The following is a 113,151-nucleotide window of genomic DNA, read 5'->3' as shown; positions in this document are numbered from 1 at the left end:
GCCAGACGGGCCAGCGCGCGCTGCTGGTTCTCGAAGGCGCCGCCCCACTCGACCCAGTAGCCCGCCGGCATCTGCACCGCTTCCTTGAGCTTCGCGTCAGCCTCCTTCACGAAGCTGTCGACATCGCGGCCCTTGACGTCCATCTGCAGCACGGCATAACGCTGCAGGGCCTCGCGACGCACGAACGAATACCCTTCGTCGAGCTCCAGCGTGGCCACCTGCGAGAAGGGTACGAGCGCTCCCTCGGCGGTGCGGATCGGGATGGAGCCGATGGCCTCCGGATCGGCCCGGAAGCCGTCGGCCAGGCGTACGGCGATGTCGAAGCGCTTGGTGCCATCGATGAGCGTGGACACGGCGCTGCCGCCAATGCCGGCCTGCACGACCTCCAGGATCTCGTCGGCATTGATGCCGTAGCGCGAGGCCGCTTCGCGGTTGACCTTGATGACGAGCTGAGGCTTGCCCTTGTTGGCCTCGGCTGACAGGTCGGTGACGCCTGGCACCTTCTCCAGCACGCTCTTGGCTTGCGCCGTCAGGCGGTCCAGGGTCTCCAGATCCTCGCCGTACAACTTCAGCGCCAGCGTGGCGCGCACCCCCGAGATGAGCTCTTCCACCCGCATCTGGATCGGCTGCGTGGCACCGAAGACGGAAGTCGGGACGACCTTCTCCAGGTCCTCCTGCATCTGCGATGCCAGCGCCGAGTAGGTCGTCTTCTCCGGCCACTCGGCCTGCGGCTTCATGTCGACCAGCACTTCCATGTAGTTCACGTCCGCGGTCTCGCCCTTCTCGGCGCGGCCGATCGTGGCGAGCACGGAGCGAACCTGCGGGTACTTCGTGCGCAGGGTGGTGTCGACCGCCTGGGACACCTGCAGCGATTCGTCCAGCGAGGTCGACGGGATGCCAGTGACGCGGAACATGATGGCCCCCTCCTGAAGCTGCGGCATGAACTCCTTGCCGAGCAAGGGGAACAGGGCCAGCGTGCCGACGAGCAGCACGAGTGCCGTGCCGATCACGCGCTTTTTGCGCTCCAGCGCCCAGTCCAGCAGCGGTACATAGGCCTTCTTGGCCCAGCGAACGAGAAAAGTGTCCTTCTCTTCCTTGGGCTTGAGGATCAATGCGGCCAGCACCGGCACGAGCGTCAGCGACAGGACCAGCGAGCCGGCCATCGCGAACGTGATGGTCAGGGCCATCGGCTTGAACAGCTTGCCCTCGAGGCCGGTCAGGGAGAAGAGCGGCAGGAACACGACGATGATGATCAGGATCGCAAATGCGATCGGGTTGACCACCTCGCGCGCGGCTTCCAGCATCACGTGCGTCTTGTTGATCGGCTTGCCGGACTCGCGCGCATGCGAGAGCAGCCGGAACGCGTTCTCGACCATGACCACGGCGCCGTCCACCATCATCCCGGTGCCGATCGCCAGCCCGGCGAGCGACATGAGGTTGGCCGACAGCCCGAAGCGCTGCATCAGGATGAAGGCGATCAGCATCGACAGGGGCAGCGTGACGATCACGACGATGGCGGACCGGAACTCCCCCAGGAAGAGGAACAGGATCACCGCCACCAGGATCGCGCCCTCGACCAGGGAGCTCTCTGCGGTCTTCAGTGCCTTCTCGACAATCTCGGTCCGGTCGTAGATCGGCTTGAGCGTCACGCCCTTGGGCAGCGCGGCCTGCGCGATGGCGAGCTTGGCCTTAACGGCGTCGACCACGGTCTTGGCGTTCTCGTTGACGCGCGACAGCGCCATGCCCAGCACGGCTTCCTTGCCGTCGCGGGTGACGGCACCGAAGCGCGGTGCCGGCGCCTCGACGACCTTGGCCACGTCGCGCACGCGGATCGGCGCACCGCCGCGTTCGGCGACCACGATGCCGCCGATGTCCGTCACATTGCTCACCAGGCCCAGGCCGCGCACCAGGTACTGCTCGCGGCCCAGATTGATGGACTGCCCGCCGACCTGCTTGTTGTTGGCCGTCAGCGCTTCCATCACCTGCTTGAACGACAGCTTGTACTTGACGAGTGCGTTCGGATCGATCTGCACCTGGAACTGCTTCTCGTCGCCACCCCAGGTAATGATGTCGTCCACACCGGGCGCCGTGCGCAGGATCAGCCTGACAGTCCAGTCGTGCAGTGTCCGCAGGTCCATGCTGGACAGGTTCTTGTCCGCCGACTCGACCGTGTACCAGAAGACCTGGCCCAGCCCGGAGCTGTTCGGGCCGAGAACGGGTTCGCCGTAGCCCTGGGGCAATCGGCCCTTCACGTCCTGCAGTTTCTCGCCGACGAGGCGGCGCGCGAAGTAGATGTCGACGTCGTCATCGAAGTAGACGCCGACATAGGACAGGCCGAAGAGCGAAACGGACCGCACCTCCTGAACGCCGGGCAGGCCGGCGAGGGCGCCTTCGATCGGGGCCGTGAGCAGTTTCTCGACGTCTTCGGCTGCAAGGCCGGGTGACTCGGTGTAGACGTTGACCTGGATGGGCGTGACGTCCGGGAAGGCATCGACCGGGACCTGACGAAACGCCTGCACCCCGAGACCGATGACGATCAGGAAGGCGACGATGACCAGGACCTTGTATCGAAGCGAGGCATCGACAATGGCGTTGAGCATGATGGGTGATCTTTCTCAGTGGCCTTCGCCGATTTGCGACTTCAGCAGCCGCGCCTTCAGGGCGTACGCCCCTTCGGCAACCACCTGCTCACCGGCCTTGACTCCGGCCTTGACCACCGTGCGTCCGCCGACCTTGTCCCCGGGTTCGATGGCCCTCGGCTCGAAGCCGCCGCCTTCGGCCACGAACACCGTGGGCTGCCCTTGCAGCAGCAGAATCGCCGCGCTGGGCACCGACAGCGCCGGCGCACGCGCCGCACCGGTCTCGATCGTGGCGCTGGCGAACATCTCCGGCTTCAGCCGGCCGTCCTTGTTGGGGACCTCGATGCGTGCGGGCGTCGTGCGGCTGTCCTTGTCGAGCATGCTGGCGACGTAGGTCACGCGACCGGAGAAGCGCTCGTTCGGGTAGGCATTGACGGTGACCGTTGCCGCGGCGCCGACCTTCACGCGCGCGAGCTTGTCCTCGGTCAGATCGGCCTCGATCCAGACCGTCGAGAGGTCGGCCACGGAGAACAGCGGTTCCGCAGGAGAACCCAGTTCGCCGATCGTGGCCTTCTTCTGGACCACTGTTCCGGCCAGGGGCGCGGTGAGCGCGAACGTCGATGCGGCACGCTCCGTGTGCGACGCGGTGCCTCCCAACAGGCGCAACTTGTCCTCCGCTGCGTGGAGGTCGGCGTTTGCCGTCTCCAGCGATGACTTGGCGCGCAGGAGTTCGCGTTGCGGGATGATCTCGTCCTTGGCCAGCGACTCCGCACGGGCGTAGTCGGCCTGCGCGACGCGCTGTGCCGATCGCGCCCGCTCCAGGGCAGACTGTGCTTCGCCAAGGGCCAGGCTGTCGAGGACGGCCAGCACCTGACCGGCCTTGACGGTGTCACCCAGCTTCGCGGTGACCTGCACGATGCGCCCTTCGACGCGCGGCGCCACGCGGGCTACGCGATCCTGGTTCGGACGGATCGTCGCGGTGACGGTCACCGAGTCGGCGAAACCCTGCTCAGCGAGCTTCTCGAGCTTGATGCCGGCACGCTGCGCTTCTTCGGCCGACAGCTTCAGCCCGCCTTCCTCCTTGTGCCCTCCCTCGGGAGCGGAAGCGGCCTTCTCGGCGGACTTGGCCTCGGCGGATTTCTCGCCGCCGCCACAGGCGGTCAGGGCGCCTGCCAGAGCGAGGGCCAGCGTCGTCAGCACCAGCGACGCGGATGAGCCGTGCGGTTTCGAGTTCTTCATGGTTGGGTTCCTTCTTGCGGCCAGCCGGCCGCGAGTTCGAGGGCAATGCGGGTGCTCTGGTAGTCGGCGAGCGCGTCGATCAGGTCGCGCCTGGCATCCAGGGATTGCCGGCTGACGACGATCAGTTCGAGCAGGCCGATCTGTCCCGCTTGTTGCGACTTGATGGAGAGTTGCTGGTTGTCCGCCAGGGCAGGAAGCACGGACTCTTGCAGCCGGCGAATCCGATCCTCGAGGCTTGCCAGCCGCGCCCACAGCGAACTGACGCTTGCGCGGGCATCGCGCTGCGCCGCCTGCCGCTCGATCTGGACCTGCGTGAGCTCGGTCTGGGCTGCGCCGATGCCTGCGGAATTGCGCTTGAACAGCGGCAAGGGAACGGACAGGGTCAAGGTCGTCAAGCGTTCGCGCGCCGCCCCGGGCCCCTCGCGACCGACGTTCAGCCCTACGGTCACGTCCGGGTAGGTGCTGGCCCGTTCGAGCTTCAGCCGCGCGGCGGCACTGGTCTCGCGCGCGGCCAGAGCGCCGGCGCGTGGCTGGTTGTCGGCGCTTGCAAGCAGGGCGTCGAGGGAGTAACCGGCGCGCTGCGCCGAGAGTTCACCTGTCGCCATCGGCAGGCTCCCGGGCGGCAGTTGCAATTGCTTGGCCAACTCGGCGCGTGCTTCGAGCAGTTGCTCTTGAATCTGGGCCAGCTGATTGCGCGCGCGCTCGGCTTCGACGCGAGCGACGTTGGCGTCGAGCCGCGTGTCCTCGCCCGCCTGCCGTCTTCGCTGCACCGCCACGGCCGTGTCATCGAACAGCTTCAGTGCCTGCGTCTCCGTGTCGGCCCGCTGCTGCAGCGCGAGCACGCGCGTGTGTCGCTCGGCCACCTCCGCGCGGACGTGGCGGCGGACGTCGGCGATCTCCAGCCGCAGGGCGGTCAGCGCAGCACTGGTGGCTTCGCGACGGTAGGACGGCTGTCCGCCCACCTCGAAGGTCTGGGACAGACCCGCGCCCCACTCGCTGCGGCGTTCCGACCCGGTGGTCGAAGGCACGGATCGTCGCGTCTGGTCGACGGACAACTGCGGGTTGTTGTAGAGCCACGCGCCTGCGTCGGCACGCTGCCCTTCGGCCGCCGACAGCTCAGCCATCTTCAATCGCAGCGTCGGGCTTGCCGCCTCGGCCAGCGCAAGGGCCTCCGCCAGGCTCAGACGCTGCTGCGCCTGAGTCGGTGCGGTTTCCGGGGGGAGGACGCCAGGCTTTTGCGCCGGGACTTGCGCCTGCCCGATGTTGGACAGGCAGAGCAGGGAACCGGCAAGGGCCAGCGACTTCGTTCGCATCGAATTCTCCAGGTTGCTATGAACAACAAAGCGGAAGAATTCGGCGAGGCGTCAGTCGCTAGGGGGCAAACTCAATGGATGTGACAGTCCCTCGCCGAATCAGGCGGCGAGGAGCCATTTGGGGCGTTCGATCCGGCCAGGGCGACCGGAATCCGGAAGAAGAAGCGTGGGCAGCGCCAGGACAGAGGACCGGATCGCAGCAACCGAAGCGGTCTGACTGGCACAGGGTTGCACGCAACCCAGGTGACAAAACGCACAGTCAAGGTCGTCTGCAAGCACCGAGGCCTTCTTGGCAGCGGACCCTGAATCGGACTCGGCCTTCGCCTGGTGCTGATGGCTGTGGTGCCCGAAGTGCCCTGAACTCGGAGCCTGCTCGTGGCCGCAGTACGTCGCTGCCGCACCCCAGGCAAACTGGAGAGGCAGGACGGACAACAAAAACAGAAGGATCAAGCGACGCACGGGCGGAGTTTAGCGGACGTGGACGGAACCCTGCTAGCCGAGCCTCGTGGCGGACATTCCGGTGGAAGTCAAACGCCCGCTTGGCGCGACATGTTGCCGGTTCCAGTGGAGCGACGTCCCGCCGCATCGGCCGCCGCTGCCAACGTCATCTGCTTCATCGTCATCCCCCGCATCCTGCGTCGCTAGCTTCAACGCACACAGTTACAAAGCCGAGGACTTGATCAGCGATTCCCTAATGCACAGATGAACGTGACGCCAAGAACTGGCTGTTCGCTGGCAGCGCGCTGGCCGGGCAGCGCGCGGCTGTGGTAATGAGCCTGGTGCAGTCGGCCAAGCTCAACGGCCTGGATCCCGGGTCTACCTGCGCGACGTTCTGGCGCGCATCCACACGCACCCCAGCCACCGGCTGGAAGAACTGCTGCCGCTTCGCTGGCGGCCGGCCTGACGATTGGGACGCTCACGCAGTGGGTGGTGATCGAGGCCGACGTCGCCGTGCGCCGCATGAGCCACGACCAGAAGGTGCGCCTGGCCGACGAGATCTACGCCCAGCAGCCCAACACGCTCGCCGCGTTCCTGGCGCTGCCGGGGATGGGGGTGGACATGGCGCAGTTGGAGGTCGCGCTGCACATCCCGTTCGTGACCTTCCAGGCGATGAAGCTCAGCGGCCACCAGTGGCCGCTGGTCACCGAGGACATCCAGGACGGCTGCCTGCAGCGCCTGACGGCGCGTGCGCGCTTCAACGAAGGGCTGCCGCAGGAACTGGCGACCAAGCTCGTCGAGCAGTTCCACACCGAGCACGCCGAGCGCTACCTGCTGGCCTTCGTCTACAGCTGGCTCGACGAGCACGACCTGATGGCTGTGCGCACCGAGGCAGAGAAGTATCTGATGATGGCCGCGCTCAACCTGGTGGAATGCGTCGCCTTCGTCGGGGCGGTCAAGCCGACTCGATAGGCAGCGGGTCAGGCCGCCCGTCAATATGTGATGGCCGGACGCTCACCGAGACGGCGCATGTCGAGAGTTTATCGGCAACTGGATGCGAAACTGAAACGAGGCCACTTCGGGCGGCAAGATGTGGATTTGAAACCCTGTAGCAAGTGCAGAGTCAATCGCGCTCCCTGCGCGATGGGGCTGCTCGGCCACGAGCCCTGCTTCGCCCGATGCTAGCCAGGGGCACTCGGGTCACCCGGCGCCACTGAGTGCCGGGAGCGCGCCGACATGCCAATCCAGTGATGTTTGCTCAAGCGTCTCTTCTTCCATCGCAGTGAGCTGTTGCCGGGCAAATTGCGCGACGCAGCTTGGGCCTCTCCACTGCAGCACGCGTTGTATGCAAATCGGTTCTGGCGGCGTCAGTGGCAACTACCGCAGCACAAGCCCGTCGGCTTGCCGGGAGTGGCCGAACCGGCCTGCACGGGCACCGGCGTGTAGCCCGCGTCCTTGATGGCTTCGGCCAGTTCCTCGGCGTCGGCCGAGGCCGGCTCCACCTGCACACGGTGCGAGGCCAGGTCGATAGCGACTTTGGCGTCCTTGTCCGTGGCCTTCAACGCCTTGGTGATGTTGCTGACGCAGTGGCCGCAGGTCATGTCGTTGACTTCGAAGGTGATCATCGCTATCTCCAGTGGGGTCGTGTTGCTGACGGGCATACTGTTGACCTTTCCATCGTTGTAAGGTCAAGCGATGATCTGGAGAGACCCCTCTAGCTGCAGGCAGAAGCCAACGATACTCTTGACCTTTCCATTGTTGGAACCTTGACGATGCGTAGACACTGAACGGCATATCGAGGCACTCATGAGCACCGCTGCACTGTCCAACCCACTCGGAATCAAGCTCCAGGTCACCGGGATGACCTGCGCCTCGTGTGTCACGCGCGTCGAGAAGACGCTCAAGGCGGTTCCGGGAGTCAAGGAGGCGAGCGTCAACCTGGCGACGGAGGAGGCGTCTGTCAACGCCGATCCCTCCGTGACGGCGGACTCGCTGGCAGCGGCCGTTCGCAAGGCCGGCTACGACGTTGCCATCACAGAAACAACGCTGCTGGTGGAGGGCATGACCTGTGCGTCCTGCGTCGCGCGGGTGGAGAAGGCGCTCCGCAAGGTACCCGGCGTCTCCGGCGCCACCGTCAACCTGGCGACCGAGAAGGCGACCATCCAGGCGCTTTCGACCGTGCCGGTTTCGGCGCTGAAGGCGGCCATCGAGAAGGCGGGCTACGCGGCGAAGGACGTTCAGCACGACAGGCCGCCGCCAGCCACTCGGCTGCCGGTCTGGTGGCCAGTGGCGGCAAGCGCTGTGCTGACCTTGCCACTGGTCGCTCCGATGCTGCTGTCGCTCTTCGGCATCGAGTGGATGCTCAGCGGCTGGGCACAACTGGCACTGGCGACGCCAGTTCAGTTCTGGCTGGGTTGGCGCTTCTACCGGGCCGGCTGGAAGGCCGTGCTCGCCAAGACCGGCAACATGGACCTGCTGGTGGCGCTGGGCACCTCCGCGGCCTACGGACTGTCCGTCTACCTGCTCTTCAAGCACGCCGGGCACGGCATGCCGCACCTGTACTTCGAGGCCTCTGCGGCCGTCATCACGCTGGTCTTGTTGGGCAAGTGGCTCGAGCACCGGGCCAAGCGGCAGACCGCCGACGCCATCCGCGCGTTGAACGCGTTGCGACCGACCACCGCCCGGGTCCGCCGAGACGGCGCGGAAGTCGACATTCCGGTGGAGCAGGTCGTCGTGGGTGACCTCGTCGTCGTCCGGCCGGGTGACCGCGTCGCCGTCGACGGTGAAATCGTCGAGGGGCGCAGCCACGTCGACGAGTCGCTCATCACCGGCGAGAGCCTCCCAGTGCCCAAGGCCCCCGGAGACAAGGTCACCGGCGGCGCCATCAACGCCGAAGGCGCGCTGACCGTTCGCACGACCGCCATCGGCGCGGAGACGACGCTGGCTCGCATCATCCGGATGGTCGAGTCGGCTCAGGCGGCAAAAGCACCCATCCAGCGCATCGTGGACCGCGTGAGCGCGGTGTTCGTCCCGGTCGTCCTCGGCATCGCGCTGGCCACCTTCCTCGGTTGGACGGTCTTCACGGGGGACTGGGAACACGCGCTCATCAACGCGGTGGCCGTGCTGGTCATCGCGTGCCCCTGTGCGCTGGGTCTGGCGACGCCGACGGCCATCATGGCCGGCACCGGGGTCGCCGCGCGACACGGCATCCTCATCAAGGACGCCGAAGCCCTGGAGATCGCGCATGCAGTCACCGCGGTCGCCTTCGACAAGACCGGTACGCTCACCGAAGGCAAGCCTTCGCTCGTGGCCGTGGCGGCGGCCGACGGATCGAGTCGTGACGAGGTACTGCGACTTGCGGCCGCGCTCCAGAAGTCGAGCAGCCATCCGCTGGCGATGGCGGTCATGGACAAGGTGCGCGAGGAGCGACTGCCGGTCCCAGAGGCTCACGATGCGAAGGCACTTCCCGGTCGCGGTGTCGAAGGCACTGTTCGAGGCCAGAAACTGGCCCTCGGCAGCACGCGCATGTTGCGCGAGCTCCAATTGAACGAGGGCGATCTGCTGGCCGACGCTCAACGGCTCGAGCGGCAGGGCAAGACGGTCTCGTGGCTGGTCGGGTCGGATGGCAACCAGTGGCGCCTGCTGGGCTTGCTGGCGTTCGGCGACACCATCAAGCACACCGCCGCTGCAGCGGTGGCGCGGCTGCATCAACTGGGCATCAAGACCGTCATGCTGACCGGGGACAACCGCGGGGCGGCAGAAGCCGTCGCGAAGGAACTCGGCATCGACGAGGTTCGTGCCGAAGTCCTGCCCAGTGACAAGGCGGCCGTGGTGAAGGAACTCCGCGATGCGGGCGCCGTGGTCGCGTTCGTCGGCGATGGCCTGAACGACGGCCCCGCACTCGCCGCAGCGTCCGTGTCGTACGCGATGGCAGGTGGCGCGGACGTGGCGACCGAGACCGCCGGCATCACGCTCATGCGCGGCGACCCGAGGCTCGTGGCGGACTCGCTGGACGTCTCGCGCCGCACCTACTCCAAGATCAAGCAGGGCTTGTTCTGGGCCTTCGGCTACAACGTACTGGGCATCCCGCTGGCCGCGCTGGGCATGCTGAATCCCGTCATCGCGGGAGCGGCGATGGCCTTCAGCAGCGTGAGCGTCGTGGTCAATGCATTGACGTTGCGGCGCTGGCACGGTGCCGCTGACGCGCCGGCCGCGCGGCGCCCGAAGCATTCCCAATCCGTGGCCGTGTCAGGGAGCCCCAGATGAGCATGAACATCGGCGAAGCAGCGAAGGCCTCGGGCGTTTCGGCGAAGATGATTCGCCACTACGAGAGCGTCGGGTTGTTTCCGGAAGCGGCGCGAACCGAGTCCGGCTACCGCCAGTACACGGACAAGGAAGTCAGCACGCTGCGCTTCGTCCGACAGTCGCGCGATCTGGGTTTCTCCATCGAGCAGATCCGCGAGTTGCTTGGACTGTGGCAGGACCGCATGCGCCCCAGCCGACAAGTGCGCGCGCTGGCGCAGGCTCACATCGAAGAGCTGGACGAGAAGCTCAAGGAACTCCAGTCCATGAAGGCGACGCTCGAGCACCTCGTGCATTGCTGCCATGGTGACGACCGGCCCGATTGCCCGATCATTGACTCGCTGGCGCAGGAACGACGGGGGCAGGAGAAGAGCCCTACGGCGGCGACCGGACTCGGACACCGCAGGACGACGGGGCTGCAAGTGGGACGGCGAGCGCGCCAGAGCGCTTGACCGTGGGTACCTTGGCTTGGCCAGAGGGACTCGGCTGTCGCTGAATCCTCATGCGATGGCTACAGAACTCGCGTAGACGGTCAACGCACTGGGATCCGCTTCGAATCGCTTGGCCCCGGCCTCGACATCGAGGCCGGGAGTCGACTCCGAGGTGCAGACGATCGGACGCTTTCGGGCGTTTCGATAGCAGTAGGGGCCGCCGCGCCGGCCGACATCTGAGTTCGTACTGGCGCAACCCAGGAGCACCAGCGACCTCGCCGATGCCGCAAGCGCCAGGACGTGCCGGCGTGTGGTCACGGCGCAGCCCCAGCCGAGCTTACGGGCGCTTGTCTGCGTCGGGCTTGGCGGTCGCCACGGGTTCGTTCGAGCACCAGCCGCGATTGCTGGTCCGGCAGCGCCACGTGCCGTCGCGCATCGCCTTCTCGACCTCCGCGCGGACCTGCTCTCGCGTGAGCGCCGCGGGCCGGGTCGATTCGGTCGTGTTGGCAGTGCCGGGCGCGCCCTGGGCCATCTGGTGTTGGGCCGCTGCAAAGAGCGGGGAGCCGGCCATGACGGCGGCGGCCGCAAGCGCGCGGGTGGCTGTGAAGATGGTATTTCTACGCATGGTGAACCTCGTGAGTTGTTGATGAATGCGAGGCTTCACTCTATGGACCGCGTGCTGACCAGATGCGGACTGGAAGATGACCAAGTCGTAATCGAGGAGACGCGACGGCTAGTGGAGAATCTGCCCATGAAAATTCTCGTGATCGAAGACGAGGTCCGCTTGGCGGAGTACCTGCGAAAGGGCCTGTCAGAGAGCGGCTACGTGGTCGACCTGGCTCACGACGGCATCGACGGACTCCATCTCGCCGTCGAGGGCACGTACGACCTGATCGTCCTCGACGTGATGTTGCCGGGACGGGACGGCTTCGAGGTGCTCGCAGAGCTGCGTAGGCAGCGCAGGACGCCTGTCCTGATGCTGACGGCCCGCGACGCCGTCGAAGACAAGGTCAAGGGGCTGACCGGTGGCGCAGATGACTACCTCGTCAAGCCGTTCTCGTTTTCCGAGTTGTCGGCGCGGGTCCAGGCCCTGTTGCGCCGCGGCGGGGGAGATCGGGAGGGGCAGCTTCCCACCAGCCTCCGGCTGGCGGATCTGGAGGTCGACCTGGCACGCCGCAAGGCGACACGGGCCGGCAAGCGGCTCGAACTCACCCCGAAGGAGTTCAATCTCCTCGTGCTTCTTCTGCGTCGGCGCGGAGAGGTCCTGTCGCGCACCGTGATGGCGGAACAGGTGTGGGACATCAACTTCGACAGCGACACGAACGTTGTCGAGGTAGCGGTGCGCCGGCTGCGCGCGAAGCTGGACGAGCCGTTCGAGTTCAAGCTGATCCACACGGTCCGCGGCATGGGCTACGTGATGGAGGAGCGGCAGGAGTGAGGTGGCGCGTCGTCGCCGCTGGTGATCAATCCCTCGGGACTCGTCTGTCCCGGTGGCTGGCGCTGCAGGGGTTGGTCGCTGCGCTTGCGGTGTCCGGAACGGTGTACGCCGTCAACCTGTGGGTCCTGCAGAACCGCCAGCACGAGGAACTGGCGCTGAAGAGCGCGGTTGTCCGCCATGCGCTTGCCGAGGCGGCTGGGACATCCGCAGCGGAAGAACTGCAGCACAAGCTGAAGGACTTCCTGGCGGGCCATGAGGACATGACGCTGTCCATCACGTCGCCCGAAGGAGTTGTTCTCTTCCGTGCCCCACCGCCCGCCGGGGATGACGACGGGGGTTCGAACCGCCGTTTCAAGCAGAGCTCCTGGGATGACACATGGCTCGCGGGCACCGGCGGCGGTGTCCGGGTCGTCTTGGGATTGGATGTCACCCGCGACCAGGATCTGCTCCAGCGCCTCGGCTGGATCCTGCTGGCAGCCTCCCTGGTCGGAGCGGGTCTGGTCAGCGTGACGGGGTACCTGCTGGTCCGCAGGGGCCTCCTGCCAGTGCACGCCCTGGCCGCCCAAGTGGATGCCGTCGCTCTGGGACGAGCGGGGCTGCGGCTGGACGGAGCGGGGCAGCCACTCGAGCTCCGGCCGCTGGTCGATCGCTTCAACGCGTTGCTGGTGCGGGTCGAGCGCGCATACGCGCAGTTGGAGGGCTTCAATGCCGACGTTGCGCACGAACTTCGGACACCGCTGACCACATTGATCGGGTCGAGCGAACTGGCGTTGCAGCGCAACCGTCCCGCTGCCGAACTGCAGGACGTGATCGCCGCAAACCTGGAAGACCTGAGGCGGCTCGCGATCATCGTCAACGACATGCTGTTTCTTTCGCATGCGGATCGCGGCGCGTCCGCGCGCCGCGCACCGGTCACGAGCCTCGCCGCCGAGCTCGGCGAGATCATCGAGTACCACGAGGCCGCGCTTCAGGAGCGAAGCTTGTCGGCGGTTTGCGAAGGGGATGCGACGGGTGCGTTCGACGTGTCACTCCTGCGTCGCGCGCTGTCCAACCTGTTGAGCAACGCGACTCGCTACGCGAAGACCGGCTCGACGATAAAGGTTCGGATCGCGTCGAACGCAGGCAGGGTGCGGATCGCGGTGGAGAACGAGGGCAGTTCGATCGAGCAGGAGCACCTGCCGCGATTGTTTGACCGCTTCTACAGGGCTGAGCGATCCCGGCGCCAGGCGGGGACGTCGAACCATGGGTTGGGCCTGGCCATCGTCGCTGCCATCGCCAGAATGCACCAAGGCGAACCGTTCGCCAGGTCGGCGGATGGCGTCACAGCGATCGGGCTGGACGTGCCGTCGAGTTCGGCGGCGGCATAGCGGGCGCAGTCCCGACGACGGCAACGCCCTCGACCGGGTCCACGCTCGAGGGGGTGTCTCCGGCCGGAAGCGTCAATCCGACACGATTGGCCTGGCCGAAGCGTTCGACGAAGACAGTCCCGCCGTGCATCCGTGCGACGGCCGCGACGATGGCCAATCCCAGGCCGTGGCCCGCTTGCCCTCGTGAGCGCGAGGAGTCTGCACGATAGAAGCGGTCGAACATCTGGGCTCGGACCGGCGCCGGTATCTCGATTCCGGGGTTGAGGACACTCAGCGCGACGAGCCCGTGGTCCGGCTCGATGAGGACCTGAATCGTGTCCCCGGCTCGGCTGTGGCGGATGGCGTTGGTGAGTAGATTCACGAGGGCGCGCAGCACGAGCGGAGGGTTGCACACCGCCGTGGCGTCGCCGGAGCGTTCCGCGGCCACGCCCGCTTCCTGCAGCAATGCGTCGCAGTAGCGGATGGCCTTGTCCGCCTCGGACCCGAGCGCGACATCTTCCAGTCCCTCCGCCCGGTCGCCGCGATCTGCGCGGGAGAGAAACAGCATGTCGTTGACCAGCGCGTTCAGGAGCTGCAGTTCCTCGAGATTCGACATCAGAACCTCGCGCAGGTCCTCGCGAGATCTTGGCGACGACAGCGTGACCTGCGTGCCCGTGACCAAGGAAGCCAGGGGCGTCCGCAGCTCGTGAGCCACGTTGGCATTGAAGGCCTGCAACTGCGCATAGGCGTCCTCGAGCCGGTCAAGCGCCTGGTTGAATGCGCGCACCAGCCCTGTCAGCTCGGCGCCTTCGGGAGGAACGGTCAAGCGCCGTCCCATGGAACTGGGCGTGATGTCGCTGGCTTCCGCCGAGAGCTGCGACACCGGCCTGAGGCAGCGACCGATGGCGACCCAACTCAGCAGCACGGTCGAGCCGACGCCCAAGGCACAGATCAGGACCAGCGTCGCGAGATGCGAACGGAGGAGCTCATCGCGGGGGCCGGACTCGATGGCCACGCGCAGCCGGCCGGCCGGCCACAACGATGCCGACGGCAGGGCCGTCTCCGTCACATCCGCGCGGGCGCCGTGCGCCGGCCGCGGCGGGACCGTCGTTCCGTTGGCGCTCGACGCGCCGTAGATCGCCGCACCCGCTTCGTCGAACAGCCACACGTGGAGGCCGTCGTGGCCGATGCGCAGGTCGTCGAGGTGATGAAACAAGGCTGCGCGATCGCCTGAACGATTGGCTTCGTCGATGAAGTGAAGGACGACGCTGACCTTGCCTGCCAACTTCATTCGGTCCGCATCGACCAATTCGGACTCGAGGGCCCGTTGCAGCAGCCAACCTGCAGTCGAGAAGACGACGAGTGCGACTACGCCAAGGCCGGCAGTCAGCCGGGCCGTGATCGAGGGATGGCGCCAGGTCATCACGCATCCGCGTCGTTGCCGCGTTCCAGTTCGAGGACGTAGCCCATCCCTCGAACCGTGTGGAGCAGCTTGACCGGGAACGGCTCGTCGAGCTTGGAGCGCAGGCGCCGTATCGCGACTTCCACCACGTTCGAGTCCCCGTCGAAGTTCATGTCCCAGACGAGTTCGGTGAGCACCGTGCGTGACATGACTTCACCGCGATGGCGAAGCAACACGGACAACAGCGTGTACTCCTGGGCCGTGAGATCCAGGCGCGTGCCGGCGCGAAACGCGCGTCGACGTATGGTGTCCAGTTCCAGGTCCCCGAGCACCATGCGGTCGGGTTCGTGGTGCGCACCTGCGGCACCGCGGCGCAGCACGGCCTGGATGCGCGCCAGCAGCTCTGTGAAGACAAACGGTTTGACCAAGTAGTCGTCGGCGCCGGCGCGCAGGCCTCGCACCCGGTCTTCCACGCTGTCAGCGGCGGTCAACATGATCACCGGCGTGTCCTTGTGCTGCCTGAGAGTCTCGAGCAGTGTGAAGCCATCGGCCCCAGGCAGCATGACGTCGAGCAGAAGCAGGTCGTAGCTTCCCTCCATCGCCATGTGGCGCCCGTCGATCCCATCGGTTGCGACATCGACGACGTAGCCGCTCTCGGCCAGCCCCCGACGCAGATGGCCTGCCAGCTTGGCGTTGTCTTCGACGACGAGGATTCGCATGGGAGGCTGCAGCGAGGCGCGTGAAGGGATGCGATGCCGACCGCCGTTCCTAGGCGGCCAGTGCCATGCGCAGAGGCTGCTGCGCATGGAAGGCCCACTTGGGTCCCTGTCGCAGGGTGTTGAGCGCCGTCGACCTGACTTTCGCGAAGAACAGGGATTCGTCGATGCCGGATCGCTCGAGGCAGTAGCGCAGACGGTGGGTGCGTTTGCGCCGGTCGCCCTCGATCGGGGACCCGTCCTGGCGCGACTGTTCGAAGAACCCAACGGACCGACGCAGGTTCTCGAGCGCCTGGGGCCGAAGTGCCGGGATGGCTCGAGGCGCCGCCAGCTTGGCCTGCGCAATCGACGGGTTGGGACCGACGACCAGCCCCCAGGGCCTGAGCCCTGCGACGATGTCGACGCTCATCGCTTCCAGCTTGGTCAGGCCGAAGTCCCGCGCCGTCCGCAGGCGGCAGGCCAGCCAAGGATCCTCGCGGCGTACGGCATCGATGGCCGCGTCTGCTTCGGCGTCGGATCCCGCAACCGGGAGCACCAGTGAGCCGAGCAACTGCGCTGCCAGCGCATCCTGCCGGCGCGCCGCCTGGTGAAGCCAATGGATGCCCTGCTCGGATTCGTGCACGGTGGTCGCTGACCGCAGGATCAGCGCGCCGAGGCGCCGCTGGGCGCAGAGTTCGCCCGCGAGCGCGGCCTTCTCGAGGAAGAACCGCGCCATCTGCGGATTGGAGACCGAGGAATGGTTGTCTGCATGAATGCGGTAGAGGACCATCCACGCCGCGCTTAATCCTGCATCGGCCGCACGGAGCAGAAGCGCGGCGCCTCTGCGCAGGTTCTGCCCCGTGGTCAGCAAGGACGCCGGCAGTGCGGGTGTATCGACCGCGCTCAGCGCGCGCCCGAGCAGCAACTCCGCGGTCGCATTGCCGCGACGGATGCAGTCTTCGAGAAGAGCCTCGACAGCGCCGTTCGCGCACGGGAGCCGCGGCTGCGCTTCGTCTTCCAAGCGGGCGATGGCGGAGCAAGCGGCATCCGCGAGTTCCGGCGTGATGGGCAGGCGCGCCGTCAGCGTGCCGCTCAGCACGCGCGCGATCTCCTCTGGATCGTCCGACTGGACCGCATTGCTCAGGGCCAGCGGTACCAGGCGAGCGAGGTCGATCCCCGGGGCCGCTTTCAAGGCATCCAGTACGTCGGCGGCCGCATTGGAGGGGCAGTTTTGCAGCGCATGCGCGGCTGCGCGTGCGCCGGCGTCGCCAGCGGCAGCGGCTGCGTCGAGCCACCGTGTCGTCTCGGCGGGATCGGCGTTCGTGAGAGCGCGCCACAGAGCGAGTTTCACCTGCGCCGATATCGACCCTCCGCGCGCCGCCTTTGCCAGCGGGAGCAGCAGCTTGCGGCGCACCAGTTCGTGCAGGGGCAGCGCCTCGGCGATCGTGCGAGCGGTTCGCTCGGAGGGCTCGAGCGACGGGTGCGCCAGGTACTCGAGCCCGGTGTCGGTGTGCTGCGGAAAGCCGTCGACGCCAAGCAGGTAGCGTCTGCCGACTTCGTACCGCGCTTCGAGGTCACCCTGCCGGGCACTGGCGAGCAGCTGGATGTCTTGTCTCCGCATGTCGTTGTCCTTTTCTTTCGGGCCCGCATGCGACGGCCCGAAAGACAACTCGTGAGGGTTGCTAGCAGGGCACACCACTTTGCGGTCCGAAAACGATAGGAACAAGCGACTGACAAAACACTTGCCGGAACATGACAGGCCGGTCATGTTGATGCTTGGGGCCTCTCCCCCAAGCCGCAGGGTGGTAGGCCTTGGCCCGTTCGGGCTCGACCGTGCCGGGCCGTTTGCGTGGCTGCTGTGCAAGCGGCTGTGGAAGGGCGGCGACGGATGTCCGCCGAACTGACGAGGGTCTGCTAGCCACCTCCGGGCCGCTTCTCGCGAGCAGGTCGCCTCGGCCGCGCCTCGTCCCTAGGCTGCTCGCCAGCGCCTTCACGTCTCGTGCCGCAGCGCGCCTCGCGCTTCATCCGAGTCCGATGGCGCGTTCGTCGCGTGGAAGGTGTTGCCTTGTCCCACAACGGAGATTGCTCTCATGAAAAAGTCCTTGTTCACCCTGGCCGCGTTGTCCGCCTTTGCGGCGGGCGCCTACGCGCAGTCGTCGGTCACGCTGTTCGGCATCGCCGATGCCGCCGTGCGTCAAGTCAAGAATGGAAGCGCCGGATCCCAGAAGCAACTGGCATCGGGCTCGAACGCCACCAGCCGGTGGGGTTTGCGCGGCGTAGAGGATCTGGGTGGTGGCATGAAGGCCGGCTTTCACCTGGAGTCCCAGATCAACTTCGACAACGGCACCGCCGATGCGAACAAGTTCTGGGGTCGCCGTGCAACGGTCAGCCTGATGGGCAACTTCGGTGAAGTGCGCATGGGTCGGGACTACACGCCGACCGCGTACAACACTTTCGCCGATGAGTTCGGCATTGTCGGTGTCGGCTCGCGCGGCATCTTCAGCTACGGGGCGGGTTCGAACCTGGGCAGCCCCGCCACGACGGTGCTGCGGGCCGACAACACCGTGGGCTACTTCCTGCCCAACATGGGCGGGCTGTATGGCCACCTGCAGATGGCCGCGGGCGAGGGCGTCAACGGCAACAAGTACGTGGGTGGGCGGTTGGGTTACGAGGCTGGCCCGATCAATATCGGCTTTGCCTACGGCAAGACGGAGACCGGGGCGACCACGCCGGACTTCAAGAACTACAACATTCAGTTCAACTACAAGTTCGGCTTTGCCACGCTGCACACGCTGTACGACGTCAAGGAGTGGAGCCCGCGCAAGACCAAGGATCTGTCGATCGGCGCCACGGTGCCTGTCGGCCCGGGTGCACTGAAGGTCGGCTACACCAGGGCAGATCGCTCAGGTGGCACCGCCGGTTCCGGCTTCTCCGACGCCGACGACAGCACCCGCCTCGGCATCGGGTATGTCTACGATCTCTCGAAGCGCACCGCTATGTACACCACCTACGGTCAGGTCTCGAACAAGGGCGCGGCGCGCAGCTCCGTTCTCTACACACCGCCGGCGGGCATGCTGGGCGGCGAGAAATCGTCCGGTCTCGAGTTCGGCGTTCGCCACACCTTCTGATCGGCAATGTGTTGTGCGGTGACCCGCGCTGACCTCGACGGGCCAGCGCGGGTGTGCCGCGGCGAGCACGGGCGAACGGCGCCGAAACGCGCCGTCCGCATTGGCCGAACAGAAGGTGCGATCGAGGACACAGGCACGGCTGCGGGCGTCGTTGGGGCGCCGCATGACGAAGATGTAATGGATCGGCAAGCAGTCTGTCGGCGCGCGATTCCTACAGTGGCTCCACGGTGCACGAAGGCACCGCAACCGGTGAACCTCCTGGAGAGGTGCACCTGCAACAGGAGTCCATCATGAAGTTCCGTTTCAGTCTGATCGCGCTGGTGAGTGCCGTGTCTCTGCCCGCGCTGGCAACCTCAGGCATCACCCCGGTCGGGGGTGAAGCCGGCTTCACAACCCATGCGATGCCGTCGACGAAGTCGCGTGCCGACGTCATCAAGGAGCTCGAGGCCTGGAAGCGCAATCCGGTCACGGCTGACGGCTGGCGCGAAGTCGGAGGCGATGCAGGTTGGGTCTTCGTCGGAACCAACCTACCCGGCAAGACACGCGCGGCGGTCATCGCCGAAACGATGCAGGCCAAGCGCAACCCGGTTTCCGCCGACGGCTGGCTCGATGTCGGTGGCGAAGCGGGAGCGGTCTACGTCGGTGTCCCGGGCGACACGCGCAGCGCTGCGAACGTCGAGAAGCCCTCCCGGGACGGCGCGGTCAGCGTCCCCGGTGGGATGAGCCGCAGCGGCCACCAGAGCGGCGCGACCGCCACCTCGCACGTGCATCGCTGATGCGTCCCGGAAGGCTGCGGGTGTTGGGGCGATCTGGCCGACGGGAGCGTCGCCCCTCCGTCCGCTTCGGCCTTTCACGGGCCTTGCCTTGAAGCGCTGGCGCCTTCGAGTTCCCGATCTCGATTGCGCGGTCAGTGCCTGGAGAATCACTTGCAGAGCACTCCGTCCACGCTAGGGCGCCGAGTTGCGCTGATCGCACTCGGCTCAGGCACGCTGTTCCTCGCCGCATGTATGTCCAAGCCCGTTCGGCAGGCAAATGCCGACGGCACCTGGTGCCATCGGGTCGGCAAGGCGCCGCGCTACAAGCTGACCTGCACCAGTGCACCGGTGCCGCCGCCGGCCGTGGAAGCTGATGCGAAACGGTTTGCCGCATCTGCGGAAAGAGTCACGGTCTACGTGGTGCGCAAGCGGTGGGCCGACGCCGCCAACGTCGTCGAGCTGACTGTGGACGGCGGTGCGCGGGCCGAAACGGTGCCCGAGTCCTTCGTGCGCATGAGGCTGCCGCCCGGCGACCATGTCCTGCGGGCGAGCTGGCCAGAGGGAGAGACTCAGATGGCGTTTCGGGGCGCTGCGGGCGAGATCCGCGTCATTGAACTCGCGGGCTCGGCCTGGGCCTGGGGGAGCACGTACGCGTTCGAACCAGGCGATGCGGGAAGCCGGGAGCGTGTGCTGCGGGTTCGCATGGTGGCCGACATCGATTGACATCCTCCGCCGCTGGCAGGGTGGCCGGAGCAGCCGAGGACATTACGAATCGGTAAGGTTCCTGAGCGCATTGTGTCGGCATGCGGTCCATAGACTGCCGAGCAGGCTGATCTTTCTCAATGCGCTGAGGTAAAGTTCCGGGTATGTCGGGTGTGGTTCGCCTCCTTCTGATCTGGTTCATCGCTGCTGCCGTTCCTCTGAAGGGGCTGGCTGCGGTGACCATGGGTGGATGCGGGCCGGGGCATCACTCTCCTCGTGAGGCTGTGGCGACCGTCGCGCACGCGACGCATGGCGACTTCCACGAAATCCGGCATGAGCTTGGATCCGGCAACGTCGGGCCCGGGAACCAAGATGTCGAGACCGGGCTCGATTCATCGACCGGGCATTCGGCGCAGCTGAAGATGAAGTGCAGCAGCTGCGCGCCGTGTTGCAGCGTTGCAGCGCCCGCGTTCGCGCGGACGACCATGGTGCAGGCGGAATCGGCGTCTACTGCCGTCGCCTTTCTGGAGATTCGCTTTCCAGCCGTCTTTGCGGACGTACCGCATCGACCACCCCGCCTGATCCTCGCCTGACCGTCACGCTGGTCGATCGCCCTGGCGGCGCTCTGACCGGCATCGTAGACCGCCGCACCCTGCGCAGCAGGCGTGTCGAGCCGGTCCGACTCACGCGAGGATGTCATGAAGATTGTCGTGTTCCGCTGGCTTGTGCCGGCATTCCTGATCGCGGTCAGCTCGGCGACTCTGGCTCAAGCCGTGCCCGGCAAGAGAGCCGATCCACTCGATCCTTCGGCCCCCGTGGCGCCCCTGGTGTACCAGTCCACGCTTACGGGCTACCAGCGTCACGCTGAACAGCCCGTGGGTTCCTGGCGCGAAGCCAACGAGACCGTGAACCGCGTCGGCGGCTGGCGGGCCTACGCGCGCGAGGCGCGCCAGCCCGATGCGCCCGCCACGAACAACGCGCCCCCGAAGCCGGCAACGCCGGCGCCGGCAAGCGCACCCGCCGGTCATGGCGGGCACAAGATGAACTGAGGTCAAGCGGATGAATTCACCTGCCAATCCCGGGCGCGGCGCGCCCGACCGCCCGAGCGTGCGACGTTCGGGAGTGCTCGTCGTTGTCCTGGTTTCTGCCGTGCTGGCCGGATGCGCCAGCTTCTCCCCCGATGCCGGGTTCTCGTCGATCGAGTCCGCGGCCAAGGACAAGCTCGGCAAGGACGTGCGCTGGGCGCGCAGCGATGCCGACGTCGACACCATCGATCGCCGCGTACGCGAGCTGCTCGCGAAGCCGCTGAGCGTCGACGACGCAGTTCAGGTGGCCTTGCTCAACAACCGCGGCCTGCAGGCTCGGTTCCAGGATCTCGGCATCACCGAGGCCGAAGTCGTGCAGGCCGGGCGCCTGCCGAACCCGGGCTTCACGTTCGGGCGCCTTCGGCAGGGCGACGAGGTCGAGCTGGAGCGCGGGCTGCACCTCAACCTCGCGCGCCTGCTGACCTTGCCCTTGGTCTCGCAGCTGGAAGCGCGCCGCTTCGAGCAGGTCAAGCGCGAGGTCACGATGGACGTCCTGTCGCTGGCCGCGGACGCGCGCAAGGCCTACTTCCAGGCGGTCGCGGCGGAGGAGACGGTGCGCTACATGCGGCAGGTGAAGCAGACGGCCGAAGCAAGTGCCGAACTGGCTCGCCGCATGGAGCAGGTGGGCAACTTCAGCAAGCTGGCGCGCGCCCGCGAGCAGGCGTTCTATGCGGACGCTGCCCTGGGCCTCGCACGTGCCGACCAGGCGCAGCGTGCGTCGCGCGAGCGGCTCGCGCGTCTTCTGGGCGTTTGGGGCGACCAGCTCCAGTTCCAGTTGCCGGAGCGCCTGCCGGACCTGCCGGCCGAGGCGCGCAACCAGCCGGACATCGAAGCCGTTGCGATGGCTCAGCGATTGGACGTACAAGCCGCCAAGCTCGGCGCGGAGCAGACCGCGAAGAACCTGGGCTTGACCCGCACGACGCGCTTCATCAACGTGCTGGAACTCGGACTCGTACGCAACACCTCCAACGAGGCTCCGCGGCAAACGGGCTGGGAGATCGGCCTGGAGCTGCCCCTGTTCGACTGGGGCGGCGCGCGGGTGGCTCGCGCCGAGGCGATCTACATGCAGGCGCTGCACCGCGCAGCACAGACGGCAATCAACGCGCGCTCGGAGGTGCGCGAAGCCTATGGCAACTACAGGACCGCTTATGACATTGCGCGCCACCACCGCGATGAGATCGTGCCGCTCAAGAGGCGGATCTCTGAAGAGCAGTTGCTGCGCTACAACGGCATGCTGATTGGGGTGTTCGAACTACTCGCAGACGCACGGTCCCAAGTAGGCAGCGTCTACACATACATAGAGTCACTGCGCGACTTCTGGCTCGCCCAGTCGGATCTCGATATGGCACTCATCGGCAAGGCGGCTATGGCCGCGCCCGCTGGCCCATCCGCGGCAGCTGCCGAAGCTGCCGGCGCACCTCACTGATTCGAACGAGCAAGGAACTCAGCATGGTTTCCCGACGCAATTTTCTTGGCGGCGCCGGCGCGGTCACCGCTGCGGTGAGTGCCGCAGCGGTCAGCAAGGTCGCCATGGCGGCGCTGCCCGAGCCGGTGATTCAATCCAAGCCCGACACGATGCCGCCGCTGGTGCCCAACACGGGCCGGCCCTACAACCCCGTGGTCACGCTCAACGGCTGGACGCTGCCCTGGCGCATGAACAACGGCGTCAAGGAGTTCCACCTGGTGGCCGAACCCGTGGTGCGCGAGATGGCACCCGGCTTCAAGGCGCACTTGTGGGGCTACAACGGTCAGAGCCCGGGGCCGACGATCGAGGTCGTCGAAGGCGACCGCGTGCGCATCTTCGTCACCAACAAACTCGGTGAGCTGACCAGCATCCACTGGCACGGGCAACGCCTGCCGAACGGCATGGACGGCGTGACGGGCTTGAACCAGCCGGGCATCCCGCCGGGCAAGACTTACGTGTACGAGTTCGTTGCACGGCGTCCCGGAACCTTCATGTACCACCCGCATGCGGACGAGATGGTGCAGATGGCGATGGGGATGATGGGCTTCTGGATCACGCATCCTAGGGCCAAGCACCCGCTCATCGACGAGGTGGATCGCGACTTCTGCTTCCTGCTCAATGCCTACGACATCGATCCGGGCAGCTACACGCCCAAGATCATGACGATGCTGGACTTCAACCTGTGGAGTTGGAACAGCCGCATCTTCCCGGGCATCGATCCGCTCGTGGTCAGCCACATGGACAAGGTGCGCATCCGCATCGGCAACCTGACGATGACCAACCACCCCATCCACCTCCACGGGCACGAGTTCCTGGTCACCGGGACGGACGGCGGGCCGACGCCCAAGAGCACGCGCCGGTACGAGGTGACGGAGGACATCGCAGTCGGGCAGATGCGGCAGGTCGAGTTTCTCGCCGACGAAGAGGGCGACTGGGCCTTCCACTGCCACAAGAGCCACCACACGATGAACGCGATGGGCCATGACGTGCCGACGATGATCGGTGTGGACCATCGCGGCGTGGCGAAGCAGATCACCAAGCTCGTGCCCGACTACATGGTGATGGGTGAGCGCGGCATGAAGGACATGACCGAGATGGAGATGCCTCTGCCCGACAACACCGCGGCCATGATGACCGGGCAGGGTCCCTTCGGGTCGGTCGGCATGGGCGGCATGTTCAGCGTTGTGAAGGTTCGCAAAGGCCAGAAGCGCGGCGACTACGGCGACCCGGGTTGGTTCAAGCACCCACCCGGCACGGTGGCCTACGAGTTCACCGGCGAACTGCCGGATCCGGCACGCTTCAAGGCGGAAGGGACAGGCTCGATGTCCCCGGTCGCGAAGCCGGCCCAAGAAGTCGAGGTCAAGGTACGCAAACCCGGTGGCGGGCACGGCGGCCACAACTGAGCGGCCATGAGCCGACATCCATCTGTCCCATCGGCAACAAGAAGGAATCCTGATGAAGCAGTTCAAGTCATTTGTCGCGGCCGCGCTCGTGGCCATTTCCGCCACTGCCATGGCGCACGGCGACGAGGACCATGCCAAGAAGGCCGGTCCGGTCAAGAAGGAACAGAAGGACTGGGGCATCGCTGGCGATGCCAAGTCCGCCAAGCGAACCATCGAGATCGGCATGGCCGACAACATGCGCTTCACGCCGGACAGCATCCAGGTCCGGCAGGGAGAAACCGTCAAGTTCGTCGTGCGCAATACCGGAAAGGTCATGCACGAGTTCGTCATCGGCACGAAGGCCGAGAACGACAAGCATGCCGAGCTGATGGTGAAGTTCCCGAACATGGAACACGACGAGCCGTACATGGCGCATGTGGCGCCCGGCAAGACGGGCGAGATCGTCTGGACCTTCAACCGGCCCGGCGACTTCGACTTCGCATGCTTGATCGCCGGTCACTACCAGGCCGGAATGGTCGGCAAGATCAAGGTCGCCGCGTCGAGCGCCAAGGGTGACGGGCATGCGCACAAGCATTGATGTGACGCGGAGAGGACAGACTCGGCGGGCACTGCTGGCGGCTTCTGGAGCCGTCGCATTGCTGGGGCCGAGCCTGCTGCGTGCGCAGACGCAGCCGCTCCACATGGAGGTGTGGAAGAGCCCGTCCTGCGGCTGCTGCAAGGAGTGGATAGCGCACGTCGAGTCGCACGGCTTCCGCGTGACGGTGCACGACGTCGGCAACACGGCGATTCGCGCCCGCATGAAGCTGCCGACGAATCTCGGCTCCTGCCATACCGCGGTGGTCGGCCGCTACGCCGTCGAAGGTCATGTGCCCGCGGCCGATGTGCTGCGCCTGATCAAGGAGGCGCCCGACGCCGTGGGCCTAGCGGTCCCTGGCATGCCCGTCGGCTCTCCCGGCATGGACGGCCCGGACTACGGCGACCAGCGGGATCCCTTCGACGTACTGCTAGTCGCCAAGGACGGCAGCACGCGCGTCTTCAGTTCTTATCGTTGACCCATGAAAGGATCGTCATGAAGTTTGCACTCCCCGCCCTGATGGCTTCCATCGCTCTGAGTACACCCGTCTGGGCCCAGCAGAAGGCCGACGAGCACGCGGGTCACCATGCCGCGAGCAGCCCGACGGCCACGGCCGACGAGATGACCGACGCGGAAGTCCGAAAGGTCGACATCGATGCGGCCAAGATCACGTTGAAGCATGGCGACATCAAGAGCCTCGAGATGCCGGCCATGACCATGGTGTTCAACGTGCGTGACAAGGCCATGCTCGGCCAGGTCAAGGCCGGCGACAAGGTGAAGTTCAAGGCCGTCAACGAGGCGGGCAAGTTCACTGTCACGGACCTCAAGGTGGTTCGCTGAGACTGCGAGGCGGCGCGATGCGCTCTTCGGCGGCCAAGGCACTCAGCGTCGGAGTCGTTGCCACGCTGAGCGCCGCGGGTATGGCGTGGCATGAGTGCGTGTTGCTCGCGGCCGCCGCGGCCGTGGGGCATCGGCTCTTCCTGTGGCGCATGGACGACGGCGCGCCATGGGATGCATGGCGTGCCGGCGTGCGATGTCTCTTCGCGGGTTTGCTCGGGCTGCTGGCTGCTGTGGCGCTGTTTGCCGTCATCGCGGCCGGCTTGGCGGGCTACTGGGAGATGGGGCATCAGCACGCGCGCGCCACGCTCGCGTTGGTGGCCGCCGCTGCCGCCCTACTGGTGCTTGTCCAGGTGGACTGGCAGGCCCGTTGGGCCGAAACGCGCTTCTGGGCCTTCGTCGCCGGAGGCCTCGCGCTGACGTTCGAGACATGGCGGCCCGACCTCGAATGGCTCCCGTGCCTGGCATCCGCAGGCATCGGGATGTGGCTGGCCTTGGCAAGCTGGCGGATGGTCCGAACGCAGGCGGGCGATCTCTTGCGTTCGGATGCTCGGATGTGAATCAGGTCAGGAAGAGCCCATGAAACGAAGCCCGTTGCTGCTGGCTGTCGCGGCGATCGGCGCGGTGGTCCTGGTCGTTGCCATCTCGAGCCTGGCGCCAAAGCCGGCAGACACCGGGCTGCTCAAACCTGACGATGTGCAGGTGACGGCGTTGGGCCGGCAGGTCTACGCGACGCACTGTGCCGCCTGTCATGGGGCGAAGCTCGAGGGCCAGCCAGACTGGCGCCAGAGAGACGCTCAAGGCCGCCTGCCGGCACCGCCGCACGATGCGTCCGGGCACACGTGGCACCATCCCGACGAGACGCTCGTGCGCATCACGAAGTTCGGCGTTGCCAAGGCTGCCAACCTGGCGTCGTACGAGTCTTCAATGCCTGCGTACGAAGGCGTACTGACCGATTCCGAGATCGTGGCCGCGCTCTCCTGGATCAAGGCCCAGTGGCCCGCCAGCATCCGGGCCAAGCACGACGAGATGAACCGCAGTTCGTCGCAGCAGCGCTGAGCCGATGCCCCACGAGTTCAGGAACCTCTCGAGTCTTTCGCACGCCGAACTGGGGCTCATGCTGATCGGTGGCTTGGCGAGCGCTGCGGTCATCATTGGATTGGCTCTGGTGCTTGCCTGGAAGAACCGACACAGGAGTGCCGAAGGAAACCAGCCGCAGCGGCCGAAGCCTCGGAAGGTGAAGCGCCGAAAGCGACGATGAGGCCGCTTTCGAAACATGTTGCGCGTCAAGGCCTCGGCGCCGTGCAACGTCGAAGATCATGCTGAACCAGGAAGGATCACGATTCATGCAGAAAACCCAGATTGCACTGACCGGCATGGCGCTGGTGATGGCCCAGCAAGCCTTCGCGGCCAGCCACATCGTCGAGATTGCCTGGAGTCGCGACGGGGCGTTTGCGCACAGCGCGAGCGTCGAACCAGGGAAGTTCGTCGAGCTGTGCGGCAAGCTTGCGCCGGGAGACGCCATTCACTGGGAGTTCGCTGCGTCCGTGCCCGTCGACTTCAACATTCACTATCACGTCGGCAAGGAGGCCGAGTTCCCGGCCAAACAAGCGCAGGTGAGTTCCGGGCAGGACACCTTGCGTGTGGCGGTGCGCGAGGACTACTGCTGGATGTGGAGCAACAAGTCGTCGAACCGGGCGCGGATCGACGTTCGACTGCAGCGCCAGAACTGACACCGTCGCGGGCGATGCGCATGGGGACCGAGACACTTCCGCTGAAGCGTTTCGATGCGGGGGAAGGTCGGCATTGCGCAGTCCTGCTGCACGGACTGGGCGGGACCCATCGCTACTGGACCTGCGGGCCAGTCTCGTTCGCACTGTCGGGGCACCGCACTGTTCTACTCGACCTGCTCGGCTTCGGTGAGTCGCCGAAGCCCTGGTTCCGCTACAGCGTCGAGCGCCACGTGGCGGCGCTGCATGCGAGCCTGGCCGGGGAGCGCTCCGTGACGCTGGTCGGGCACTCGCTCGGGGCAGCGCTGGCGCTCGCCTATGCGGCGCGCTATCCGTCGGTCGTCAGGCGACTCGTGCTGATCAGCCTTCCCAACTTCGGCGGCGCCGAAGGGGCCACCGCCTGGTTCGCCCGTCAACGCGGCGGCTGGATCTACACGAACATGTGGGCGACCGCAATCGCGTGCATCCTGACGCGGCGCGTCGTCGGACGCCTGTTGCCGCGTCTTCTTCGCGACATCCCGCGCGAAGTCGCCGAGGACCTCGTGGCGCACACCATGGTGTCGTCGACTTCGTCGTTGTGGGAAGCGCTGTACCGACATGACCTGCGCGCCGAGGCGGAGGCGACGGCGCAGATCCTGCCGGTGCTGATGTTGCACGGCAGTGCGGATCTGACTGCGCCTTTGGCCGGCGCACAGGAACTCGCGGTGGCGCGTTCGACGTGGGAGATGCGTGTCCTCGACGGCGTGGACCACCATCCCTGGTTGCGGGCGCCGCAGGAATGCCTGCAGCATATCGAGCAGTGGCTGTCGCGACTCAGCGTGCAGGCGCCTGCGAGCCCTGCCGGGCCCAGTGATCGCGCCGCGGGGCTCGGCGTGAGGGTGCAATCATGAGCGGCGTGTCCCTGTCGGATCTGTTGGGTGTCGGGATCGCGCTGGCGGCGGGCCTGCTCATCGGATTGGAACGAGGCTGGCATCAGCGCGATCTGCCCGACGGACACCGCGTGGCCGGCTTGCGCACGTTTGCGCTGATCGGCTTGCTCGGCGGCTTGAGCGGTCTGCTCGCGCAACGTTGGGGAGCGATCGTCCTGGTCGTCGTGCTGGCCGTGGTGGCGCTGCTGATCCTGGCCGGCTACATCGTGACGGCCCGCATGCACAGCGTCATGGGCCTGACCACGGCGATGGCAGCCATCACAACGTTCCTTGTCGGCGTGTTAGCGGCAGGTGGCAGCACACTGCTCGCCTCCGCCGTCGCAGTGGTGACGGTGGCACTGCTGCAACTCAAACGGCCGATGCACAGCGGCATCGGCAAGCTCACCGAAAGCGAGTTGACCAGCGGCATCCAGTTGCTGCTGATCAGCGTCGTCATCCTTCCGGTCCTACCCGATCGCGGGTTCGGCCCATTCGAGGCATTGAATCCCTACAAGCTCTGGTGGGCGGTCGTGCTGCTTGCGTTGCTCTCGTTCCTCGGGTTCGTCCTGATGCGCTGGTTCGGGGCCCGGCGCGGACTCACCCTCACCGCACTGCTCGGCGGACTGGTGTCCAGCACCGCCACCACGGCGACGCTGGCACGCTGGGCCAAGGAAGCCCCGCAGTGGCGGCCCCTGGCGGCCGGCGGAGCCACGCTCGCGTGCGCGGCCATGTTCGGCCGCATGGCGGTGCTCGTCGCCGTCGCCGCGCCAGCGCTCGGCACGGCGACAGTCGGGACCCTGGGCGCCATGGCCGTCACCGGAGCCGCGTTCGGTGCGTACCTGACCACGCGCGAGCATGCGCGAGATCTTCCGGATCTGTCGACCCAGAATCCGCTGAAGCTGACGGCAGCCGTTCAGTTCGCGCTGTTCCTTGCAGCGGTGCTGCTCGCAGGCCGGTTCCTCGCGGACCGGTTCGGCGACGCCGGGCTGCTGGTCACGGCGGCGATCTCGGGTCTGGTCGATGTCGACGCCATCACGCTGTCGGTGGGCCGCATGGTCGGCGATGGGGTCGTCGGTGCGTCGGTCGCGGGCGTGGCGGTCTTTCTAGCGGCCGCCGTCAACCAGGTCACCAAGGTCGGGCTGTTGTGGGTGCTCGACAGTCGATCGCTGGCGCTGAAGGTGCTGCCGGCTTATGCGCTGATGGCGCTCGTCGGTGTCGGAGCGGCGCTGGCACTGGGCTGAGTCGCGCCGATGTTCGCGCGACGGCTCGGCGGGGAGGGCAAGTGCCCTCCGGCGAGATTGCCGATGTCAGTTGCCGCGCTTCTCCGCCTTGATCATCTCGAGGCGGGCGAGTTCGTTGCCGACCATGATGATCTTCTGGCCGTCCTTGGTTTCCATGACGTGTCCGGGCTTCATGCCCACGGTCCGGCCGAGCCGATCCTCCATGGCCATCTTGCCGTCCTTGAACACGTACACGGTCGAGCCGTCTTTGAGGTCGAACTTCTGGGCGACATTGCCCATGTCGACTGCGAAGGCGGCGCCTGCGACTGCGAGCATCGAGGCCATGATTGCGAGCTTCTTGAGCATTGATTTCTCCGGGTTGATGGGTTTGACAAATTGAAGCGTGAAGTGTCTTCAGCGCATCGAATCGAGTTTGCCCATCCGCGGATTACAAGAAGCCGTCAGCAACATGACGAGACGGTAAGCTTTCGTCGGTGCGTGCGCGCCGAAGTGTGCGACGCGCTGAAACGACCACCTCTGTGCCTCACGCTTGGAGTCATCGGGCAGGACCGGAGTCCGTAGTCGACTACGGAGGCATTGTTGATGCCGATCAAACGGCATTGGCGAGTTCGCGCCTATTCTTAATTCAACGAAGTTGCCTCTTTTCGCCCGCCCGTCATCATGTTCAGTGATCGCCGACGTCTCCGCCGATGGGCAGCCCAGGTGCTGCTCGTATGGCTGTTCGGCCTCGCGATGGGTGTGGCCAATGCCTGCGCTCTGGGCGAGCAGGCGCATCACCGCTCCGAAGTGGTGACGACGGCCGCTCCCGAGTCTCCTCAGAAGCATCAACACGGCAGCGAGCAAGGTGACCTCGCCAAGGTCAACTGCCTGGACTTCTGCGAGAAGCCCTCTCTCGGTGCTCCGCAGTTGAAGGTGGTCGGTGATGGCTTGGCTGCGCTGGGTTTCGCGCTGCCGATCTCACGCACGCTTTCGGTGGCCGGCCGGGCCGAGCCCGCGGTGGGTCGGCTGATGGTCGACTCGCCGACCCTGCCCGGCGGACCCCCGCCGCGCATCGCGTTCCAGCGCCTCGCGCTCTGACACCCCCGGACGCCGCGCGGATCTGATCCGCGCCGCGTCCTGCCTTCCGTTCGCCATCGCGCCCGCAGCGGCGCTGTCAGGCAGCGGCATTCCCCGTTCGTGTCTGCGTTCCGTGTCCGTCCTCTCAGCAGGAGTCTTGTCATGCGTACCCCCTTCGTTTTGTCGTCCCTTGTCGTCCTCGCGTTCGGCGCTTCTGCCGCGGTGGCACAGGAACGTCCTGCGGTCGCCCAGGCTGCCGCTGCCGCGGCTTCCATGCCGATGTCCATGGACTGCAGTGCCGGCGCGATGAAGCGCCATGACCACGGCGCCGAGCGCAATGCGCCTTCGGCCAGGTCCATGCCCTGTGCGCCAGCCGAAGCGGCGTCCGGCGCCAAGGCCAAGGCCAGGACCAAGCCCGTGCACGACCACGCGAAGTTCCACAAGAACCAGTGACCGACGCCTCAATGCAGCCAGGAGATCCTCCATGAACCACTCCCATGAACACGGCAACGGTCGCCCGTCCGGCCCGAACTGGTCCCGCATCAACCAATGGGTGCTGTGGATCGGTCTGGCTGCCGCAGTCGCCTGGATGTTCTTCCGCCACAACGCGCACCTCGGGCAACTGCTGCCATTCCTGATCCTGCTGGCCTGCCCGCTGATGCACCTGTTCGGGCACGGCGGGCATGGTGGCCACGGTGGACATGGCGGCGGGTCGGAGACGAAGGCCAAGGACGACGCGCGCCAGCTTCCCCCCGGTGGCCAGGGTGGCCACCAGCACTGAAACCCAAGGAGTCCCAACATGCAAACCACTGAACTCAAAGTCAACGGCATGACCTGCGGGTCCTGCGTCGCGTCGGTCACCAAGGCGCTCAAGCGCGTCCCCGGCGTGCAGGACGTCGAGGTCGACCTCGGCAGCGGCATCGCGCGTGTCCGCGGCGAGCACGCCGCGCATCAGGTGCCGGAACTCGTCGCTGCGCTGGGCGAGGCTGGCTATCAAGCGGACGCTGCGGCTGGCGCCCAAACCGCGCATCAGCATCCGACCGGTGGCTGTGGCAGTGGTGCCGGTGCGGCCACCAAGGGTCGCGGCGGTTGCTGCTGCGGTTGAGACTCATGTCGACATCGAACACCGCCGTTGCGACCGATTCCGCGGGCCTCACGCCTGGTCGCCTGGTCGTCCGCTATTGGCTGGACGCGCTGTGGCGCGCCACAGCGGCGGCCGACACGCTGCGCGAGCGTGCGGCCAACATGAGCGCGCACGAGGCCGCAGGTATGCCGCCGCTGCTGCACTTCGAGTCCGAGCTGGTGGCAGACGGGCGGGACCTCGATCCGCCGTCGAACTACCGGCTGCTGCGCGTCACGCGCTGCGGCACTGACGCGCTCGAGAAGCACGTGCGCAAGGGCGCCGCACCGGTGATCGTGGTCGACCCGCGCGCCGGGCATGGTCCCGGCATCGGCGGCTTCAAGCGCGATTCGGAAGTTGGCATGGCGCTGCTCGAAGGCCACCCGGTCTACTTCGTCGTCTTCGACCCGGAGCCGGTCGAGGGCCAGACGATGGGGGCCGTCGTGCAGACGCTGGCGGCCTTCATCGACATCGTTGCCGGGCGCCATCGCGGCAAGGCACCGATCGTCTACGGCAACTGCCAGGGCGGCTGGGCGATCACGCTGGCGCTATCGCATTGCCAGCATCGCGCGGCGCTGGCGGTGCTGAACGGCTCGCCGCTGTCGTACTGGGCCGGTGAGCGCGGCGTCAACCCGATGCGGCTGCTGGGCGGCTTCACCGGTGGCGTCTGGCCGGCGCACTGGATGTCGGACCTGGGCAACGGCCGCTTCGATGGCGCGTGGCTGGTGCAGAACTTCGAGGCGTTGCGGCCCGAGGGCGTGTTCAGGAAGTACGACACGCTCTTTGCGCAGCCGGAGGCCGAGCGCGATCGCTTCCTGGAGTTCGAGCGCTGGTGGAATGGCTTCTACCAACTCGCACGAGAGGAGATGCTGGCCATCGCCGGGGAGCTGTTCGTCGGCAACCGCCTCGAGAACGGGGAGGTCGTGGTCGACGGCCACTGCCGCGCCGACCTCAAGCGCATCGGGGCGCCGCTGGTGATCTTCAGCTCCTACGGCGACAACATCACGCCGCCGCACCAGGCGCTGGGCTGGCTCAAGGAGGTGTTTGCCACGACCGAGGACCTGGTGGCTGCCGGCCAGCGTGTCGTCTACCTGCTGCACAAGCAGGTGGGCCACCTCGGCATCTTCGTGTCGGCGGGCGTGGCGCGGCGCGAGCACCGCGCCATCCTCCACCACGCCGGAACGATCCAGGACCTTGCGCCCGGCCTCTACGAGATGGTTCTCGACGATGCCGCCCCGGGCGACGCCGCCACCGCGGCCCGCTTCGAACCACGCCGACTGGAGGATCTGCCGTTCGACGCCAACCCGGCTGGATTCGACAAGGTGCAGGCGCTGTCCGAGGCCGCCGAGCGTGCCTATGCGCAATGGGTCTCGCCGTGGGTGCGCATGGCGGTCACGCCCGAATCCGCACGCCTGCTGCGCGAACTGCATCCGATGCGCGTCAGCCGGCAGGTCTGGTCCGAAAGGGCGACGCCGGCGCTGGCCTGGTTGCCGTGGATGCAGCAGTGGCTCGACCAGTGGGGTGCGCACGACCCGGACCGCAAGGCCAACCCCTGGTACCAGCTGGAGCGCGTCGGCGCGGACGCCTACGCGCAGGCCTGGGAGTCGTGGCGCACGAGCCGCGACCTCTGGGCCGAGCTGGTGTTCCAGCAGATCTATGCCCGATGACCAGCAGGCCGATCGCCGAGAGGAGTCACGCCATGAGAACCATCCCGCTGCCGGCACAAGGCTGGCGATTCCTCACCGCGACGTGGCTGTTGCTATTGCTGGCCACGATGCTGAGCCCGGCGCTGGCCCAGAGCCGGATGGAGCGGTCCGGCGTCACCCTCTACTGGGGGCTGGTGCCGGCCGCGGTCGTGGCCGACAAGCACGCGCTGGCCGAACTGCACGGCGGTCCGCCCAAGGGCGGCGGCCAGGTGCACCACCTCGTCGTGGCGCTCTACGACAGCGCGAGTGGCCGTCGCATCGAGGACGCGGTGGTGCGCGCGCAACTCAGCGAAGCCGGCATCGTCGACGAGCCGGCGAAGTACCTCCCGCCCATGAAGGTGAACGAGCAGGCCAGCTACGGGCAGGTCTTCGGCGTTGCCAAGGACGGGCCGTACCGGTTCCGGCTCTGGGTGCGGCTGCCGTCGCGGACCGACGAGATCGAGTTCAGGTTCGACGCCTGGTCGCCGCACCGAGCCGAGCGCTGAAGGAGAAGGCAATGACCACACCGACGAAGCCTTCCGATACCGACCCGGGTCGGGCCCGGGCCCGGTGGATCTTCTGGGCGTTCGCGGCGGTGGCGCTGCTGCTGCTGGTACTGGAACACCGGGCGCATGTGCTCGGCTGGTGGCTGCACGCGCTGCTCGGACTGTGCATCGTGCTGCTGTACCTCCTCGTGCGATTCCAGGGTGACGGCGCACGAAAGAGCGGTCCGCGCTGAACGCCGGTCGACCCGCGAAGCAACACAGCAAGGCTATTCAATGGAAACCATCGATCTCTCCGGCCGCCGGGGCCTCGTGGTCGGCGTCGCGAATGCCGACAGCCTGGCCTGGTCTGCCACGCGGCACTTCCGCAATGCCGGTGCGGAGCTGGCCATGACCTACTACAACGAGAAGGCTCGGTCCTTCGTCGCGCCGCTCGCGGAGGAGGTGCAGGCGCAGCTGCTGCCGTGCAACGTGCTGGAGGAGGGGCAATTGGAGGCGGTCTTCGACGCCCTACGCGACCGCTGGGGCAGGCTCGACTTCGTCTTCCACTCGATCGCGTCGGCGCGCAAGGAAGACCTGCAGGGCCGCCTGGCCGACTGCTCGGGCGTCGGGTTCGCCGAGGCGATGCTGGTGTCCTGCCACTCCTTTATCCGCATGGCCAAGCTCGCAGAGCCGCTGATGCGGGAGGGCGGCAGCCTGACGACGGTCAGCTACTACGGCGCCGAGAAGGTCGTCGAGCACTACAACGTGATGGGGCCGGTGAAGGCGGCGCTCGAGGCCTCGGTGCGCTATCTCGCGCACGAACTCGGGCCCGCCCGCATCCGCGTCAACGCAATCTCCGCGGGCCCGGTGCGAACGCGCGCGGCCTCCGGCATTACCCACTTCGACGAGCTGCTTGACGAGGCCGCGCGCCGGTCGCCGCAGCGGCGTACCGTGGACGGCTGCGAGGTCGGCCGTGTGGCGCTGCTTCTGGCCAGTCCCTACGCGTCGGCGATCACCGGCGAAGTGGTGCACGTCGACGCCGGATTCCATGTCGAAGGCATGGTGTTCCATTGAGGGCGGCGGACCGGGCCATGCACATCCTCTCGCTCAACGCCGGCAGCGCGACGCTCAAGTTCGGCGTGTTCGATCCGGCCTCGGCCACGCCGCTGATGGAGGCGACGATCGAGCATCCCGCGGTCGATGCCGCGGCGTTCGACGAGATCGAGCGCCGGCTGCGCCATGCCGGCATGCCGGCGATCGACGCCGTCGGCCATCGTGTCGCGCACGGCGGACCCCGCCTGAGTGAGGCCGCGCTTGTCGACGCGGACACCGAGCGCGAGATCGACCAGGCCGCCCCGCTGGCGCCCCAGCACAACCCGGTCGCGCTGGCCGGCATCCGCCTGGCGCGCGAGCGCTGGCCGGGCCTCCCGCAGGTGGCCGTGTTCGACACCGCGTTCCATGCCGGCATGCCCGAAGAGGCGTCGCTCTATGCGGTGCCGCAGGCCTGGCGCGACGCCGGGGTGCGCCGATACGGCTTTCATGGCCTGTCGCATCGGCACGTGCTCGAAGCGGTGAGCGGTGCGCTGGACCGGGCTCCTGAGGACCTGCGCATCATCAGCTGCCACCTCGGCAACGGTGCCAGCGTCTGCGCGATCGACCGCGGCCGGTCCATCGACACTTCGATGGGGATGACGGCGCTGGAGGGGCTGGTGATGGGCACGCGCAGCGGCGATCTGGACCCTGGCGTGCAGGCGTTCGTCGCGCGGAGGCTCGGACTCGACCCGGCGCAGATCGAAGCGGCTCTGTACCACGACAGTGGATTGAAGGCGCTGTCCGGCATCGGGGCGGACCTGCGCGAGATCGAGGCCCGGGCGCGCCAGGGGCATGCCGGCGCCCGCACGGCGCTGCAGGTTCACGCCTACCGGGTGCGCAAGTACATCGGGGCCTACGCCGCGGCAATGGGCGGCTGCGACGCCGTCGCCTTCACCGGCGGGGCAGGGGAGAACTCTGCCGCGCTGCGCCGGCGCATCCTGGAGGGCCTGCAGTTCCTCGGCGTGCGTCTCGACGAAGACCGCAACGAGTCCTTCGGCGCGTCCGGTGCCGCGGTCGCCGAACTGCAGGCACCGCGCTCGCAGGTGGCGGTGCTGGCGGTGCGCTCGCGCGAGCAGTGGGTCATCGCCCGCGAGACCGCGGCGGTGCTGCGCCGAGCCGAGCGCGCCGCGGCGCGGCAGGACTTCTCGATGCCGGTGGCGATCTCGGCCCACCACGTGCATCTCACGCAGGCCGCCGTCGAGGCCTTGTTCGGCACCGGCCACGCGCTGCGCGTGTTGCAGCCGCTCAGCCAGCCCGGCTTCTTCGCCGCCGAGGAAACGGTTTCCGTGATCGGCGAGCGCGGCCGGCTCGAACGCGTGCGCGTCGTCGGGCCCTGCCGTGCGGCCAACCAGATCGAGGTCAGCCGCACCGAGGCCATCCGGCTCGGCATCGAGGCGCCGCTGCGCCTGTCCGGCGATCTCGCGGGCAGCGCCGAGGTCACGTTGACCGGGCCGGCCGGGACCTTGCGCACCACGGGTTTGATCGTTGCGCGCCGCCACCTGCACCTGACGAGCGCCGATGCGCGGCGGCTCGGTGTCCAGGACCGCGGGGAGATCGAGGTCGCGCTCGACACGCCGCGCGGCACGGTGTTGCGCCATGTCGCCCTGCGTGTCGACGACGGCGCGGTGCTCGAACTGCATCTGGACACCGACGAGGCCAACGCCGCTGGATTGCGCGGTGCCGGCGAGGGCGTGCTGCAGCGAAGCGGCTGCAAGGCGCGCGTGTGCGGCGGGGCCGACCACGAGAACCACGCGTCTTGCGAGGCGCATTGATCGACAAGGAGCAAAGTCATGGCACTCAACGAAGTCGTCCTCTGCGGCGCCGTCCGCACCTCCATCGGCACCTACGGCGGTGCGCTCAAGGAGGTACCCGCCAGCGAACTCGGGGCGGCGGTGATCCGCGAGACGCTGCTGCGCAACGGCCTTGCCGGGTCCCAGGTGCAGTCGCTCGTGATGGGCAACGTCATCCAGGCCGGCAACCGGATGAACCCGGCCCGCCAGGCAGGCCTCGCCGCGGGGCTGCCCGTCGAAGTGCCCGCGCTGACGGTCAACCGCGTCTGCGGATCCGGGGCGCAAGCCGTTGTCAGCGCAGCGCTCGAGGTGGCCGCCGGCATGGTCGATTGCGTCGTGGCCGGTGGCATGGAGAACATGGACCGCGCGCCCTACCTGCTGCCGCAGGGGCGCTGGGGCGCGCGCATGGGCGACGTGACGCTGTTCGACAGCATGCTGTTGGACGGATTGCACGACGCCACCAGTGGGCAGCATGCCGGCTGGCACACCGAGGACCTGGTGATCCGTTGCGGCATTTCGCGGGAAGACCAGGACCGCTGGGCGCTGCGATCGCAGCTGGCGTTCTCGGCCGCGCAGGCCGCCGGCCGCTTCGACGGCGAGATCGTCACCCTGCAGGTGCCTGGTCGGAAGGGGCCGGTGCCGTTCGCGCGCGACGAGCACAACCGGCCCGAGACGACAATGGAGTCGCTGGCGCGGCTCAAGCCCGCCTTCCGCAAGGAGGGCACCATCACCGCGGGCAATGCGCCAGGCCTCAACAGCGGCGCGGCCGCGATGGTGGTGGCCGAGCGCGGCTGGGCCGAGCGCCAGGGGCTGCAGCCGCAGGCGCGCCTGGCGGCTTTCGGCATCGGCGCCGTGGACCCGAACTTCTTCGGGCTCGGGCCGCTGCCGGCCGTGCGCCAGGCGCTCGAGCGTGCCGGCTGGACGATCGGGGACGTCGACCGGGTCGAGATCAACGAGGCTTTCGCGGCCATCGCGCTGGCCTGCCAGCGCGAACTCGGTTTCGCCGAGGACGTGGTCAACGTCGAGGGCGGCGCCATCGCGCACGGGCACCCGATCGGAGCGACCGGAGCGATCCTCACCACCCGGCTGCTGCACGCGATGCAGCGCGACGGCCTGCGCCGCGGCATCGTGACGCTGTGTATTGGCGGCGGCCAGGCCGTTGCGCTGGCGCTCGAGCGGATCTGAGCAATGCAAGCCGGCCCGGTCACGCAGGGACTTGACCCATGTGCAGCACCCGGGTCGAGACTCGCTGCCCGGGAGTCGACGCGGCCCTGCGGCGACGGAGAAATTCGATGCGATTGATCGAGTGCGCGCGGCAGGCCGGCGTGTCCGCCGACACGCTGCGCCACTATCTGCGGGTCGGCCTGGTGGAGGCTGATGGCCGGACCGAGAACGGCTACCGCACGTTCTCGGAGCGCAGTGTCGCGCGCGTGCGCTTCATCCGCGGCGCGCTGGCGCTGGGTTTTACGCTCAGGGACGCTGGCGAACTCGTCGAGATGGGGCAGCGTGGCGAACTGCCGTGTCCGCGTGCGCGCACCTTGCTCGACCAGCGACTCGCGGAGCAGGGTCGTCAATTGGACGCCGCCCTGCGGCTGCATCGGCGCATGCAGCGGGCGGTGGCCGACTGGAAGCGGCGTCCCGATGGCGTGCCCGACGGCCACTCCGTGTGTGGCCTCATCGAGGGGTTCGCGCAGGAGCCGGCTTCGGCCGCGCGATGCGACCGCGGAGCCTCCGCTCGGCGAAGGAGCGAGGGATGAGCCAAGCCGCCGGCCAGACCCACGAGCTCTGGAATTCGGAGCCGTCCAGTGACCCGGCGGCCCGGCGGGCCATCGCCCTCGCGCGCGCCTGGACGGCCGAAGCGAGTCCGGCACTCGCCTGGGAGACGAACCGCGTCGTCGACCGGCACGGACTGGACCGGTTCCCCGGGCACCGGACGACGCCGATCGTTGCGGCGATCGTGGCTGCAGCGGGCGCGACGATGCCGCACTTCTCGCTGCGGTCCGGCGCGGGGACTTGGAGCAGCGCCGACTCGATGGCGACGCTGACCGGGGTGGAACTCGATCGTGCGACTGCAGCCATCATCACCTCGCGCGAGGGCATGTGCGTCGCCCGCGCGGACGCCGCGGGAGTGGCAACTGACGTGCCGTGGAGTCCCACGGCGGATGACGCGAGCCTCGTGGCGTCGGCACTGTCGCGTCGGGTGGGTGCCGGCGTGGGGAGCCTGCTCGTCAACGTGACGGTCGGACGGGGTACCGGCGTGCCCGACGACGAACGCTTCCATCGCCTGCAAGCGCTGCTAAGGGCCGTGGGCGCAGCGGTCGGCGTGCAGGTTCGCGTCGCTCGTTCGGCCGGTACTCAGCCGGTGGGTCTGGGCATCGGTCCGGCACCCGAGGCGATGGACGTGTTGGCCGTGCTGCGCGGCGCCGCGGCGGCGCCGGTCGACCTGCGCATGCACGCGCTGGCCGAAGCCGGCCTGCTGCTCGAGATGTGCGGCGCGAGCCGAACCGGACATGGCGAGCTCGACGCCTGGCGACTGCTCGACAGCGGCGCCGCATGGGGGCGCTTCCAGGCCCTGTGCGAGGCCCAGGGTGGGATGCGTGAGCCGACGCTGGCGCCGATCGCCGAAACCATCACGGCCGAACACGCTGGCCACGTGAGGTCGCTGGACGGCGCGCATGTGCAGCGCGTCGCGGTGCTGGCTGGCGCAGCGCAAGGAGCCGGCGCCGGCGTCGTGCTGCAAGCTCGTATCGGCGAGCGGGTGCACCGGGGCCAGCCGCTGTTCACCGTTCACGCAGCGAGCCGGCAGTGCCTCACGGCCGTGACGGACGATCTGCGGCGCGCACCGCTGATTTCCGTCGACGACGTGTCTACCGCGGCCCTGGCCGAACCACAAGACATGCACTGAAGGGACCAACCGATGGACCACTCGACCACGCTCGCTCGACCCCTGCCGCCGGACCTGCACGCTCCGGCGCTGCGCATCCTGCGCCGCTTGCTGGCAGGCATCGAACGGCCACCGGCGCTGAGGCTGGGCGATGCGATCCTGCACGAGCTCGAGACCCACCCCGAGTACACGCTCGTGATCCGCGACCCCGGGCTGCTGCGTCGCCTCGTGCTGCGGCCCGATCCGCTGTTGCTGGCCGACGCCTACTTCCGCGGTGTGATCGATGTCGAAGGCGATCTGTACAGCGCACTGGCATTGAAGGACCACTTCGAGGCGGTCTCGCTGACCTGGCGCGACAAGCTGGCGCTGTGGCGCGATGCGTTGATGCTGCGGGTGTCCGAGCAGGAGGGCCTGAAGCCGTCCGGCGGATTGGCCTCGCGCATGGCGCGGCGATTTGCGCACCGCCATTCCCGCCGGACCGACCGGGCGGCGATCTCGTTCCACTACGACGTGTCCAACGCGTTCTACGGTCTGTGGCTGGACGTCGAGCGCGTCTATTCCTGCGCCTACTTCGAGACCGCCGACGACTCGCTCGAGCAGGCACAGCACAACAAGCTGGAGCACATCTGCCGCAAGCTGCGACTGCAGCCCGGTGACCGCCTGCTCGACATCGGCTGCGGCTGGGGCGCGCTCGTGTGCTGGGCGGCGCGCCGCCACGGCGTCCGGGCGCATGGCATCACGCTCAGCGAACGGCAGTTCGAGTACGCACGCGAGCGCATCCGGGTCGAAGGCCTGCAGGATCTCGTCACGGTCGAGCTGCGCGACTACCGCGACCTCGACGGCGTGGCGGTCTACGACAAGGTGTCCAGCGTCGGCATGTTCGAGCATGTCGGCCTGGCGAACCTGCCGACCTACTACGCCGCCGTGCAGAGGGTGCTGCGACCGGGCGGGCTGTTCCTCAACCATGGGATCACCCACGACGAGGAGGGCTGGAACCGGACGGTCGCGACGGAATTCATCAATCGCTACGTCTTCCCGGACGGCGAGCTCGATTGCGTTAGCAACATCCAGCTCGGGATGGAGCGGGCCGGCTTCGAGATCCATGATGTCGAGGGGCTGCGTCCGCACTACGCGCTGACGCTGCGGCACTGGGTTGAGCGGCTGGAGGCGCGTCGCGAGGAGGCGCTGGAGGAGGTCGGCGAGGTCACTTACCGCATCTGGCGGCTCTACATGGCGGCGTGTGCGCTCGAGTTCGAGGCGGGCGGCACGGGCATTTACCAGATCGTCGCCTCGAAGCGCGATCGCGGCACGTGGCCGGTCCCGTTGACCCGCCGCGATCTCTACCGTGAGTGATTGGTCATGGACGGTGCCGTCTCCGCGGCCGGCGGGCGAGATGCGTTCGGATCTCTCGGCCGGCGCCTTCGCGGCGCTGCTCGCGGCCGCAATGGCGGTGTCGATGGCGTATGGCGTGACATTGCCTGTGCTGCCCGGGTTGGTGGAGCGCGCGGGGGTCGGTTCGGCAGCCGACGTGGAAGGGCACACGGGCTGGCTCACCGGCACGTACACGCTCGCCCTGTTCCTGTTTGCGCCCGCCTGGGGCGCGCTGGCCGATCGGATCGACCGCCGCTGGGTGCTCATCGCCGGGCTGGCCGGATCGAGCGCGGCGCTGTGGGCCGTGACCGGGTCGCTCGGACTTCGCGGGCTGTACGCGGCGCGTGCCATCGCCGGGCTGACCTCGGCGGCGGTGCTCCCGGCGGTGTTTGCCTATGTCGTCACCGCGTCGGCGCCGTCCCGCTTGCAGCGCCGCTTCGCCTGGATCGCATCGGCCACGGCTCTGGGCTTCCTGCTCGGTCCCGCGCTCGGCGACGGGCTGGCCGCACCGATACTCTCCGTGGGTGGCCATGGCGCGATCAGTGCGCTGGCGCTGCATGTCGTCGCTGTGGTCGGGTTGGTGGCGGCCGCAGGCGTGCTCACGCTGCCGGTCAACCGGGCGGTGCCGTCCGGCTCGGACGGTGCGCCGCCCGGCGACGAGCGGCGTATCGCCCGCTCGCTGCTGTTGACGGCCGTCGTCGTGCTGGCGATCACGGTGGCCGAGGTCGGTGCCACCCTGGCAGCGCGCAGGGCGCCGGCCGCGGACGGGTGGCCGGTTTCGTTGTACTTCGCACTGTGCAGCGGCGTGATGATCGCCGTCCAGTTCTGGGCCCTGCCGCACCTGGAACGCAGGCTGGGCGAGCCGCGGCTCGTCGTCGCCGCGCTCCTCGTGCTGTCGGCGGGCCTCGCCCTTCTGGCCGGCTCGAACGGAAGGGGCGTGACCGCCGCGGCGTTCGTCCTGGCAGCAGCCGGCATCGGCGTGCTGATCCCCTCGCTGGCCGTGCGCATCTCGAGCGCGGCCGGCACGCGCCAGGGCTGGGCCATGGGGCGGCAGGCCGCGGCGGCCAACCTCGGGCAGGCGGTCGGTGCCGCGGCCACGGGCAGCCTGTTCGCGCTGGCGCCGCCGCTGCCATTCCTCATCGCCGGCGGGTTGACGGCTCTGGCTGCCGGTGCGGCCGCTTGGGAGGGCGCCGCGCGCCGCATGCCGTGAGACCCGCCACCCACCTTTGCACGCATTGATCAGGAGAATGACATGACTCGAGCCGTGCTTCACGAAGCGCCCTCTGCGGCGGCCGCCGCGTCGGTCGACCCGGTGTGCGGCATGACCGTGGATCCCTCCCGCGCGGCAGGCCATGCCGAGCATGCTGGGCGAACCTACCTGTTCTGCTCGGGGCACTGCCTGGGCGAGTTCCAGCGCGACCCGGCGCGCTACGCCGGCGCGAGGACCGGCAGATCGGACGCCACGCCGCCCACCCCCGCATCTCCTCACGGTGGGGACATGCGCGTGGTGGGCCGGCCGCTGCAGACCGCGCTGCGGCGCGCCGAGTCGGGCCAGGCCAAGGACCCGGTGTGCGGCATGGTGGTCGACAAGGCGACCGCGCTGAAGACCGAGCGCGCCGGGCGCTCCTACTACTTCTGCAGCGCCGGCTGCCAGCGCACCTTCGAGTCGCCCGAGGCCGAACTGAAGTCGATGCGCACGCGCGTCACCATCGCGCTGACCGGCGTGCTGGCCCTGGCCATCATGCGCGCCGGCGCCTTCATCGCGCTGGCGACCGGCGCAACGCTGCTGACCTGGGTGCCGATCCCTGCGCTGCCCTGGTTCACCTGGGGCGTGTGGCTGTTCCTGCTCGTCACGCCGGTGCAGTTCATCGGTGGCTGGAGCTTCTACGTCGGTGCGTTCAACGCGCTGCGCAACCGCTCGATCAACATGGACCTGCTGATCGCGCTGGGCACCTCGGTGGCCTACTTCTACAGCGTCGCGGTGCTGTTCTTTCCGCAGGTGCTGCCGGTCAAGGTCGAGGAGCGTGACGTCTACTTCGAGGTCTCGGCGGTGATCATCGCCTTCGTGCTGCTCGGCAAGTACATGGAGGAGATCATCAAGAAGCACTCCTCGGCGGCGGTGCGCAAGCTGCTGGACCTGAAGCCCGCGACCGCGCACGCGATCAGAGACGGAGCCGAGGTCGAGATCGCGGCCGAGCAGGTGATGGTCGGCGAGACGGTCGTCGTGCGGCCCGGCGAGCGCATCGCCACCGACGGCGTGGTGCTCGAAGGCTCTTCGTCGGTCGACGAGTCCATGCTCACCGGCGAGTCGATGCCGGTCGACAAGCAGACTGGCGCGGCGGTGATCGGCGGCACGCTGAACCGCACCGGCAGCTTCCGCTTCCAGGCCACGCGCATCGGCGCCGAGACGGCGCTGGCGCAGATCGTCAAGATGGTCGAGGACGCGCAGGCCAGCAGCGCGCCGATCCAGCGCCTCGCCGACCAGGTGACGCGCTACTTCGTGCCGGCCGTGGTCGGCACCGCCGTCATCGCCTTCGGCGGCTGGTGGCTGGCGGGCAACTTCCCGCAGGGCCTGCTCGCCTTCATCGCCGTGCTGATCATCGCCTGCCCCTGCGCGCTCGGCATCGCCACCCCGGCGGCGCTGATGGTGGGTGTCGGGCGCGGCGCCCAGGCCGGCATCCTGATCCGCGGCGGGGAGATCCTCGAGAAGGCCGAGCGGCTCACCACCGTGGTGTTCGACAAGACCGGCACGCTGACCCGAGGCGAGCCGGCCCTGACCGATCTGCTGCCCTGCGGACACTGCGACCACGACCAGGCGCTGCGCCTGGCCGCCAGCCTGGAGGCCGGATCGGAGCATCCGCTGGCCGAGGCCATCCTGCGCGGCGCCAAGGAGACCGGCATCGCGCCGTGCGCGGTGCAGGGCTTCGAGGCGGTGCCGGGGCATGGCGTGCGCGGCCTGGTCGACGGGCGCGAGGTGCTGTTCGGCAACCGGCGGCTGATGGAGGGTGCCGGCATCGACGTCGCGTCGGTCGGCGCGGACATGGAGCGCTACCAGGCGGACGGCAAGACGGCGATGCTGCTCGCCTGCGACGGCGAACTCGCCGCGGTGATCGCGGTGGCCGACACGATCAAGCCGGAGGCGCTCGAAGCGGTGCGTGCGCTGCGCGCCGAAGGCGTGGAGGTCGTGATGCTGACCGGCGACAACGCCCGCACCGCCACGGCGATCGGCCGGGCGCTGCAGATCGACCGGGTGATCGCCGACGTGCTGCCCTCCGACAAGGCGCGCGTGATCAAGGAACTGCAGCAGGCCGGCAAGGTGGTGGCGATGGTCGGCGACGGCGTCAACGACGCCCCGGCGCTGGCGACCGCCGACATCGGCATCGCGATCGGGTCGGGCTCGGACGTGGCCAAGGAGACCGGCGGCATCATCCTCGTGCGCAGCGACGTGCGCGACGTGGTCACCGGCATCCGGCTCTCGCGCGCGACGATGCGCACGATCAAGCGCAACCTGTTCTGGGCCTTCGTCTACAACGCGGTCGGCGTGCCGATCGCCGCGGTCGGGTTGCTCAACCCGATCATCGCCGCCGCGGCGATGGCGCTGTCCTCGCTGTCGGTGATCGTCAACTCGGCGCTGCTCAAGCGGGCGCGCCTGCAATGAAGACGGAGGTCGCCATGAGATTCGTGAAGTGGCCCGAGTTCGCCAATCGCTGGATGTGGTTGTGCCCGATCCTTGCCGTGGTGATCGCCGCGGCGGTGCTGTGGTCCTTCGGCTTCGCCTGGTGGAGCGCGCTGCTCGCGGCCGCCCTTCTCGTCTGCCCGGCACTGATCGTATGGGGTGCCGTCCAGGTCGCCCTCGACGAGCGGCGATCGCGCCGTCGGCCCGGCGTCTGAGCCCGATCCCCCGCAGGAGTGCTGTCGATGGACAAGAAGCAGACGTTTTCGCTCTGGTACGTGCTGGCCGCGCTGGTGGGCCTGATCCTGATGCAGGAGTTCTTCACCCCGCGGCATACGCAGACGCTGACCTACAGCGAGTTCAAGCAGGCGCTCATGGCCGGCAAGCTCGACGACGTGGTGATCGCCGAGGGCATCGCGACAGGCAAGCTGCGCGCCGAAGGGTTGGAGCAGATCCTGCCGAAGGACAAGCTCGAGGCGCTCAAGCGCGCCGGCGGCGAGCACGGTTTCGCCACGGTGCTGGTCAACGACCCAGGACTGGTGGCCCAGCTCGATGCCGCGAAGGTGCGCTACGGCAGCGTGCGCCAGAGCAAGTGGCTCGGCGCGCTGATCTCCTGGGTTGCGCCGGCGCTGGTGTTCTTCGGCATCTGGTGGTTCCTCATGAAGCGCATGGGCGGCGGCATGGGGCACGGCATGCTCGAGATCGGCAAGAGCAAGGCCAAGGTCTACATGCAGACCGAGACGGGCGTCACGTTCAAGGACGTTGCGGGCATCGATGAGGCGCGCGAGGAACTGATGGAGGTTGTCGAGTTCCTGAAGAACCCGGACCGCTACAAGCGTCTGGGCGGCAAGATCCCCAAGGGCGTGCTGATCGTCGGTGCACCCGGCACCGGCAAGACGTTGCTCGCCAAGGCGGTGGCGGGCGAGGCCGGCGTGCCGTTCCTGTCGCTCAGCGGTTCGGAGTTCGTCGAGATGTTCGTCGGCGTCGGCGCGGCGCGGGTGCGCGACCTGTTCGAGCAGGCGGCGTCCAAGGCGCCGTGCATCGTCTTCATCGACGAGATCGATGCCCTGGGCAAGGCACGCGGCGTAGGCCTGACGGGCGGTCACGAGGAACACGAGCAGACGCTGAACCAGTTGCTCGCCGAGATGGACGGGTTCGACACCAACCGCGGAGTGATCATCCTCGCCGCGACGAACCGGCCCGAGGTGCTCGACCCCGCCCTGCTCCGGCCGGGCCGCTTCGATCGCCACATCGCGGTCGATCGGCCGGACTTGAACGGACGGCGGCAGATCCTCGAGGTGCATGTCAAGAACGTCAAGCTGGCGCCTAGCGTCGACCTGGCCATGCTGGCCGCACGCACGCCCGGCTTCGCGGGCGCAGACCTGGCCAACCTCGTCAACGAGGCGACGCTGCGCGCGGCCAAGGGCGGCAAGGACGCGGTCGACATGCAGGACTTCGAAGAGGCGCTGGACCGCATCGTCGCCGGTCTCGAGAAGAAGAACCGGGTGATGAACCCGACTGAGCGCAAGTTCGTCGCCTATCACGAGGCCGGCCACGCACTGGTGGCTGAGCTCCGCAAGAACGCCGACCGCGTGACCAAGGTGTCCATCATCCCGCGCGGCATCGCGGCGCTCGGCTACACCCAGCAGTCACCGACCGAGGACCGCTACCTGATGCGCCGCAGCGAGCTGCTCGACCGGCTCGACGTGCTGCTCGGCGGCCGGGTCGCCGAGCAGCTGGTGTTCGACGATGTATCGACCGGCGCCGAGAACGACCTGCAGCGCGCCACCGACCTGGCGCGCCACATGGTGACGCACTACGGTATGAGCGAGGCGCTCGGCCTGGCGACCTACGACGCACGGCCCAGGCCGCTGTTCCTCAACGGCCCGACGCTGCCGGAGCCGCGCACGTTCAGTGAGCGCACCGCAGAGGCGATCGACGGCGAGGTGCGCCGGTTGCTCGACGAGGCGCGCGAGCGGGTGTCGAAAACGCTGGGGACGCACCGTGCGGCGCTCGAGTCACTCGCCGCACTGCTGCTCGAGAAGGAGGTGGTGGATCGGGCCATGCTGGACGGCCTGATGGCGTCGAGTGTCGCGCCTGCGCAGTTGCGCGTGGCCGCCGTGGCGCAGCTGCCGGCGGACGGTGCGCCGTGAGCACGCGGCGCGCGCTGCTGCGGCTGGCCACCATCACGGTCTCGCTGGCCGCCCTGGCGGTGCCCGGGGTGCGGGCTCAGCCGTCCGAGGGACGAGAGATCCTCGACAAGGTGGAGAAGCTGCTGTGGGGCAGCACCGTGCAGGGCGAGTACGAGATGACGATCGCCACGCCGCGCTGGCAGCGCACACTCGGCCTGCGACTGTGGATGGATCGGCCGCGGCGATCGTTCGTGCGCATCGTCTCACCGGCCAAGGAGGCCGGCATCGGCTCGCTGCGCATCGGCACCGAGATGTGGAACTACCTGCCCAACGTGGAGCGCATCGTCAAGATCCCACCGTCGATGATGTTGCAGCCGTGGATGGGCTCGGACTTCACCAACGACGATCTGGTCAAGGAAAGCAGCATCCTGGAGGACTACACGCACAAGGTGATCGGCACCGTGCAACTCGACGGCGAGACCGTCGTGCAGATCGAAGCCGTGCCGAAGCCCGACGCGGCCGTGGTCTGGGGCCGCATCGTCTACTGGGTGCGGCGTGCCGACACGATGCCGCTCAAGCAGGAGTTCTTCAGCGAGCGCGGCGAGCGCGTGCGCGTGCTGACCTTCTCGGACGTGCGCAAGGTCGGTGGCCGGACCCTGCCGACGCGCTGGGACATGCGGCCCGACGCCAAGCCCGGGAACTCGACCACGGTGGTGCTGAAGGACGCCCTGTTCGACCGGCCGGTAGACGACGAGATCTTCAGCCAGCGCAACCTGCAGAGGCGATGAGCCCCAACCCCAGCGCGATAGTCCGCGCAACCTGGACCCGACGATGAACCACCACCTTCCCTGGGTCGCCGAGCGCGTGCGGCTGTTCCGCGACTCCGATGCCAACTTTGCTCGCTGGGCGCGAGGCTACGGCCCCATTGTGCACAACGACCAGACTCAACTGCGCGTGCACGAGCTCGCGCAGGTGCTCGTTGCCGGCGGCAAGGCGGCCGACACGGCGAGCGTCTACCGCATGCTGTGGGCCGCGGACCGTCTCGCCGCGGCCGGCATGTGGCTGACCGTGCACATGACGTACGCCGACAAGGTCCATCCCGACGGGCGCGAGATGGTGTCCGAGGACTTCAAGGAAGCGCCCGAGGGCCATACCGGCGGTTCGCTGAACATCGTACCCGCCTATGTCGGTTATCTCGCCGCCAATGCGCTGACGGGCCTGACGCGCGGCTGGCTGATGGGGCAGGGGCATTGCGTGGCCGGCATCGATTCGGTCAATCTGCTGGTGGGCAACATGACACCCCGCCACGCCGAGCGCTACGACCGCAGCGAAGAGGGGCTGACACGCTTCGCGCGCGACTTCTACGGCTACGCGATCGACGCGGGCGGGCGGCCGGCGTCGCCGCTGGGCAGCCACGTCGGCCCGAACACGGCGGGAGGACTTTCCGAGGGTGGCTATCTCGGTTTCGCCGAACTGCAGTACGTGCACATGCCGCTGCGCGGCGAACGGCTGGTGGTGTTCCTCAGCGATGGCGCCTTCGAGGAGCAGCGCGGCAGCGACTGGGCGCCGCGCTGGTGGCGCGCCGAGGACTGCGGCTTCGTGGCCCCGTTCATGATCCTCAATGGACGCCGCATCGAGCAGCGCAGCACGATGCAGCAGCAAGGCGGCCAGGAGTGGTTCCACCAGCACCTGCGCCTGAACGGATTCGATCCGATGGAGATCGACGGCACGGACCCGGCCGCGTTCGCATGGGCCGTGCACGCCATGGAAGAACGGCTCGCCGCCTGTGCGGCGGCCGTGGCGGCCGGGAGCATCCAGTACCCGGTGCCGCTGCACTACACCGTCGCCGAGGCGCCGAAGGGATTCGGCTTCCCCGGTGCAGGGACGAATGCCGCACACAACCTGCCGCTGGCCGGAAACCCTCGCGTCGATGCGCTCGCGCGCCAGCAGTTCAACGAGGGCGCGCGTGCCCTGTTCGTCCCCGCTGGCGAACTCGACGAGGCGCTGGCCGTGCTCTGCCGTCATCGCGACCAGCAGCGTTCGCTCGAGCGCGACCACCCGCTGGCCCGTCGGCGGGTCGATGCACCTGCGATGCCGGCAGCGCAGTGGCATGCCGTCGGCACCGGCACGGTATCACCGATGGCCGCGCTCGACGCCGCCTTCGCCGCCATCGTGCAGGCGAACCCGCAGCTGCGGCCGCGTGTAGGCAACCCCGACGAACTGCGCAGCAACCGGATGGGGCAGACGCTGGACCTGCTGAAGCACCGCGTCTTCGCACCCGAGCCGGGTCTCGCCGAGGCGGTGGACGGCGCGGTGATCACGGCCCTCAACGAGGAGGCGGTGGTCAGCGCGGCGCTGGGCAACAAGGGCGGCATCAATCTCGTGGTGTCCTACGAGGCCTTCGCAGTCAAGATGCTCGGCGCACTGCGCCAGGAGATTCTGTTCGCACGACACCAGGCCGAGGCCGGCAACCCGCCGGGCTGGCTGTCGGTGGTCACGGTGGCGACCTCGCACACCTGGGAGAACGGCAAGAACGAGCAATCGCACCAGGACCCGACGCTGGCCGAGGCACTGCTGGGCGAGATGTCCGACACCGCGCGCGTGCTGTTCCCGGTCGATGCGAACAGCGCGGTGGCCGCGCTGCGTGCCGCCTACCGCACCCACGGCGAGTTCTGGACCCTGGTGGTGCCGAAGCGGCCGATGACGGGCCGGCTGAGCGGCGAGCAGGCGCAGCAAATGGTCGAGCAGGGGGCCCGCGTGGTGAAGGCCTGCGAGGCACCCGAGGTGCTGCTGATCGCCATCGGTGCCTACCAACTGCAGCAGGCGCTGCTGGCGGCGGATCGGCTGGACGGAACCGGTCACCCAACGGCGGTGACCTGCGTCGTCGAGCCCGGCCGGTTCCGGCTGCCGCGCGACGAACGCGAGGGCACCTTCGTCGCGAACGATGCGGTCCTGGAGGCCCTGTTCCCGCCCGCGGCCACCGCGCGCGTCATCCTCTCGCACATGCGGCCCGAGGCGACCCTCGGCGTGCTGCGCCGCATCGACACCGGGCCGCGACGGACCCGCGCGCTGGGCTACATCGCGCGGGGCGGCACCTTGGATGTCGCCGGCATGCTGTTCGCGAACCGCTGCACCTGGGCGCACGCAGTGGCCGAGGCGGCCGAGGCGCTGGGCGTCGATCCGGCGGGCCTGCTCGGCGGCGACGAACTGGCCGCGGTGCGCGGGCGGGGTGATCCACGCACCGTGATGACGGCAGAGTGACGAACATGGCGCGGCCTTCCGCCATCGTGCGCGCCGAGCACGTGACCAAGGTCTACCAGCGCGACAGCATCCCGGTGCCGGCGCTGCACCTGACCAGCGTCGAGATCCAGGAGGGCGACTTTATCGCCCTGGTCGGTCCGTCGGGTTCCGGCAAGACGACGCTGCTGAACCTGATCGGCGGGCTCGACCGTCCGACCAGCGGCCGCATCTGGGTCGGCGAGCAGGAGATCACGTCCCTGGGCCGCAAGGCGCTCGCAGAGGTTCGCCTGCGCCACATCGGCTTCGTGTTCCAGGAATACAACCTGGTGCCGGTGCTCTCCGCGCTCGAGAACGTCGAGTACGTGATGCTGCTGCAGGGAGTCGACGAGGAACGGCGCCGCCGGGAGGCGCTGCGCCTGCTGCACGAACTCGGCCTGGAAGGTCTCGAGAGCCGCCGGCCCAATGAACTGTCGGGCGGCCAGCAGCAGCGCGTGGCGGTGGCACGCGCCATCGCGGCTCGGCCGATGATCGTGCTGCCCGACGAGCCGACCGCCAACCTAGACTCGCAGTCGGGCTCGGCGCTGATGGACATGATGCGCCGCCTGAACGAGGAGCAGGGCACCACCTTCGTCTTCTCGACGCACGACCCGATGGTGGTCGAGCGGGCGCGCCGCGTGATCCGCCTGCGCGACGGCCGCATCGAGGCCGACGAGCGAAAGCCAGCGTCATGATCTGGAAGCTGGCGCTGCGCAACGTCATGCGCAACCGCCGCCGCTCCGGCATCACGGTGCTGTCGATCGCGGTCGGGCTCGCAGCGTTGACCTTTCTGTGGGGATTCATCGACGGCCAGAACCGCCAGATGGTGAACAACACCACGCGCTACTTCGCCACCGATGCGCAGGTGCACCTGAAGGGCTACCACGACGACCCGAGCCTGGACCGCGCAATCGAGGCCGGCGACCGCGTGCTCGCGGCAGTGCGCGCCGACCCCGCCGTCGCCGCGGCGACGGTCAGGCTGGAAACGACCGTGCTCGCGAGCCGCGCGGACCGCTCGCGCGGCATCGTCGCCTTCGGCGTCGATCCGGCGGCCGAGTCCGCGGTCAGCGACCTGTCCAAGGCCATCGTTGATGGCCGCGCCTTCGATGGCCGGGGCGACGGCGGCATGCTGATCGGCACGGACCTGGCAGAGGCCCTGGCCCTGCGCGCCGGCGACGATCTGGTCTTGGTGGGGCAGGCCTACGACGGCTCCGTGGCGAGCGCTCGGGTACCCGTCCGGGGCGTGTTCCGCACGAAGATCGACGATCTGGACGGTTATGTCGCCGTGATGCCGATGGCGGTGATGCGCGACTTCCTCGCCGCGCCGAGCGCCGTGACGGCCGTCGCAGTGCGCCTGCGCGACCGGGGCGCGCTGGATGCGGCCGTCGAGAGCCTGTCCGTCCGCGTCGGTTCCGACCACGAGGTGGTGGGCTGGCCGGTGCTGCTGCCGATGGTGGCGGTCAGCACACGATTCCATGAAGTGATGGGTTTCGTGGTGCTGACGATCTTCTTCGTGATGGTAGCCGCCGGTGTGGCCAACCCGGTGTTGATGGCGGTGCTCGAGCGCACGCGCGAATTCGGCATCATGCTCGCGCTGGGCACCAGCCAGTCGCTGCTGTTCCGGCTCGTGCTGGCGGAGGCGGCGCTGCTCGGCGCGGCCGGGCTGCTGCTCGGCAACGCGGTCGGGCTGGGCGCCACGGCGGCGTTCGGGCGGATCGGCATCAACCTCGGCGCGTTCGCGGCCGGCCTTCGAACCATGCCCGGGCTGGAGGATGTGATCTATCCGGTGGTGCGCGCCGAACGCAGCCTGTTCATCTCGGTGATGGTGTTCGTGATCGCGCTCCTGATGGCGCTCTACCCGGCGTTGCGCGCCGCGACGCTGGAGCCGGTCGCCGCGATCCGAGGCATCGGCGAACGCGGCAAGGCACGCGTTCGGGGAAGGGGCGAGCCAACACCGGCCAGGCGCAGCCGCTGGCCCGTCTTCGTGCTGATCGCCGCGCGCAACCTGCTGCGCAATCGCAAGCGCAGCGCCATCACCGCCTTCGCCGCTGCCTTCGCCATCGTGGCCTACGTCTTCCTGTACGGCTTCTTCGACGGCTTCGCCGAGCAGATCGTCGGCAACTCGACCGGCTACCTCACCGGCCACCTGCAGATCGAGCGCCAGGGCTTGCGTCGCGACCTGGCGCCCGAACTGGCCTTCGAGGACGCCGGCGGCGTCCTGAAGGCGGCGCAGACCCTACCTGGCGTCGCTGCGGCGGCGCCACGCGTGCAGGCGCAGGCACTGGCCAGCAGCGCGACGAAGTCGGTGGGGGTGATGCTCTACGGCGTCGACCCTGATCTCGAGCCGGGCATCACCATCCTGCACCGCACCTTCGTCGAGGGCACGCCACTCGCGCGCGGTGCCGAGCGCGACATCGTCATCGGCAGGCGGCTGGCCGAGAAGATCGGCGCGAGACTCGGCGAGAAGATCGTCGTCATGGCACCCGGGCTGGCTGGTGAACTCGGAACGGCCGCGTTCCGCGTCCGCGGCATCTTCGCCACCGAGAGCAGTTCGTTCGACGGTGCAATGGTCTTCGTCACATTGCCGGCAGCGCAACGCATGCTCGGCCTCGGCGACCGGGTCTCATCGGTCAACCTGCGGCTCGTGGACCGATCCGAGGTGGACGAGGTGGCCCGCCAACTGTCACCGGTGGTGGCGAGCCGTGGCCTCGTCGCCTCGACCTGGCCGCAGTTGCTGACCCGCGTGGCGGACATGGTGGGCCTGGTTCGTGCCATCCGCACCGTCATCGTTGCGGTCTTCTTCCTCGTCGTGGCGCTGGCGGTGATGAACACCGTGTTCATGGCGGTGGCTGAGCGCACGCGCGAGTTCGGTGTGATGATGGCGCTGGGAACGCCGCCCGACGCGGTCGTGCGGATGGTGGTCTACGAGACCGTCGCGCTGATGCTCGTCGCGTCGGTCATCGGCTACGCGGTTGGTGCCGCCGTGGTCGCACTGTTCGGCAACATCGGGCTGGACCTGTCGGGCTTCTACCGCGACTACAGCGCCATCCCCGGACTGACCGGCATCGTCTATCCGCAACTCGTCGCCGGTAACCTCGTCGGGCCCGGCATCGGCCTGTTCCTCGCCAGCGTGGCGGTGTCGCTGCACCCCGCCGCCAAGGCGGCGCGGCTGGAGCCGACCGCGGCCATCCGGCACACGTGATGACGCTCCCACACCCAAGCGTCGGCGGGTGCGTAGCCGCACTGGTGATGGGGCTGGTGCTTGGTGCCGCCACTTCTCTGGCCTGGGCACAGCCGCTGGAACTGTCGGGGAGCCTGAAGAGCCTGTTCCTGCGTTCGCGGGCATCGACGGGCGAGGACTACGCGCTCAGCCTGAACCGGCTGCGCGTCGAGGCGAAGGGTGATCTTGCGCCGGGTCTTTCGCTCGACCTGCATTACGACAACGAACTGCTGCTCGGCACCTACCTGGACACCGGCGAGTTTCGTGCGCTGAAGGACCTCTCGCAGCGGCAGTACTGGCGAGCCGACGCGAACTACCTGGAACGTGGCGATGTCTACGGCCGTCATCGTCTGTATCGGGCGGCGCTGACGCTGACCCGCGGGGATGTCGATCTGAAGCTCGGCCGCCAGCGCATCGCCTGGGGGACCGGGCGCTTCTGGAGCCCGCTGGACATCCTGAATCCGGTCAGCCCGCTGGCGCTCGAGCGCGAGGAGCGCGTCGGCGTCGACGCCGCGTTGCTCGAGGCCAAGCTCGGGCCGCTGTCGCGCGCGTCGCTCGTGTACGCCCCCGCAACAGATCGAGGCTCGCCCAGTCGCGCCCTGCAGTGGCACGGCAATGCGGCCGGCGTCGACGCGTCGCTGGTCGCCGGACGGCTGCTGGGCCTGGACATCGTGGGCGTGGACGTTGCCAGCCAGATCGGCGATGTCGGACTGCGTGGAGAAGCGGCACGCCTTCGGCCGAGCGCAGGCCGCGGCTTCAGTCGGCTGATGGCTGGCGCGGACTACGCTTTCGCGGGCGGGCTGACCTTGAGCGCAGAGCTCTACTACAACGGTGCAGGCGATCGCGACCCGGTTGCCTACGACCTTGCCGCCTGGTCGGCGGGCCGTGTGTCGAACCTGGCTACCCGCTACGCTGGCCTCTTTGCGTCGTACGAGATCACGCCGCTGCTCAAGTGGGTGAACTACGCCGTCGTCAACGTCGACGACGGCAGCCACGGTTTCGACAGCCGGCTGGTCTGGTCGTGGCGGAACAACCTGGACCTGACGATCGGTGTTCAGCGCTTCACTGGCTCGGCGGGCAGCGAGTACGCGCGCATGCCGAATGCCGCGTTCGCGCAATTGCAGTGGTTCTTTTGACCTGAACGTGTGTACGGTCGCTCGGAGCTGTCCGACCGCCCTGGGCTCGTCCCCTCACCACGTCAGCGAGGCTGCCACCGGGGCGACCGCCGCAGCCAGATGGCGGCAACGACGAGCAGTGCATAGTTCAACACCATGAACCACGGCGTAGGCCAGGCGATGCCATCGAATCCACGGTCGGTGATCGGATAAAGCACCGGCGAAGGGTAGTACTCGCTCGAATGCGTGAAGACGTCGATCACGATGTGCGACCACCAGCCGGCCAGCGGCACCAGCAGCCATCGCCATCGAAGCCAGGCGACCATGGTGACGACGGAGGCGACGACGGCGCTGTGCATGACACAGTGCAAAGTGTGCGACCAGGCTTGCACCGCGGACGGCAGCCAAGGCTCGGCGCCCGGCGTCGCGAATGCGTAGCCCTGGAGTGCCGCCCATGTGCCGCCGCCCAGCAGTGCCCAGAGGGCGATGGGTATCAGGTGTCCGATGTCGGGCAGTGCCGCGAGCGCGACGGCGGTGCGCGCCTGGCTGGTGCTGACGGGCCAACGGCGCGCCACCGCCGCGACGCCCAGACCAGCCCACAAGGAGTGTGCAACGATGTCCATCTCATGCAACAGGTCAGATCATGAAGCGGCTCAGACTGACTTGCCTGCATCGCGGTCGAGCAAGGCTTTGCGCTGCTCATACTCCTGCGCGTCGATCTCGCCGCTGGCAAGGCGTCGCCGCAGCACTTCGTGCGGAGTTTCCCTGGAACCGCGCCGACCCCCTGAAGCGCGACCCCAGGTCGCATAGAAGACTGCGGCGACCAGCACGATCCAGAAGAGCCACCACAGCCCGTGCATGCCGCCCATGTAGAAGCCATTGCCAAAGTACATCAGTGCTCCTCGATCCGCATTGTGTCAGTCAGTCGGTCGCTGTGCTGTCGAGCGCCGAACGCACGCGCTGCAGTTTGCCTCTCACTTCCTGGGCTACTGCAGCGACCTCCGGATGCGCCGTCAACTGCAAGACGGCCTCCGGATCCATGAAGCCGACCACCAACCGACCGTCAGCCTCTTGGCGAACGACGACGTTGCAGGGCAGCAGCAAGCCGATGTCCGGCTCGGCCGTCAGCGCACGGTGCGCGAGGGGCGGGTTGCAGGCGCCCAGAATCCGGTAGGGCGGCACGTCGATCCCGAGCTTGGCCTTCATCGTGGCCTGAACGTCGATCTCGGTCAGGACACCGAAGCCCTCGGACTTGAGGGCGGCCGTGACCTGCTCGACAGCGCGACCGAAGTCGCGCTCCCGCAGCACGCCATGGAAGCCGTAGGGCGACGGCTCGGCGGCGCGGGTGGGGCTGTTGGAGTTCTTCACGTTGCAGCTCCCGTCACTTGGCCGCCGGCGCAGGCGCCGTCCGGTCCATCATCATCTGCATCATGGACTGCATCATCTCCATGCGCTTTTCCATCATCTGCTGGCGCGTGCTCATGTCCATCGGCGCACTCGCGGCCCCCATCGGTCCCATCCCTCGCATGCCTCCCATGCCCATGCCGCCCATCATGTCCATGCCGCCTTGCATCAGCTTCATTTGCTCGGCCATGAGTTTGCTGCGCTCTTCCGGCGTGCGTGCGGCGAGCAGCTTGTTGCGGATCTCCTGCATGGACTGCATCTGCTTGTCCATGTTCTGGCTCCAGGCTGACGGCGTTGCCGGTGTCTGAGCCGCGGTTGATTGCGCCCACGCCGGCACAGCGGCTGTCAACATGGCGAGGACCGTGAACGTACGGATGGATTTCATGAAGACTCCTGAGTGATGTGATGAGAAGCCCGCGCCGACGGCTGTCGGTGCGGGGATACATGCCGGACACAAGCCGGCGGAAAGAAACCATGAGCATGCCTGCGTTGGTGCAAAAAATGCTGCGCCGGTTTCAGCATCTTGAGCAGACAGCACCACGGCGTGTTGATACAGCTCAGCGCGATTGGCTCGGGTCATCGCCGAGCAAGCGAAGGCGCCGCTCGTAGTCCTCCCGCGAGATCTCGCCATCCTCCAGCCGCCGCAAGAGCTCCTCCTGAGCTGTGCCGCGCCGACTGTCGGTCTTCCCGGACGGGCCCAGCCCCAGGAAGATCATCCAGCCGGCAACGGCAACCCAGAACACCCACCAGGCACCGGCTGTGCTGCCGAGAAAACTAAGGTCAAGGGACACGGGGAACCTTCCAGACCCTGCTAGTCAGCGCAGGAAATCGCGCCGCAGTCCCAGCGAGGCATCGGTCTTCGCGATGGACCTCGCCGGGTCGGTCTCGATGCCGGTCAGAGCCCGGATCGCGTCGATGGTTTCCGGGATCACGATCGCCTGGTTGAAGACCTGGTAGGTGTAGTACGCCTGGTCGCCGTCGACGGCCAGCACGTCCTCCCACAGCGCTACCTCCCACATGTCGCCGCGCGGGCGGCCAAGGTCGGACATCAGCTCGACCGTGCTGTTCAGTGCCACGATCCCGTCCGACGAACGCACGAACGCGATCCGCGGTGCCGCCCGGAACGCCGCGAGCACCTCATCGCGCGTCGCCGGCCGGGTGAGTTCAACCCACCAGGTGTGCAGGTGGCTGGAGTTGTGTGCGGCCTTCACGGCGATCGTCACGACGTCGAGATCGGGGATGACGGTGCGCGCGTCCGGGCCCTGATGGCTGGGAATGACCTTCTCGGGGACCACCGTGTTGACGATGCCGTCGGCATGCGCCTCCCAGGGGTCGGAGGCGCGCCGGATCAGCGTGCCGCGTGCGCGTTTCAGCAGGCCTGCCGTCCGCAGCGCGCCGAGCGTGCGAACGATCGATGTGGTGTTGCACGACACGACGCGCGTCGACGAGCGCCCCAGCGCCGACGCATAGTTCGCCTGCGCGACGAACGAATGGCCGGTCAGGGCATGCGATTCGCCGCCGTGGAAGATGGCCTTGACACCAGCCGCCTCATACACGCCCTTGTTGATCGCGGCCACCTTCTTCGGTGTGCAGTCGACGACGACATCGGATTGCGCGAGCAGTTCGGAGAGACCACCCGCGACCGCGATGCCGGCCGCGCGCATCGGCGCCTCGGCCTGCGGCGTCGCCGCGTGCACGGGCAGCCCGGCGCGGGCCGCGACCTGCAGCCGGTAGTCGTCGACGATGTCGGCGACACCGGCGAGTGTCATGTCCTCCTGAAGGCGAACCGCGTCGGCGACGCGCTTGCCGATGACGCCGTAGCCGTTGACGGCGACCCTGATCCTGTTCATGTCCACTCCTTTGACGCTGGGTTCCCCGGTCAGCGCAGCGCGCGCCCGCGGGCGATGGAAAAGGTGAATCGGATGGCGAGCGCATAACCCGCCAGCGCGAGCAGCGGCATGCCGCCCCATTGCGGGCCCACGGCGTGCTGCATCAGCAGGCTGGAGGCGATGTACAGCCCGAGCGTCACCAGCGCGAGCGCGACCCGGCGGCTGGCGCGGTCGACGCCTTCCTGCAGCCGCGCGTCGGGCACGATCGCGATCTCGAACAGGTGCTGCCGGGCGAGAGCGCCGTGCAGTCGCTGGGCCACCAGCGCGGGAAGGTCGCGCGCCGCGCTGCCCATCTCGAAGGCCAGGCGCTTCGACGCTTCCGGCTGCGGCGCCTGCCGGAGCGAGCCGGCCGCGGCATGGCGCGACAGCGTCTCGAAGATCGAGAACGCCGGCGCCAATGCGCGGACCGTGCCCTCGAGCAGCAGCATCGTGCGGGTCAGCACGAGCAGGTCCGTGGGTAGGCGTACCGCCTGCGAGCGGCCGGCGGCGACGAGCCGTCCGAGCGCGGCGGGCAGCGACCAGTCGCGCAGCGGCCGCTCTGCACAATCGGCCAGCAGCGACTGCACCACCGGCAGAAAGGCGCGGCGTTCCACCTGCGCCCCTACCAAACCCAGGTCGAGCCAGGCATCGACCACCCAGTCGGCGTCCTGCTCGACGAAGGCGAGCGCGAAGGCCGTCAGTGCGCCGCGCAGGCGGCGGTCCAGGCGGCCGACGATGCCGAAGTCGTGGAAGCAGATCCGCCCGTCGGTCATCACGAACAGGTTGCCCGGGTGCGGATCGCCATGGAACAGGCCGTGCTCGAAGAACTGTGTCACGTAGCTGTCGACGAGGCGGCTCGCGCAGGCCTCGCGTTCGGGCGCGGCGACGGCGTCGATGCGCACACCGCTGCTGAAGCGCTGAACCATCACGGAAGACGCACACAGGCCGTCAATCACATCCGGGATGTCGACGTCCGGCGAGCCGCGCCACGCATCGGCAAAACGCCGCACGAAGCGAGCCTCGCGCGCGAGGTCCATCTCGAGCCGCAGGTTGCCGGCGATCTCGTCGACGATCGCCACGAGGCCCCAGCGCCGCAGCGGTGGGAGCATGGCCTGCGCCACAGTGGCAATCACGCGCAGGATGCGCATGTCGGATTCGACGGCCTCGGCGGCCCCCGGCCGGCGGATCTTGACGATGACCTCGGTGCCGTCGGGCAGCGCAGCGCGGTGGATCTGCGCCACGGAGGCTGCGGCCAGTGGCGCCAGGTCGAAGCGTGCGAAGAGCTGCGAGCAGGGGCGCCCAAACGCGGATTCGACGGCCAACTGCGCCTGCTCCGATGGAAACGCACCCACATGATCCTGCAGCCGCGCCAGGGCTTGCTGTGCCGTGTCAGGCAACAGGTCGGCGCGCAGGCTCAGGTGCTGGCCAAGCTTGACGAATGTGGTGCCCAGCCCTTGCAGAAGGGCCGCGAAGCGTTCGGCCACGGGATGGTCGTCGCAACGCATCACGCCGCGGTGCCAGGCCCACCACAGCACGAAGCCGGCAAAGGCCAGACCGATCCGGAGCGCGCGCCCGAACGGCGACCGGCGTTGCGGCCGCGTGGCACGAGCGGATGCGGCATTCGGCATGTCAATCCACGCGATGTCGCGGCTGGCCGGCCCGCCATGCCGAAATGTTGTCGACCGTCTCGCGCAGGATGCGCGCGACCGCCTCGCGCGTATTGAAGCCGACGTGCGGTGTTGCAAGCACGCGCGGGTGGCGCAGCAGCGGGTGCGACGATTCCCAACCGCGGTCGCAGCCCAGACCACCGCAGCCCATCGGCGCCTCCGGCGCAGCGCCGTCTTCGCGCTCGAGCACGTCCAGACCGGCCGCGGAAACGGTGCCGCGGTCGAGCGCGCGCAGCAGTGCCTCTTCGTCGATCAAGCCGCCACGCGCGGTGTTGAGCAGCACGACGCCGGGTTTGATGCGGGCAAAGGCGTCGTCGTCCAGCAGGTGATGCGTGTCAGGGGACAGCGGCACGTGGAGGCTCAGGACATCACTGCGCTCGAGCAGTTCGGACCATCCGACGAAATCGATGCCCAGGGCGATCGTGGCTTGCGGTCGTGGTCGCGGGTCGAACGTCAGAACCTTCATCCCGAAGCCCTGTGCGATGCGTGCCACGTGCGTTCCGATGCGTCCGAAGCCGACGAGCCCCAGTACCTTGCCTTCCAGTTCGAAGCCGGTGAGGCCCCGGTACGAGAAGCTGCCCTGGAGCGCCCGGCCGCGTGCCTCGCACAGGCGGCGGGCAAGCCCCAGCAGGAGCGTGAAGCTGTGCTCCGCGACGGTGGCGGCCCCGTAGTCGGGCACGTGGACGACCGCGATGTCGCGTTCCCGGCAGGCGTCGAGGTCGATGTGATCCACGCCGGCGGAACGCGTCGCCACCAGCCGCAGCGCCGGCATGTGCCGCAGCAACTCGCGTGTCACCGGCGTGTGGATGAACACACACAGCACCTCGACCAGTGCCGCAGCGCTGCCGTCGGCGTCGATCTGGGTATCGGGCAGGAAACGTGGCCTCCACGAACCCGGGCACAGAGTTTCGAGCGCTACCTGGTCTTCGGCTGCGACGTCGATGAAGAGCACTCGCAGGCCCGTGGGCGGCCTGGCCGCAGCCGGCGCTTCGGGCGACACGGACCCGCTGGACATGGCGCTCATGCCATGGCTCCCGTCACGCGATAGCCCTTCGTCGCGTCCATCAACGTGCCTCCAGTTCCGGCGCCGCGCCGCGAACCCGCGCCGTCCGGCGCGCATCGGTGAAGTACAGAAACACGATGACGCTGAGCACACCGGCGAAGAAACACCATACCGAGATGAACCAGGTCGCGTAGAAGGCGTAGGCCGCCACCGCTGACACGAACGCGGCCACGCCGAAGGCCACGACCCGCGCGTGGCTGGAGAACATCAGGCTCGCGCAGGTACCGAGCAGGTACAGCGACATTGCGGCCAGCGCATAGAAGTGCGGCGACTCGTAGGCGATGTGCTGGCCTGTCACGGTTGCGACGATCGGCAGTGTGAAAAGGGTGGCCAGCAGGTACAGCCCCACGGCGGTGCCGGCGGTGGCGATGGCGACCAGCACCCGCCGCCGCCAGGGCACCGCTTCGAGCGCGAGCGCAGCCAGCGGCACGTAGATCGGCCAGAGCACGTGCGAGAAGAACGAGTAGGCGTGCGTCAGCACCGTGTTGAGCAGCGGCGCGCGGTCCGGGAAGGTCAGCCAGAGCGCGCCCTCGAGCAGTTGCTGGATGCCGAAGAGGACCGGTATCCAGGCGTACGGCAGTTCGGAGCGCAGGCGCGCGCGGCGCACGGTGGCTGCGCCGACGACCAACAACGCGGTGCCGGCGGCGAAGCTGGCTGGCGCGGAGAAGCACATCAGCAGACCTCCTGCAGCAGGTGGGGGGGCGGTCGCGACCGCGGCTTTGCGGGCATCGTCACCGGCGCTCCCCGGGGGACGCGGCATCGTTCCGCCGCGCCGGCGTGGCCGACAGGGCACGGGCGACGATGATGCGCAGCGCATCGGCGTGCCGCTGACCGCGCCGAAGCGCACGTTCCGGAAAACGCGAGGCCAGCCAGGCATACACGAGGTACTTGGCCAGCTTGCCGACCCACAGCGCGAGCACCACCTCGGCGATCGGCAGCCGGGAGATGCCGGCGAACATCAGCGCCGGCGTGAGCGGCAGCGGCGTGGCGGCGATGACGAGCAGTGCCACGACGCCGTAGGCGGACAACCAGCGCGTTGCGTCGTTCCAGGCGGACGAACGCACGACGTCGGGATAGGCGGCGAAGAGCCGCGCCCAGCCAAGGTGGTGGAACACCAGGTACAGCACGGCCGCGCCCAGCGCCGCGCCCAGGCTGGCGCCCACGGCGATGCCGCTCCAGCGGCGCCGCGCCATCAGCACCGCCGCCACCAGCAGGGTTGCAAAGGACACGGACATCGAGAGCGCCGCACCGAGCGCCACCGCACCCACCACCGCCGGAAATGCGGGGCTGTCGGCCCGCCGCAGCAGGGTGCGCAGCAGGCCCGACTGGAGTGCGACGCGCAGCACGGGATGCCGCTCTCATGGCTTGCGCGTGACCGGGCGTCGGCCCAACTCCACCGCGAGCGAGACGGCCTCGCGGCCACGCAGGATCTTGAACTGCGCCTGCGTGCCCGGGCTCAGCGCGGCCGTCTCGTTGATGAGCGCGGCGGTGTCGCTGATCTCCTTGCCGTTGATCGAGACGACGGTGTCGCCGGCACGCAGGCCGGCGCGGTCGGCCGGGCCACCGCGCTGCACGGCGACGAGTGCGGCACCGGCTGCGGCGCCGGTCGTCTCGTGGATGACGTCTCGGGCACTCACGCCGAGCCAGCCGCGGCTGACGCGGCCGGTGGCGATGATCTGCTCCATCACCTGCCGCGCGAGGCTCACCGGGATCGCGAACCCGATGCCCTGCGATCCACCGCTGCGCGAGTAGATCGCGGTGTTGATGCCCACCAGGTGACCGGACGCGTCGACCAGCGCACCGCCCGAATTGCCCGGGTTGATGGCCGCATCGGTCTGGATGAAGTTCTCGAAGGTGTTGATGCCGAGACGGTTGCGGCCCGTCGCGCTGACGATGCCCTGCGTCACCGTCTGGCCCACGCCGAACGGATCGCCGACGGCCAGCACGATGTCGCCGATCTGCACCGACGCCGGATCGGCGAAGGTGATCGGCTGCAAACCCTTGACCTCGATACGCAGCACGGCGAGGTCGGTCTCTGGGTCGGTGCCGACGACGCGCGCCTCGGCCACCTTGCCGCCGGGCAGCATCACGGCAATCTCGTCGGCGCCCTCGACGACGTGGTTGTTGGTCAGGATGAAACCCTGGGTGGCGACGATGACGCCGGAGCCCAGGCTGGATTGGCCCTGCGCTGCCTCCTCGTCGGGGCCGCCATAGGGCCGCAGCCAGCCGGGCAGCTGTCGTGGTGGTGCCTTGCGCGTGTAGATGTTGACGACCGAGGCCGAGGCCTTGGCCGCCGCCGCGCGAAAGCCCCCCTCGAGGCGCGTCATGACGGCCTTGCCGTTTGGTGCCGACGCTGACGTGTCGGCGTGCGGCGCCTCGCGCAGCGCCACGACATCGGTGCGGGCCGGCGCCACGGGCTCGGGCCCGAACGCCTTCCAGGCGATCAGCAGGCCGGCCGACACCGCGATCACCTGCGCGATGAGCAGCCACAGCCGCCAGACCAGGGGCGGTCGATTGTTGTTCACGATGTGGTTCCCTCCATCAACTCTTCCAGGGCGCGCGCCAGCGGCTCGACGACACTGATCTCGTTGGATGCGTGCGGCACCGTGTCGCAGGTGAGCACGCGGGCCGGCCCGCTGGCCAGCAGTTCTTCATAGGCGCCCGGCGCGAACAGCGCGTGCACGCCGATGCACAGCGGTGCCGGCAGTCCGACGCGGCGCACGCTGGCCACCGCCTGGATCATGGTGCGTGCGCTCGAGACGATGTCGTCGACCAGCACCGGATGGCGGTCCTGCCAGGCCGACACATCCGGCAGGCTGACCTCGACGTCGCGGTCGCCGCGACGGATCTTTTGCAGCACGGTCCAGGGCGCGCCGGCGGCGGCGGCAACCTCAGCGACCCATTGCTCGCTCTCCGAGTCGGGGCCGATCAACAGCGGGCGCTCGACCTGAGCCGCAACCCATCGGGCGATCAGCGGCGCCGTGTGCACGACGCGCGTGGGGATGCGGTAGATCTCGTCGAGTGCGTGGTAGCGGTGCAGGTGCGGATCGGCTGTCGCGAGCGCGTCGAAGGCGGTCGACAGCAGCGCCGCATAGGAGCGCGACGTCACCGCCTCGCCGGCATGGAAGCGCCGGTCCTGTCGCAGGTAGGCGAGGTACGGTGCCGCCAGCAGCACCTTCGCCGCGCCGAGGTCGCGCGCGGCGTCGGCCGCGAACAACAGCGGCAGGGTTTTCTCGTCGGGCCGCGCGAGGCTGCAGGTGAGCACGACGGTTCGGCCCGTCACGTCGGCATCGAGGCGGACCAGCGACTCGCCGTCCGGAAAGCGGTGCAGTTCCAGGCCGGCACGTTCGGCCTGCAGTGTGCGCACCAGCCGCTCGGCAAAGGCCTCGTCGCCGGGCAGATGGAAGACGATAGCTCTCAAGACACCTCCGAGATCTGGAAGATGGGCGGGCGGGCATCGACGTACTGGCGTGCGTAGGCCAGTTCCCCCGGTGCCTGCGCATGCAGCGTGAACAGCGGCTGCCCGGCTTGCACGACATCGCCGAGGCGGGCGTGCACGTCGACGCCGGCGGCCGGTGCCTTCGGCGCGCCGGCGAGCTTGGCGGCTCGCGACAGCACGCGGTTGTCGATCGCCGTGATGCGCCCTCCCGATGGCGCCTCGACGACCTGCCGGTGCGACGCCAGCGGCACCTCGCGCAGGCCGCCCTGGGCTTCGCAGATGGCGGCGAACTTCGACCAGGCCCGGCCGTCGGCAAGAACCTCGGCCGCCAGGCGCAGGCCGTGGCCTTCCGGCGCCGCGCCGCCCAGTTCCAGGATGTCGCCGGCCAGGCGCAAGGCGCGCTGCCTGAGGTCGTCGGGCGCATCGGCCTCGCGGCGCAGCACGGCCAGCACGTCGCGCGCCTCCAGCGCCGGGCCGATGCCGCGCCCGACCGGCTGCAAGCCGTCGGTGACGCGCAAGGCCACCTGCAGTCCGATGGCCCGGCCAACCTCGATGAGGCGGCGCCCGAGTGTCTTTGCCGCCTCTGCGCTGCGGACCTTGGCGGTCGGCCCCACCGGCAGGTCGATCAGCACATGCGTCGAGCCGGCCGCCGCCTTCTTGGATAACACGGAGGCGACGAGTTGTCCCTCGCTGTCGAGATCAAGCGGTCGCTCGACGCGGATCAGGATGTCGTCGGCCGGGCTCAGCCGGACCGAACCTCCCCAGACGATGCAGGCGCCGGTGCTCTCGACGGTGCGCCGCATCGCGGCGATGTCGAGATCGACCGGGGCCAGCACCTCCATCGTGTCCGCCGTGCCGGCAGGGGACGTGATCGCGCGCGACGAGGTCTTGGGCATCGTCAGGCCACAGGCCGCGACGATGGGCACGACGAGCAGCGTCGTGCGGTTGCCCGGCAGGCCGCCGACGCAATGTTTGTCCACGACCCTGTCGCGGCCCCAGTCCAGCCGTTCCCCCACGTCGATCATCGCCCGCGTCAGCGAGACGGTCTCGTCGAGATCGAGGCGGTCGCCCGCGCAGGCGGTGATGAAGGTGGCCAGGTGCAGGTCGGAATAGCGGCCGGCTGCGATGTCGCCGATGACGGCGCTAAAGGCACCGGCATCGAGGCGGTGGCCGTAGACCTTGGCACGGACATGGCTGAGCGACTCGAGGACCGGCGCGTGGCTGACGGTGAGCCACTCGCCCGGCTGCGGACGAAGTGAAGTCCATGCCGCCTCGGACAGGCCCGCGATGCCATGTCCGAGCCAGGGGCCGTCCACGACGCTGAGCGTGGCCACGATGCTTCCCGAGCGCGCCGTGAGCTGGACACGTGCCTGTGTCGTGAAACCCTCGGAACGGCAGACCGCGCAATCGCGCCGCATGTAGACGACCGGCTCCTGGTAGGTGTCGATGCCGGTGCGCCAGGCACGCAGCGTTTCGTCGGCGCCCGCACCGTGCGCGGGCGTCGAGTCCGTGCCCATGTTCGCGCTCATGCCAGTTCCACCGTTTCCAGGTAGTCGGGCACGCGGCAGGGCCAGCCCAGTTCGTGCTCGATGCGCGAGCGCATCGCGTCGGCCGCTGCCGGTTCGCCGTGGGTGATGAAGGTCTGCGTCGGCGGCGCGTCGAAGCCGCGCAGCCACTGCAGGATCTCGCCGGCGTCTGCATGAGCGGACAGGCTGTCCAGCGCCGCCACCTCGGCATGGATCGGCACGTCCTCGCCGTGGATGCGCACGGAGGCGGCACCCTGCAGGATGGCGGCGCCGCGCGTGCCGCCGGCCTGGTAGCCCGCGAACAGGATCGTGTTGCGGCGGTCCGGCGCGAAGGCCTTGAGATGGTGGACGACGCGACCGCCGGTGGCCATGCCGCTGGCCGAGATGATGACCATCGGGCCGCGCCTCGCACTCAGTGCGCGCGAGTCGTCGGGCTTGTTGACGATCGTCGCCGCATGGCACATGGCATCGCACTGCTCGGGGCTCAGCCGGTGCTCGGTACGGTGCGCGTGGTAGATGCGCGTCGCGTCGGTGGCCATCGGGCTGTCGAGATAGACCGGCAGGTGGTGGATGACGCCGCGCTGCTTGAGCAGGTGGATGCAGTACATCAGGTTCTGCGCCCGCCCCACGGCGAACGCCGGGATCACGACGACCCCGCCGCGGGCCGCCGTCCGGTTGATGACCTCACCGAGCTTCGTCAGGGGATCGCTCGCCTCGTGCTGGCGATCGCCGTAGGTCGATTCGACCACCGCGTAGTCGGCCCCGGGCACGCGCGTAGGCGCAGCCAGCACCAGGTCGTTCGGGCGCCCGATGTCGCCGGAGAACAGGATCGAACGCCGTCCGTCGTCGATCTTCACGAAGGCAGAGCCGAGCATGTGTCCCGATGGATCCAGGCGCGCCTGCAGCCCGGGCACCGGGCTCCATGACGTGCCGTAGGGCCGCGGCACGAACTGCTTCAGGCAGCGTTCGGCGTCCTCGCGGGTGTACAGCGGCAGGGCCGGCTTGTGCTTGGAGTAGCCGCGCCGGTTGGCGTACTCGGCTTCCTCCTCCTGCAGGTGGCCGCTGTCGGGCAGCAGGATGCGACAGAGCTCGTGGGTCGCCTCCGTGCAATAGACCTTGCCCTTGAAACCCTGCCGCGCGAGCAGCGGCACGTAGCCGCTGTGGTCGATGTGGGCATGCGTCAGCACGATCGCGTCGATGCCGGCGGCCGGCACGGGCATCGGTGCCCAGTTGCGCAGCCGCAGTTGCTTATAGCCCTGGAAGAGGCCGCAGTCGACGAGCAGCGTCGCGCCCTCATGGCGCAGCAGGTACTTCGAGCCGGTGACGGTGCCGGTGGCGCCGAGGAATTGCAGTTGCATGGAGTCCTCTTGGGGTGTGTGTTCAGAGCAGGAGCGGGGCGTCGGGCAACTCGTTGCGATCGCCGGGCGCGAGCGGGAAATGGCGCGCCACCAACTGCGTGACGGCCTCGATGCCCTGGACGGCGCCGCAGCCGAAGTCGCCGGCGCCGAAGTGCGTTTCCATGCCGCGGCAGATCACGGACCAGGCCTCGGCGCCGGCCTTGGCATGGATGCCCCGGTCGGCGACGATCTCGACCCGCCGGTCCGCCAGCAGCACGTAGATCAGCACGCCGGTGTTGTGCTCGGTGTCCCAGACGTGCAGTCGTGCGAAGAGCTCGATGGCGCGTTCGCGCGCCGTCTGGCCGCGCAGCAGCGGCAGGCCGTCGAGCGAGCCTTCGGCGACGAACCGGATCTCTGCTGCATGGGTGGCCTCGCTCGCGGCGATCGCCTGCTCGATCGACCGCAGCGCAGAGGCGGGGAAGGCGCGGCGCACGCGCGCCGAGGTCGTCGCGAGGTGGCGCAGGAGTCTGGCGAGATCCATCGTCACCACCGACCGGAGGCACCGCCTCCGCCAAAACCGCCGCCACCGCCGCCGAACCCGCCGCCGAAGCCACCGCCCCGGCGCCCGCCGTGCCCGTGCATGCCGCCGTGGCCGCCCATGCCGATGCCCAGCAGCGTGACGAAGAAGCCGGTCATGCCTGCGGTGGCTGCGACGGCAAGGGTGCCGAGCGCGAACCAGGCGACGACGCCCAGCAGACCGCCGACCACCAGGGCCCCGGGCACCCGGCCCAGCACCTGCCGCAACACGCCGCCGAGCACCAGCGCGACGATGAACAGCACGGGCCAGCTTTGTCCGAGGCCGTTGTCGGCAGATGCCGCGCCCCGCCGCGTCGGGGCCGGCAGGGCCTCGCCATCGAGGACACGCACGATCCGGTCGAGCCCTGCCGTGAGTCCTCCATAGAAGTCGCCCTGCCGGAACCGGGGAGTGATGACCTCCGCGATGATCCGCGCCGCCGTGGCATCGTTCAGTGCGCCTTCGATTCCGTAGCCGACCTCGAGCCGCACGGCACGATCGTCCTTCGCGACGAGCAGCAATGCGCCGTCGTCGACCTTGCGCCGGCCCAGCTTCCATTGCTCCACCACGCGCAGCGCGAAGGGTTCGATCGCCTCCGGCCGCGTCGTCGGCACGATCAGCACCGCGATCTGCGTGCCCTTGCGCTCCTCGAACGCGCGCAGCGACTGTTCGAGCGCGGCGCTCTGCGGTGCTGTCAGCGTTCCGGTCAGGTCGGTCACCCGGCCTTGCAGCGGCGGCACCGGGACCAGGTCCTGGGCGGCGCCCAGCGTGGCCCCGCACAGGAGCCAGGCGACGGCGAGCCAGCGCAGGAAGCGTCCGAGCGGGACGCGGGCTGCTGTCACTTCTTGGCACCCGAGGCGCCGATGCCGCCGAGATCGACCTTCGGCGGCACCGTGAGCGCCGCTTCGTCGGCGACGCTGAAGTTGGCCTTGACCCCATAGCCGAACACCATTGCCGTCAGGTTGCTGGGGAAGGTGCGAACCGCGACGTTGTAGTCCTGCACGGCCTTCACATAGCGGCCACGCGCCACGGCAATCCGGTTCTCGGTGCCTTCGAGTTGAACGCGCAGGTCCTGGAAGCCCTGGTTGGCCTTCAGGCTGGGGTAGTTCTCGCTGACGGCCAGCAGGCGCGACAGCGCGCTCGACAGCTCACCCTGCGCGGCCTGGAACTTGTTGAACGCCTCGGGGTTGTTGACCAGTTCCGGCGTGGCCTGGATCGAGGTGGCCTTGGCGCGCGCCTCCACCACCTTGGTGAGCGTTTCCTGCTCGAAGTTGGCCTCGCCCTTGACGGTGGCCACGACGTTCGGGATCAGGTCGGCGCGGCGCTGGTACTGGTTCAGCACCTCGGACCAGCTGGCCTTGATCTGTTCGTCGGTCGACTGGAAGGTGTTGTAGCCGCAGCCGGAGAGCGCGAGCGTCAGCGCGGCAAGAAGGGCGACGAGGAAGTGGCGCATGGTCAGGGCTCCTGGGGTTGTCATTTGGGAAGCGGCTCGGAAGAAGCGCGTGGCGACCGCGACGGCTGGCCTTCGATCGCCCACCACGCGGGTCGCACGATCAGGCTGCCCAGCGTGGCCAGCAGCGGCAGCGCGAGCCACGCGAAGCTGAGTTGGGCCACCGCGCCGAAGAGCCAGCCGGTGGCCGCCGAGCCCAGCGTCTGGCCGACTCCTGCTGCCGCGGCCAGCCCGCCCATCGTGGCGCCGAGCCGTCGCCGGGAGGCTCCCGCGGCGAGGTAGGAAATCGTCGGCAGCACGAGCCCGGTGCCGGCGGCGGTGAAACTGACGCCGATGTACATCCAGGCGTCGCTGCGGTGCTGCGCCAGCATCGCCAGGCCCGCGATCGCCAGCACCAGCCCGGCCGCCATCACGCCGCGGCCGGCGGCGCGCTCGAGCAGACCGGTGAAGAACAGCAGCGCGTTGACGCCGAGCATCACGAGGCTGCACTCGGCGAACATCAGCGAAATCTCGCGCGACGACAGCGTCGGGTGCTGCTGGCCTTGCAGCACGATGCCGAGCTCGAAGCCGGACAGCACGAACATGACCACGCCGTTCAGCCCCCACAGCGCCATTGCGCGCCTTCGATCGGCAGACGCAGGCTGCGAATCGTCCTCGAGGGCGGCTGGCGGGACGCGCGGCAGGGTGGCGGCGAGTCCCAGCATCATCAGCGCGCCCAGTGCTGCCGACATCACGATCACGAGATCGGTCGGGTCGAGAGTACCGTCCCCGACGCCGGCGAGTGCGCCGGCCATCTGCGCGGCGGCGGCATTGAGTCCCGGCCCGAACAGGAAGCCCAGCAGCGACATCGCGCCGAGCCACGCGAACCGGCGCGCTCGCTGGCTCTGCGGCGTGTGCTCGGCGACGAGCGCGGGCACGACCGGCACGACGGCCGCCACGAAGAAGCCGGTGGCGCCGCGCAAGGCATAGATGCCCGCGATCCCGACCCAGTCGGCCCGCAGCAAGGGAAGCAGGCTGGCGACGTAGCCGACCAGTCCGATCATCAGGATGCGGCCCCGACCCCAGCGGTCGGAGACCAGCCCCCACAGCGGCGCGCCGACCAGCACCCCGGCGGCGTACAGACCACTGAGCAGTCCGACATGGCGCGCGACTTCGGCCTGGCCATCGTCCGTCATCAGCGGCGCGAGCCAAGCCGGCAGCAAGGGCATGAGCGCGCCATAGCCCGCGGAGACGACGAAGACCGCAGCCGCCAGCCAAGCCAGTTGCCACGCCCCCAGCCGCGGCGCTGCCGGCAATCGCTGGCGTTCGAGGCGGCCAGGGTTTGTCATCGCTGCAACACCGCGTCAGGTTCAGGCCGACGCGCCTTGCGCCACCGTCGACGACGCGGCCGGCGCAGGGTGAGGACTGCGGATGCCGGCGAGCTTGGTGCGCTTGAGCATCAGCGCGTTGATCGCCACGATGGCCGAACTGCCCGACATCGACAGTGCCGCGACCTCGGGCGACAGCGTGAACGGATAGAAGACGCCGGCTGCAAGCGGAAAGGCGATCACGTTGTAGCCCACCGCCCACCACAGGTTCTGGTGCATCTTGCGCAGCGTCGCGCGCGACAGCTCGATCGCGCCGACGACGTCGTAGGGGTCGCTCTTCATCAGCACGACCTGGGCGCTTTCCATCGCCACGTCGGTGCCCGCGCCGATGGCGAAGCCGACATCGGCCTGCGTCAGGGCCGGCGCATCGTTGATGCCGTCGCCGACCATGGCGACCTTGTGACCCTGGTTCTGCAGTTCCTTGATCTTTGACGCCTTCTGACCCGGCAGCACGTCGGCAAGCACGATGTCGATGCCGAGTTCCTTGCCGATGCGCTCGGCAGTGGCCTGGTTGTCACCGGTGATCATGGCGACCTTGACGCCGCGCTCCTGCAGCTTGGCGATCGTGGCCCTGGAGGTCGGGCGCACCGCATCGGCGATCGCGATCAGGCCGATGAGGCGGCCGCCGCGTGCCACGTGAACGACCGTGCGGCCGCCGCCCTGCAGGCGTACTGCCTCGGCTGCCAGTTCCGCGAGGCCGATCCGCTCCGCCTCCATCAACTTGCGGTTGCCAAGCAGAACGACCTCGTCCCCGATCCTGGCGCGCGCGCCCTGGCCGTCGATGTTGGTGAAGGCGGTGGCGGTCTCCTGCCCCTCCGACGTCTGCGTGCCGGCGCGCTTGAGCACCGCCAGCGCCAGCGGGTGCTCGGAGAACTTCTCCACTGCGGCCGCGGTGGACAGCAACTGCGCTTCCGTCACACCCGGCGCCGGCACCATCTCGACCACGTCCGGCTGGCCCAGTGTCAGTGTGCCGGTCTTGTCGAAGACAACCACCGTCAGCTTGGTCGCGTTCTCCAGCGCCGCGGCGTTCTTGAAGAGAATGCCGTTCATCGCACCGAGGCCCGTACCGACCATGATCGCCATCGGTGTGGCCAGCCCGAGCGCGTCGGGGCAGGCGATCACGAAGACGGTAATGGTGAGCGTGAGGGCGAACAGCAGCGGCTGGCCGAGGACCCAGAACCACACCGCGAAGGTCGCGAGTCCGACGACGATGGCTATGAGCACCAGCCACTGCGAGGCCTGGTCGGCGAGCAATTGGCCCGGCGCCTTCGAGTTCTGCGCTTCCTGCACCAGCTTGACGATCTGCGCGAGCGCCGTGTCGGCACCGACCTTGGTGGCCTGGTAGCGGAAGCTGCCGCTCTTGTTGATGGTCGCGCCGATCACCGCATTGCCGACGACCTTCTTCACCGGCATCGACTCACCGGTGAGCATCGACTCGTCGACCTGCGATGCGCCGTCGATGATCTTGCCGTCCACCGGGATCTTGTCGCCCGGCTTGATGACCACCGTCTCGCCGACCAGCACCTCGGAGGTCGGCACCTTGGTTTCGACACCGTTGCGCAGCACGGTGGCCATCGGCGGCGCCAGGTCCATCAGCGCGCGGATCGCATCGGAGGCGCCGGCGCGGGCGCGCATCTCCAGCCAGTGGCCGAGCAGGATGAACACCAGCAGCACCGACGCGGCCTCGTAGAACACCTCGCCTTCGTAGAAGAACGTGGCACCGAGGCTGAACACGTAGCCGGTGCCGACCGACAGCACGACCAGCGTGGCCATGTTGGCCACCTTGTTGCGCGCGGCGCGCCAGCCGGCGACGAAGAACGGCCAGCCGGGATAGGCGATGGCGCCGGTGGCGACGATGAACAGGAAGAGGTTGCGATCCATCCCGAACGGCGTCGCGAAGTCGCCGAACATCTTGCCCATCGGCGAGTAGAGGAACACCGGAATCGAGAACAGCAGCGCGACCAGGAAGCGGTTGCGCATGTCGTTGGCCATGTCCTGCATCGACATGCCGGGCGCGTGGCCCATGTCGTGCATCATGTCGCTCATCTGATGCGCGGCTTCGCCGCCGTGGCCGGCATGCGCCGCGTGACCCGCGTGCGGCGCGGCCGGTGGTGTCTTCGGTGCGGCGCCGCTCACGGCAGGCGTCGTGGCGGCAACGTGCCCGGCGTGCCCGGCGTGGGCGCCATGGCCTTCGTGTCCCGCGTGCTCGGCATGTCCCTCGGGCGGGCAGACGTGGGCGGGCAGCATCTCGCCGCGGCAGTGGTAGCCGCACTCGACGATGCGCCGTCGGATGTCCTCCAGCGATGTCTTCGTCTCGTCGTAGTGCACGGTGGCGCTGCCGGCGACGTAGTTGACGTCGACGTGATGAACGCCGGGCAGCGCTGCGATCTGGCGCTGCACGCCGGCGGCGCTCAGGCTCGAGACCAGTTCGCCGACTTCTACGGTGCTTGTCTTCATGAAGGATCCTTTGGATGGGATATCAGCGGGCCAGGCGTCCAGCCTCGAGGCAATCGGGAGAGAACTCGAACACGATGTCGGGGTCGGGACGCACGAGCTTGTCCTTCCGGCCGGCGTAGTGGAGCCGGGAGAGCATGTCGCGCATCAGGTTGAGACGGGCCAGGCGCTTGTTGTCCGCGCGCACGATGCGCCACGGCGCTGTCGCCGTGTGCGTTCGCATCAGCATGGCGTCGCGTGCCGCGGAGTACGCCTTCCAATGCTTGACGGCCACTGCGTCGATCGGGCTCGACTTCCACTGCTTGAGCGGGTCGCGGCGGCGTTCCTCGAGGCGCTTGACCTGTTCCGCCTTGCTGACGTCGAGGTAGTACTTCAGCAGCTTGATGCCCGATCCGACCAGCATCTCCTCGAACTTCGGCACGGACTGCATGAACTCCGCATGCTGCTCCCTGGTGCAGAAGCCCATGACGTGCTCAACGCCGGCCCGGTTGTACCAACTGCGGTTGAACAGCACGAGTTCCTCGGCCACCGGCAGGTGCGGCACGTAGCGCTGGAAGTACCAGCCGCTGCGCTCGCGGTCCGAAGGCTTGCCCAGTGCCACGACGCGGGTCTCGCGCGGGCTGAGGTACTCGACGATGCGCTTGATGCTGCCGTCCTTGCCGGCGGCGTCGCGACCTTCGAGCACGACCAGGATCCGGTCCTGGCAGCGGATGAAGTGGCGCTGCAGCTTCACCAGTTCGACCTGCAGCACGTGAAGTTGGGCCTCGTACTCCTCCCTCGACAGGGATCGGTCCGTGGACGCTGCGGTGTCGGACGCTGGTGCGGTTGCTCCGCCGGCCGCATCCGCGCCGGTAGTGATCTTGGCGAGCTTCTCGTGCTTCTTGTGCTTCTTGGACATGACGTGTCCCTCAGGCTGTTGGAGCCGCGCCGATCAGCAGCACGGTCTCGGAGAGGAAACGGTGCGGCGGCACGGTCAGGTTGGTCGGTGCCGGCACGTTCTTGAACACGCGGCCGGCGAGGTCGAACTTGGACCCGTGGCAGGGGCAGTAGAAGCCGCCCGGCCACTGCGCGCCGATGTCCGGGCTGCCGGGCGTGGGCCGGAAGGTGGGGACGCAGCCCAGGTGGGTGCACACCGCCTCGATCACGGCCAGGTCGGGCCGGCTCGAGCGCAACGCGTTGCGGGCGGTGTCGGGCTGCTCCGACCGGCGTGACTGCGGGTCGGCGAGCAGGGTGTCGTGCCGCGCCAGCGCGTCGATCATCTCGGGCGTGCGGCGCAGCACGAACACCGGCTTGCCGCGCCACTCGACCGTGCGCAGTTCGCCGGGGCGCAGGCTGCCCAGCTCGACGTCGACCGGCGCGCCCAGTGCACGCGCCTTCTCGCTCGGCGCGAAAGAGGCCACGAAAGGCACCGCGGTGGCGACCAGTCCCGCGCCGCCGGCGGCGGTTGCCGCGCCGAGCCAGAGCCGGCGGTCCGAATCGTCTGGCGAATCGGCAGGGATGGTGGAGTTCGGCACGGCAGTCTCCTTCAAGGCCGTACTACGTTGTGGTGCACGGTGCAACTGCGGTTGTCTTTCACGTGCGATCTCCGGCCTCAGGCAGCAGAGGTGCGTCCGCTCAGAGCGGGAACGAAGCGCGGTGTGCGCGCGGCGTAGGCGTCGAACTCGGTGCCGAAACGCTCGCGCATCTCGCGCTCTTCCGTGACGGCAAGGCGTCCGTACATGGCCACCAGGATCGGGAACATCACCAACGTCAGCAGCGTGGGCCACTGCAGCAGGAAACCCAGCAGGATCATCACGAAGGCGACGTACTGCGGATGGCGGACGCGCGCATAGGGCCCGGTCGTCGCCAGGCGGTTGGCGCGCTGGGCGTGGTACAGCACGTTCCAGGCCGCGGACAGCAGGTAGAAGCCCAGCCCGAGGAAGACATAGCTGGCGATGTGCAGCACCCCGAAGTGCGGATCGCCCTTCTCGCCGAGCAGCGTCGACCAGAGGTGCCCGCTGTTGTGCGACATCAGATCCAGGGTGGGGTACTTCGTCTGCAGCCAGCCCGACATCAGGTAGATCGTCAGCGGGAAGCCGTACATCTCGACGAACAGCGCGACCACGAAGGCCGCGAAGGCCCCGAAGGTGCGCCAGTCTCGGCTGGTCTGCGGCTTGAAGAAGCTGAAGGCGAACATCAGGAAGATGGCCGAATTGAGGATGACCAGCATCCACAGTCCGTAGCCAGGCTGGTCGTGACTCATCTGCAAATCCCCTCAGTGGTGGTGGTGCGTCTTTCGCGAACGCCCTTCGGACGCTTCCGGACCCGCGGGGCGGTCGTTGGAGGGCCCCTTGCCATCGTGCGCATCCCCGTGGCCATGGCCGTGGCCGCGGTGCATGAAGATGTGCAGGAACGGGGACGCAGCCAGCAGCAGGTAGGGCAGGGCGCCCAGCGTGTGTGCGCGGTGTTCGGTCAGCAGGAAGAACAGGGCGATCGCGGCAAACACCAGCAGTCCGATGGCATATCGGCTGCGCCAGAATCCGCGCGCGCGGCGGATCGGCTCGTCGTGGTCATGATTCATGGAAGGGCTCCTGTGCGGCTCTCGGTTCAGCCCAGCGATTCGAAGAGTTCGACCGGGGCTTTCAGGCGCGTACGAAAGTCACTTGGCCGGCGCGGCAGGCGACATGGGCATGCGGTCCATCATCATCTGCATCATCGACTGCATCATGTCCATGCGCTTCTCCATCATCTGCTGGCGCGCGGCAGCGCTGGCTGGCGCCTTACCAGGCGCCATGCCACCCATCATCGACATGCCCTCCTGCATGAGCTTCATGTGCTCGGCCATCATCGCCTCGCGCTCCGCCGGCGTCTTTGCGCCGGCCATCTGCTCGTGCATCGACTGCATGGCCTTCATGTGCTTGTCGATCATGGCCATGTCGGGCATGCCGGCGGGCTTGCCGGTGGCCGGTGCGGGCATCGCCGCGGAAGCTGCCCCGGCGGGGTGATGGGCCTTATGCTGGTCGTCCTGCGCGAACGAAGCCGCGGACACAGCGGCGAGAGTTGCGGCAACGGCGAGGGTGCGGAAACGGAACATGGAGGCCTCCTGGAAGCGAGAGAACGATCGGTCGGCGGTTGGTCGGCCCGGTGGCCGGACAAGGGAGTGATGCCGCGACTTGCGGTCCGACTGTGCGGTCCGTAGTTGGCTACGGAGTCAACAGGTCGGAGCTGCGCGGCGGGCCGCCAGCAAGGGACGCACTGGAGCGTCCGTCGCTGCGCCCCTGGGGTCGCGCTCTACAGCGCGAGCCGGGAGAACTGCACCCGCGGAGGGGGTGAGGGCGGTGGAACCGCTGCAAGAGCGGCGCGGACCAGGGCGGCCGGCGCCATGTGCAGGTCGCTGGCCTGCCTGTGAGGCGCAGGAACCAGGACCATCTGATCAGGCGAGTCGAACTTGGGAAGTTGCTTCAGCAGCGTCTGCGACGACGCGTCGCAGGACTTCTGGCACGGCGCCTTGTCGGGGTGCTCGCCGTGCTTCGCTTGATCCGCCGCGTGGGATTGTTGTACAGCGGCTAGCGCCGGATGGTCTGCCTGCGAAACCTGGATGTCGGCATGCGCCAGTTCGCCGCGCGGTTCCGTCAGACAGGCATTCGCCACTCCCGACAGCAGCGCGAAGACCCACACGAGCAACATCGTGAGGGCGATGCTGCGCCTGTGGTGGCGGCTGGCGGTCAGAGTCATGTTCAAGTCGGTACGTGCGCAGATTTGCAGAATCCGCGGCGGAAGTCTCGCCGGACATTGCATCGGAAACGTTGATCGTCGTCAAACCGGCTCTGGGGTCAACTACGGAATCCGGACGTACCATGCCGCCGTGAAAAAAAGAATGGTCGCGCGCCCCGCGCCCTTGGAGACAGCCTCTCCCTTGACCATCGGTCGCCTTGCGAAGGCAGCCGGAGTGGGCGTTGAGACGGTGCGTTACTACCAGTCGCGCGGACTGCTGCGTGTGCCGGCGGCAAACGGCGGCTTTCGGGTCTACCCCGTTGCGGCGATTGACCGCATCGCGTTCATCAAGCGTGCGCAAGCGCTGGGCTTTTCGCTGGACGAGGTGCGCAGCCTGCTGGACCTGGAGGACGGCCGCAATCGCCGGGCCATCCAGTCGGTCACCCAGGCACGTCTGGGCCAGATCGAGGACAAGCTGGCGGACCTGCATCGAATGCGCGGGGCGCTGTCCGAGTTGCTGCATCGCTGCAGGCAGGCCGGCCCCATGCAGGCCTGCCCGATCATCGAGACGCTGGCCGGCGCGAGGTCACCCGCCTGACGGTGCGTGACCCGGACGGGCCGCCCAGCCGTCAAAGTCGCTTGGCACGCGCCAAGGGCACGCCCGACACATTCACCACCGACGCCACCGGCATCACCGCAGCCAGTCGCTGCGTGCCCAAGCCGACCGTCGCTTGACGCATCGGAACGCCCGACAGCCGCACCTCGGCAGGAACGGTCGCTGGCGTGGTTGTGCCAAGGCGCTTGGCGACGACCAACGGGACGCCAGGGCCCGCGCCTTCCGTTCCAGCTGTTGCCGCCGACGCCGAACCGATGGCCAGGCCGGCGAGTGCCAGCAAGACTGCGATGGTCCTCATGTCAATGCTCCTTCTTCAAAGTGCGCGCTTTCCGGGATTGGCAGCGACGTTTCCCCTGGCTTGCTGCAGGGAAGGACAACACGGTACGCGGCTTCGATTGACCGGAACCTGACCGATTGATGACGATGTCGTCAGGATCGACCGGCAGACGCTGCAGGCATTCGACGTGCCCCGTTCGCGCCGCACGCGGCCGCGCTGGCGCCACGCGCGATGGCGCTAAGCTTGCCGGCCATGGAACAAGCCGTCTTGCCGATGTCCCCTGCCGCGCAGCGGGACGCCCTGATCGACCGTTGGCGGGCCGATCCCCATGCAACGTACCGCACCTGGTTCCTGTGGGAAGAGCGCCTGAAGAACTTCCGCTCGATCCGGCGCGGCATCGGGCAGATCGTGCGCGAGATCGAGGGTGGAAGCTTCGGCAACGTGTATCGGGGCTCGACGCTGGAGACCGTCGTGTCGTCGATCGCCGAGCAGCGGCAGATCTTCAAGGGTGCGGACCACGCATTTCTGTGGAAGCCCAAGCTGCGCATCCCGGACATCTACGAGAACGAGGACAACCAGCGCGCCTTCGGGCGGCTGCTGCACGCGTGCGACTGCTGCGACACGGCCGAAGCGGTGATCGATGCGATCCGTCGGCTCGACGCTCGGCAGATCAAGGGGTTGGGGCCTGCCGTGGCGAACCTCCTTTAGTTCATCCACCCGACCCTTGTCGTTCCGTTCAACACGGCGATCGTGCGGGGCTACAACGCGCTGACCGGAGGCAACGTCAAACTGGGGCGTTGGGACCACTATCTGTCGATGCGAGAAGGGGTCATGCGCCTGAACGCCGAGCATCGCTCGCGCCTGTCCAATGACCTCGGCGCGGTCGCCGGGCTGCTGTTCGACATCGGCTCCGGGCGCTACGAGGCGCCGCCGCGCGAGAACGATCCTTTGGCGGCGCAGGCTTGGCAAGGCGACCTCGCGAGGGTGCGTGAAGAGACGGTCGCGCAACACCGGCAGTGGACGCTCGAGCGGGAGAGCGACACCACGCATACGGAGGTTCAGGGCTGGCTGCGCGATCTCGGCCTGAGTTTGGGCTTTCAGGTGTGGATCGCGGCGAACGATCGCTCGCGCGAGTACCTGGACGGCCGGCTCGGCGATGGTTGTCTCGAGGGTCTGCCCGCAGGACTCGACGGCGCCGCGGAGTCTGTGCGCCTGATCGACGTGGTCTGGCTGGACACCAGCGGCGCGCGAGTCGTCGCTGCCTTCGAGGTCGAGCATTCGACTTCGATCTACTCCGGCATCGTGCGCATGCTGGATCTGGCGCTGGGTTGCGCACTGGGGGCGGGTACCGCGATGTTCCTGGTCGCGCCCGACGATCGGCGCGACCAGGTGGCACAGCAACTGCGACGGCCGGCGTTCTCGCGCGTGTCGGAACTCGGTATTCGCTACCTGCCCTATGGCGAACTGCGCTTGCACCGCGCCGCCATCGGCAGATTCGGAACGGGATTGAAGCCCATCCTCGAGGTTTCGCAGGCTCTATGAACTTGATTGTCGCGGCCGGCGTCTCGCAACAACATGATGGGCTCGTTGACCCGCCTTCCCGCTGAGGCCGCCGATGAGTGCGTTCGAGTGCGGCTTTACCTGTGGCCCCACCGCCTGCTCTACATCGGGCCTGGCCCCAGTACCCGATCGCATCGCCATCATGCGGCCCAGATCTGCTGGGGACTCGACGGCAGCTTGCGTTCGCGTATCGAGCCCCACGGAAAATGGGAAGCGTGGAATGGATTTCGCGTCCTGCCCGACCAGCCGCATGCCTTCGATGCCAAGGACGCTCAGGTGGCGATGCTCTTCATGGAGTCAGAGGGGGCCGAGTACGCCTGCGTCGAGGGTCGGCTACACACAGATGAGTGCATTGTTCCTTTCCAACCGCCGCACCCGGCGGCCGCGGGATTGGCGACGCTCGCAGCCGAAGGCGGGACCATCGACGAAGCGGACGCCATCTGCAGAGCATGGCTCGGCTTGGGCAGCGTCAATGCGAGCGGGCGCGGCCGCGATGCTCGGATTGTTCGTGCGCTGCAGGTCCTGCAGTCGGCCATAGATCGACCCGTGCGACTGCAGTCGCTGGCGAACCAGCTGAACGTCTCGCCGAGTTGGCTGAGCCACCGGTTCGTCGAGGAGACGGGTGTACCGTTGCGGCGCTATGTGGTGTGGACGAGACTGCGTCGGGCTGTCGAATCCGTCCTTCAGGGGGCTTCGTGGACCGAAGCTGCTCACGCGGTCGGCTTCAGCGACTCGGCACATCTGTCGCGTTCATTCCGCGACAACTTCGGGATCGCACCGTCTTCGCTGATCGGGCGGCGGGATCAGATCTCGGTCTGTTTCGACAAGGGTTGACGGGGCATGTCGTGGGGCTCGACGCGAGTCGTCACGAAGTGCCGGATCGCTCGTGCGACGGCGGCCGGCTGGTCTTCGGTCACGAACGGGCCTGAATCGTCGATCACTTCGACGGTCGCATCCGGGAACAAGCCAGCCAGGCGGTGGGCGTGCTCGAGCGGGAAGAATCGGCGACGCTCTCGCGCCCACGCAAGCAGCACCGGCTTGGGGAACCCCGGAAGGCGCGTGGCAACCTCGACCGTGTACATCGGATCGATGGCGCGGACCAAGGCCGCGAAATCGCTTCGTGTGCCTGGGCGGTCGCGCAGCGGGGCGGTGTAGGACCTCATGATGTCGTCCGGGATCGCCCTCTCAGTCAGCAGACCAAAGGCGATGGGCAGTCGTTGTACCCAACGCCAGCGCAAGGTTTGCGCCAAGACCCACAGTCCCCATGACGTTCTCCCCAACAGGCGCAGGTGCCGAATCGGCAGCGGGACGAAGTTGTCGAAGGCGTCGCATGGAGTCAATACGAGCGCAGCAATCCGCTGGGCATGGTCGGCAACCACATGTTGTGCCACTGCACCCCCCGTGTCATTGGCGACGAGCACGACGCTGTCGAGATTCGCAGCCGCAAGGAAGCGGTCGACCATCTGGGCAACTCCCGGAAGCGAAAAGTCGGTGCCGTCCCGCATCTTGAGGGCATGCGCTCCCAGCGGCCAGTCGGGTGTGATGCAGCAGTGATCCCTTGCCAGATCCTCGACCACACCACGCCACACGTCGCCGTTGGCGATGATGCCGTGCAGGAACACGATGGTCGGACCCGTGCCCGTGACCCGATACTCGATCGGACCCTCTGGAACTTGAACGATGCGGCGTTCGCCGAGCACAGCCGAAACGGACATACGCGCCCCTCCCTTTGTCGTTGCGGGCCTCACCAGACACGAGGCGCCAAACCGGCTACCCCCTGTGGGGCCGGTGCCTGCGCCACGCAGTGATTCCTCGCCAGGCCAGGAGCCCTCGCGCGCGTGCATCCGATGCGAGCCACCAGCAGACCTGGCGCCTCTGCGGGGTGCGCGTCGATTGCACGTCAACCGCAATGCGGTGGTAGCCGCGGGCCCCGTCGGGGTAGGGTGCGGCAGCGAGTTCGGCCTGAACGCCTTCTCGTCCCCAGGTGCGGGTCTCCAAGGTGTGGCGGCCGGGCGTTGCATCCCAGGGCGCTTGCCACTGAACCCAAGCACTCGGGCCGAGGGCCGTGGCCAGCGCGCAGACTTGCCACGGGCCGCCGTCGATGCGCAGTTCGACCTTCGCGACGCCGTGCGGAGGACTCCACGCCACACCGGCGACGATCTGGCGGCCGGGTGCCAGCAGCGCTGAGTGGTTTGGAACGTCGATCCTCGAGTTCGGCGCCATGCGGGATGGCCGTCTTGGCCAGCCCTTGCGCTCCGCGTAGTCGATGGCTTCGCTGAACCGCATGACCTCCACGGACGCCAGCCACTTGATGTTCGCGTCATAGCCGTGGATGCCAGGCACAAGGACTCGAACTGGAGCACCGTGCGCGCGTGTGAGTGGTGTGCCGTTCATGGCGTAGACCAGCATGGGCTCGAAGCCGTCCCCGAGCAACGACAAGCTGATGCCGGCAGAGAACCCGTCCACCGAGTGAAGCCGGACATGGTCCGCTTCCGTGGCCGCTCCGGCGCGCACGAGCAGGTCGCGCAGCAGTACGCCTTGCCAGCGCGCATTCCCTACGAAAGGGCCGCCAACGGGGTTGTGCACACACATCAGAACCGCGTCGATCTCTCGCGATGGAAGCGACAGCAGCTCGTCGAGGGTGAGACTGAGCGGGTGCTCGACCATGCCTCGCACCACGAGGCGCCACTGTCGCAACACGACGCTCGGAGCAGGAAACGTCACGTCGGTGACGAAGAATCGGTCGACAGGGGTGATCAACTCGGACAGTCCTGGAATCTCCAGGGAGGCAGAGCCAGGGGGCGAACCCAGGGGAGCTTGCGGCCGTGGCAGACGTACGGGCTCTGCGCGCCGGCGTTGTCGGACACGACGAATCACCAACGCCAGTCCCGCCGCGGCGAAGCCGATGGCGAAGGAAGCTTCCGCGCCGAAGAAGACACCCAGCATCCCTGCCGCTGTCCCGACCAAACCCAGGGTGGCGGCCGTGGTGCGCGAAAGCTCGGTGCGGCGCCACAGCGCATACAGCCCGAGCAACCCAGACAACAGCAACGCCGCCATGAGCGTGGCCGTGCCCGCGGTCGCGGCCATCGCCGGAACTCCGAGACTGAACAAGGTCAGTGCGATGGCGATCGCGGGCTTGTCGCCGCGCCGAAGCAATGCAATTGCGACGTCGATCAGCGGTGTTGGCAGCGCGTCGATCAGCCACTTGCCGAGCGCTCGAACCGGCGAGGTATGCGTTCCACGGACGGCTGCAGCAAACTCGCCGGCGGCCAGCTGAACGAAGGCGGCGCCCAGGCCCTGAAGCCACGCATCGGAAGGAGAGAACGGCATTGGTTGCTCGGGGCTGAATACTGTTGGCGTTCCCAGCTTGCATCGCCGTGCGCCTGCAGGCTTGAAGAAACTGGCAGTTCGGTGGCGCCGCCGCTGGCGAACTGGGCCACAGCTGCGGCGCGAGGCCTCCGCTGGCAGAACTGCGCCGCCGATCCGTGGCCGGAGTCTGCGAGAGACAAGCTTACGAACCTGTAATGTGGTTGTCGGCCGTGCGTCGGATGCGGTTCCCTAGAGTGCAGGGCATGCCAAGTGGCATGACGTTGAGGGAGCGACTCCCTCGCTGCATCACGAAAGGTTCGATCATGAAGGCGACTCTGTTCACCCTGACCATCGCGCTGGCGGCCGCCACGGCGACCGCGCCGGCTTTTGCGCGCGATGCTCTGCCGCAGGCCACGCAGCAGGCGCTGGCGCTGAAAGACGGTTCCACGCTGTACGTCTTCAAGGACGGGAAGATGGCGAAGGAGGATCGCTACGGCCGCGCGGCCTACCTCAAGCAAGGCGAGGTTCTCGAACTGGCCGACGGACGCAAGGTCCCGGCAGTCGGTAACGAGGTCGCGCGGCTGGACGGGCTCCTCAACGACGGGCATCGGAACTGAATCCCGGCGAAACGGGCCACCCACAAAGCTCCATCGAGAAGCACCCATGAACAAACTTGGCAAGGCCGGCTTCGTGTCGGCGCTCGTGCTCGCCGCATCCGCAGCGATGGCCGGCCCCGGCCACGGCAGCAATCCTGTTGGCGAACCCGGCAAGGCCGCGCAGGCCACCCGCACCGTCAACGTCGACATGACCGACAACATGCGCTTCACACCCAGCGAGATCTCGGTCAAGCAGGGGGAGACGGTGCGCTTCGTCGTGAAGAACTCCGGCGCCGTGAAGCACGAACTGGTGCTCGGCACGCCCGAGGAGCTGAAGGAGCACTACGCGATGATGCTGAAGATGCCGGGCATGGAGCATGCCGACGACAACATGGTCAGCGTGGCGCCAGGCAAGACCGGCGAGGTCGTCTGGCGCTTCACCCAGGCCGGCAAGGTGGACTTCGCTTGCCTGCAGCCCGGCCACTACGACGCCGGCATGAAAGGCCTCGTCAATGTTGCGCAGGAGGCTGGCGCTTCCAAGAATGACGGCCACGGCGGCCACGGCGGCCACGGCGGCCACGGCGGCCACAAGCACTGAGTGACGTTTGTCACGACATGTCCGAGGCGCTCGGCACTTGTTGTCGCCACGTGCCTCTTGGCAGAATCCGATTCACCCCCTCAAGGAGCATTCGATATGAAGACCTTCAAGCCCCTCCTCCTCTCCCTGGCCTTTGCGGCCGCGGCGCCGTTTGCGATCAGCGCGCACGCCCAGGCGATGGATCACAGCAAGATGGGCGGCATGAACATGCCCGGCATGAAGATGGACGGCATGCCCGCTTCGATGACCGAAGGCGAAGTGCGCAAGATCGACAAGGAGGCCAAGAAGATCACCCTGAAGCACGGCGACATCAAGAACCTGGACATGCCCGGCATGACCATGGTCTTCCAGGTCAAGGATGCGGCGCTGCTGGACAAGGTCAAGGCCGGCGACAAGGTAACGTTCACCGCCGAGAAGGCCGATGGCGCGATCGTCGTCACGGCGATCGAAGCCGTGAAGTAACCCCGGGCAATGAGGCTGTCCCCGATGGATCCGTCCAAGCGCCGAACTCTGCAGACCCTGGCCGGTTTGGGCGCGCTGGCAGCACTGCCGCGCGCCTGGGCGCAGGTGAGGGCGGTCGACCTGCGCGACACGCCGGTGTCGCGCGCCTACGACCTGACCGTGGCCGAGACCCCACTTAACGTTACCGGCAAGCCCGCGCAGGGCATCACCATCAACGGCACGATGCCAGGCCCGGTGCTGCGCTTCCGGGAGGGCGACGAGGTGGTGATCCGCGTCACCAACAAGCTGCGCGAGATCACCGGCATCCACTGGCACGGCCTGCTCGTGCCCAACGACCAGGACGGTGTGCCCGGCGTCACCTACCCCGGCATCCGCCCGGGCGAGACCTTCACCTACCGCTTCAAGCTCAGGCAGTCCGGCACCTACTGGTACCACAGCCATGCCGCGCTTCAGGAGGCGGCGGGCTACTTCGCGCCGCTGATCATCGAGCCGGCCAAGCCCGACCCCTTCCAGTACGACCGCGACTACGTGGTCGTCATCTCCGACTGGATCGACACCCCGCCCGCTCAGGTGCTGGCCAACCTCAAGAAAGTGGATGGCTACTACAACTACCGGCGCGTGACAGCGCCACAGTTCTTCGCCCAGTTGCGCAGCGCACCCGATGCCAAGGCTCGCGAAGCACTGTGGGCCGAGCGCATGGAGTGGGCCAAGATGCGCATGGATCCCACCGACTACAGCGACGGCGGCGACGAATGGTCGTTCCTCCTGCAGGGTAAACGACCCGGCGAGAACTGGACCGGGCTGTTCAAGCCGGGCGAGCGCGTACGGCTGCGGTTCATCAACGCCTCGCCGATGAACCTGTACGACGTTCGCATCCCCGGCCTGCCGATGACGGTGGTCCAGGCCGACGGTCAGAACGTCAATCCGGTCGAGGTGGACGAGTTCCGCATCGGCAACGGTGAAACCTACGACGTGATCGTGCAGCCCAAGGAAGCCAAGGCGTACACCATCTTCGTGCCGACGATTGCGCGCATCGGCTATGCGCGCGGCACGCTCGCCCCCGAACTCGGCATGAGCGCGCCGGTGCCCGACCTGGGCCCCAAGCCCGTGCGCACGATGGCCGACATGGGCATGGCCGGCATGGACATGGGCAGCGGCATGGCTGACATGCCGGGCATGGACATGGGCAAGCCCGCAGCCGCCGCCGGACATGCCGGCATGGCGATGCCGGCGCCGGCCAAGCCCGCTGATTCAAAGGGCAGCATGCCCGGCATGGCGGACAGGCCGGCCGACCCGCATGCCGGCATGGCGGGCATGGGTGGTATGGTCGACATGCCCGGCATGGGCGCCGCAACTCCGAAGCCGGAACCTGACGTCGATGGCCTGAGGCGGCTGAAGTACGCACACCTGCGTGCCCTCACGCGCAATGCCGATGACCGCGCGCCCGAGAAGGAAGTGCTGGTACGGCTGACCGGCGACATGGCGCGTTACTTCTGGGGCATCAACGACAAGAAGCTGTCGCAGGCCGAGCCGCTCGAGATGGGGCTGGGCCAGCGCGTTCGGATCAAGTTCGTCAACGAGACCATGATGGAGCACCCGATGCACCTGCACGGCGTGTTCATGGAACTGGTCAACGGCAACGGCGTGTTCGCCCCGCGCAAGCACACCATCATCGTGCCGCCGGCGCAGACCGTGGAGCTCGATGCCACCTTCGAGGACGAAGGCACGTGGGCCTTCCACTGCCACCTCTTCTATCACGCCGCCACCGGGATGATGCGCCTGGTCAAGGTTGCCTGAGGACCACGTCGATGTCGAAGAAAATGCGTGCGGCGCTGCGCCGCGCAGGCGGCGCGCTGCTGCTGAGCACGATGGCGCTGGGTGCGCAGGCGATGGAGGACGAGTCGATCTACTCTTACACCCTGGTCGAAGCCGGCGCAGGCAAGGTGCGTGGGCAAGCGGGCTCCGTGCAGTCGCTGGCCATCGACGGCTGGGTTGGCGGCGACTTCAATCGGCTCTGGTACTCGCTCGATGCCGAACGCCGTGGCGGGCGGACCGAAGCGGCGGAGTTGCAACTGCTGTACGGTCGCTACATCGCGCCGTTCTGGGACGCGCAGGTCGGGCTGCGCCGCGACGAGCGTCCCGCCGGGCGCGACTACCTGACGCTGGGCGTGCGCGGACTCGCACCCTATGCCTTCGATGTCGACCTGAAACTGTTCGTGCGCGACGACGGCAAGGTCTTCGCCCGCACGCGGTTCGAGAACGAGTTCCTGCTCACCAACCGCTTCATCGTCACGCCTTCGCTTGGCGTCGAGTGGTCGGCCTCCGACATCGACGCGACGGTTCGCCGTGGCGCCTACCAGGCCGATCTGGGCGTGCAGGCGCGTTACGAGTTCAACCGGCGCATCGCGCCGTACCTGGGCCTGTCGCGCACCTTCTATCCACGGGCACAGTCTGGCGGGGAAGTCGCCGCGACGCAGTGGCGCGCCGGAATGCGGGTTCTGTTCTGACTGTCGATGTCGTCACTGGGCGAGTCTGTCGCGAACCAAACCGTCGGAGTTCACGCCTGCAGGGTTCCGACGCCGGATGACCACGCCGTCATCTGGCGGTCACCTACGTGACTGGATCGCGTCGGCAAGCTGCGCGAGGGGTCCATTGCGCTGGGCTTGGGGCGCCGCCGGCTGCGACTGATCGTGATTGAGGCCACCGACATACTTAACGCATCAGTCATCGGCGGGGACACCTATGATTGCGTCGTGATCGGCGGAGGCCCCGCTGGGCTCACTGCAGCAATCCATCTGCGACGGATGGGGCGCGGAGTGCGCTTGGTGGACTCTGGAGCGAGCCGAGCGCAGCGCATTGCGCGTGCCTTCAACGTCGCCGGTTACCCAGAGGGGGTAGTCGGCGGGCATCTGCTTGAGAGGATGCGACAACATCTGCGCGCGGCAGACGGTCACGTCACTTACGATTCCGTCGAAGAAGTACGACGTTGCCCGGACCACAAGTTCTTAGTCCGCCTGAAACATGGAACGATGCTGGCGCGCAGCGTTATCTTGTGCACCGGGGCCGCGGATCCTGCGATCGACTTGTCCGGAATCGACGCTGTGGCGTCGGCAGGCCTGCTTCGGACCCAGTCTTGGCTGGGAGTCGAAGAACTCGCCGGGAAGCGCGTCGGCGTGCTGGCTTCGCCCTCCGGAGTGAGTTGCTCCGCCAGTCTGCGCGCGGTGTGCCCGAAGTCAAGGATCATCGCGTTGGACAGCACTGATTCAGAGTCGAATCGCCATCCACCGCCAGCCTGTCTGGATCGTCTAACCGGCGTTGCACGCCGCGTTGCTATGACTCGACACAAGGCCGTCTCCGTAACCTACGACGATGGTCGCGCCTACGAGTTCGACTTGCTGCTCTCAGCTGCCGACGAGCTTCCTCGCACGTCTTTGGCGAAAGGACTTGCTATCCGGCTTGGCGCAAATGGCGCTATCGCGATCGGCCCGACCGGACTGACCAGCGCCGACAACGTGTACGCTGCGGGCGAGGTCGCGGGGGTCCCCTGCCAGATCGACATCGCGATAGGTCAGGCGGCAGTTGCCGCTGCAGCGGTGCATGACACCTTGTAGGTGTGCTGCGTTTGCCTTGAGGAACCATCTGTTCTTCGCTCGAAGCGACCGCAACCGTGGGTGCTTCGGCACCGAGTCTCGAATGCGTGATGACGAGGCAGTCATCGCGGCGTCGGTCTGCGGTTGGTCGTGACTTCCTAGAGTGTTCGTCGTGCGCGCTGTTGCGCATGTCACCGAACGCTGGAAGGAGCATTCATGAACACACATGTGAATCGAGCGGCACGCGCTCTGATGAGCCCGATTCTTGCCGCGACGATCGCTGGCTTCGGGTTCTTCCCTGTACAGAGCAGTGCCAAGGACTCGCCTCTGGCGACGTACCGCTGCGTGGTGTCGGGGCAGGCAAGTCAGTGCCATCCGGCCGAATCAGTGTCCGATGTCCGGATCGAAAGGCAACTCGTGCTCGGCCCCTATGCGCGCTACCTCGTATACCGTGGCGAGAGCACGCGTGCCGCAGCCGTGAGAGCCCAGGAACTTGGCGAGCAAGCCGTTGAGCGAGTCGTGAGGATCACGAGGAGAGAACTCGGTGCCTTCGAGCGATACCATCGTGCCATCGGCCATAGCGCCGAGTCGGACTACATCCAGGAGACGGTTTCTGAGGTGACCGTCGACGCCGCGTCCCTTGGCTCTGACTGACCGTGGTTTCACCCAGCGCTGATGATGTCGGAGTCGGCGAACGCACGGCCGCGGATGCACGGGACGGCCCGGTCTGAGTCTTGACGATCCTCAAACCAGCGTCCCGCCGCAGCATGCATACTTTGTAGACTTTCTGGATCCGCCCCTTCATGTTCCGCCGCCCTCAACAACTCCGCCGCTGGGCCCTTCGGGTCGTGCTGGTGTGGCTGTTCGGTATCGGCCTGGGCGTGGCCAATGCTTGCTTGGCCGCTCAGCAGTTTGCCGGCGGCGATGAGGCTTTCCAGGCGGTGGCCAACGTGCAGGCCGCCGACGACGCGGCAGCGCCTGCGGACTGTGAGCATCACTCGGTCGCTGTGCTGGATCAGTCCTGGCATGATCAGCAGGACTCGAAGCCGAAGCCGAAGCCGAAGCCGAAGTCGAACTGCGAGAGTTTCTGCGAGCGAGCTGGCGTAACAATCCCGCCGCAGAAGTCCGTTCTCGACAATTACCAGTTCCATGTCCTGCCCCTTCCAATGGTGGCGGCCTTGGTCGTGCCGGCGTCGGTTGACGTGTCGGCACATGTGGGGGGGGTAGCGCGCCGGGATGGCGCAAGGCCCCTGCCGATTCCAATCGCCTTCTTGCGCCTGGCGCTATAGGGGTCACGCGCAAGCAGCCGGCCTGCCTGGCCGCGCTGCCCGCGTGCATCTCGCGTTCTTTCGCAGACCGTCTTCAACGGCGGTGCCTCGAAAGACTGACCGTATCGCCGCCGTGATCGGAACCCCGGATCGCCCATGTATCCGGCTCCTCCGAGCGGCGCCCAAGGAGAAGACGAAATGACGACCGTACAGGGTCAGGCCAATCGCGCTTGGCCAGGCGTGCCGCGCTGGGCGGGCTTGCTGGTGGTAGGGCTGGTCCTCGGTGCTGCCGGGCCCGTTGCCGCAGTCGCCCAGGAGGCGCCGTTGGGGCGCGACCTCCCGGGGTTGCTGGCCTACGCCCGTGCCCAGAGCCCGGAGATCCGGGCCATGCGCGAGGAGGCCGAAGCCGCCGCGCAACGTGTGGGGCCGGCGGGGGCGCTCCCCGACCCGGTGCTGCGCGTGGAGCTCATGAACATCAACAACTACGGCAGCGACGCTTCGCCCAGCCTGCTGCCGTGGAAGGTCGGTGAAACCAAGTACACCTTGATGCAGGCATTTCCCCTGTGGGGCAAGCGCGAGCTCAAGCGGGACGCCGCCGCCGCGGATGTGCGGCAGGCCGAGGCCCGCTCGAATGCGACCTGGGCCGAGCTGGCAGCTCGGATCAAGGCAGCCTACGCGGAGTACTACCGCGCTGCTGGCAATGAGCGGCTGACCACGGAAGTGCTTGGACTGATGACCCGGCTCGAGCAGGTCGCGCAGGCGCGCTACGCGGGTGGACTGACCGCCCAAGCGGACGCGATCCGCGCGCAGCTGGAACAGACGGCGATGCGCTCGGAGCTGATCATGCTCGACAGCGAGAAGCGCCAGATTCGCGCGCGGCTGAATGCGCTGCTGGCGCGCGAAAGCGGCGCACCGCTGGCCGACCCCCTGGAGCTGCGTGCGATACCGACGCTGAACACCGCCGATGCGTCGTCGCTGGCGGAGCGGGCGCGGTCGGGCAATCCGCAGATCCAGGCCGAGCTGGCGCGCGTGGCTCTCGCACAGAAGAGTCGCGACCTCACACGGCGCAATCGTTACCCCGACCTCACCGTCGGCCTGTCCCCATCGCAGATGGGCTCGCGCATCACCACCTGGGGCGTGATGCTGGAGATGAACATCCCGCTGCAGCAGGAAGCTCGCCGCGGCCAAGAACGTGAAGCCGAGGCCATGGTCGCCGCGTCGCGGTCGAGAGCCGAGGCGCTGCAGCAGCAACTGGTGGGTGACCTGGCCGTCAATCTGGCCGGGCTCGAGGCCGCGCGGCGCAACGAGACGCTGCTGAAAACCCAGCTGTTGCCGCAGTCGGAGCTCGGCCTTCATTCGGCACTGGCCGCCTACGAGAACGGCAAGGCGGAGTTCGCGATGTTGCTCGAGGCGCAGCGCCAGATTCGCAAGGCCCGCCTGGAAATCCTGAAGACACAGGTCGAGGCGCAGATGCGCTTGGCCGAGATCGAACGCATTGTGGGAGAAGACCTGTGAAGACCGCCACGACAGTACTCATCATCGCCGCGATCGGTGCCGTCGGCGCCGGCAGTTACTGGCTGGGCACGCAGACGCGCAGCGCCGCACTTTCGTCCGCCGAGGCCAGCCAGGGGTCGCCCTCCGCTGCGGTGCCGAAGCAGCGCAAGCTGCTGTACTACCGCAATCCCATGGGGCTGGCCGACACCTCACCGGTGCCGAAGAAGGATCCGATGGGCATGGACTACATCCCGGTCTACGAAGGCGAAGACGAGGCCTCGCCTGGCGCTGGCGCCGGAGGGGCAGGCCAGGTGCGCATCAGCACCGAGAAGATTCAGAAATTGGGCGTGCGCACCGAGCCGGCGGGCATGCGCCTTCTCGGCAAGACGATCCGGGCGGCAGGCCGCATCGAGCCGGACGAGCGCCGGACCTTTGCAGTGACCGCGAAATTCGAAGGCTACGTCGAACGGCTGCACGTCAGTGCGACCGGCCAGCCGGTGGCCAAGGGTCAGCCTTTGTTCGAGGCCTACAGCCCTGAACTGGTTTCGGCGCAGCGCGAGTACACGATCGCCATGCAAGGGCTCGAGGCGATGAAGGAGGCCGGCACGGAGGCGCAGGCCGGCATGCGTCAGCTGGCCGACTCGAGCCTCGCGCGACTGCGCAACTGGGACCTGTCGGCACCGCAGGTGGCGGCCCTGATGAGGTCAGGCCAGCCGCAGCGGACGATCTCGTTCCCGTCGCCGGTGACGGGCATAGTTTCCGAGAAGAAGGCGCTGCAGGGCATGCGCTTCATGCCGGGCGAGTTGCTGTACCAGATCACCGATCTGTCGGCGGTCTGGGTGATCGCCGACGTGCCCGAACAGGACATCGCGCTGGTCAAGACCGGTGCGAAGGCTCGCGTGACGACCACGGCGTATCCGACCGAAGGCTTCGAAGGACGCGTCACGTACGTCTACCCCACCTTGAAGGCCGAAACACGCAGCATCCCGGTGCGTGTCGAACTAGGCAACCCCGGCCAGCGTCTCAAGCCGGCGATGTTTGCCCAGGTGGAACTCGGTGTCGGTGGCAAGTCGCCGGTGCTGGCGGTGCCGGACTCCGCCGTGATCGATTCCGGCACGCGGCGGATCGTTCTGGTCCAGGTGGGGGAGGGGCGCTTCGAGCCACGCGAGGTCGAACTCGGCGCGCGAGCAGACAACTACGTCGAGGTGTTGAAGGGCGTGCGTGACGGCGAACCGGTCGTCGTGGCCGCGAACTTCCTGATCGATGCAGAGAGCAACCTCAAGGCCGCAGTGGGAGGCCTCGGCGGGCACGCAGGACACGGCAGCCCGGCGACCGGCGGCTCCGCGCCGGCAGCACCGGCGCAGCCGGACAAGCCAGTGCCGGCGGCAGCGATCGGCCACAAGGCCGAAGGCACGATCGACAGCGTTGACACCAAGAAAGGCACGCTGAGCCTCAACCACGGACCGGTCGTCACGCTGAAGTGGCCGGCGATGACGATGGAGTTCAAGGCCGCCAACGCGTCGCTGCTCAGCGGACTCAAGCCCGGCCAGGCCGTGCGCTTCGAATTCGTCGAACGCCAACCGGGTGACTTCGTCGTGACGTCGATCGCCTCGACCGGAACCGTGCCCAACGTGGCGCCGCAGGCCAAGCCGGCCACACCGGCGGCCAGCGCGGGCCAGTCCACCCACTCCGGCCACTGAGCAGAGGGCGCCATGCTGTCCAAGATCATCCAGTGGTCCGGAAGGAATCCCTTCCTGGTCCTGCTCGCAACAGTGTTCATCGTCATCGGTGGCGTTCTGGCCTTGCTGAAGACGCCGCTGGACGCCTTGCCCGACCTGTCCGACGTGCAGGTCATCGTCTACACCGAGTACCCCGGCCAGGCGCCGCAGGTGGTCGAGGACCAGGTGACCTACCCGCTGACCACCGCCATGCTGGCGGTGCCGAAGTCGAAGGTGGTGCGCGGCTTCTCGTTCTTCGGGGCCTCGTTCGTCTACGTCATCTTCGAGGACGGGACCGACATCTACTGGGCGCGCAGCCGCGTGCTGGAGTACCTGAACTTCGCGTCCGGACGGCTGCCCAAGGGGGTGTCGCCTTCGCTCGGACCCGATGCCACCGGTGTCGGCTGGGTGTACCAGTACGCGCTGCTGGCCAAGGACCGCACGCTCGCCGAGCTGCGGACCATCCAGGACTGGTATGTGCGCTACCAGCTCACCAAGGCGCCCGGCGTCGCCGAGGTGGCGTCGCTCGGCGGCTTCGTGCAGACCTACCAGGTCACGGTCGATCCGCTCAAGCTGCGCAGCTACGGCATACCGCTGATGAAGGTGTCGCAGGTCATCCGCGACTCCAACCGCGACGTCGGCGGCCGCGTGGTCGAGATGGCCGAGACCGAGTTCATGGTGCGCGGCAAGGGCTACCTGCGCGGCCGGAACGACATCGAGACGCTGGTGCTGAAGAGCGAGGGCGGCACGCCGGTGCTGATCCGCGACGTGGCTCGCGTCGAGATGGCGCCCGACGAGCGGCGTGGCCTGTCGGAGCTGAACGGCGAAGGCGAGGTCGTCTCCGGCATCGCGATGTCGCGCTTCGGGCAGAACGCGCTGGAGGTGATCCACAACCTGAAGACGAAGGTGTCCGAGATCTCCGCGGGGCTGCCGGAAGGCGTGTCGATCCAGGCCGTCTACGACCGCTCGGACCTGATCCACCGGGCGATCGACACCCTCAAGCGCACGCTGATCGAGGAGAGCCTGATCGTCGCCGTGGTCTGCGTCGTGTTCCTGATGCACGTGCGCTCGGCGCTGGTAGCCATCCTGATGCTGCCGGTGGGCGTGCTGATCTCGTTCATCGCCATGAAGCTGCTGGGCATGAACTCCAACTTGATGAGCCTGGGCGGCATCGCCATCGCCATCGGCGCGATGGTCGACGCGGCGATCGTGATGATCGAGAACGCGCACAAGCACCTCGAGCGGCTGCCCGCTGTCCACACCGTCAAGCAGCGCGCCGACGCGATGCTCGACGCCTGCAAGGAGGTCGGGCCGGCGCTGTTCTTCTCGCTGCTGATCATCACCGTGTCTTTCCTGCCGGTCTTCACGCTCGAGTCGCAGGAAGGGCGGCTGTTCGCGCCGCTGGCCTACACCAAGACCTTCTCGATGGCCGGCGCGGCGCTGCTGTCGGTGACGCTGGTGCCCGTGCTGATGATGCTGTTCATCCGCGGCAAGATCATGCCGGAGGCGAAGAATCCGCTGAACCGCTTCATGATCTGGGTCTACCGCCCGATCATCGCCGGCGTCATGCGCTGGAAGAAGCTGACCATCGCGCTGGCCGTCATCGCCATGGCGTTGACCTACTTCCCCGCCTCCAAGCTCGGCAGCGAGTTCATGCCGACGCTCAACGAGGGAACGCTGCTGTACATGCCGGCCTCGCTGCCGGGCATGTCGATCACCAAGGCGGCCGAGGTGTTGCAGACCCAGGACAAGATCATCAAGAGCTTCCCGGAGGTGGCGTCTGTTTACGGCAAGGCTGGACGTGCGAACACCGCGACGGACCCCGCGCCCATCGAGATGTTCGAGACGGTGATCAATCTGAAGCCGCAGGAAGAGTGGCGGCCGGGCATGACCACCGACAAGCTGATCGCCGAGATGGACAAGGCGCTGCAGTTCCCGGGCGTGTCGAATGCATGGACGATGCCGATCAAGGCGCGTATCGACATGCTCTCCACCGGCATTCGCACACCGATCGGCATCAAGGTGTTCGGCAAGGATCTCGGCGAGATGGAGAAGCTGGCCAAGGAGATCGAAGCGGTGGTCAAGGCCGTGCCCGGCACGACATCGGCCTTCGCAGAACGGCTGACGGGCGGCAGCTACCTGAACATCGAGCCCAACCGCGAGGCTCTGGCCCGCTACGGCCTGTCGGTCGGTGAACTGCAGGACATCATCGGGACTGCGCTCGGTGGCGAGATGGTCACGACGACGGTCGAAGGGCGCGAGCGCTTCGGCGTGACGGTGCGATACCCGCGCGAGCTGCGCACCCACCCGGAGCAGATCGAGCGCGAGGTGCTGGTGCCCACGATGGGCGGCGCGATGGTGCCGCTGGGGCAGGTCGCCAGAGTGAGCGTGGCACGTGGCACCCCGGGGATCCGCACCGAGAACGCGTTGCTGTCGGCGTACATCTTTGTCGACATCCGCGACCGCGACATCGGTTCGTACGTCGCTGACGCCCGCAAGGCGGTGGCCGATCAGGTGAAGTTCCCGCCGGGCTACTACATCACCTGGAGCGGCCAGTTCGAGTACATGGAGCGTGCCGTCGAGAAGATGAAGATCGTCATACCGGTAACCTTGCTGACCATCTTCCTGCTGCTCTACCTGAACTTCAAGCGGCTGACGGAGACGTTGATCGTGATGCTGTCGGTGCCCTTCGCCTTGGTCGGTGGCGTGTGGCTGATGTGGTGGCTGGGCTACAACCTGTCGGTGGCTGTTGCCGTCGGCTTCATCGCACTGGCCGGGGTCGCGGCGGAAACCGGCGTGGTGATGTTGATCTATCTCGACCATGCCTGGGCCGAAGTGCGGGAGCGCTGCCGCGGCGAAGGGCGGCTGCCAGGCCCGGCAGACCTGTACAGCGCGGTGATGGAGGGGGCGGTCGAGCGCGTGCGTCCGAAGATGATGACGGTGGTGGCCATCATGGCCGGCCTGCTGCCGATCATGTGGGGTACCGGCACCGGTTCGGAGGTCATGAGCCGCATCGCCGCGCCGATGGTCGGCGGCATGATCTCGTCGACCGTACTGACACTCGGCGTGATCCCGGCGCTCTACGCGCTGGTCAAGCAATGGCAGCTCAGGAGGGAATCGCGTTCTGCCCCGTTCCCTTCTGCACAGGAAGCCTTAGGGCCGTCATCGGCTGTGTGAGGATGGTGCCATGAGACGGAGAGTACTTCTGGAGAGGTTCGTGGCGATCGGCGTGTCGCTGCCAGGCCTGGCGCTGACAGCGACCCCGAAGGCCGAGGTACAGGTGTTCAAGAGCCGCAGCTGCAGTTGTTGCGCGGTTTGGGCTGGGCACCTTCGCGAGGCCGGATTCACGGTTGCCGTGCTGGATGTGCGCAACGCGTCGGTCGAACGTCGGCGCCTGGGCATGCCCGACCGTTTTGGCAGCTGCCATACGGCCCTCGCCGACGGCTACGTGATCGAAGGACATGTGCCAGCGGCAGAGATCGAGCGACTGCTGGCAACCCGGCCGAAGGCCTTGGGCCTGTCGGTGCCTGGCATGCCCGTGTCAGCGCCCGGCATGGCGGTTCCGGGCCGCTCCCAGCCCTATCAGGTACTCCTGATCGATCTTGCCGGGCAGGCTTCGACGTTTGCCAGCTATCCTGGCTGACTGCTTCCGGGCTCCTGGGTGGCGCGTGAGCGCACGTCCGTTCAGGCCAGACGTGAACTCGCGCCCTCGGGCGCTCTGAAGGCGACGTCGATCGTCGCGTGCGCTATCCGCGGTGGTCCAGGTCCAGCAGTTGGCTCAGCCTGGCGACCTCATTGCTGGTCATGGTGAGCTTGCGTCCGTCTTTCGTTTCGATCACCGTCCCGACTTTCACGCTGGTCGCTCGTCCATAGCGGTCCTCCTTCGCCATGAGGCCGTCGTCGAACAGGTAGAGCGCCCCACCATCGGCAAGAGCGATCACCTGCTTGGCGGCCTCCTTGGCGGCATGCCCTGCGTGGGCAGGCGAAGTGGTGACTGCTGCGAAGAGCGCAACAGCGGCAAGTTGCGTGAGTCTCAGTTTCATGGCTACCTCCATGGGTGGGGAAGTGGATCGGTCCCAGACGCGCCGAGAAATCTAGTCCCACGATGCCGACAGTTCACTGTCGCTGGGATGACGGCCCGGTCATCTGCACACCCAGGCGTCTTCGGTCGACAGCGAGCCGAACGCCTGCCAGGGGACGGACCACGCGCCTTCGGTCGCCCGCTGCCAAAGAGAGCCATAAGCAAGGACGGATAGACTGACTCGCTCTCACGGAGACTCGCGATGAACAAGTTCAAGGCGAACAGCGATGGCCCGATTGATGCCGGCCGACGTAGTCTGCTGTGTGGCATGGCCGGCATCCCACTGTTTCAGATGTCCGGATGTGGCGGGGGTGCCTCGGGTCACGAGTCGGTGGTCACGCCTCTGATCAGTCCCGCGTCCCAGGGGGCCGACCTGCCAATCATCCCCATGGTCGACGGGTCTGTAGATGCGGCTGGCACGAGGAACTTCTCACTTGTCGCTCAGGCGGGAACGACTACCTTTCGCTCCGGCGTTGCGGCCGCCACGTTAGGCTACAACGGCCAACTGTTGGGCCCGGCATTGAGATTGCGTAAGGGCGAGAACGTCGCAATGCACGTGCAAAACAATCTTGGCGAGGACACCACGGTCCACTGGCATGGTCTGCTGGTACCTGCGGAGGCGGATGGAGGCCCGCATCAGGTCATCGCGGCAGGCGCACGGTGGACCGCCAGTTTCACGGTTGCCAACGCTGCGTCGACCTGCTGGTTTCACCCTCACGCCCACGGTTCGACCGGTCGCCAGGTTGTCATGGGTCTCGCGGGCCTGCTGATCGTCGATGACGCGCAGATGGCGCGCTCGACACTGCCGGACACATGGGGAGTGGACGACCTGGCACTGGTGCTCCAGGACAAGCGATTCACTGCAGCGGGTCAGATCGACTACACGCTGTCAGCCAGCGACCGAACCAACGGCTACACCGGCGACGTTCTCCTGGTGAACGGAGCGTTGGCTCCGGTGTGGCGGGCGCCGAGTCAGTGGGTGCGGTTCAGGCTCCTCAATGGCTGCAACGCACGTGCGCTGGTGCTGCGGCTTGGCAATTCACTGCCCTTGCTGCAGGTCGCCAACGAGGCGGGACTGCTGGCTGTTCCCGTTGCGCGCCCGTCGCTTGCGTTGGGGCCTGGAGAGCGCGCTGAAGTGTTGGTCGACTTCAGTGCAATGCCGGCGGGGCAGGAGGTGCCCCTGTACGCCAGCACCGCGCAGGGAGGGATGGGAATGGGCAACGCCGCGGGCGCGACGGAGGTCGAGGCCATGAGGATTCGCGTGTCTCTGCCAAAGCAGAGCAATTCCATCTCGTCGCCACCGAACACGTTGCCTGCAGCGGCAGCGGTCGTCGCGGGACCGGGTGCGATCAACCGCACCTTCAGATTGGACGGCGGGATGATGGGCGGGGCCTTCACGATCAACGGCCGAAGCTTCGACATCGGTCGAATCGACTTCAGCGTACCGGCGAATTCGGTGGAAGTCTGGACGTTTACCAATGCGACCAATATGGCGCATCCGATGCACGTGCACGGCGTGAAGATGTCAATGCTGACGCGTGCCGCCTTGGCGCCGCCCATCTACGAGCAAGGTCTTCGAGATACCTTCGTCGTCGAGGCTATGCAGACGGTGCGGGTCGCGGTGCAAACGGCCGAGGTCGCCTCGGCGACGCCCCTCATGTTTCATTGCCACATCCTCGAGCACGAGGACGCCGGCATGATGGGCCAGTTCACCACGCTGTAGTAGAAGTCTCACCGCGCGGATGACAAGTCTGCGCCGACGGAAAAGAATACGTCGCTGTGCAGGGCAGTTGTGTGGCCGATGCTGGCTAAGCGGCGCAGCGCCGGCCCTGTAGGGCCGCTCGGCCAGGTGCCGAGCCGTCGCGGGGCTTGCTTGGCACAAACTCAGACTTTCATGCTGCCACTCTCGTTGGTTGAGCGCGTTCCGTTGACCGGTTGGCCTGCTGCACCCGTGAGTGGACCGGGGCACGGAGAGGCAAGTCTTGTCAGTTCCAGTTCGTCACCGCCAGTTCTCGCAGACCTTGGGAATGGACGCCCGGGTTCTCGTCTCGCACGGAATTGGTGGTTTGCAGGTGAAGGCGCTTGCCGTAGTTGACATAAACATTAAAGTCGCTCATTCAGCCTGCTTGCGATCAGCCTGCTTGCGACCGTTGCGCCTAGGTGACGCAAAGTGGCGGTTGCGTCCTCGGCTCTCTCTGGCCAAAGACGTCAACGCCACCGCTGTCGTGGGCCGCGCCGCCTCTCTGGCGGAGGCGTCGAATCGTAGGGCCACGAGTTCCGTGGCCGTCTTGGACGACTGGCGATCCGAGCCGACATTCTTACTGAATCGCGCCCCCGCCGGACACGGCCGTTGCGCCGGGTCAGTCAAATGCGCATGATGCTTCCATCTTGAGTGCGATGGAACCGTCGCCAAGACTTGACCACCACCGTGAACGACATGGACCCCCGCGACGCCAGCCAAGCCGAACTGATGCGAACCGGCCATCAGACCGCAGCTCACAGCCGATGGCTCGCAGCCGAGATCCAGGACGCGCTGGACGATGCGCGTCCGGGTCTCTCGTTCGACGAGGTCATGGTCGCCCTGGACGCCGAGATCGGCGCGGCCGAGCGCGAGCGCGCCGCCGATCGCTCTCGCGCGGGACGTCATGTCCCTTCCAGCGCTCCGCGACAGCGATGAATGACGGGAAGTTGTTCGCTTGGTGAGGTTTCCTGCGGGAGGTTTGCGCGCCATGATTCGTGGAGGAAACAAGCATCCGACTTCGGCACGAGGCGGCTTGGCGGATGCTGAGGTTCGCGGTGCATCGGCGCGAGCTCAGTGGATCAGGGAAGGGCTGGTAGTCCTCGGTCCGCACCTGGCGCAAGCGTGGGGGATTCCCCAGGAGGCATTGGCGACGACCTCGGCAAGCGGCGAGGTGGTCAGCATCCACATCGAGAACTGCCAGTACTACCCCGCGGCATTGCTGAGCATCGATCGCTTGACCGCAGGCGCAATCTGCCGCGCTCTCCGGAACCTCCACGACACCGAGAGGGTGATGTTCTGGCTGCGCGATCACGGGGCCCTTGGAGGCAGGAACGTGGCTTTGGCATTGAAGGCTGGAACACCGACGGCCAGGGTGAACGCACTGGCGGAAGCTTGGGCACGCGAGCGGACGTACGCCAGGAGCTTAGATGACGAGGATGTGGTCGAAAGTCGCGAACGCCGTTCGTGACCGCGACTGTGCTTTGCGGCTTGGCGCCGAATGGTCGCCAGAGTTGGACGCCTGGCCCGCCTCCTCCGACGACACCAGTGCACGGGCATCGCCAGCCTCGGCGGCCTCAGCGAACCTAGGCTCAGTCCATGAGAGGAAGCGGCGCCGGCCCCTTCCCTGGCGGGATGGGAGCACGGCGCCGTGATTGGGCAGTGAACTGCTTCAGCCGGCCACCAGCGTCATGGGTTGCCCATTGGCGGTGTGGCGCACGATGCGGTTTCCCGCGCGCCGCAGGCCGTCGGCTTCGACTTCGTCGAGCAACTGCGTCGGCAGCTGAAGGCCGAGATCGGCGACCTTGACGCGCAAGGTCGCGATGTCGGTCCAGTCCAGCAGGGGCTCCTGCAGGCTGGTGTAGAGCATGTCGTTGCGCTCGTCGATGACCTGGAGAAAGTAGTCCCCCAGGCGTCGATCGAAGCCGGCCACGATCTCGACGGGGCGTCCGTCGAGCGTCGCCGTCGCGAGGTGCTGGCTCATGGTCCGGGCTCCGCGCTGTCGAACACGGGCAGCCCGTCGATGACCGCCGCCTCGCGATCGAACATCAGCCAGGCCACGCCGGCGGATTCGGCCACCTCGAACAGCATGGCCAGATCGGGTTCCGACGGCACCCGGTACTTCGGTGCCCCGACATAGACGAACCCGCCGCAGTCGGTCGGGTAGGCGTTCACGGACAGATCGTCATCGGCGAGCTTGTTGCGTGTCGCCGTACTCAGATGCTTCAGGGACAGGCTGGCCAGCATCTCGGCCTGCTGTCGCAGGCCGGTGGCGGGCAGGGTATGCATCGGGGATTCCTCCTCGGGATGAACTGGGAGATGTGGGGGATTCGGTCGCCCGCGTCACGGTCGAGGGCGCACGGGGCGTGCGCTTCGATCCTCCGGCGCGGGCGAACGTCATGCCGCAGTCGCGGCAGCGGAACCAGTGCAGGCGACCGAGCGCGCCCAGGGGCACGCCGTGGCCGGCACAGCAGGGGCAGGTCGGGGGTCTTCTCTCCGACATGGGCATCCTTGGTTGGGGTGGGATCGGCGGGAGGGGCACCGCCGCGGCGGCGCCCTTCTCGCAACGGGGTCGTGCAGGGCGTGACTGCCGCACATGGCGTCAGAGCAGTCCGCGCTCCGCGAAGCTGACGCACTGGTCGCCGGCGACGACGAAGTGGTCGATCAGGCGGATGTCCACCAGCGCCAGCGCCGACTTCAGGGTCTGCGTCAGGAACTCGTCCGCGCGGCTCGGCTCGGCCTGGCCGCTCGGGTGGTTGTGGGCCACCGCGATCGCGGCGGCGTTGCGGGCCAGGGCGCTCTTGACCAGTTCCCGCGGGTATACCGACGTCTGGGTGAGCGTGCCGCGGAACACCTCCTCGTGGGCGATCAGCCGGTGGTTGGCATCCAGGTAGAGCGCGAGGAAGACCTCGTGCTGCAGGCCTGCGCAGCGCAGTCGCAGCCAGTCCCGAAGGACCTGGGGCGACGACATCACCGGCCCCTGCGCCATCCGGTCACGCAGCTCGCGCATCAGCAGCTCCCGGGCGACACCGAGTCGGCGCGTCAGGAGCTGCTGCGTGGCCGGGTCCTCGTGGGGCGTCTCCCGGTCGCTGACGCGCAGCGCAGCCGGCGTCGGGCCTGGCAATGGGTGGGCCTGCAGGCCCAGCATCTCTGCTACCAGGGCCTCCCGAGACGCATGGGCGGCATCGGGCAGGTCCGGCAGATCTTGAAGACCCTGGAAAGGGTGGAAGTTCATGGCGTTCTCCTCTCGTGGCGAAAAGGAAGACGGGAACGCCGTTCCCGGTGGGGACTGGTGTCCCCGCAAGGGAAGGATGTGCAGACACACGACGGAACGTGGCCGGCACGGTGGCTCAGATGATCATCCGAGGCAGGTAACGACTGCGACGCCGCTGCCGCCGGTTCGGTCGGCATCGGAAACACTCCTGTCGGGAGTGGGTGTGAGCCCGTCAAGTCTGCGCCATCGGCACCGGGGATTCAACCGAGGTGGTGCCACCAACCGCGCCTTAGCCGCGCTTGCCCGCGCAAAGGGCGCCAGGGTCCGTGCCTTGGTCGGGCATCGGTGCGCGGGGAGGTGACACGGTTCGCATGACCGCACTGCGCGTGGCCGCGCCGTTGTGGCTGGGCCACGGCCTACCCGGATGTCTTGGCGGGCAGACCGCAAAAGTGACACCGCAAAGGCACTCGGCTGTCACTGCAGAAATTTCTTCGCTGCGGGCAGCAGCGGATGTGCACAGACCTGCGCAGGCACGCGAAGATGCGTGGCTTCCCGACAAGGCCGAACCGACATGCTGCGATCCGGAAACCAGCTTCGACTGACCCGACCCGAACGGGCGCGGCTGGCCCGCATCACCGCCATCGAGCCGGGGTCCATCCGAAGCGTCGCGGACCTGCAGGCCTACATCCGCCGATGCAAGGCCCACTACTGGGGCCACTCCGATGACACCCGCTTCCTGCACTGGCTGATCGAGCGTGAGGTGCAGTCCCTGACCGGACGCTGAGCGCCCGTCGCCCTATTCGCAGTTGCGGAAACAGGAACGCCCCCGGTGCTGGACCGGGGGCGTGCTGGGTGACGGCCTAGCGTGGATCTGGATCGTGCCGTCTGAAGGCCTCGAACGTTCGACCGAGTGGTTCAGCGGAACACGCGCGGCTCGACGCTCGCCCCGCGCATGAACGCGAGGTACGCACCGGCCTTGCCGATGTCGGCGAAGGTCGCCACGGGCTGCTCGTGCAGCACCACGGCCCAAGGACGGTCATCGTCATCACTGGCGCGGATGCGCAGTTCCGGTGGCTGCCAGCGCGGGTGGCGGTAAAGGGACAGGCCGGTGTCCCAGTCCATCAGTGCCAGCACGTGCGCACAGAGGATGGCCGTGCCGGCTGCCTCGCCCGGCTCGACGAGCAGCGGCACCTTCAGCAGGCCGGTCGAGCGGCCGACCGTGCCGACCACGTCGAACTCGTCGAGCCAGCTCGCGCCGGTGCCGGTGTCGCCCAGCACCAGCCGCACCTTGCGGCCGTCCCGGCGGCAGGTCTCCAGCACCCTCGCCAGGCGAGGGTCCGTGCCGGGATCGAAGTAGGTGCGGTGGCCCTGGGCGGACTCGCCCCAGGCACGCACCGCAGCGAGGTACTTCTCGTAGCCGGTGAGGCTGGCCGCGTCGTCGGCGGTGGGCATCAGGTCGGGACGATCGAGGCGCTGCGCGATCTGCCGGGCATGGTCGCGGGCGTTGTCGAAGCCGAAGCAGGTCAGGCCACCTTCGGTGGCGATCACATACAGGCGTTGCTCGGGATTCAGGGTGATGTCTCGCATGGGGAACTCTCGAAGTTGGGAGGGCGGACACCGGCCCTGGCGGGCGGGCCCGCGGGCGGTTGGATGGGGTGCCGGTCGCGCCAGGCCGTTGGACGTCAGTCCATGGCCGAGGCACGTCAGCGATCGAACCCGGTGCAGCCGATGGGGCTGCGCCGGGGCTCGGTCTTCGGATCAGCGCCGGCTGATCTGGACGGCGGGTGCGGGGCCGTCGACGGGAGGTTCCGGGGCACGCTCGGAGCCGCCTTCGGAGCCACTGACCGGCGACGCCGGGGACATGCCGGCCTGGTGCTGGAAGCGGGCGTGCGCGTCGGCGAACTCGGCATCGCCCAGCAGCTGACGAACCTGTGCGGTGGCCGGTTCGGTCCTGCCGTCGGCGTCACTGGCCGCGGCTGGGCGCGCGCCCCGCTTCGATGTTGCCGGCGAGGCCGGCGGTGCGGCGGCAATGGCCTCGTCCAGGACGTCCGCAGTGCGGTGGTATGCCTTCTGCGTGACGCCGCCGACCAAGGCTGCGGGTCGCTGCAGCGTCCACTGGACCAGCAGGCGCAGCCACTGCCCGATGCGCTTGTCGCGGGCCTGGCGCGCCTTGTGGACGCGCAGCGACTGCTTGCAGGACAGGTACAGCGCCAGGTGGCGACGCTTCATCTCGGCGTCGCCGTCGAGCTGCGCCATCACCTCGGCGGCGAGGGCGACGTCACGGCCGACGCGTCTGTAGAAGCCGACCCAGGCGCGCTGCTCCTCGATGTCGATGGTGCTGCGGCGCGGTGACGGGCTCTGGAAGGATCTGTCTGGGAAAGCATGACTCATGGGGTTCTCCAAGAAGGCGAGGGAACCCCGACCCCGACGGGAGACGGTGACTCCCGGAGGGTGGATGGCGAGGGCGGTTGAAAGCCGAGGGGAAACGGGGTGTCGGGTGATGGCGTCCCGATGCCATCGCTGGCGGTCGGTTCACCATCCCCGAGACCCGAGGACCCGATCGGCACGAGTTCGAGCCGACGGCGGTGCCGCGACGGACGACTCGATGCCCGCGACCATCAGGTCGTGAGCACGCGAGCGGCGCCTCGGCGCAGGCCCTCGGCAATGCCGATCCAGCGGTCGGCGATCCGGTCCAGGTAGACCAGGTCGTCGGCCGCGATCTCGCCCGAGGCGCGGAGCCGGGCGATGACTTCCTTGACCAGGAGGGGATCCTCCCGGGCCAGCACGATGGCCGTCGAGGCGATGCGCCTGCGGTAGGTGTCGACCGTCATGGTCAGCACACCGTCGTGCTGCGCTCGGACGCCAGAGGGTCCGCGGCCTCGCACACCATGTGGATGGACGCATGGGGCGTGCAGGGCCGGGGCCGGAGCAGCGCCGGAAGGATGACAGGCCGCCGGGCGGGCACACGGGCAAGCCCGGTACCACCCAGCAGTGCACACACCGGCGCATTCCTCGGTGGAAGGGCGCGGTTCCAGGGAACGGGACTCATGAGGGTTCTCCTTCAGGGGTGAAGGGGAACGCCCATCCCTGGCGGGGAACTGGGGTTCCCCGTCTGGGATGCCCTGCCGGGAAGGCAAGGCGCTTCGTCGCGCACAGGTGCGTGCGCGAGCTGCAGAGGTCCGCGTCCGAGAGGACGGGGCCAGGGCAGATGCGTGCGTCAGGCCAGGCTTCTGATCGAGATCAGGCCGGGCTGGTGAGCGCAGGGCGCGTCACGACGCGGAGGTCGTGGTCGGCGCATGCGAGGAGGGGCCACGACACGGGGTCATGGCCGGCTCCTGGTTTCGGATCCGGAAGGATCGGAGTCGGTCCGGCACACGGAGGTGCCGGGCAGGACACGAGGCAGGTAACGACTGCGACGCCAGCTGGGCTGGACTTCAGGGCGACCGGAGCCACCGATGAAGGCTGAGCAGACGCGATGTCCGCAGGAAGCCGGGTCAGTATGGGACGGGTTCCCTCGGACGGCAACGGATCCGAGGTCTCATCGTGGCAATGCCCGTTCAAGCGACCGGCTCGGCCGACGCTTGGGCGGGCAATCGATTCCGACTCCTCCGCGTCGCTGGCCCGCAACGCTGCGCTGCCCGGTTGCAGGGCGTGCGGGCCGGCTGACGGTTCGTATAGTGCGCGGATCAACATCTCCTGCTGACCGGTTCCGGCCTGTCCATGACCGTCGAGCGATACGCCTTCCATGACTGCGAAGCCACCACTGCGGCAGGCGTTCCGCTGCGCATTCCTGCTGGCGTTCACCACGTCGAGCGGCGATCGCTGGTGTTCCGCGTGCGCCTGGGTGGCCGCGAGCTCGATCTGACCCTGGCCGAGTGGGAACGCCTGCTGCACGCGGGCTGTGTCGGGCCGATCTCCGTCGTGGTCGCCGATTCGCAGGTGACCGGCGACCTCCATCCTCGCTGAGGCGCGCGGTGGCGAAGGCAGAGTGGACGGTCCGGGCCGGGACCTCAGATCGCCCGATCCCGGCGACCCCGGGACCCGTGCCGCTCAAGTGGGCCAGCGACGCGGCGACAGGTGCTCCCCGGTACATCCATGACCCGGACATCGTCTCGCAGGCTGCGAGTGCCGTATGTCCCGGCTGTGGCAGCAAGTTGTGGACGGTCCTGGCGGGTGAGCCGCAGCGCGTTCGACCGACGGCTCATTTCCGCCACGTGGCCGGCACGCCGCGAACTGCGTGCGTCGTTGTCGCAGCGCGTCTTGCTGCCTCCCACCACCTGGCGTCGCTGGGCTACATCGACCTGCCGCGACGGCGGGTGACCGCCGTCTCGAAGGGTTTCAGCGGTGAGGGTTACGAGGGATGGGTGGAGGAGCCAGCGCAGCGTGTTCGGATCAGTGATGTTCGGATGGTCGATCCGGCCGCGGCGGAGCTGACGCTGGACGATGGCAGGACCATCCTGGTGGACCTGACCGGCGAGCGCGTCGAAGGCGAGGCAGGCCGCGCGGTCATCACGATCAATCTGTCGGACCCGGCGCTGGCGGAGATGGACGTGGACGAGCTGCGAGCGCGACTTCGGCTGCTGCCTCCTGCGAGTTGGTGCTCCCACTGGCGTGATCGCGAGTTGACGTCGCAGGCGCGGGTCCGGGCCGCGGACGAGGCGCGCCAGTCGCTCGACGCCTGGACCGACGAGGACGAGGCGCTGTTCCAGGCGCAACTGCCGCCGGGCACGGACCCGGACGCGACCGCGACGATGCGTCGCGAGACCTTGCTGCACCGAACCGTCAAGTCGATCCTCGAAGACGCGAGGCGCATCCGAGCACCGGGCCTGCATGTCGCCGTGCAGCGTGACGCACCTGATGGGTACGGCAACGGCTGGGATGACCATCGTGTCGAGATCCTGTGGTGGAGCGCGCCCGCCGAACTGAGGTTCGAGGCCGTGGAACTGGAGAGGCGCCTCGGCCGCATCGTGCCGGATGTTGTCGGGCGTCTGGCGGAGCCTCGGCCGCGCATCCTCGGCGGCATCGCCACCCGGGTTCAACGGGGCGATGACGAAGAAGAGGACGAGCAGCACGATGAGTTCCCGGCGCACTGGTCGGAGACGGTGCTGATCGAAGTGGCGGTCACGCACAAGGTGGATGAGGAGAAGCTGCGGAAGGTCCGGCACCTCGATCTGCCGACGCTCGAGATCGATCTCTGTTCGATGGGCGGACGCATGACGCTGGACGGTCTGCGCAAGCTGGTCGTGGATGGAACGGAGGGGAAGCAGTGGCTGCACCACCCTGCGCTGAGAACCCGTCGCGCCGTGCTGCGCTACAAGCTCCGTGAACATGCCGAGGTACTGGCCTACCAGGCCTACATCCGGGCACACCGTCGTGAGCGGTTGCTCGAAACGCCCTCATCACAGTGGGCGCAGCGGTACCTGCTGGCACTCAGGGCGTTCTGCGACGCCAACATCAGGATCGAGCGGCTTCGAAAGACGGAAGGTCCGCGATACCTCGAACACCTGGACGAGGACAGCGAGGAATGGGCGGAGGTCGCCCTGGCCGCAGAGGCCCTGGAAGCTCACGGGTTCGAAGGCGGTGCCGAGCACGTCTTCGCCCGCACCATCGTGCCTCGCATCCTGTCGATCCAGCTGAACACCGGGGTCGGCTACGCCGTGTCCAGCGCGATCCAGGTGGTGAACGCGATCATGAACACCCGCAGCGACAACAGCACGCAGTGGCTGTCGCTCTACCTCATCGCCGCCAAGTCCTTCGATGTCGAGCGGCACTTCAGGCCCGAGCAGGTTCGACGTTTCCGAGAGTGGCGGGCGGAGGTCGTCCGGCAGATCGAGGAGGGGGCGCCCGAGTACCTGCGGCCGGCCCGATTCGATGCCATCCTGTCCTTGCTCTTTCCGGCGATGGCGAGGGGCATTGCTCATGGGAAAGGGCGAGCGGACTGACATCCTGCAAGCGGTGCGCTGTCGGCAACCTGTTCCGTCGGCTTGGCACAATCGATCCATGCCCAACATTGCATCCGTCCTGAAGGCCGAGATCGTTCGTCTGGCTCGCAAGGAACTGCGCAGCGAGGTCGATTCGATCAGGAAGGCGCTCGCGGCTTCGCGCGCGGAAGGCGCCGCGTTGAAGCGCAGGGTCAGCGAACTGGAGCGGTCCGTGCGGCAGTCCGCGCGCGCCGCCCCCGCTCGGCTGCCATCGCCACCTGCGGTCGAGGAAGGGGACGGGGCCGACAATTTCCGGTTCCGCGCCTCCGGCATGGCCAGCAATCGCAAGCGCCTGGGCCTGTCGGCTGCGGATTTCGGGCTGCTGGTCGGCGCATCTGGGCAGAGCGTGTACGCCTGGGAACAGGGCAAGGCGCGCCCCAGGGGCAGGAACCTCGCGGCTATCGCTGCCTTGCGCGGCATCGGCAAACGCGAGGTGGTGGAGCGGTTGGCAGCCCTGAAGTCGGGCGGGAAGTCGTAGGCGAGCTGACGCGCGGTCAGGTGTCCTGGCCGGCCCATTGGCGAGAGCGCCTCACCACCCCTTGAAGCGCACGGCCTCGATGGGATCCTGACTGCATGGTGGGCCGCCGGCCTGCCATGTAACCGATCAGGAGTCCCTCATGAAATTCTCCAAAGCCGAGGTCGACGCCATCATCGAGGCGTCCCCTCGCACCTTCGTTCCCTTCAACAAGCTGGTGCTGTCCGAGGACCACCAGGCCCGCAGTGCCACGACGCCCGCGATGTCGCTGCCGGAACTGGCCGCGTCGATCAAGGACAGCGGCGTGCTGCAGAACCTCGTCGTCGTCCAGGCGGCGCGCGGGCGCTTCGAGGTCTGCGCGGGCGGGCGGCGGCTCGCCGCGCTCACGCTGCTCGTGCAGCAGGGCGACATCGCCGACAACTACCCCGTGCCGGTGCTTGTCGTGCCGGCCGACAAGGCGCTCATCGCGAGCCTTGCAGAGAACTGCTTCCACGTGCCGATGCACCCGGCCGACGAGTTCGCCGCCTTCGCCAGACTGCTCGCGCAGGGCAGGTGCGTCGAGGACGTGGCCGCAGCCTTCGGCGTGACGCCGCTCATCGTCAAGCGGCGCATGAAGCTCGCCACCGTCTCGCCGAAGCTGATGACCCTGTACCGCGAAGGCGGCATCGGCCTGGACTGCCTCATGGTGCTGGCCTCGGTCGACGATCACCAGCGCCAGGAGCAGGCCTGGGCTGGTCTGCCGAGCTGGAACCAGCGCCCGGAGCATCTGCGGCAGTTGCTGACCCGGGGCGAGGTCGAATCGGACGCCGACCCGCTGGCCCGCTACGTCACCGTCAAGGCCTACGAGAAGGCCGGCGGACCCCTGCGCCGCGACCTGTTCAGCGACGACGACCGCAAGGCCTACCTGCTCGACCCGGCCCTGCTGGAGCGCCTCGCCGCCGACAAGCTGGGCAAGCGCGCGAAGCAACTCCTGTCTGAAGGCTGGAAGTGGGTCGACATCCGTCCGCGCTTCGCCTACGACGAGTACGTCAAGCACGGCGAGCTGCGCAAGCCCCGCCGCGCACCGACGCCCGAGGAAGCCGAGGCGCTGAAGGCGCTGGACACGCGCATCGCTGCCCTGCACGAGCAGATGGACGCGCTGGTGAACCGCGACGGCGATGGCGATGCCGGCGAGGGCGTCTGCGGCGCCAGCGAGGCGAACGACGCCGCCGACGAGGACGACGCGTCGCGCGACCGTGCCTTCCTCGCCCTGGAGTCCGAGGCCGATGGGCTGGAGGAAGAGCGCAAGGCGAGACTGGAAGCGCTGACCGAATGGCCCGTGGCCTGGATGGCGCTCGCCGGGTGCGTGCTGCATGTGGGCGCGGACGGCCGTGCCGCGATCAAGGCAGGGCTCATCCGTCCCGAGGATCGGGCCGATCTGGCGCAGGCCATCACCAAGGCTGCCGAACAGAAGTCGGCCGGTGGAGGCGGCTCGGAAGGCGACGCGGATCCTGCGCGCGGCTCGGGGCTCCCGGCCCTGCAGTCGCTTCCATCGGCAGCCGGCGCCACGGCACGGCCCGTGCACTCCGAGAAGCTCATGCGCCGCCTCACGGCCCACCGCGTCGCCGCGATCCAGGCCGAGCTGCTGGATCGACCCGAGGTTGCGCTGGCGGCACTGACGACCCACCTGACACTCAAGCTGCTGGCCGACCCGCTCCATGGCGCCTACCGACTGCCCAACCTGCTGGCGATCAGCGCGACCGGCAACCAGCACGAACTGCGGGGCGCGGCCGAGGACATCGAGGCGAGCCCGGCGGCCCAGCGCATCGAAGCCGACCGCATCGCCTGGATCGAGCACCTGCCGAAGGAACCCGACGCGGTGTTCGACTGGATGCTACGGCAGCCGCCGCAGACGGTGCAGCGGCTGCTGACCTTCCTGGTCGCGTCCACCGTGAACGGCATCACCGGCACCGACGCCGGCCAATCGGTCAATGACGGGCTGGCCCGCGCCCTCGGCCTGGACATGACGCGATGGTGGTCGGCGACGGGGGAGGCCTACCTTCAGCACGTGTCCAAGGCGAGAGTGGTCGAGGTGGTGCACGCGGCGGCCGGCGCCAAGGTTGCTGGTCCGCTCGCGGCGCTGAAGAAGGACGCCGCGGTGGCGCAGGCCGAACAACTGCTTGCCGGGCGTGGCTGGTTGCCCGACTGCCTGCGCGTGCAGCCGCACGCCGATGCCCCGGTGACGGGTGGCGAGGAGGTCGACGCCAACGATCCAGCACGGACCGAGGCGCCTGCCTGCGCCTGAACGCAGGGCCGGCCCGGGCCGGGCCGGCTCATGCGACCGGGACAGGCGTGTCACCGTCGTCCCCGATGCTCCCCGGCCCAGGCTTGCCGGTCTCGCCCTGGGCCGGGTCGCGGCTCCCTGCAGGCGAGCGCCGGATCGCACCGATGTAGGCGCCGGCCGAGCGCAGGCGGGCATGGCCCGCGATACGGGCCACACGCAGCCGCGCCTGGCGGTCGAGGTCCTGAGCGACCGGCCCACCGCCACGCACCGGCGCCGGCGTGCCCGTCGTGTCCTGGTACTGGCCTTGAAGGTGGTCGTGCCGCGCCCCGTGCCCGGTGGTGCCGCTCTCGCGCTTCGTGAGGCCGAACTTGCGCAGCGCATAGTCCAGCCTACGGAGGTTGGACTTCAGGTCCCGATCCGGCGCCCCCATGTGTGCGTCATGGCCGCTGACCACGCTGCGGGCATGCGCGATGGCCGACTGCTGCTCCTCGGTGGCCAGCGGCAGCCAGCGCGCACGGCCTCCCTTGCCCTTCGTCCACAGATACCGATCCGCCTCCCGTTGCTCGTCGGGCAGGCCTGTCTCCTCGAACGGATGCACGTGGGCGTAGGGGCGGCACATCACCGACTCCTTGCGCCGCAGGCCGACCTTCACCATCAGGCGCATCGACGCGCCGATGCGGGCATCGTAGGCAGAGACCTTGGCCAGCAAGGCCTCCACGTCGATGCCGTTGCCGCTCCAGCTCTTGTCGCGCTGGGCGTTCTCGTGGCGCTCGTACTCGTCAGGCGTCAGGCCGTAGTGCTCGGGCCTGCGGATGAAGCCCGGCTTGTTGAGCCACATCGCCAGGCCACGCAGGAAGCTCAGGTAGGTCTGGATCGTCCCCGGCGAAAGCTTCCGGCGCTGCCAGACTTGCACCATCGCCTGGACGTGCCGCTGGCCCAGGTTGCGAGGATCGGGTGCCAACTTGAAGCCTGCGTCCGTGTGCAGTTCGCGGAAGAAGCGTCGCAGGAAGTGGGCGCGCTCGTAGCGCGTCTTGTGCGACACGGTCTTCTCCAGCGCGGTGTGCAGCGGGTTGAACAGCTCGATCAGCACGTCCACCACCCGGTTCACGGGCGTCCTGCCGGGCGGGTACATGTCCAGCACCTGCTGGGGCGACTTGCCGGCCCAGTTCTGGCGGCGCGGCGAGTCCTGGCCGTGCAGGCGGCCTGGGCTGGCCGAGGTCATCGTGGTGGTCCTGGAAGGGCGGGTGGATGAGGAGGGCAGGGCGGCGCCATCGCGCGGGTCGTTGCGGCGGTCGTTGCGGGATAGGGGTGCCTGCCGGCGGCGGCGCGTGGGTTCTTCACGGCGGATGCGGGACATGGTGGGCTTTCTGCGAGGTGGCGGACTGCCCGAACAGCACGCCGGTGAATGAACGGTCGGGAGGACCGGGGTTGGAGGAATCCATCTGGACATCCCCGGGGCCGATTCCTGGCAAGCCCACGGCGATGGAGATCGTGTGCAACGTCGGTGCGGCGGTCGATCTCTGCAGCGCCACACCCACCCATGGCTTTGCTGGTCCGGGCTCCTCGTGGTCTTCGTCGAGGGGCCTGGGTCAGCTCGGTCAGACTTAAAAATGGAACACGTTGATCCAGACCGTCTGCGCATTTCTGCGACGCGACGACAGGGGTGATGTCCACCCCGCTCGGGGCTGGGTGCGACATCGACGCCAGGGTCGAGCCCTGGGTCATTCGGTGGATCAGGCCTGGTGTGCAGCGCCGGCCGCTCGCATGGGTCCACCCCTGACCGAGAGTCCAGGGCGGTGTCGAGTTGATGAGCGAGGGTCGTGCGGGGAGCCTCATGGAGGCCATCACGCCGCGCGATGCGCGTCATGCGCGCGTGCTCAAGGGCTGGCGGGAACGGTGCGCGGCATCAGGTGCCGCCACGGGGTTCTGCTGCGCCGGTGCGCTTCCGGAGCGCCCAGCCGTCATCGCGGGGATACGGCTGGCAAGGACCGGGCAGGTCACTGCTGTGGTGGATGACTCGGCACGCTCGCGGCGTCGATCCTTCTGGAGGTCGAGGCCGGTCGCGCCACCCGTTCGGGACGGGAACTTCGGTTGAAGGCACGAGGCAGGTAACGACTGCGACGCCTGCAATGCTCGTCTTCTTCGAGAGGACGGAGCGGGCCAGGAGCCCTCGGGAGCCCACAGTGGAAACCGCGACGGCATCCACGGTCAAGGCCGCATGCGCAGCACCCGCCGCAAGGCCCCTGATCAGGCGGCCCTTGGGGCAGGCAGTTGACGGCGTGCGACTCGGCGGTAGGGCCCATCTAGCGTGGCAATGGCCCGGATCGCCAGCAACGGCGCGGGGTTGACAGGCAAGGCTGCCGCCTCAGGTACCCCGACTGGCCCGGCACCGGCCTCTCCAGGTCGTGTCAGGCGCCGGCGTGCCGGCCGATGGACGGGGTTGACGAGTGACTTTGCAGTGTGACCGTGGTGACACCACGCGGCCGACTCGTCCGTTCGGTGTCATCCGAGGGTCAGTGCAGTGCTTCTGCAGTGCCAGCGCAGTGACACCGGGACGGATCCGACGTCGAAATCGCGCCTGCAGAGGCCGGAATCCGCGTGGAGGAACAGGGTCGATCTGTCGATCCTGAGCACTCTTTCGTTCACTCGGAGAACACCATGAACCTGATCGTGAGGGCGGTGGATGTCGGTTCCGGCAACACCAAGTTCGTCACCGGCACGGCCGACAGCGAGATCCGCTGCGCAAGCTTCCCCTCGCTCGCATACCCGTCCAGCAACGGACAACCACTCTGGCCCGGCGGCGATGGAGCCAAGACGATGTTCATCCCGGTAGGGTCGCTCTTCTATGAAGTCGGTCCCGAGGTCAGGCTCGCGGCCGACACCTTCCGGGCGTCGCAGCTGCACGACGACTACATCGAGTCGCCGGAGTACATGGCGCTGCTGCGCGGTGCGCTGCGCTCGATGCGGCAGAGCCAGATCGACCTGCTGGTCGTCGGGCTTCCGGTGGCGCTGTTTGCGGTGAAGAAGGCCGCTCTGGAGCGGGTCATGACAGGCGAGCACGATGTCGGCGGTGGCAAGAAGGTCAGTGTGGTGCGCACGCTGGCTGTTGCCCAGCCTCAAGGCGCGCTGGCTTTCTACGCGCACGCCCACGGCAAGCTCGCCGAGATCGCCAAGGAGCGCAGCCTGATCATCGATCCAGGTGCGAGGACCTTCGACTGGCTCGTCGCCCAGGGCATGCGACTGGTGCAGAAGCAGAGCCACTCCGTGAATCGGGGTGTTGCCGACGTGCTGAAGCTGCTCGCTGCCGAGATCACCAAGGACATCGGCACGCCCTTCCGCGATCTGGACGCCATCGACATTGCGCTGCGGACCGGCAAGGCCCCGGTGATCTTCCAGAAGCCCTACGACCTCAAGCGGCTGCTGCCGCTGGCCGAGAGCGTGACGGAGCAGGCCGTGTCGAGCATGAAGGAGTGGATCGAATCGCCGCACAGCCTGCAGAACATCATCCTCGTGGGCGGAGGCGCCTTCCTGTTCCGCAAGGCGGTGAAGTCGGCGTTTCCGCGCCACCGGATCCTCGAGATCAAGGAGCCTGTGTTCGCCAACGTGAGGGGGTTCCAGCTGGCCGGGATGACCTATGCGCGAACCGTACTGGCGGCCGATCGCGAAAGGTCGGCCACGGCCGAGCGCGCTGCAGGAGATGCCGCATGACCGGCTCCACCAAGACCTCGGAGCCGCCGCGCATACGGCTCGTGTTCCAGCTCGAGAGGGCGGAACTGCCTCGTCTCTATGACGAGCTCGCACGGTTCCACAAGGGCGTGAAGCGTGTCGGCAGACTGCGCGCGTTGGCCTACGAGGGGCTGCTGGTCCAGCAGGGCGTCCTGAAGCTCCCTGGGCAGGCATCCAGCGAGGCGACCGGCTCGATCGGCTTCGACGGCGACGGGGCGGAGATCACGAACGGACTCTTCGATCCCGCGATCGATGACCGGGATGGGCCATGAGGAGTCGGGCGAGGTGCCGCCAGGGTAGGTCGGTAGGGGCCTCCGAGATGGCGCAGATGGGCCGGTGCGAACGCCTGGTGGTTCTTGTCACCGCCGGTCGAATACTCCCCAGATCGGGCGGTTGAAATTTCCCCAGTCTGATCCTTCGCGCGCAGCCGGGC

General features: G+C 67.8%; 112 protein-coding genes and 2 pseudogenes (1 of these 114 only partly in view). 68 read left to right on the top strand and 46 right to left on the bottom strand.

Features of this window, described 5'->3' with window-relative positions:
- The 4 genes from KAK03_RS19175 to czcI form a co-directional block, all read right to left on the bottom strand.
- Positions 1-2,600, bottom strand: the 5' portion of a protein-coding gene (locus KAK03_RS19175) for an efflux RND transporter permease subunit (protein ID WP_210856296.1). 529 nt of this gene lie to the left of the window's left edge; the window shows 2,600 of its 3,129 coding nt (coding positions 1-2,600); the start codon lies at positions 2,598-2,600; the stop codon falls past the left edge of the window.
- 15 nt (positions 2,601-2,615) lie between these two features.
- Positions 2,616-3,818 carry an efflux RND transporter periplasmic adaptor subunit gene (locus tag KAK03_RS19170; RefSeq protein ID WP_210856294.1) on the bottom strand — a complete coding sequence of 401 codons (1,203 nt, stop codon included), beginning with the start codon at positions 3,816-3,818 and terminating at the stop codon, positions 2,616-2,618.
- Positions 3,815-5,131: a TolC family protein gene (locus KAK03_RS19165; RefSeq protein ID WP_210856292.1), complete on the bottom strand. Its 1,317-nt coding sequence runs from the start codon at positions 5,129-5,131 to the stop codon at positions 3,815-3,817. The genes KAK03_RS19170 and KAK03_RS19165 overlap by 4 nt, the downstream gene beginning before the upstream one ends.
- A 99-nt stretch (positions 5,132-5,230) precedes the next feature.
- The gene (czcI, locus tag KAK03_RS25525) at positions 5,231-5,590 is read right to left on the bottom strand and encodes a cation efflux protein, CzcI family (RefSeq protein WP_369691117.1); all 360 of its coding nucleotides are present in this window, start codon (positions 5,588-5,590) and stop codon (positions 5,231-5,233) included.
- 257 nt (positions 5,591-5,847) lie between these two features.
- Between czcI and KAK03_RS25100 the strand changes: the two are divergent.
- Together KAK03_RS25100 and KAK03_RS19160 are read left to right on the top strand one after the other, a co-directional pair.
- Positions 5,848-6,035: pseudogene (locus tag KAK03_RS25100) on the top strand (transposase domain-containing protein); the annotation flags it as partial.
- Positions 6,036-6,061: 26 nt separating this feature from the next.
- Positions 6,062-6,541 (top strand): hypothetical protein, encoded by a 480-nt coding sequence (locus KAK03_RS19160; protein ID WP_231637970.1) that lies wholly within the window; start codon positions 6,062-6,064, stop codon positions 6,539-6,541.
- 395 nt (positions 6,542-6,936) lie between these two features.
- Here KAK03_RS19160 and KAK03_RS19155 read toward each other — a convergent pair whose 3' ends face one another.
- Positions 6,937-7,194 carry a heavy-metal-associated domain-containing protein gene (locus KAK03_RS19155; protein ID WP_054018337.1) on the bottom strand — a complete coding sequence of 86 codons (258 nt, stop codon included), beginning with the start codon at positions 7,192-7,194 and terminating at the stop codon, positions 6,937-6,939.
- 181 nt (positions 7,195-7,375) lie between these two features.
- Between KAK03_RS19155 and KAK03_RS19150 the strand changes: the two genes are divergently transcribed.
- Both KAK03_RS19150 and cueR read left to right on the top strand, forming a co-directional pair.
- A complete protein-coding gene (locus KAK03_RS19150; RefSeq protein ID WP_210856291.1) occupies positions 7,376-9,835 on the top strand; it encodes a heavy metal translocating P-type ATPase in 2,460 nt (819 codons plus the stop codon).
- Positions 9,836-9,837: 2 nt separating this feature from the next.
- Positions 9,838-10,323, top strand: coding sequence for a Cu(I)-responsive transcriptional regulator (gene cueR / locus KAK03_RS19145; RefSeq protein WP_210856321.1), 486 nt, complete (start codon positions 9,838-9,840; stop codon positions 10,321-10,323).
- 316 nt (positions 10,324-10,639) lie between these two features.
- Here the strand turns inward: cueR and KAK03_RS19140 are convergent, their stop codons facing one another.
- Positions 10,640-11,011 (bottom strand): DUF4148 domain-containing protein, encoded by a 372-nt coding sequence (locus KAK03_RS19140; protein WP_210856289.1) that lies wholly within the window; start codon positions 11,009-11,011, stop codon positions 10,640-10,642.
- Positions 11,012-11,053: 42 nt separating this feature from the next.
- Between KAK03_RS19140 and KAK03_RS19135 the strand changes: the two genes are divergently transcribed.
- Positions 11,054-11,740, top strand: a complete 687-nt coding sequence (locus KAK03_RS19135; protein WP_054018431.1) for a heavy metal response regulator transcription factor — start codon at positions 11,054-11,056, stop codon at positions 11,738-11,740.
- A complete protein-coding gene (locus KAK03_RS19130; protein ID WP_210856287.1) occupies positions 11,737-13,107 on the top strand; it encodes a heavy metal sensor histidine kinase in 1,371 nt (456 codons plus the stop codon). The genes KAK03_RS19135 and KAK03_RS19130 overlap by 4 nt, the downstream gene beginning before the upstream one ends.
- On the opposite strand, the gene KAK03_RS19125 is transcribed toward KAK03_RS19130, so the two are convergent.
- Genes KAK03_RS19125 through KAK03_RS19115 form a run of 3 tightly spaced genes read right to left on the bottom strand, consistent with a single transcriptional unit; the run spans position 13,061 to position 16,951 of the window.
- Positions 13,061-14,509, bottom strand: a complete 1,449-nt coding sequence (locus KAK03_RS19125) for a heavy metal sensor histidine kinase (RefSeq protein WP_210856285.1) — start codon at positions 14,507-14,509, stop codon at positions 13,061-13,063. The two genes, KAK03_RS19130 and KAK03_RS19125, sit on opposite strands and share 47 nt — an antisense overlap.
- Complete coding sequence (locus KAK03_RS19120) at positions 14,509-15,207, bottom strand: heavy metal response regulator transcription factor (RefSeq protein ID WP_210856283.1); 699 nt, start codon at positions 15,205-15,207, stop codon at positions 14,509-14,511. The genes KAK03_RS19125 and KAK03_RS19120 overlap by 1 nt, the downstream gene beginning before the upstream one ends.
- A gap of 49 nt (positions 15,208-15,256) precedes the next feature.
- The gene (locus KAK03_RS19115; protein WP_210856281.1) at positions 15,257-16,951 is read right to left on the bottom strand and encodes an SEL1-like repeat protein; all 1,695 of its coding nucleotides are present in this window, start codon (positions 16,949-16,951) and stop codon (positions 15,257-15,259) included.
- A gap of 322 nt (positions 16,952-17,273) precedes the next feature.
- Between KAK03_RS19115 and KAK03_RS19110 the strand changes: the two genes are divergently transcribed.
- From KAK03_RS19110 to KAK03_RS19040, 15 genes are all read left to right on the top strand, one after another.
- Positions 17,274-18,311 (top strand): porin, encoded by a 1,038-nt coding sequence (locus KAK03_RS19110; RefSeq protein WP_210856279.1) that lies wholly within the window; start codon positions 17,274-17,276, stop codon positions 18,309-18,311.
- A 290-nt stretch (positions 18,312-18,601) separates the two neighbouring features.
- Positions 18,602-19,087: a hypothetical protein gene (locus KAK03_RS19105; protein ID WP_210856277.1), complete on the top strand. Its 486-nt coding sequence runs from the start codon at positions 18,602-18,604 to the stop codon at positions 19,085-19,087.
- 231 nt (positions 19,088-19,318) lie between these two features.
- On the top strand, positions 19,319-19,789 hold the full coding sequence (locus KAK03_RS19100; protein ID WP_210856275.1) for a hypothetical protein: 471 nt from the start codon (positions 19,319-19,321) through the stop codon (positions 19,787-19,789).
- 143 nt (positions 19,790-19,932) lie between these two features.
- Positions 19,933-20,361 (top strand): hypothetical protein, encoded by a 429-nt coding sequence (locus tag KAK03_RS19095; protein ID WP_210856273.1) that lies wholly within the window; start codon positions 19,933-19,935, stop codon positions 20,359-20,361.
- Between the two features lie 105 nt (positions 20,362-20,466).
- A complete protein-coding gene (locus tag KAK03_RS19090) occupies positions 20,467-20,817 on the top strand; it encodes a hypothetical protein (RefSeq protein WP_210856271.1) in 351 nt (116 codons plus the stop codon).
- 10 nt (positions 20,818-20,827) lie between these two features.
- Positions 20,828-22,279 carry a TolC family protein gene (locus KAK03_RS19085; RefSeq protein ID WP_210856269.1) on the top strand — a complete coding sequence of 484 codons (1,452 nt, stop codon included), beginning with the start codon at positions 20,828-20,830 and terminating at the stop codon, positions 22,277-22,279.
- A gap of 23 nt (positions 22,280-22,302) precedes the next feature.
- Positions 22,303-23,721, top strand: a complete 1,419-nt coding sequence (locus KAK03_RS19080) for a multicopper oxidase family protein (RefSeq protein ID WP_210856267.1) — start codon at positions 22,303-22,305, stop codon at positions 23,719-23,721.
- A 52-nt stretch (positions 23,722-23,773) separates the two neighbouring features.
- Entirely contained in the window at positions 23,774-24,298 is a 525-nt protein-coding gene (locus KAK03_RS19075) for a cupredoxin domain-containing protein (RefSeq protein ID WP_210856264.1), read from the top strand.
- Positions 24,282-24,773 carry a DUF411 domain-containing protein gene (locus tag KAK03_RS19070; RefSeq protein ID WP_054018429.1) on the top strand — a complete coding sequence of 164 codons (492 nt, stop codon included), beginning with the start codon at positions 24,282-24,284 and terminating at the stop codon, positions 24,771-24,773. The genes KAK03_RS19075 and KAK03_RS19070 overlap by 17 nt, the downstream gene beginning before the upstream one ends.
- Before the next feature lie 17 nt (positions 24,774-24,790).
- On the top strand, positions 24,791-25,135 hold the full coding sequence (locus KAK03_RS19065; RefSeq protein WP_210856263.1) for a copper-binding protein: 345 nt from the start codon (positions 24,791-24,793) through the stop codon (positions 25,133-25,135).
- 17 nt (positions 25,136-25,152) lie between these two features.
- The gene (locus tag KAK03_RS19060; RefSeq protein ID WP_054018321.1) at positions 25,153-25,692 is read left to right on the top strand and encodes a hypothetical protein; all 540 of its coding nucleotides are present in this window, start codon (positions 25,153-25,155) and stop codon (positions 25,690-25,692) included.
- 19 nt (positions 25,693-25,711) lie between these two features.
- Complete coding sequence (locus KAK03_RS19055) at positions 25,712-26,191, top strand: c-type cytochrome (RefSeq protein ID WP_210856262.1); 480 nt, start codon at positions 25,712-25,714, stop codon at positions 26,189-26,191.
- Between the two features lie 287 nt (positions 26,192-26,478).
- A complete protein-coding gene (locus tag KAK03_RS19050; protein WP_210856260.1) occupies positions 26,479-26,865 on the top strand; it encodes a hypothetical protein in 387 nt (128 codons plus the stop codon).
- A gap of 14 nt (positions 26,866-26,879) precedes the next feature.
- Positions 26,880-27,752 carry an alpha/beta fold hydrolase gene (locus KAK03_RS19045; RefSeq protein WP_210856259.1) on the top strand — a complete coding sequence of 291 codons (873 nt, stop codon included), beginning with the start codon at positions 26,880-26,882 and terminating at the stop codon, positions 27,750-27,752.
- Positions 27,749-29,011: an MgtC/SapB family protein gene (locus tag KAK03_RS19040; protein ID WP_210856257.1), complete on the top strand. Its 1,263-nt coding sequence runs from the start codon at positions 27,749-27,751 to the stop codon at positions 29,009-29,011. The genes KAK03_RS19045 and KAK03_RS19040 overlap by 4 nt, the downstream gene beginning before the upstream one ends.
- Before the next feature lie 66 nt (positions 29,012-29,077).
- On the opposite strand, the gene copK is transcribed toward KAK03_RS19040, so the two are convergent.
- Positions 29,078-29,356 carry a periplasmic Cu(I)/Cu(II)-binding protein CopK gene (gene copK / locus KAK03_RS19035; RefSeq protein WP_210856255.1) on the bottom strand — a complete coding sequence of 93 codons (279 nt, stop codon included), beginning with the start codon at positions 29,354-29,356 and terminating at the stop codon, positions 29,078-29,080.
- Between the two features lie 315 nt (positions 29,357-29,671).
- Between copK and KAK03_RS19030 the strand changes: the two genes are divergently transcribed.
- The 22 genes from KAK03_RS19030 (at position 29,672) to KAK03_RS18925 (ending at position 53,931) form a co-directional block, all read left to right on the top strand.
- On the top strand, positions 29,672-30,088 hold the full coding sequence (locus KAK03_RS19030) for a hypothetical protein (protein ID WP_210856253.1): 417 nt from the start codon (positions 29,672-29,674) through the stop codon (positions 30,086-30,088).
- Positions 30,089-30,229: 141 nt separating this feature from the next.
- Positions 30,230-30,520 (top strand): hypothetical protein, encoded by a 291-nt coding sequence (locus KAK03_RS19025; protein ID WP_210856252.1) that lies wholly within the window; start codon positions 30,230-30,232, stop codon positions 30,518-30,520.
- A gap of 31 nt (positions 30,521-30,551) precedes the next feature.
- Entirely contained in the window at positions 30,552-30,848 is a 297-nt protein-coding gene (locus tag KAK03_RS19020; protein WP_210856250.1) for a DUF2933 domain-containing protein, read from the top strand.
- A gap of 18 nt (positions 30,849-30,866) precedes the next feature.
- Positions 30,867-31,172 (top strand): heavy-metal-associated domain-containing protein, encoded by a 306-nt coding sequence (locus tag KAK03_RS19015; protein ID WP_034399060.1) that lies wholly within the window; start codon positions 30,867-30,869, stop codon positions 31,170-31,172.
- Positions 31,157-32,854: a DUF3141 domain-containing protein gene (locus tag KAK03_RS19010; RefSeq protein ID WP_247661285.1), complete on the top strand. Its 1,698-nt coding sequence runs from the start codon at positions 31,157-31,159 to the stop codon at positions 32,852-32,854. Before KAK03_RS19015 ends, KAK03_RS19010 begins: the two co-directional genes overlap by 16 nt.
- A gap of 32 nt (positions 32,855-32,886) precedes the next feature.
- Positions 32,887-33,378: a hypothetical protein gene (locus tag KAK03_RS19005; protein WP_247661284.1), complete on the top strand. Its 492-nt coding sequence runs from the start codon at positions 32,887-32,889 to the stop codon at positions 33,376-33,378.
- Positions 33,379-33,389: 11 nt separating this feature from the next.
- A complete protein-coding gene (locus tag KAK03_RS19000) occupies positions 33,390-33,611 on the top strand; it encodes a DUF2933 domain-containing protein (RefSeq protein WP_210856248.1) in 222 nt (73 codons plus the stop codon).
- Between the two features lie 49 nt (positions 33,612-33,660).
- Entirely contained in the window at positions 33,661-34,431 is a 771-nt protein-coding gene (gene fabI, locus KAK03_RS18995) for an enoyl-ACP reductase FabI (protein WP_210856317.1), read from the top strand.
- Between the two features lie 17 nt (positions 34,432-34,448).
- Complete coding sequence (locus KAK03_RS18990; RefSeq protein ID WP_210856247.1) at positions 34,449-36,221, top strand: acetate/propionate family kinase; 1,773 nt, start codon at positions 34,449-34,451, stop codon at positions 36,219-36,221.
- An 18-nt stretch (positions 36,222-36,239) separates the two neighbouring features.
- On the top strand, positions 36,240-37,424 hold the full coding sequence (locus KAK03_RS18985; RefSeq protein WP_210856245.1) for a thiolase family protein: 1,185 nt from the start codon (positions 36,240-36,242) through the stop codon (positions 37,422-37,424).
- 107 nt (positions 37,425-37,531) lie between these two features.
- Entirely contained in the window at positions 37,532-37,996 is a 465-nt protein-coding gene (locus tag KAK03_RS18980) for a MerR family transcriptional regulator (protein ID WP_210856243.1), read from the top strand.
- On the top strand, positions 37,993-39,144 hold the full coding sequence (locus KAK03_RS18975; RefSeq protein ID WP_210856241.1) for a thymidine phosphorylase: 1,152 nt from the start codon (positions 37,993-37,995) through the stop codon (positions 39,142-39,144). Before KAK03_RS18980 ends, KAK03_RS18975 begins: the two co-directional genes overlap by 4 nt.
- Before the next feature lie 12 nt (positions 39,145-39,156).
- Positions 39,157-40,476: a class I SAM-dependent methyltransferase gene (locus KAK03_RS18970; RefSeq protein ID WP_210856239.1), complete on the top strand. Its 1,320-nt coding sequence runs from the start codon at positions 39,157-39,159 to the stop codon at positions 40,474-40,476.
- Between the two features lie 40 nt (positions 40,477-40,516).
- Positions 40,517-41,704: an MFS transporter gene (locus KAK03_RS18965; RefSeq protein ID WP_210856237.1), complete on the top strand. Its 1,188-nt coding sequence runs from the start codon at positions 40,517-40,519 to the stop codon at positions 41,702-41,704.
- A gap of 42 nt (positions 41,705-41,746) precedes the next feature.
- Positions 41,747-44,152: a heavy metal translocating P-type ATPase gene (locus KAK03_RS18960; protein WP_210856235.1), complete on the top strand. Its 2,406-nt coding sequence runs from the start codon at positions 41,747-41,749 to the stop codon at positions 44,150-44,152.
- A 14-nt stretch (positions 44,153-44,166) separates the two neighbouring features.
- Positions 44,167-44,385, top strand: a complete 219-nt coding sequence (locus tag KAK03_RS18955; RefSeq protein ID WP_210856234.1) for a hypothetical protein — start codon at positions 44,167-44,169, stop codon at positions 44,383-44,385.
- Positions 44,386-44,412: 27 nt separating this feature from the next.
- Positions 44,413-46,320 carry an ATP-dependent zinc metalloprotease FtsH gene (gene ftsH / locus KAK03_RS18950; protein WP_210856232.1) on the top strand — a complete coding sequence of 636 codons (1,908 nt, stop codon included), beginning with the start codon at positions 44,413-44,415 and terminating at the stop codon, positions 46,318-46,320.
- Positions 46,317-47,087, top strand: a complete 771-nt coding sequence (locus KAK03_RS18945; RefSeq protein WP_310738666.1) for an outer membrane lipoprotein-sorting protein — start codon at positions 46,317-46,319, stop codon at positions 47,085-47,087. Before ftsH ends, KAK03_RS18945 begins: the two co-directional genes overlap by 4 nt.
- A 43-nt stretch (positions 47,088-47,130) precedes the next feature.
- The gene (xfp, locus tag KAK03_RS18940; RefSeq protein ID WP_210856230.1) at positions 47,131-49,560 is read left to right on the top strand and encodes a phosphoketolase Xfp; all 2,430 of its coding nucleotides are present in this window, start codon (positions 47,131-47,133) and stop codon (positions 49,558-49,560) included.
- 5 nt (positions 49,561-49,565) lie between these two features.
- The gene (locus KAK03_RS18935) at positions 49,566-50,270 is read left to right on the top strand and encodes an ABC transporter ATP-binding protein (protein ID WP_210856227.1); all 705 of its coding nucleotides are present in this window, start codon (positions 49,566-49,568) and stop codon (positions 50,268-50,270) included.
- Positions 50,267-52,777: an ABC transporter permease gene (locus KAK03_RS18930; RefSeq protein WP_210856225.1), complete on the top strand. Its 2,511-nt coding sequence runs from the start codon at positions 50,267-50,269 to the stop codon at positions 52,775-52,777. Before KAK03_RS18935 ends, KAK03_RS18930 begins: the two co-directional genes overlap by 4 nt.
- Positions 52,778-52,824: 47 nt before the next feature.
- Positions 52,825-53,931 carry a hypothetical protein gene (locus KAK03_RS18925; RefSeq protein WP_210856223.1) on the top strand — a complete coding sequence of 369 codons (1,107 nt, stop codon included), beginning with the start codon at positions 52,825-52,827 and terminating at the stop codon, positions 53,929-53,931.
- Positions 53,932-53,993: 62 nt separating this feature from the next.
- On the opposite strand, the gene KAK03_RS18920 is transcribed toward KAK03_RS18925, so the two are convergent.
- From KAK03_RS18920 to KAK03_RS18800, 25 genes are all read right to left on the bottom strand, one after another.
- Entirely contained in the window at positions 53,994-54,533 is a 540-nt protein-coding gene (locus tag KAK03_RS18920) for a hypothetical protein (protein ID WP_210856221.1), read from the bottom strand.
- Positions 54,534-54,563: 30 nt separating this feature from the next.
- Positions 54,564-54,803, bottom strand: coding sequence for an SHOCT domain-containing protein (locus KAK03_RS18915; protein ID WP_247661282.1), 240 nt, complete (start codon positions 54,801-54,803; stop codon positions 54,564-54,566).
- 28 nt (positions 54,804-54,831) lie between these two features.
- Positions 54,832-55,278, bottom strand: coding sequence for a DUF302 domain-containing protein (locus KAK03_RS18910; RefSeq protein WP_210856219.1), 447 nt, complete (start codon positions 55,276-55,278; stop codon positions 54,832-54,834).
- Between the two features lie 13 nt (positions 55,279-55,291).
- Complete coding sequence (locus KAK03_RS18905) at positions 55,292-55,699, bottom strand: hypothetical protein (RefSeq protein ID WP_210856217.1); 408 nt, start codon at positions 55,697-55,699, stop codon at positions 55,292-55,294.
- Positions 55,700-55,871: 172 nt separating this feature from the next.
- A complete protein-coding gene (locus KAK03_RS18900) occupies positions 55,872-56,105 on the bottom strand; it encodes an SHOCT domain-containing protein (protein WP_210856215.1) in 234 nt (77 codons plus the stop codon).
- A 24-nt stretch (positions 56,106-56,129) separates the two neighbouring features.
- Positions 56,130-57,164: a type II glyceraldehyde-3-phosphate dehydrogenase gene (locus tag KAK03_RS18895; RefSeq protein WP_210856213.1), complete on the bottom strand. Its 1,035-nt coding sequence runs from the start codon at positions 57,162-57,164 to the stop codon at positions 56,130-56,132.
- Between the two features lie 29 nt (positions 57,165-57,193).
- Positions 57,194-58,810 carry an ABC1 kinase family protein gene (locus tag KAK03_RS18890; RefSeq protein WP_247661281.1) on the bottom strand — a complete coding sequence of 539 codons (1,617 nt, stop codon included), beginning with the start codon at positions 58,808-58,810 and terminating at the stop codon, positions 57,194-57,196.
- A gap of 1 nt (position 58,811) precedes the next feature.
- Positions 58,812-59,873, bottom strand: coding sequence for an NAD(P)-dependent oxidoreductase (locus KAK03_RS18885; protein WP_247661280.1), 1,062 nt, complete (start codon positions 59,871-59,873; stop codon positions 58,812-58,814).
- A gap of 40 nt (positions 59,874-59,913) precedes the next feature.
- The gene (locus KAK03_RS18880; RefSeq protein WP_210856211.1) at positions 59,914-60,585 is read right to left on the bottom strand and encodes a DUF6629 family protein; all 672 of its coding nucleotides are present in this window, start codon (positions 60,583-60,585) and stop codon (positions 59,914-59,916) included.
- 58 nt (positions 60,586-60,643) lie between these two features.
- Entirely contained in the window at positions 60,644-61,258 is a 615-nt protein-coding gene (locus tag KAK03_RS18875; protein ID WP_210856209.1) for a VTT domain-containing protein, read from the bottom strand.
- Positions 61,259-61,270: 12 nt separating this feature from the next.
- The gene (locus KAK03_RS18870) at positions 61,271-62,416 is read right to left on the bottom strand and encodes a S1C family serine protease (RefSeq protein WP_210856306.1); all 1,146 of its coding nucleotides are present in this window, start codon (positions 62,414-62,416) and stop codon (positions 61,271-61,273) included.
- A 17-nt stretch (positions 62,417-62,433) separates the two neighbouring features.
- Entirely contained in the window at positions 62,434-63,333 is a 900-nt protein-coding gene (locus tag KAK03_RS18865; protein ID WP_210856206.1) for a ribose-phosphate pyrophosphokinase, read from the bottom strand.
- Positions 63,330-64,880 (bottom strand): thymidine phosphorylase family protein, encoded by a 1,551-nt coding sequence (locus tag KAK03_RS18860; protein WP_210856204.1) that lies wholly within the window; start codon positions 64,878-64,880, stop codon positions 63,330-63,332. The genes KAK03_RS18865 and KAK03_RS18860 overlap by 4 nt, the downstream gene beginning before the upstream one ends.
- Complete coding sequence (locus KAK03_RS18855; protein WP_210856202.1) at positions 64,877-66,235, bottom strand: MBL fold metallo-hydrolase RNA specificity domain-containing protein; 1,359 nt, start codon at positions 66,233-66,235, stop codon at positions 64,877-64,879. Before KAK03_RS18855 ends, KAK03_RS18860 begins: the two co-directional genes overlap by 4 nt.
- A 22-nt stretch (positions 66,236-66,257) precedes the next feature.
- The gene (locus tag KAK03_RS18850) at positions 66,258-66,755 is read right to left on the bottom strand and encodes a TPM domain-containing protein (RefSeq protein ID WP_210856200.1); all 498 of its coding nucleotides are present in this window, start codon (positions 66,753-66,755) and stop codon (positions 66,258-66,260) included.
- Positions 66,756-66,757: 2 nt separating this feature from the next.
- Entirely contained in the window at positions 66,758-67,630 is an 873-nt protein-coding gene (locus KAK03_RS18845) for a TPM domain-containing protein (RefSeq protein ID WP_210856198.1), read from the bottom strand.
- Entirely contained in the window at positions 67,627-68,241 is a 615-nt protein-coding gene (locus KAK03_RS18840; RefSeq protein ID WP_210856196.1) for a LemA family protein, read from the bottom strand. Before KAK03_RS18840 ends, KAK03_RS18845 begins: the two co-directional genes overlap by 4 nt.
- 20 nt (positions 68,242-68,261) lie before the next feature.
- Positions 68,262-69,566 carry an MFS transporter gene (locus KAK03_RS18835; RefSeq protein ID WP_210856194.1) on the bottom strand — a complete coding sequence of 435 codons (1,305 nt, stop codon included), beginning with the start codon at positions 69,564-69,566 and terminating at the stop codon, positions 68,262-68,264.
- A gap of 21 nt (positions 69,567-69,587) precedes the next feature.
- On the bottom strand, positions 69,588-72,062 hold the full coding sequence (locus KAK03_RS18830; RefSeq protein ID WP_210856192.1) for a heavy metal translocating P-type ATPase: 2,475 nt from the start codon (positions 72,060-72,062) through the stop codon (positions 69,588-69,590).
- 22 nt (positions 72,063-72,084) lie between these two features.
- Positions 72,085-72,957: a polyphosphate kinase 2 gene (gene ppk2 / locus KAK03_RS18825; protein ID WP_210856190.1), complete on the bottom strand. Its 873-nt coding sequence runs from the start codon at positions 72,955-72,957 to the stop codon at positions 72,085-72,087.
- Positions 72,958-72,967: 10 nt separating this feature from the next.
- Positions 72,968-73,573, bottom strand: coding sequence for a ubiquinol-cytochrome c reductase iron-sulfur subunit (gene petA / locus KAK03_RS18820; RefSeq protein WP_210856188.1), 606 nt, complete (start codon positions 73,571-73,573; stop codon positions 72,968-72,970).
- A gap of 77 nt (positions 73,574-73,650) precedes the next feature.
- Positions 73,651-74,301, bottom strand: a complete 651-nt coding sequence (locus KAK03_RS18815; RefSeq protein WP_210856186.1) for a methyltransferase family protein — start codon at positions 74,299-74,301, stop codon at positions 73,651-73,653.
- A 12-nt stretch (positions 74,302-74,313) separates the two neighbouring features.
- Positions 74,314-74,619: a DUF2933 domain-containing protein gene (locus KAK03_RS18810; protein ID WP_210856184.1), complete on the bottom strand. Its 306-nt coding sequence runs from the start codon at positions 74,617-74,619 to the stop codon at positions 74,314-74,316.
- A 78-nt stretch (positions 74,620-74,697) separates the two neighbouring features.
- Complete coding sequence (locus KAK03_RS18805; RefSeq protein WP_210856182.1) at positions 74,698-75,132, bottom strand: hypothetical protein; 435 nt, start codon at positions 75,130-75,132, stop codon at positions 74,698-74,700.
- 197 nt (positions 75,133-75,329) lie between these two features.
- The gene (locus tag KAK03_RS18800; RefSeq protein ID WP_210856180.1) at positions 75,330-75,773 is read right to left on the bottom strand and encodes a hypothetical protein; all 444 of its coding nucleotides are present in this window, start codon (positions 75,771-75,773) and stop codon (positions 75,330-75,332) included.
- 181 nt (positions 75,774-75,954) lie between these two features.
- Here KAK03_RS18800 and KAK03_RS18795 point away from each other — a divergent pair, with 181 nt between their 5' ends.
- The gene (locus tag KAK03_RS18795; protein WP_247661279.1) at positions 75,955-76,350 is read left to right on the top strand and encodes a MerR family transcriptional regulator; all 396 of its coding nucleotides are present in this window, start codon (positions 75,955-75,957) and stop codon (positions 76,348-76,350) included.
- 31 nt (positions 76,351-76,381) lie between these two features.
- On the opposite strand, the gene KAK03_RS18790 is transcribed toward KAK03_RS18795, so the two are convergent.
- Complete coding sequence (locus KAK03_RS18790; RefSeq protein WP_210856178.1) at positions 76,382-76,666, bottom strand: hypothetical protein; 285 nt, start codon at positions 76,664-76,666, stop codon at positions 76,382-76,384.
- 252 nt (positions 76,667-76,918) lie between these two features.
- Between KAK03_RS18790 and KAK03_RS18785 the strand changes: the two are divergent.
- Together KAK03_RS18785 and KAK03_RS18780 are read left to right on the top strand one after the other, a co-directional pair.
- Positions 76,919-78,187: pseudogene (locus tag KAK03_RS18785) on the top strand (type II restriction enzyme NmeDI-related protein).
- A gap of 45 nt (positions 78,188-78,232) precedes the next feature.
- Positions 78,233-79,039, top strand: coding sequence for a helix-turn-helix transcriptional regulator (locus tag KAK03_RS18780; RefSeq protein ID WP_210856176.1), 807 nt, complete (start codon positions 78,233-78,235; stop codon positions 79,037-79,039).
- Here KAK03_RS18780 and KAK03_RS18775 read toward each other — a convergent pair.
- Together KAK03_RS18775 and KAK03_RS18770 are read right to left on the bottom strand one after the other, a co-directional pair.
- Positions 79,009-79,920 (bottom strand): alpha/beta fold hydrolase, encoded by a 912-nt coding sequence (locus tag KAK03_RS18775; protein WP_051495408.1) that lies wholly within the window; start codon positions 79,918-79,920, stop codon positions 79,009-79,011. The genes KAK03_RS18780 and KAK03_RS18775 overlap by 31 nt on opposite strands.
- Before the next feature lie 55 nt (positions 79,921-79,975).
- Complete coding sequence (locus KAK03_RS18770; RefSeq protein WP_210856174.1) at positions 79,976-81,535, bottom strand: molybdopterin-dependent oxidoreductase; 1,560 nt, start codon at positions 81,533-81,535, stop codon at positions 79,976-79,978.
- 302 nt (positions 81,536-81,837) lie between these two features.
- On the opposite strand from KAK03_RS18770, the gene KAK03_RS18765 reads away from it, so the two are divergent.
- The 12 genes from KAK03_RS18765 (at position 81,838) to KAK03_RS18710 (ending at position 94,883) form a co-directional block, all read left to right on the top strand.
- The gene (locus KAK03_RS18765) at positions 81,838-82,131 is read left to right on the top strand and encodes a CopK family periplasmic copper-binding protein (protein ID WP_210856172.1); all 294 of its coding nucleotides are present in this window, start codon (positions 81,838-81,840) and stop codon (positions 82,129-82,131) included.
- 46 nt (positions 82,132-82,177) lie between these two features.
- Entirely contained in the window at positions 82,178-82,708 is a 531-nt protein-coding gene (locus KAK03_RS18760; protein ID WP_210856170.1) for a cupredoxin domain-containing protein, read from the top strand.
- Positions 82,709-82,804: 96 nt separating this feature from the next.
- Positions 82,805-83,170 carry a copper-binding protein gene (locus tag KAK03_RS18755; protein ID WP_210856168.1) on the top strand — a complete coding sequence of 122 codons (366 nt, stop codon included), beginning with the start codon at positions 82,805-82,807 and terminating at the stop codon, positions 83,168-83,170.
- Positions 83,171-83,194: 24 nt separating this feature from the next.
- A complete protein-coding gene (locus tag KAK03_RS18750) occupies positions 83,195-84,967 on the top strand; it encodes a copper resistance system multicopper oxidase (protein ID WP_210856165.1) in 1,773 nt (590 codons plus the stop codon).
- 11 nt (positions 84,968-84,978) lie between these two features.
- Positions 84,979-85,677, top strand: a complete 699-nt coding sequence (locus tag KAK03_RS18745; protein ID WP_210856163.1) for a copper resistance protein B — start codon at positions 84,979-84,981, stop codon at positions 85,675-85,677.
- Between the two features lie 183 nt (positions 85,678-85,860).
- On the top strand, positions 85,861-86,781 hold the full coding sequence (locus tag KAK03_RS18740; protein WP_210856161.1) for an NAD(P)/FAD-dependent oxidoreductase: 921 nt from the start codon (positions 85,861-85,863) through the stop codon (positions 86,779-86,781).
- 195 nt (positions 86,782-86,976) lie between these two features.
- Complete coding sequence (locus KAK03_RS18735) at positions 86,977-87,414, top strand: hypothetical protein (protein ID WP_210856159.1); 438 nt, start codon at positions 86,977-86,979, stop codon at positions 87,412-87,414.
- A 149-nt stretch (positions 87,415-87,563) separates the two neighbouring features.
- Positions 87,564-88,049 (top strand): hypothetical protein, encoded by a 486-nt coding sequence (locus KAK03_RS18730; protein WP_210856158.1) that lies wholly within the window; start codon positions 87,564-87,566, stop codon positions 88,047-88,049.
- Positions 88,050-88,226: 177 nt separating this feature from the next.
- Entirely contained in the window at positions 88,227-89,543 is a 1,317-nt protein-coding gene (locus KAK03_RS18725; RefSeq protein ID WP_210856156.1) for a TolC family protein, read from the top strand.
- Entirely contained in the window at positions 89,540-91,222 is a 1,683-nt protein-coding gene (locus KAK03_RS18720) for an efflux RND transporter periplasmic adaptor subunit (RefSeq protein WP_210856154.1), read from the top strand. The genes KAK03_RS18725 and KAK03_RS18720 overlap by 4 nt, the downstream gene beginning before the upstream one ends.
- A gap of 12 nt (positions 91,223-91,234) precedes the next feature.
- A complete protein-coding gene (locus KAK03_RS18715; protein WP_210856152.1) occupies positions 91,235-94,417 on the top strand; it encodes an efflux RND transporter permease subunit in 3,183 nt (1,060 codons plus the stop codon).
- A 40-nt stretch (positions 94,418-94,457) separates the two neighbouring features.
- The gene (locus KAK03_RS18710) at positions 94,458-94,883 is read left to right on the top strand and encodes a DUF411 domain-containing protein (RefSeq protein WP_310738665.1); all 426 of its coding nucleotides are present in this window, start codon (positions 94,458-94,460) and stop codon (positions 94,881-94,883) included.
- A gap of 103 nt (positions 94,884-94,986) precedes the next feature.
- On the opposite strand, the gene KAK03_RS18705 is transcribed toward KAK03_RS18710, so the two are convergent.
- Positions 94,987-95,283 carry a CopK family periplasmic copper-binding protein gene (locus KAK03_RS18705; protein WP_210856148.1) on the bottom strand — a complete coding sequence of 99 codons (297 nt, stop codon included), beginning with the start codon at positions 95,281-95,283 and terminating at the stop codon, positions 94,987-94,989.
- Positions 95,284-95,523: 240 nt separating this feature from the next.
- Between KAK03_RS18705 and KAK03_RS18700 the strand changes: the two genes are divergently transcribed.
- From KAK03_RS18700 to KAK03_RS18690, 3 genes are all read left to right on the top strand, one after another.
- Positions 95,524-97,044, top strand: a complete 1,521-nt coding sequence (locus KAK03_RS18700) for a multicopper oxidase family protein (protein WP_210856146.1) — start codon at positions 95,524-95,526, stop codon at positions 97,042-97,044.
- A gap of 693 nt (positions 97,045-97,737) precedes the next feature.
- A complete protein-coding gene (locus tag KAK03_RS18695) occupies positions 97,738-97,998 on the top strand; it encodes an antitoxin PaaA2 family protein (RefSeq protein WP_210856144.1) in 261 nt (86 codons plus the stop codon).
- A gap of 97 nt (positions 97,999-98,095) precedes the next feature.
- The gene (locus KAK03_RS18690) at positions 98,096-98,530 is read left to right on the top strand and encodes a hypothetical protein (protein ID WP_210856142.1); all 435 of its coding nucleotides are present in this window, start codon (positions 98,096-98,098) and stop codon (positions 98,528-98,530) included.
- A gap of 201 nt (positions 98,531-98,731) precedes the next feature.
- On the opposite strand, the gene KAK03_RS18685 is transcribed toward KAK03_RS18690, so the two are convergent.
- From KAK03_RS18685 to radC, 3 genes are all read right to left on the bottom strand, one after another.
- Complete coding sequence (locus KAK03_RS18685) at positions 98,732-99,043, bottom strand: hypothetical protein (protein ID WP_210856140.1); 312 nt, start codon at positions 99,041-99,043, stop codon at positions 98,732-98,734.
- On the bottom strand, positions 99,040-99,348 hold the full coding sequence (locus KAK03_RS18680; protein WP_210856138.1) for a DUF5983 family protein: 309 nt from the start codon (positions 99,346-99,348) through the stop codon (positions 99,040-99,042). The genes KAK03_RS18685 and KAK03_RS18680 overlap by 4 nt, the downstream gene beginning before the upstream one ends.
- 313 nt (positions 99,349-99,661) lie before the next feature.
- On the bottom strand, positions 99,662-100,207 hold the full coding sequence (radC, locus tag KAK03_RS18675) for a RadC family protein (RefSeq protein ID WP_375140991.1): 546 nt from the start codon (positions 100,205-100,207) through the stop codon (positions 99,662-99,664).
- Positions 100,208-100,844: 637 nt separating this feature from the next.
- Between radC and KAK03_RS18670 the strand changes: the two genes are divergently transcribed.
- The gene (locus KAK03_RS18670; RefSeq protein WP_210856134.1) at positions 100,845-101,057 is read left to right on the top strand and encodes a hypothetical protein; all 213 of its coding nucleotides are present in this window, start codon (positions 100,845-100,847) and stop codon (positions 101,055-101,057) included.
- A gap of 131 nt (positions 101,058-101,188) precedes the next feature.
- Here the strand turns inward: KAK03_RS18670 and KAK03_RS18665 are convergent, their stop codons facing one another.
- The 3 genes from KAK03_RS18665 to KAK03_RS18655 form a co-directional block, all read right to left on the bottom strand.
- Entirely contained in the window at positions 101,189-101,860 is a 672-nt protein-coding gene (locus KAK03_RS18665; protein ID WP_210856131.1) for a hypothetical protein, read from the bottom strand.
- A 171-nt stretch (positions 101,861-102,031) separates the two neighbouring features.
- Complete coding sequence (locus KAK03_RS18660) at positions 102,032-102,664, bottom strand: hypothetical protein (protein WP_210856129.1); 633 nt, start codon at positions 102,662-102,664, stop codon at positions 102,032-102,034.
- Between the two features lie 227 nt (positions 102,665-102,891).
- Positions 102,892-103,104 (bottom strand): hypothetical protein, encoded by a 213-nt coding sequence (locus KAK03_RS18655; RefSeq protein WP_054018420.1) that lies wholly within the window; start codon positions 103,102-103,104, stop codon positions 102,892-102,894.
- An 889-nt stretch (positions 103,105-103,993) separates the two neighbouring features.
- Between KAK03_RS18655 and KAK03_RS18650 the strand changes: the two genes are divergently transcribed.
- The 4 genes from KAK03_RS18650 to KAK03_RS18635 all read left to right on the top strand — a co-directional run bounded on the left by KAK03_RS18650 (position 103,994) and on the right by KAK03_RS18635 (position 109,013).
- Positions 103,994-104,239: a hypothetical protein gene (locus KAK03_RS18650; protein WP_210856127.1), complete on the top strand. Its 246-nt coding sequence runs from the start codon at positions 103,994-103,996 to the stop codon at positions 104,237-104,239.
- 77 nt (positions 104,240-104,316) lie between these two features.
- Positions 104,317-106,215, top strand: coding sequence for a hypothetical protein (locus tag KAK03_RS18645; RefSeq protein WP_210856125.1), 1,899 nt, complete (start codon positions 104,317-104,319; stop codon positions 106,213-106,215).
- Between the two features lie 58 nt (positions 106,216-106,273).
- On the top strand, positions 106,274-106,732 hold the full coding sequence (locus KAK03_RS18640; RefSeq protein ID WP_054018250.1) for a helix-turn-helix domain-containing protein: 459 nt from the start codon (positions 106,274-106,276) through the stop codon (positions 106,730-106,732).
- 139 nt (positions 106,733-106,871) lie between these two features.
- On the top strand, positions 106,872-109,013 hold the full coding sequence (locus KAK03_RS18635; protein WP_210856123.1) for a ParB/RepB/Spo0J family partition protein: 2,142 nt from the start codon (positions 106,872-106,874) through the stop codon (positions 109,011-109,013).
- 28 nt (positions 109,014-109,041) lie between these two features.
- Here KAK03_RS18635 and KAK03_RS18630 read toward each other — a convergent pair whose 3' ends face one another.
- Positions 109,042-110,349, bottom strand: coding sequence for a phage integrase N-terminal domain-containing protein (locus KAK03_RS18630; RefSeq protein ID WP_247661277.1), 1,308 nt, complete (start codon positions 110,347-110,349; stop codon positions 109,042-109,044).
- A 1,301-nt stretch (positions 110,350-111,650) separates the two neighbouring features.
- Between KAK03_RS18630 and KAK03_RS18625 the strand changes: the two genes are divergently transcribed.
- Complete coding sequence (locus KAK03_RS18625; protein ID WP_210856121.1) at positions 111,651-112,700, top strand: PRTRC system protein D; 1,050 nt, start codon at positions 111,651-111,653, stop codon at positions 112,698-112,700.
- Complete coding sequence (locus KAK03_RS18620) at positions 112,697-112,990, top strand: hypothetical protein (protein WP_210856119.1); 294 nt, start codon at positions 112,697-112,699, stop codon at positions 112,988-112,990. Before KAK03_RS18625 ends, KAK03_RS18620 begins: the two co-directional genes overlap by 4 nt.
- Positions 112,991-113,151: the final 161 nt, after the last annotated feature.

The organism is Ideonella alba, assembly GCF_018069845.1.
GTDB classification, from domain to species: domain Bacteria; phylum Pseudomonadota; class Gammaproteobacteria; order Burkholderiales; family Burkholderiaceae_C; genus Ideonella; species Ideonella alba.
Note: the sequence above shows the minus strand (reverse complement) of the source record. Positions and strands in the feature narration are given on the sequence as shown.

Bases quoted from the DNA above. Each gene is read 5' to 3' on its own strand.
- KAK03_RS19055 (WP_210856262.1), top strand. From the start codon at position 25,712: ATGAAACGAAGCCCGTTGCTGCTGGCTGTCGCGGCGATCGGCGCGGTG.
- KAK03_RS18890 (WP_247661281.1), bottom strand. From the start codon at position 58,810: ATGCCGAATGCCGCATCCGCTCGTGCCACGCGGCCGCAACGCCGGTCG.
- KAK03_RS18915 (WP_247661282.1), bottom strand. From the start codon at position 54,803: ATGTACTTTGGCAATGGCTTCTACATGGGCGGCATGCACGGGCTGTGG.
- KAK03_RS18855 (WP_210856202.1), bottom strand. From the start codon at position 66,235: ATGCAACTGCAATTCCTCGGCGCCACCGGCACCGTCACCGGCTCGAAG.
- KAK03_RS19080 (WP_210856267.1), top strand. From the start codon at position 22,303: ATGGTTTCCCGACGCAATTTTCTTGGCGGCGCCGGCGCGGTCACCGCT.
- KAK03_RS18830 (WP_210856192.1), bottom strand. From the start codon at position 72,062: ATGAAGACAAGCACCGTAGAAGTCGGCGAACTGGTCTCGAGCCTGAGC.
- ftsH (WP_210856232.1), top strand. From the start codon at position 44,413: ATGGACAAGAAGCAGACGTTTTCGCTCTGGTACGTGCTGGCCGCGCTG.
- KAK03_RS18700 (WP_210856146.1), top strand. From the start codon at position 95,524: ATGAACAAGTTCAAGGCGAACAGCGATGGCCCGATTGATGCCGGCCGA.
- KAK03_RS18835 (WP_210856194.1), bottom strand. From the start codon at position 69,566: ATGACAAACCCTGGCCGCCTCGAACGCCAGCGATTGCCGGCAGCGCCG.
- KAK03_RS19075 (WP_210856264.1), top strand. From the start codon at position 23,774: ATGAAGCAGTTCAAGTCATTTGTCGCGGCCGCGCTCGTGGCCATTTCC.
- KAK03_RS19120 (WP_210856283.1), bottom strand. From the start codon at position 15,207: ATGCGAATCCTCGTCGTCGAAGACAACGCCAAGCTGGCAGGCCATCTG.
- KAK03_RS18715 (WP_210856152.1), top strand. From the start codon at position 91,235: ATGCTGTCCAAGATCATCCAGTGGTCCGGAAGGAATCCCTTCCTGGTC.
- KAK03_RS18810 (WP_210856184.1), bottom strand. From the start codon at position 74,619: ATGAATCATGACCACGACGAGCCGATCCGCCGCGCGCGCGGATTCTGG.
- KAK03_RS18885 (WP_247661280.1), bottom strand. From the start codon at position 59,873: ATGAGCGCCATGTCCAGCGGGTCCGTGTCGCCCGAAGCGCCGGCTGCG.
- KAK03_RS18640 (WP_054018250.1), top strand. From the start codon at position 106,274: ATGCCCAACATTGCATCCGTCCTGAAGGCCGAGATCGTTCGTCTGGCT.
- KAK03_RS18980 (WP_210856243.1), top strand. From the start codon at position 37,532: ATGCGATTGATCGAGTGCGCGCGGCAGGCCGGCGTGTCCGCCGACACG.
- KAK03_RS19060 (WP_054018321.1), top strand. From the start codon at position 25,153: ATGCGCTCTTCGGCGGCCAAGGCACTCAGCGTCGGAGTCGTTGCCACG.
- KAK03_RS18735 (WP_210856159.1), top strand. From the start codon at position 86,977: ATGAACACACATGTGAATCGAGCGGCACGCGCTCTGATGAGCCCGATT.
- KAK03_RS18905 (WP_210856217.1), bottom strand. From the start codon at position 55,699: ATGAAATCCATCCGTACGTTCACGGTCCTCGCCATGTTGACAGCCGCT.
- KAK03_RS18760 (WP_210856170.1), top strand. From the start codon at position 82,178: ATGAACAAACTTGGCAAGGCCGGCTTCGTGTCGGCGCTCGTGCTCGCC.
- KAK03_RS19095 (WP_210856273.1), top strand. From the start codon at position 19,933: ATGTCGGGTGTGGTTCGCCTCCTTCTGATCTGGTTCATCGCTGCTGCC.
- KAK03_RS19020 (WP_210856250.1), top strand. From the start codon at position 30,552: ATGAACCACTCCCATGAACACGGCAACGGTCGCCCGTCCGGCCCGAAC.
- KAK03_RS18755 (WP_210856168.1), top strand. From the start codon at position 82,805: ATGAAGACCTTCAAGCCCCTCCTCCTCTCCCTGGCCTTTGCGGCCGCG.
- KAK03_RS18790 (WP_210856178.1), bottom strand. From the start codon at position 76,666: ATGAGGACCATCGCAGTCTTGCTGGCACTCGCCGGCCTGGCCATCGGT.
- KAK03_RS18745 (WP_210856163.1), top strand. From the start codon at position 84,979: ATGTCGAAGAAAATGCGTGCGGCGCTGCGCCGCGCAGGCGGCGCGCTG.
- KAK03_RS18775 (WP_051495408.1), bottom strand. From the start codon at position 79,920: ATGTCCGTTTCGGCTGTGCTCGGCGAACGCCGCATCGTTCAAGTTCCA.
- ppk2 (WP_210856190.1), bottom strand. From the start codon at position 72,957: ATGTCCAAGAAGCACAAGAAGCACGAGAAGCTCGCCAAGATCACTACC.
- KAK03_RS18685 (WP_210856140.1), bottom strand. From the start codon at position 99,043: ATGAGCCAGCACCTCGCGACGGCGACGCTCGACGGACGCCCCGTCGAG.
- KAK03_RS19000 (WP_210856248.1), top strand. From the start codon at position 33,390: ATGACCACACCGACGAAGCCTTCCGATACCGACCCGGGTCGGGCCCGG.
- KAK03_RS19040 (WP_210856257.1), top strand. From the start codon at position 27,749: ATGAGCGGCGTGTCCCTGTCGGATCTGTTGGGTGTCGGGATCGCGCTG.
- KAK03_RS18650 (WP_210856127.1), top strand. From the start codon at position 103,994: ATGACCGTCGAGCGATACGCCTTCCATGACTGCGAAGCCACCACTGCG.
- KAK03_RS18660 (WP_210856129.1), bottom strand. From the start codon at position 102,664: ATGAGTCATGCTTTCCCAGACAGATCCTTCCAGAGCCCGTCACCGCGC.
- KAK03_RS18815 (WP_210856186.1), bottom strand. From the start codon at position 74,301: ATGAGTCACGACCAGCCTGGCTACGGACTGTGGATGCTGGTCATCCTC.
- xfp (WP_210856230.1), top strand. From the start codon at position 47,131: ATGAACCACCACCTTCCCTGGGTCGCCGAGCGCGTGCGGCTGTTCCGC.
- KAK03_RS18985 (WP_210856245.1), top strand. From the start codon at position 36,240: ATGGCACTCAACGAAGTCGTCCTCTGCGGCGCCGTCCGCACCTCCATC.
- KAK03_RS19115 (WP_210856281.1), bottom strand. From the start codon at position 16,951: ATGACCGGCCTGTCATGTTCCGGCAAGTGTTTTGTCAGTCGCTTGTTC.
- radC (WP_375140991.1), bottom strand. From the start codon at position 100,207: ATGCTGGGCCTGCAGGCCCACCCATTGCCAGGCCCGACGCCGGCTGCG.
- KAK03_RS18635 (WP_210856123.1), top strand. From the start codon at position 106,872: ATGAAATTCTCCAAAGCCGAGGTCGACGCCATCATCGAGGCGTCCCCT.
- KAK03_RS19105 (WP_210856277.1), top strand. From the start codon at position 18,602: ATGAAGTTCCGTTTCAGTCTGATCGCGCTGGTGAGTGCCGTGTCTCTG.
- KAK03_RS18620 (WP_210856119.1), top strand. From the start codon at position 112,697: ATGACCGGCTCCACCAAGACCTCGGAGCCGCCGCGCATACGGCTCGTG.
- KAK03_RS18990 (WP_210856247.1), top strand. From the start codon at position 34,449: ATGCACATCCTCTCGCTCAACGCCGGCAGCGCGACGCTCAAGTTCGGC.
- KAK03_RS19165 (WP_210856292.1), bottom strand. From the start codon at position 5,131: ATGCGAACGAAGTCGCTGGCCCTTGCCGGTTCCCTGCTCTGCCTGTCC.
- cueR (WP_210856321.1), top strand. From the start codon at position 9,838: ATGAACATCGGCGAAGCAGCGAAGGCCTCGGGCGTTTCGGCGAAGATG.
- KAK03_RS19170 (WP_210856294.1), bottom strand. From the start codon at position 3,818: ATGAAGAACTCGAAACCGCACGGCTCATCCGCGTCGCTGGTGCTGACG.
- KAK03_RS19100 (WP_210856275.1), top strand. From the start codon at position 19,319: ATGTCCAAGCCCGTTCGGCAGGCAAATGCCGACGGCACCTGGTGCCAT.
- KAK03_RS19015 (WP_034399060.1), top strand. From the start codon at position 30,867: ATGCAAACCACTGAACTCAAAGTCAACGGCATGACCTGCGGGTCCTGC.
- KAK03_RS18725 (WP_210856156.1), top strand. From the start codon at position 88,227: ATGACGACCGTACAGGGTCAGGCCAATCGCGCTTGGCCAGGCGTGCCG.
- KAK03_RS18935 (WP_210856227.1), top strand. From the start codon at position 49,566: ATGGCGCGGCCTTCCGCCATCGTGCGCGCCGAGCACGTGACCAAGGTC.
- KAK03_RS19070 (WP_054018429.1), top strand. From the start codon at position 24,282: ATGCGCACAAGCATTGATGTGACGCGGAGAGGACAGACTCGGCGGGCA.
- KAK03_RS18750 (WP_210856165.1), top strand. From the start codon at position 83,195: ATGGATCCGTCCAAGCGCCGAACTCTGCAGACCCTGGCCGGTTTGGGC.
- KAK03_RS18665 (WP_210856131.1), bottom strand. From the start codon at position 101,860: ATGCGAGACATCACCCTGAATCCCGAGCAACGCCTGTATGTGATCGCC.
- KAK03_RS18850 (WP_210856200.1), bottom strand. From the start codon at position 66,755: ATGGATCTCGCCAGACTCCTGCGCCACCTCGCGACGACCTCGGCGCGC.
- KAK03_RS18955 (WP_210856234.1), top strand. From the start codon at position 44,167: ATGAGATTCGTGAAGTGGCCCGAGTTCGCCAATCGCTGGATGTGGTTG.
- KAK03_RS18670 (WP_210856134.1), top strand. From the start codon at position 100,845: ATGCTGCGATCCGGAAACCAGCTTCGACTGACCCGACCCGAACGGGCG.
- KAK03_RS18770 (WP_210856174.1), bottom strand. From the start codon at position 81,535: ATGCCGTTCTCTCCTTCCGATGCGTGGCTTCAGGGCCTGGGCGCCGCC.
- KAK03_RS18880 (WP_210856211.1), bottom strand. From the start codon at position 60,585: ATGTGCTTCTCCGCGCCAGCCAGCTTCGCCGCCGGCACCGCGTTGTTG.
- KAK03_RS19155 (WP_054018337.1), bottom strand. From the start codon at position 7,194: ATGATCACCTTCGAAGTCAACGACATGACCTGCGGCCACTGCGTCAGC.
- KAK03_RS19065 (WP_210856263.1), top strand. From the start codon at position 24,791: ATGAAGTTTGCACTCCCCGCCCTGATGGCTTCCATCGCTCTGAGTACA.
- KAK03_RS19050 (WP_210856260.1), top strand. From the start codon at position 26,479: ATGCAGAAAACCCAGATTGCACTGACCGGCATGGCGCTGGTGATGGCC.
- KAK03_RS18860 (WP_210856204.1), bottom strand. From the start codon at position 64,880: ATGAGCGCGAACATGGGCACGGACTCGACGCCCGCGCACGGTGCGGGC.
- copK (WP_210856255.1), bottom strand. From the start codon at position 29,356: ATGCTCAAGAAGCTCGCAATCATGGCCTCGATGCTCGCAGTCGCAGGC.
- KAK03_RS19150 (WP_210856291.1), top strand. From the start codon at position 7,376: ATGAGCACCGCTGCACTGTCCAACCCACTCGGAATCAAGCTCCAGGTC.
- KAK03_RS18930 (WP_210856225.1), top strand. From the start codon at position 50,267: ATGATCTGGAAGCTGGCGCTGCGCAACGTCATGCGCAACCGCCGCCGC.
- KAK03_RS18920 (WP_210856221.1), bottom strand. From the start codon at position 54,533: ATGGACATCGTTGCACACTCCTTGTGGGCTGGTCTGGGCGTCGCGGCG.
- KAK03_RS18655 (WP_054018420.1), bottom strand. From the start codon at position 103,104: ATGACGGTCGACACCTACCGCAGGCGCATCGCCTCGACGGCCATCGTG.
- KAK03_RS19085 (WP_210856269.1), top strand. From the start codon at position 20,828: ATGAATTCACCTGCCAATCCCGGGCGCGGCGCGCCCGACCGCCCGAGC.
- KAK03_RS19025 (WP_210856252.1), top strand. From the start codon at position 30,230: ATGCGTACCCCCTTCGTTTTGTCGTCCCTTGTCGTCCTCGCGTTCGGC.
- KAK03_RS18765 (WP_210856172.1), top strand. From the start codon at position 81,838: ATGAAGGCGACTCTGTTCACCCTGACCATCGCGCTGGCGGCCGCCACG.
- KAK03_RS18730 (WP_210856158.1), top strand. From the start codon at position 87,564: ATGTTCCGCCGCCCTCAACAACTCCGCCGCTGGGCCCTTCGGGTCGTG.
- KAK03_RS18965 (WP_210856237.1), top strand. From the start codon at position 40,517: ATGCGTTCGGATCTCTCGGCCGGCGCCTTCGCGGCGCTGCTCGCGGCC.
- KAK03_RS18680 (WP_210856138.1), bottom strand. From the start codon at position 99,348: ATGCATACCCTGCCCGCCACCGGCCTGCGACAGCAGGCCGAGATGCTG.
- KAK03_RS18630 (WP_247661277.1), bottom strand. From the start codon at position 110,349: ATGTCCCGCATCCGCCGTGAAGAACCCACGCGCCGCCGCCGGCAGGCA.
- KAK03_RS19005 (WP_247661284.1), top strand. From the start codon at position 32,887: ATGAGAACCATCCCGCTGCCGGCACAAGGCTGGCGATTCCTCACCGCG.
- KAK03_RS19125 (WP_210856285.1), bottom strand. From the start codon at position 14,509: ATGACCTGGCGCCATCCCTCGATCACGGCCCGGCTGACTGCCGGCCTT.
- KAK03_RS18625 (WP_210856121.1), top strand. From the start codon at position 111,651: ATGAACCTGATCGTGAGGGCGGTGGATGTCGGTTCCGGCAACACCAAG.
- KAK03_RS19110 (WP_210856279.1), top strand. From the start codon at position 17,274: ATGAAAAAGTCCTTGTTCACCCTGGCCGCGTTGTCCGCCTTTGCGGCG.
- KAK03_RS18895 (WP_210856213.1), bottom strand. From the start codon at position 57,164: ATGAACAGGATCAGGGTCGCCGTCAACGGCTACGGCGTCATCGGCAAG.
- KAK03_RS18925 (WP_210856223.1), top strand. From the start codon at position 52,825: ATGGGGCTGGTGCTTGGTGCCGCCACTTCTCTGGCCTGGGCACAGCCG.
- KAK03_RS18975 (WP_210856241.1), top strand. From the start codon at position 37,993: ATGAGCCAAGCCGCCGGCCAGACCCACGAGCTCTGGAATTCGGAGCCG.
- KAK03_RS18960 (WP_210856235.1), top strand. From the start codon at position 41,747: ATGACTCGAGCCGTGCTTCACGAAGCGCCCTCTGCGGCGGCCGCCGCG.
- KAK03_RS18970 (WP_210856239.1), top strand. From the start codon at position 39,157: ATGGACCACTCGACCACGCTCGCTCGACCCCTGCCGCCGGACCTGCAC.
- KAK03_RS19030 (WP_210856253.1), top strand. From the start codon at position 29,672: ATGTTCAGTGATCGCCGACGTCTCCGCCGATGGGCAGCCCAGGTGCTG.
- KAK03_RS18840 (WP_210856196.1), bottom strand. From the start codon at position 68,241: ATGCGCCACTTCCTCGTCGCCCTTCTTGCCGCGCTGACGCTCGCGCTC.
- KAK03_RS19090 (WP_210856271.1), top strand. From the start codon at position 20,467: ATGAAGATTGTCGTGTTCCGCTGGCTTGTGCCGGCATTCCTGATCGCG.
- KAK03_RS18705 (WP_210856148.1), bottom strand. From the start codon at position 95,283: ATGAAACTGAGACTCACGCAACTTGCCGCTGTTGCGCTCTTCGCAGCA.
- KAK03_RS19045 (WP_210856259.1), top strand. From the start codon at position 26,880: ATGCGCATGGGGACCGAGACACTTCCGCTGAAGCGTTTCGATGCGGGG.
- KAK03_RS18805 (WP_210856182.1), bottom strand. From the start codon at position 75,132: ATGTTCCGTTTCCGCACCCTCGCCGTTGCCGCAACTCTCGCCGCTGTG.
- KAK03_RS18800 (WP_210856180.1), bottom strand. From the start codon at position 75,773: ATGACTCTGACCGCCAGCCGCCACCACAGGCGCAGCATCGCCCTCACG.
- KAK03_RS19135 (WP_054018431.1), top strand. From the start codon at position 11,054: ATGAAAATTCTCGTGATCGAAGACGAGGTCCGCTTGGCGGAGTACCTG.